Origin of the sequence: Streptomyces europaeiscabiei (assembly GCF_036346855.1) — a bacterium.
GTDB classification, from domain to species: Bacteria; Actinomycetota; Actinomycetes; order Streptomycetales; family Streptomycetaceae; genus Streptomyces; species Streptomyces europaeiscabiei.
The window spans coordinates 3,214,917-3,329,364 of sequence record NZ_CP107841.1; the positions used below are offsets into that span (position 1 = coordinate 3,214,917).

The window sequence follows — 114,448 nt, forward strand, 5'->3', positions numbered from 1 at the left end:
GGCACATGCTTGCCGAGGACGTTCGACACCAGCAGATGCGCCCGCTTGGGATTGCGCCGCAGCGCGAGCCCCAGCAGCCCGCCCAGCTCCTCGTCCCCGACCAGTTCGACCCCGAGCCGCTCGCCCACCCAGGCACCGGACCAGACCCCGCCGGACGGGTCGGACGTGCCGGTCGTGTCGTTCGCTGCGTTAATCATCGATTCCTTAGTCGGTACGACGTGGATGCGGACGTCTGCCACATCTGTCCTGAGCGGGAGGTTCAGTCGGGCAGACCCGCGGCCAGCAGGTCCACGAACCCGATGTCCTCGTTGGCGACCCCGAACACCTCGGCGCGCTGCAGAACCCTTTCCGCCCAGGCGCGGTGCGGCTTGACCTCGTTCATCTTGTTGCGGGAGGCGGAGCGCAGTACCCCACCCCCGTTGCGGTCGGGCCGCACGATGTCCTGGGCGTCGCTGAACTCCTCGTGGCTGACCACGGACAGCGCGTGCACCGGCAGGACGTGCGAGGGATGGATGCAGGTCTTGCCGAGCAGCCCGTTGGCCTGGTCGAGGGAGATCTCGCGCAGCAGACCGTCCAGCGCGTGCTCGATGAGCGACTCGCGCAGCTGTCCGGCCCGGTTCGCCAGGAAGGGGCTCGTGCGCAGCTGTGGCTTGAACATGCGCTCCTGGACCCGGAAGTACTCCCACACCGGCCCGGTCACGGTGAACCCGGTGCCGTCGGCGCGCCCCAGCACGTTCACCACGTCCGCGATCACGGAGGCGACGATCTGGACGTCGTACGCGGTCATGTCGGGCGGCCGGCGCAGGGCGTAGGAGGAGCAGAAGTCGGTGACGCCGAGGCGCAGCGCGAGGACCCGGTCACGGTACTTGTCGACGGTGTGGGCGATGCCCTGCAGCGCCTCTACGCGCGTTTCCCTGTACATCAGCTCGGGCGATTCGAGCACCGGCATCCCGAACAGCCGCCGCCCGCTCGTGGCCTCGGCGGCGGTGAGCGCCTCCAGGAACGCGACGCCCCGCTCCTCGGTGAACTTCGGGAACACGAATCCGGACAGCAGCCGTACGGCCGGGCCGAATCGGCTGACCAGGTCGGGTATCTGCTCGGGGAAGCGGACTCTGATGAACAGCAGTGGAAGCTCGGCGTCCGGCCGCCCGGCGAGATCGGCGAACTGCCGGACGAGGTTCTCCTCGGCGCCCACGACCTCCGAGTCGTCGATGGAGTCCTCCAGGCACAGCACCATGGAGACCACGCCACGCCCGGCCTGCTTGACGATGTCGTCGGCCAGCCGCTCCCGGGTCGCCGGGCTGTAGAGCGTGGCGCCCAGCGCGGCGGCGAGCACGCGGGCCGGCGAGTCGGCGTCGAAGACTCCCGGCTCCCGGTAGAAGAGACGCTGACGCTCCGCAGGGGCGACGTGCCCGAAATGACGCATGTGATTCCCCCGTGGTTGCTAGGCGGCCGGTCCCGATGGTGGCCGGTAATAGTACGTACAAATGTGTGACATCAGTTCCCACCGGGCGTGAAGTTCTGGTAACCCGGCCATGACGGGCGCTGGACTGTTTCACCGGCGGTTCCCCGCCCCCGCGTTGTCGTGATCAGGACCGAGAGGGCAGGATGACCGCATGACGCACGCGATGCTGAAGGGGTCGAACGTCCCGATCGAAGCCACGGCGGTCCGCGCCGTGCTGCGCTGGGCGCCCGGACAGGGTGTCCCGGTGGTCGACGCCTCGGCGCTGCTCCTCGGTCCTGACGGCCGCGTACGGTCCGACGAGGACTTCGTCTTCTACAACCAGCCGCGCCACCCCTCGGGCAAGGTGTGGCGGCTCGGCCAGAAGCGCGTGGCCGAAGGCCTCACCGACACGATCCAGACCGACCTGGCGGGTGTCGAGTCCGCTGTCAGCCAGATTCTCCTCGTGGCCTCCGCCGGGGACGTCTCCTTCGACAGCGTGCCGTCCCTGCGCATCCTGCTGTACGACGCCGCGGTCACCGACGCAGAGCCGCTGGCGTACTTCGACATCAAGCCCGAGACCGGCGAGGAGACCGCCCTCATCTGCGGTGAGCTGTACCGCCGCGGCGGCGGCTGGAAGTTCCGCGCCCTGGGTGAGGGCTACACCAACGGGCTGGAGGGCCTCGCCACGGACTTCGGCATCTCGGTCGACGAGTCCGCCGCCGACCAGACCGCCACGATCCAGACCCCGGCCCCGGAGATCTCGGCCCCGCTGCCCCCCGAGCAGCCCCCGACCGGCGTCCCGTCCCAGCCCTCGTACGGCTACCCGCCTGCGGCCCCCGCACAACAGCCCACCCAGTCGGCGTACGGCTACCCGCACCCCCAGCCGACCCCCGCCACCGCCAACGGCCCGGCGTACGGCTACCCCCAGCCCACAGCGGCGGCCCTGGACCCGAACTTCCGCCTACCGCCTCAGGGGCCGCAGTTCATCGGCCGCTGAGGACCTCGGCGCCGGGGCACCGGACGCTTCGAGGGGCGCGGGGAACTGCGCGACCAGCCCCCGAACCCGCCGAACCCGCCGAATCCGCGGACAAGAACGCGGCTAGGAACGCTCGGCCTTCGTCTTGTATCCCCGCCCCCACTGCAACCCCCACCCGTACAACCGGTCGAGCTCGGCCTGGAAGCCATAGACGAACTTCACCTCCCGGCGCACGGTGATCTCCCCCTTGACGTTCTCGATCATCACCACCGCACACGACCGAGCCTGCGGATGCCTCTCGTCCAGGCCTATCTCGATCCGCGGACCGTTGCTCGGATACAACGTCACGACCGCGTGCGTACGGTCGAACGCCGGCGTCTGGTCGTAGATGTAGACGAACACCAGCATCCGCTTGAAGGCGTCCCGGTGGTCCAGGTTGATGTACATCGTCTCGCCGGATCCCGACCCGAACCGGTCGTCCCCGCTGAGCCGCATGTACGGCGGATCGTTGATGTCCCCGAGGAAGCCGCCCAGCGGCTGAACGACCCCCTTCGTCCCGTCGGCCAGCTCATACAGACAGCCGAGGTCGAGGTCGACGTTCACCATGCTCTGGCTGTGCGCCTGCACCTCCTCCGGCCTGAGCGCCTTGAAGGGGTGCCGCAGCACGCTCTGCCGCTTCGGCCCGCCGATGTCGGACGTCCGCATCCGCCAGGACAGGTTGACGCGCAGATGGCCCGCCGCGGCGTTCTGCTTGGAGAGGGACACCTTCTGGTGCCGCTTGGTCAGCTCGATCGCGTTGGTCGCCGCGTTGCCCGCGTCGAACTCCGAGGCCCGCCCGCGCCAGAGGTTGTCCAGGAAACTCATGCCCGCCCCACAACTGCCGTCTCGTCGCGTCAACCACCAGCGGGGCGGCCGACGAGGACGAGTCCTCGTCGGCCGCCCCGCTCAGAGCGTTCCCTCACCCCGCGGGTGGTCACACCCCGGAGGAGACCTCCGCCTTGTCGGCGGCGTCAGCTTTTCCCTCTTCGGCCGCCAGCCCCTTGTTGCGGCGCACGGAGGACCAGAAGGACCAGGCGATCAGGATGACACCGACGGAACCGGTGATGAACTCGTTGATCTCGTACTGGATGGTGACGAGCAGGATGCCGGCGAGGGCACCGATCGCGTAGTGGGCGCCGTGCTCCAGGTAGACGTAGTCGTCGAGGGTGCCCTGGCGGACCAGGTACACGGTCAGCGACCGGACGTACATCGCGCCGACACCGAGGCCCAGCGCCATCAGGACGATGTCGTTGGTGATGGCGAAGGCGCCGATGACACCGTCGAAGGAGAAGGACGCGTCCAGGACCTCCAGGTAGAGGAACATGAAGAACGCGGCCTTGCCCGCGAGGGCGACGGCCGAGCGCGGCTTGCCGGTGCGCGCCGCCTCTTCCTCCTCCTCGTGCTCGCGCTCCTCGTCCTCCTCCAGCTTGTTCTCGAAGTAGCCGGAGAGACCACCGACGATGAGATAGGTGATCAGACCCGCGAGTCCGGAGATCAGGACCGTCTGCGCCTTGTCGGCATGGGTGCCGCCGTGCTGGTGGGCCTGGGTCGCGAAGGTCATCGAGGTGATCAGCAGGACGATCATCGCGATACAGGCCGACAGCATGTCGATCTTGCCGAGCTTGGACAGCGGACGCTCCAGCCAGCCCAGCCACTTGATGTCCCGGTCCTCGAAGATGAAGTCCAGGAAGATCATCAGCAGGAACATACCGCCGAAGGCCGCGATCGACGGGTGGGCGTCGGTCACGTACTGCTGGTACTGGTTCTTGTCGGTGAGCGCCAGGTCGACGGCCTCGATCGGGCCCAGTTTGGCGCTGATGGCGACGATGACGACGGGGAATACCAGCCGCATACCGAAAACGGCGATCAGGATGCCGATGGTGAGGAAGATTTTCTGCCAGAAGGCATTCATCTTCTTGACGATCCCGGCGTTGACCACCGCGTTGTCGAACGACAGCGAGATCTCCAGGACGCACAGGATCGCGACAAGCCCGAGCGCCGTCCATCCGTCGTAGAGAACAGCTGCTACCAAGCCGAGCGCGGTGACCGCGAACGACCAGCCGAAGGTTTTCAGAACCACTGGCTACCCAATCGTGTGTGTACGGCGTTCCCCCGCGCCGCGCGCGGCTTTACGAAACTTTGAACCCGAAGTGTAGTCGGGTACCCCTCACACCCCACACGGCCCCGGCTTTTGCGCATATAGCGCTACGAGACGTTCACACCGAAGTCGAGTGCGATGCCTCGAAGGCCGGACGCGTACCCCTGTCCCACCGCTCGGAACTTCCACTCGCCGCCGTAGCGGTAGACCTCGCCGAAGATCATCGCGGTCTCGGTGGAGGCGTCCTCGGAGAGGTCGTAACGGGCGAGTTCCTGGCCGTCCGCCTGGTTGACGACACGAATGAAGGCGTTGCTGACCTGGCCGAAGGCCTGGCCGCGGTTCTCTGCGTCATGGATGGAGACGGGAAAGACGATCTTGTCGACGCTGGCCGGCACCCGGGAGAGGTCGATGATCAGCGACTCGTCGTCGCCGTCGCCCTCACCGGTGAGGTTGTCGCCGGTGTGCTCGACCGAGCCGTCGGGACTCGTGAGGTTGTTGTAGAAGACGAACCACTCGTCCCCCAGCACCCGGCCGCCCTGACACAGCAGTGCGCTGGCGTCGAGGTCGAAAGGGGCTCCGGTGGTGGTCCGGACGTCCCAGCCGAGCCCGACCAACACTTGAGTGAGGTTCGGCGCGGCCTTGGAGAGGGAGACATTTCCTCCCTTGGCGAGTGTGACGCCCATGGTGCTGGTCCTCCCCGATTTTCGAGCTTCAGTTGCTCAACTGTTCAGTTGTCCCGTACGAGCGCGTCCGGCGCCGCGGTCGGTGACGACAGCGGCGCCGGACGTGACGAGTCGGTGGTGCAGGGGGGTATTCCCCCGTGACTCAGACGTTCACACCGAAGTCCTGGGCGATGCCGCGCAGACCCGAGGCGTAGCCCTGGCCGATGGCGCGGAACTTCCACTCGGCGCCGTGCCGGTACAGCTCGCCGAAGACCATGGCGGTCTCGGTGGAGGCGTCCTCGGAGAGGTCGTAGCGGGCGAGCTCCGCCCCGCCCGCCTGGTTCACCACGCGGATGAACGCGTTGCGGACCTGGCCGAAGGACTGCTGGCGGTTCTCGGCGTCGTAGATCGAGACCGGGAAGACGATCTTCTCGATCTCGGCCGGGACGCCCGCGAGGTTGACCTTGATCTGCTCGTCGTCGCCCTCGCCCTCACCGGTGAGGTTGTCGCCGGTGTGCTCGACCGAGCCGTCCGGGCTCTTCAGGTTGTTGAAGAAGATGAAGTTGGCGTCGCTGCTGACCTTGCCCGACGAGTCCAGCAACAGGGCGCTGGCGTCCAGGTCGAAGTCGGTGCCGGTCGTGGTGCGGATGTCCCACCCCAGACCCACGATGACCGCGGTCAGGCCCGGCGCCTCCTTGGTCAGCGATACGTTGCCGCCCTTGCTGAGGCTGACTCCCACGAAGTCCTCCGTTTGGTTTCAGGGGCGGGGAGCCCCGTCGTGCGTTGGTGTCGGATCAACGTGTCGATCCTAGTGACGGGTTCCCGTTCCCTGCAGGGCTTGGAACCCGGGAATCACAGGGTGTCCAGGGCGGCGAGGTACTCGTTCAGGTCGCGCGCGTCCGGCAGGGCGTTGACGACCGACCAGCGGACGACGCCCTCCTTGTCGACGATGAACGTGCCGCGCACCGCGCAGCCCTTGTCCGCGTCGAACACGCCGTACGCCCGGGAGACCTCGCCGTGCGGCCAGAAGTCCGACAGGAGCGGGTACTCCAGGTTCTCCTGCTCGGCGAAGACCCGCAGCGTGTGGATCGAGTCGTTCGACACGGCCAGCAGCTGCACGTCGTCGTGTCCGAATCTCGGCAGGTTGTCCCGCAGCTCGCACAGTTCCCCGGTGCAGACCCCGGTGAACGCGAACGGGTAGAAGAGCACCACCACGTTCTTCTCGCCCCGGAAGTCCGCGAGGCGCACGGTGGCGCCGTGGTTGTCCCTGAGCTCGAAGTCGGGAGCCTTGTCGCCGACCTGGATCGCCATGATGTTCCTGAGTCCCTTCATGGACCGTTCGGGTGGCCCAGCCTACGCAGGGGAAACGTCGCGCCCCTGGAGGGGTGGCCCCGAAGGGGCCCTCTCTCCAGGGGCGCGTGTCACGTCACTTCTTCGACTTCGCTGCCTTCGGCGTCACCAACCGGCTCCCACTCCAGTCCTTGCCGACGCTGACGCTCTTCGACGCGGACAGTCCCGCGGTCGTCGCGGCTTCGGAGATGTCGCTGGGCTCCACATAGCCGTCCCGCCCTGTCTTGGGCGTCAGCAGCAGGATCGAGCCACCCTCCTCGATGTACGTGGTGGCGTCCACCAGTACGTCGGTCAGGTCGCCGTCGTCGTCTCGGAACCACAGCACGACGGCATCGGCCACGTCGTCATAGTCCTCGTCGACGAGCTCACTGCCTACGACTTCTTCGATGGACTCGCGGAGCTCCTGGTCGACATCGTCGTCGTAGCCGATCTCCTGGACCACCTGCTCGGGCTGGAACCCCAGCCTTGCGGCAGGGTTCGTCCGCTCCTCCGCGTGGTCCGCGGTCGCGCTCACGGGTTGCCTCCTGATCATGTTCGGGTGGGGTCGCCCCCTGGGGAATCAGCCACGCGCGTGCGCGAAGCATTGGCCGTAGTCCACACGGGCGGGACCGATCGCGCAAGTACCCAGCCTTCCAGACCGCCGAAACGGTGACGATCCGGGCCGTGTCACCGCAACTCTCTGCGCGGATTCCCAGCCTCACGTGACACACGCCACACCGTTCTGCCCGTTTTGCGCATTCGGCAACCATCCGGGGGTACGAGCATCGAATACCTCTACTACCTTTGTCGAGCACGAAAGCGCCCTGGTTACCTCTCGGTAGAGATGACGTTTGCGTCCCCGAGGTACACGATGGGGGCGGTGCAGGCACCTAGTGAACGCCCATGAAGAACCCCTGAAGAGCGGCCCTCTGACAGCTAAGGAACAGCGTGGCTTCCGGATCCGATCGCAATCCGATCATCATTGGCGGCCTTCCGAGTCAGGTCCCTGACTTCGATCCCGAGGAGACCCAGGAGTGGCTCGACTCGCTCGACGCCGCCGTGGACGAGCGCGGCCGTGAGCGCGCGCGCTACCTGATGCTACGACTCATCGAGCGGGCCCGTGAGAAGCGCGTGGCCGTGCCCGAGATGCGCAGCACGGACTACGTCAACACCATCCCGACCAAGGCCGAGCCGTTCTTCCCGGGCAACGAGGAGATCGAGCGGAAGATCCTCAACGCGACCCGGTGGAACGCCGCCGTGATGGTGTCGCGCGCCCAGCGGCCCGGTATCGGCGTCGGTGGCCACATCGCGACCTTCGCCTCCTCCGCCTCCCTCTACGACGTGGGCTTCAACCACTTCTTCCGTGGCAAGGAGGAGGGTGACGGCGGCGACCAGATCTTCTTCCAGGGCCACGCCTCCCCCGGCATCTACGCCCGCGCGTACATGCTGGACCGGCTCGACGACCAGCAGCTGGACGCCTTCCGCCAGGAGAAGTCGAAGGCGCCGCACGGCCTGTCCAGCTACCCGCACCCGCGGCTGATGCCGGACTTCTGGGAGTTCCCGACCGTGTCCATGGGCCTCGGCCCGCTGGGCGCGATCTTCCAGGCGCGGATGAACCGGTACATGGAGGCACGCGGTATCGCCGACACCTCCAAGTCCCATGTCTGGGCGTTCCTCGGCGACGGCGAGATGGACGAGCCGGAGTCGCTCGGTCAGCTGTCGATCGCCGCGCGCGAGGGCCTGGACAACCTCACGTTCGTCGTCAACTGCAACCTCCAGCGCCTCGACGGGCCGGTGCGCGGCAACGGCAAGATCATCCAGGAGCTGGAGTCGCAGTTCCGCGGCGCCGGCTGGAACGTGATCAAGCTGGTCTGGGACCGCTCCTGGGACCCGCTGCTCGCACAGGACCGCGACGGTGTGCTGGTCAACCGGATGAACACCACTCCGGACGGCCAGTACCAGACGTACGCCACCGAGACCGGCGCATACATCCGCGACCACTTCTTCGGTGACGACCAGCGGCTGCGCGCGATGGTCCAGAACATGACCGACGACCAGATCCTGCACCTGGGCCGCGGCGGTCACGACCACCGGAAGATCTACGCGGCGTACAAGGCCGCCTACGAGCACAAGGGCCAGCCGACGGTCATCCTGGCGAAGACGGTCAAGGGCTGGACGCTGGGCCCGAACTTCGAGGGCCGCAACGCCACGCACCAGATGAAGAAGCTGACGGTCGCCGACCTCAAGGGCTTCCGCGACCGCCTCCACCTGCCCATCTCCGACAAGGAGCTGGAGTCCGGCGCACCGCCGTACTACCACCCGGGGCGGGACTCGGAGGAGATCCAGTACATGCACGACCGCCGCAAGGGCCTCGGCGGGTACGTCCCGACGCGGGTCGTGCGTGCGAAGCCTCTGCCCCTGCCCGAGGAAAAGACGTACGCGAGTGTGAAGAAGGGTTCCGGTCAGCAGTCCATCGCCACCACCATGGCGTTCGTACGACTGCTGAAGGACCTCATGCGGGACAAGGAGATCGGCAAGCGGTTCGTGCTGATCGCGCCCGACGAGTACCGCACCTTCGGTATGGACTCGTTCTTCCCGAGCGCGAAGATCTACAACCCGCTCGGCCAGCAGTACGAGGCGGTCGACCGCGATCTGCTGCTCGCCTACAAGGAGTCGCCGACGGGGCAGATGCTGCACGACGGCATCTCCGAGGCGGGCTGTACGGCTTCGCTGATCGCGGCCGGTTCGGCGTACGCCACGCACGGCGAGCCGCTCATCCCGGTCTACGTCTTCTACTCGATGTTCGGTTTCCAGCGCACCGGCGACCAGTTCTGGCAGATGGCCGACCAGCTGGCGCGCGGCTTCGTCCTGGGCGCGACCGCCGGCCGTACGACGCTGACCGGTGAGGGTCTGCAGCACGCGGACGGACACTCGCAGCTGCTCGCCTCGACGAACCCGGGCTGTGTCGCGTACGACCCGGCGTACGGGTACGAGATCGCGTACATCGTGCAGGACGGTCTGCGCCGGATGTACGGCGAGACCGCGGACGGCAAGCCGGGCGAGGACGTCTTCTACTACCTCACCGTCTACAACGAGCCGATCCAGCACCCGGCCGAGCCGGCCGACGTGGACGTGGAGGGCATCCTCAAGGGCATCCACCGCGTCAAGGCCGGCGGGTCGGGCTCGATCCCGGGGCAGATCATCGCCTCCGGTGTCGCGGTGCCGTGGGCGATCGAGGCGCAGCGGATCCTGGCCGCCGACTGGAACGTGAAGGCGGACGTCTGGTCGGCGACCTCCTGGAACGAGCTGCGCCGCGAGGCCGTCGAGGTGGAGCGGCACAACCTGCTGCACCCCGAGGAGGAGCAGCGCGTGCCGTACGTGACGAAGAAGCTGAGCGGCGCCGAGGGTCCGTTCGTGGCCGTCTCCGACTGGATGCGGTCGGTGCCGGACCAGATCTCGCGGTGGGTGCCCGGCACGTACCAGTCGCTGGGCGCGGACGGCTTCGGTTTCGCGGACACCCGGGGCGCGGCCCGGCGCTTCTTCCACATCGACGCGCAGTCGATCGTGGTCGCGGTGCTGACCGAGCTGGCGCGCGAGGGCAAGGTCGACCGTTCGGTGCTCAAGCAGGCCATCGACCGCTACCAGCTGCTCGACGTGGCGGCGGCCGACCCGGGCGCCGCGGGCGGCGACGCGTAGCCGCTGCGCCCGTCCGAGCCGTACAACACGGTCGGCGGTGTCAAGGGGTGGTGAACCGACGGGTTCACCACCCCTTCATGTTTTCTACGATGCGGCCATGAAGCAGCGAACCGCCTCGGCACAGATCCGTTGGGAACAGCACACACAGCGGCCACTGTTCGGCCTGGCCGTGGTGTTCGCCGTCGCGTACGCCGTGCCGATCGTCCGGCCGGACGTGAGCGACCGGGTGGAGTGGTGGTGCGACGCCGCCGAGTGGGGGGTGTGGGCCGCGTTCGCGCTCGACTACGTCGTCCGGCTGGCGCTCACCGAGCAGCGCCGGGAGTTCGTGCGGACCCGGTGGCTGGACCTGGCGGCCGTGCTGCTGCCGATGATCCAGCCGCTGCGACTGCTGCGGATCGTGGCGACGTTGCTGCTGGTGGGGCAGCGGGCGCGGATGGCCTCGCAGATACGGCTCACGACGTATGTCGGCGGGGCGGTCGTCGGGCTGTTGATGTTCGGGTCGCTGGCGGTGCTGTCCGTGGAGCGGGATGCCCCCGGCGGGAACATCGACACGCTGGACGACGCGGTGTGGTGGTCGTTCACGACGATGACGACGGTGGGGTACGGGGACCATGCGCCGACCACCGGGCTGGGGCGGGTGCTGGCGGTCGGGCTGATGCTCTCGGGGATCGCCCTGCTGGGTGTGGTGACCGCGAACATCGCGGCGTGGTTCATATCGCGGTTCGAGAAGGACGACGCGGAGGAGCGGCGTCAGACCGAGGCGATAGCGGAGCTGGCGGAGGAGGTCCGGCTGTTGCGGGCGGAGGTTTCGGCGCTGCGGGCCGCGCCGGGGGCGGCCCTGGAGAAGCAGCGCCGATGATTGTGGGTCCACCGGTGCGTTCGCGGATGCGGGTGCATCTGGTGCGTTCGCGGGTGCGGGTGCATCTGGTGCATTCGCAGGTGCGGGTGCATCTGCTGCATTCGCGGGTGCGGGTGCATCTGGTGCGTTCGCAGGTGCGGGTGCATCTGCTGCATTCGCGGGTGCGGGTGCATCTGGTGCGTTCGCGGGTGCGGGTGCATCTGGTGCGTTCGCGGGTGCGGGTGCGTCGTGGCTGGTCGCGCAGTTCCCCGCGCCCCTGAGAACCTGCACCACGGCCATCCGGAAAAGGGGCCCTCGGCTGCTGCCGAGAGTCCCTGCCCCTTTTCCCTCATTCCGACCGGGTCAGAAAAAGCCGGCGCCCGGCGTGGCCGTGCCCGCCAGCCAGATGATGGCCAGGACGGTGTCTATGGCGCCCAGAACGACCGCGATGATCGCGGGAACGGGGCGGGCACCGGACCAGGTGCGGTTCATGGCCAGCCAGCCGCAGATGATCGCCACGGGGCCGAGCACGATGCCCAGGACGAAGAATCCCGCGATCGCGCAGATGACTCCGATGATCCCGAGGGTCGCGCGATCCGGCCCGGTCCGTGACCCCGTCCGGCCACGTGATCGGGGGTGCCTGCGCGTACCCTGCCCAAAGCCCGCCATCGTCAACAACTCCCTGAACCTCGCGGTCAGTTCGTGTACAGAACGGCGAGTACCCGACCGGCGTGGTTGAAACCGGGGAGGGTCGGCGGAACCGTCTGCGCGCGCTGCCCCCCTCCGGCAGCGCGCCGCAGACCCCCGGGTCGCTCCGCCGGCAACGACCATGCCGTGCGGAGGACTTGACCCACTGTCACCTGCGGCGCGTACCGGGTGGAAGCGATCTTCGGCGTTGTCACCCTGATAGGCGAATCCGGGCGGAAACCCGCGCGCGAGGCAGCGGCGGAGCTGTCAGATGTGCGCCGCTCCGGCACCCGCCTCCGCGTTCTCGCCGCGCTTGGTCAGGAACGCCACGAGGACGGCGATCGCCGCCACACCGGCGGCGACGAGCGAAGCCAGGCTCATGCCGGACATGAACGTGTCGTGCGCGACCGTGGCGATCTTCGCGGCGATCTCCGGCGGGGTGCCCTCGGCAACCGGGGGGACACCGACCTGGACGGCCTCGGAGGCCTGGCCGAGCTGGGCCTCGGTGAGCGGCGGGAGCCCGGCGTCCGTCCAGTTGCCCGGCAGGTCCCCGTCGACCTTGGAGGCCATCACGGCACCCAGCACGGCCGTACCGAGGCTGCCGCCGATCTGCATCGCGGCCTGCTGGAGGCCGCCGGCGACACCGGACAGCTCCAGGGGCGCGTTGCCGACGATGACCTCGGTGGCGCCGACCATGACCGGGGCGAGGCCGAGGCCGAGGAGCGCGAACCAGAGGGACATCACGGCGCTGCCGGTGTCGGTCTCCAGCGTCGACATGCCGTACATGGCGATCGCGGTGAGAGCCATGCCGCCGGCCAGGGGGATGCGCGGTCCGGCCTTGGTGATGATCGCGCCCGCCAGCGGCGAGCCGACGATCATCATGCCGGTGAGCGGGAGAAGGTGCAGACCCGCGTCGATGGGGCTCATCCCGTGCACGTTCTGGAGATAGAAGGTCACGAAGAACAGGCCGCCCATGAAGGCGATGGCCATCAGGACCATCAGGACGACACCCGCGGACAGGGGGACGGAACGGAAGAGGCCCAGCGGGATCAGCGGCTCCTTGACCTTCGTCTCCCAGAAGGCGAAGAGACCGAAGCCGGCGACGGACGCGACGACGAACGTCCACGTCAGGCCGTCGCCCCAACCCCACGTGGGGGCCTTGATGAGCGCCCAGACCAGGCAGAACATGGCCCCGGACAGCAGGGCTATGCCCAGGACGTCGAAGGAGCGCGGGGCGTTCTCGGCGCGGTGGTCCAGCAGGATCCAGGCGCCCAGCGCCACGGCGAGGACGCCGACGGGGACGTTGATCCAGAACACCGACTGCCAGCTGACGTTCTCCACGAGGAAGCCGCCGAGGATCGGGCCGCCCGCGGTGGAGGCGCCGATGACCATGCCCCAGATACCGATCGCCATGTTCAGCTTCTCGGCGGGGAAGGTGGCACGGAGCAGGCCGAGCGCGGCCGGCATCAGCAGCGCGCCGAACAGGCCCTGGAAGACCCGGAAGACCACCACGAAGGCGACCGAGTCGGACAGGCCGATGGCTCCGGAGGCGGCGGCGAAGCCGACCACGCCGATGAGGAAGGTCTGGCGGTGGCCGAAGCGGTCGCCCAGCTTGCCCGCGGTGATGAGCGTGACCGCCAGCGCGAGGAAGTACGCGTTGGTGATCCACTGGACCTCGGCGAAACTCGCCTTCAGGTCGTCCGCGATGACCGGGTTGGCGATCGCCACGATGGTGCCGTCGAGGGCGACCATCATCACGCCGACGGCCACGGTGAGGAGGGTGAACCAGGGATGGCCGCGCAGGCCCCGGCCCTGGTTCGTCGTCGGGTCCGACGGGACGACTGGCGCCTTGTCCCCCGGTCCCGTCTTGTCGACAGTGGTCTGACTAGTCATACGCGCGAGACTAATGACAGCCACTGACAGTTGACAAACCAGTTCACAAGTCGGTAACTGTCACGTCACTCGCCGCAGGGGCGGGTGGAGACGAGGGTTCATGGAGACGGCTGCGACGACGGCTCAGGAGCGGCCGGGACTGCGCGAGCGGAAGAAGCAGCGCACGCACGACGCGCTGCTGCGTGCCGCCCTGGAGCTGTTCACGACCCAGGGGTACGAGGCGACGACGGTCGACGAGATCGCCGAGGCCGTCGACGTCTCGCAGCGCACCTTCTTCCGTTACTTCGCGGGCAAGGAGGAGGCCGCACTCGCGGTGGTGGGCCTCACCCAGGAGCACTTCCTGGCGGCCGTGCGCGCCCGGCCGGCGCACGAGGCGCCGCTGGAGGCGATGCGCAACGCCGTCCTGGAGGGCTGGGACGCCATCGGCGAGGCCGTCGACCAGGTCGTTCCCGTCGACCTCCATCTGCGTGCCTACGGCTTGATCGAGTCGACGCCCGCGTTGCTGGCCGCGCATCTGCGCCGCTCGGACGAGGTGGCGCGGGAGATCGAGCGGATCATCGCCGAGCGTGAGGGGCTCGACGTGGACACCGACCCCCGGCCGCGGGTGGCGGTGGCCCTCTTCGGCGGGGTGATGCGGGTGACCGAACGCATGTGGGCCCTGGGCGGCGACCTCAGCAAGGACGCGATGCGCGAGCTGACCGCCGCACATCTGGACGCCGTACGGCCGACGTTGGCCGAAAAGTGGCGCACTGACTGAAAAGCGTAGAGAAACGCATCATCGGGACCTTCTCGGCGCACCGCACGGAACGGACGTGATCGAAACGTGATCCCTCTCACTTGGTTAACGCGAGACCCTTCCGTTCTCTTAGTGTGTCCTTTCAGTGACTTCCTTCGACTCCTCCCCGCAACTGAACGTCTGGCGCGCACTGCTGGCGCTGGCCGTGGTTTTCGTGATGCTGGCGACCACCGGCTGGACCGCGATCCGCAGCCATCGCGAGGAGTCGCCGCTGCAGGCGTCGCTCTCCTCGTGGCAGCGCGGACACCTCGACGGCCGCGAACTGCCGGACGCCGAATCGTCCCCGCACCGCCTGGCCGCCTTCTTCGCCTCGCTCACCGCGTACCAGCGCACCAGGCTCGCCCACCGGTATCCGCTCGCCGTCGGCAACATGAACGGCGCCCCCGTCGAGCTGCGGTACCGGGCCAACCGCATCGCGCTGAAGCAGCAGAGCGGTCTTGAACGAGAACGCATGCACGACCAGCGGCTCTCCGAGACCGGCCGGTACGAGGCCGGCCGCCGGATGCACCGCCTCGACATGCTCGCCGTGAAGAAGCGGCACATCCTCGCCTTCAGCCCCGAAGGCAACGGCCGGGTCGCCGAGGTCTTCGGCAGCCTCGACAAGGCGGAGCGCGTCTCGGTCGTCGTCCCCGGCGTCGACACCAACGTCATCAACTTCCAGCGCACCAACCGCCGGTACTCCGCGCCCGTCGGCATGGCCGAAGCGCTCTACGAGGCCGAGCGTTCGGCGGGCCCCGGGACGCGTACGGCCGTGATCGCCTGGGCCGACTACACCGCGCCCACCGGCCTCGGCCTCGACTCGGCCACCGCGCTCCGCGCCGAACAGGGCTCGGTCCGGCTGAACGCGCTGGTGCGGAGCCTGCCCGGCGGTTCCACCGTCGCGCTGGTGTGCCACAGCTACGGCTCCGTGGTGTGCGGGGTCGCCGCACCCTCGCTGCCGTCGCGGGTCACCGACATCGCGGTCGCGGGCAGCCCCGGCATGCGTGCCGAGACGGTCGGTCATCTGCGTACCGCGGCCCGGGTGTGGGCCATGCGGGACGCCGACGACTGGATCCAGGACGTGCCGTACCTGGAGGTCGGCGGGCTCGGCCACGGCGCCGACCCGGTCTCCTCGGAGTTCGGGGCGCGCATCCTGTCGGCGGCCGACGCCCAAGGGCACAGCGGCTATTTCGAGCCGGGTACCGAAAGCCTGTACAACTTCGCCGAAATCGGCATCGGCGCCTATGAGTCGGTGCACTGTGCGCGGGAGGACGACGCGTGCCTGGCGGGTCTGTCCGACAGCACTGCGGCCTGACGCGCGTAGAGGAGGGTAAAAGTGCGGTTCGCCACGGTCGGGACTTCCCCGCGTCGCACGCATACGATGAGCCGCATGGGTGACGTACTGGCCGGATTTCATGCCGCCTGGGAGTTCGAGTCCGACTCCGTGCTCATCCGCTTCGAACGGGGGATTCGCACGCCGAAGCTCTTCCAGGCACTCGGTGAGCGACGCATCCCCCTGGAGGCGATCGCGGGGGTGACACTGACTCCCGGGAAGCGGGGCACCGTCGTACTGCGTGCCGTGCCGCGACCGGGCGCCGATCCGCTGATGGAGGCGGCGTCGGACCAGCTCAAGGAGGGCTCCGACCCCTACCGGCTGGTGCTGCCGGCCGAGCAGGAGACGCTCGCGGAGTACTACGCCGACGAGCTGCGGGCGCGGTTGACCGGGTCCGGGCCGGCCGATCGGTTTCTCGTGGCGGCGCCCGAGGTGCCGTTGCAGTTCAAGGCGTACGACGGGAAGGCCTCGTTCGACGGGCGGTCGGTGTCGTTCCGGTGGTTCTGGACGGGGGCGTCGTCGGCGAAGTGGAAGGCCGGGGACCAGAGTTTCCCGGTCGGTGCGCTCAGCGGGGTCGAGTGGCGGTCGCCGGAGCTCTTGGAGGGGTATCTGCGGTTGCTGCGACGCGATGCCTCCGGTGAGCAGCCGCCGCAGCCCGACCATGATCCCGCCGCCGTCGTGTTCGGGCTGGGGTACGGGCCGGTGCACGAGTCGTTGCCGTTCGCCGCGGCCGTGCTGGCGGCGGTGCGGTCGGCGGGGCCCGCGGGTGCGCCGGCCGATACCGGGCCCCGGCGGGATCCGGCCGACATCGCCGACCGGATCCGGCATCTTGGGGAGTTGCACGAGGCGGGGCTGGTGACGGATGAGGAGTTCAGTGTGAAGAAGGCGGAACTGTTGGCCGAGTTGTAGCCACTCGCCGTCCGGGGATCCGCGACGTTGCCGAGTGCGGGTGCGTCGTGGCTTGTCGCGCAGTTCCTCGCGCCCTCAAAAGCAAAAGCCCTCGCCGCCCCTGGCCGAACAGTTCGCGTCGCCCCGTCCGAACAGTTCGCCTCGCCCCGTCCGAAAGCTCTGGTCTACTCCCTGCCTGCCGACGTGAACCGCATGTCCGCGTAGCGGTCGCCCGCCACCTGGGTCGCTATCGGTTCCAGCAGGGTCATGTCGTCCTCGCCGAGGACGATCCGGGTGGCCGCCGTGTTCTCCTGCACCCTGCCGGGCTTGCGGGTGCCCGGGATGGGGACCACGGGCAGGCCGTGCATGGCGGCCTGTTGGTGGACCCAGGCCAGGGCGACCTGGCCGAGGGTGGCGTCGTGGCTCTCGGCGACCTTGCGGACGGGGTCGAGGAGAGTCGCGTTGGCGGTGGCGTTGTCGCCCGTGAAGCGGGGCTGTTGGCGGCGGAAGTCGTCGGCGGTGAGGTCCTCGGCCTTGGCGAAGGAGCCGGTGAGGAAGCCCCGACCGAGGGGGGAGTAGGCGACGAGGGTGATGCCGAGATCGCGGGCGGTGGGGACGACGTTCGCCTCGATGTCCCGGCTGAAGAGGGACCACTCGGACTGCAGGGCGGCGATGGGGTGCACGGCGTGGGCCGCGCGAAGTTCGGCGGCCGTGACCTCGCTGAGGCCCAGCTGCTTGGCCTTGCCCTCGCGGACCAGCTCGGCCATGACGCCGACGGTCTCCTCGATGGGGACGCTCACGTCACGGCGGTGCATGTAGTAGAGGTCGATCACGTCGACGTCGAGACGGCGCAGACTCCCCTCGACGGACTCGCGGATGTACGCCGCGTCGTTGCGGATGATCCGCTTGGTCGGGTCGTCGGGATCGATCGCCAGACCGAACTTGGTGGCGATGACGACGTCGTCGCGGTACGCCTTGAAGAAGGGGGAGAGGAACCTCTCGTTCTCCCCGGCGCCGTACGCGTGCGCCGTGTCGTAGAGCGTGACGCCCAGTTCCAGCGCGCGCTCCAGGGTGGCCCTGGACTCCGCCGCGTCCGAGGGGCCGTACGCGAAGCTCATGCCCATACAGCCGAGGCCCTGTACGCCGACCTCCGGCCCGTCGGTGCCAAGCCGTGCCTTCGCGATCCTGCCGTCCGTCATGAGGCCCTCTCCGACGCCAGGGCCTGCCCGGCGTCAGCATAGAAGTTGATCTTGCGGTCGAGCACGTTCAGGGTGCCCTGGAGCTCGGCGATCCGGGACAGGACGTCCTGCCTGGTCGCCTTGAGCAGTTCGAAGCGCTCGGAGTAGGTGTCGTCGCCCTCGCGCACCAGTTCCGCGTACCGGACCATGTCGGCGACCGGCATGCCGGTCAGCCGGAGCTTGCCGACCAGGTCGAGCCAGTCCAGGTCGCGGTTGCGGTAGCGGCGCTGGCCGGTGTGGGAACGGTCGATGTGCGGCATCAGTCCGATCCGCTCGTACCAGCGCAGCGTGTGCGCCGTCAGACCGGTGAGGTCGACGACCTCGCTGATCGTGTACCTGTCCTGCCCGTCCGGCCGGCGCGGCTTCGGCGGTGGACCGGCGCAACTGTCGGTACCGGCGGCACTCGTGGCACTCGTGGCACTCGCCGTACTCGTGGTCTCCATCACCGTCATGCCCCCCACGCTAAAACCTTGGAGTGCGCTCCAAGCAAGCGATTACGGTGAGAAAACACGAGGACGTGACGTGATCCCGCTGGTTAGCGTGCGGGCATGGGTCTTGTACGACGTGCCACGGCCGAGGACGCGGTGGAAGTGCTCCGGCTGCGCCAGGTGATGATCGACTCGATGTCGCCCCCGGGGTCGGGTGGTCCGACCGACTGGCACGCCGAGTCCCTGCCCACGCTGCGCCGCCGACTCGCCGGTTCCGACGGGGAGTTCGCGGCGTTCGTCGTCGACCGTCCGGAGCGGCCGGGCACGCTCGCCGCGCTGGTGGTGGGGACGATCGACTACCGGATCGGGAAGCCCGGCAACCCGCGCGGCGCGGTCGGGCACGTCTTCAGCGTGGCCACCGACCCGGACTGCCGGCGCCGGGGCTACGCCCGTGCCTGCATGGAAGCCCTTGTCGACTGGTTCCGCGAGGTCGGCGCCGGATACGTCCATCTGACCGCCTCCACCGACGCCGAGCCGCTGTACGAGTCGATGGGCTTCCGGCGCAGGCCCGACCCCTTGATGCAACTGGACCTCTGAGCCGCTTAGGCTCGTGAACATGTCTCTGCAGAGCTTCGCGTTGATCGAGAACTGGCCGGTTCCCACGGCCGCCGCGGCCGTCGTACGGGCGGACGGAACCGTCCTCGGGACCCACGGTCCGCTCGGGCACCGCTTCCCGCTGGCCTCGGTCACCAAGCCGCTCGCCGCGTACGCCGCGCTGGTCGCGTACGAGGAGGGGGCGATCGAGCTGGACGAGGCGGCGGGGCCGGCGGGGTCGACCGTGCGGCATCTGCTGGCGCACACCTCGGGGCTGGCCTTCGACGAGCACCGGGTGACGGCGGCGCCGGGGGTGCGGCGGCTGTACTCCAACGCCGGGTTCGAGGCGCTCGGGGACCATGTGGCCAAGGCGGCGGACATCCCGTTCGCGGAGTACGCGCGGCAGGCGGTGCTGGAACCGCTGGGGATGACGTCCACCTCCCTCGACGGTTCCCCCGCGAAGGACGGCGTCTCGACCGTCGACGACCTGGTGCGGTTCGCCGCCGAGGTGCAGGCGCCCCGGCTGCTGGACCCGCGGACGGTCGCGGAGGCGATGACCGTGCAGTACCCGGGCACGAAGGGCGTCCTGCCGGGCTACGGGCACCAGAACCCCAACGACTGGGGGCTCGGCTTCGAGATCCGGGACTCCAAGGCACCGCACTGGACGGGGACTTCGTCATCACCGGGGACGTTCGGGCACTTCGGGCAGTCGGGGACGTTCCTGTGGATCGACCCGGCGGCAGGGGTGGCGTGTGTCGCGCTGACGGACCGGGCGTTCGGGCCGTGGGCGGTCGAGGCATGGACGCCGTTCACGGACGCCGTGCTCGCAGAGTTGCGGGGCTGAGGTACTTCTGATCACCGGGCGGCCTCACCCTCCGCCCGGCGTCTTGGGCAGGCACTCGAACCACACCCTCTTGCCCCTCCTGCCGGGGTGCGGCTCCACCCCCCACCGGTCGGTGACCGCCTCGACGAGCAGCAGGCCACGCCCGCCTTCGGCGAGTGCGTCTGCGGTTGCCGGGACGGGCAGTCGCGAGCAACTGCCGACGGATGCCCGGTGGCGCGCAATCCGTCGACGCGGCCGACCGGGCTCACGGCGCTCGGGCTGCCCTGGCTGCTGGGCGGGTACGGGTACGGATACGCCGGGAAGATCGACCAGATCCTGCACGGCTGGATCGGCGACGTCCGGATCGCCGAACGGGCCCTGGCCCTGGCCGAGTTCATGGACGCGGGCTGAGCGCGCCCCGTCCGGTCGTCCGGCCGTCCGGTCGTCCGGCCGTCCGCCGCGAACCCCGATGGCGGTGTCAGAGGAGTTCACCGGAGCCTCGCCGCGGAGGGGCCGGCTGGTAACGCTTCGGCGTGACCAGACCGGTTTCGTAGGCGTGGACGACGGCTTGGGCACGGCTGGACAGGTCGAGCTTGGTCATCGTCCGGTTGATGTGGGTCTTCACGGTCGCCGTGCTGAGGACGAGCCGTTCGGCGATCTCGGTGTTGGACAGGCCGGTGCCCACCATGCGCAGAACCTCGAGCTCGCGAGGGGTGAGCGATCCCGTCCGAGGTGGGATTTCAGCCGTCGGCTCCGGGGAGAGCACGTAAGCCTCGATCAGGCGGCGGGTGACGCTGGGGGAGAAGAGCATGTCGCCGGACGCGACGGTCTCGATCGCCGCGAACAGCCGGTCGGGCGGGGTGCCCTTGAGGAGGAACCCGCAGGCACCGACCCGTAAAGCCTCGTAGACGTACCTGTCGAGGTCGAAGGTGGTCAGGACGATCACCCGGGGTGGCGGGTCGGCCGCCGCGCCAACGATCTGTCCGGTGGCGGTGATCCCGTCGCCGTGCGGCATACGGATGTCCATCAGGATCACGTCGGGCTTGCAGGCCGCCGCCAGGCGCACGGCTTCCTCACCGCCCGAGGCCTCACCCGCGACCAGGATGCCCGGTGCCCTGTCCAGCAGGGTGACCAGACCGGTGCGGAAGACGAGGTCGTCGTCGACGACGAGCACGGTGGGCATCCCCGCTGTCCTCCCTCTTCCGGTCGGCTAATCGGGCCGGCTCAGCCGGGAGTCCGTACTCCCCGCCGGGATGGGCAGGTTGAGTTCCACCTCGAACCCGCCCTGCGGCCGGGGACCGGTGGTGAGCACCCCGCCGAAGATCCTGGCCCGCTCCCGCATGCCGATCAAGCCGTAACCGGTCGATCCTGTGCTGTTGGCCGGAACTGGCTGCTGCCCGTTGTCACAGACCTGGATCAAGAGTGAGTCGCCGCCGTACCGCACCAGTACGGTGGCTCGGCAGGGGCGGGCATGCTTGGCCGCGTTGGTCAGCGCCTCCTGGACGATCCGGTAGGCGCTCTGCCCCATCCCGGTCGGCAGTCGCCGCGCGGCTCCTTCGATCCGCAGCCGGACCGGCATGTCGGCGGTGGTGATCCCCTGGACCAGTTCGCCGAGCCGGTCCAGGCCGGGCGCCGGCGTGTACGAGTCGTCGTCGGCGCCTTCCGGGCCGACCCTCAGGAGGTCCAGCATGCTCCGCATCTCCGCCAGCCCCTCCCGGCCGCTGGCCCCGATGGTCTCGAGCGCCTGGCGTGCCGTCAGCGGTTCCGTGCTGAACACATAGTTGGCCAGGTCGGCGTGCTGGGCGATCACCGCCATGTGGTGGGCGACCACATCGTGGAGTTCCCGGGCGATGCGCATCCGCTCCTCGGTGACCGCCTGGCGGGCCCGCTCCTCCTGCTCCCTGCGCAGTTGTTCGGTCACGGCGGCCAGCTGCCGGTTGCGCTCGGCCAGTCGGCGGGTGCCGTTGCCGACCAGCCAGACGACAACCGGAACCGCCAGGGCCTGTACGACGGGGAGCAGGATGCCGAGTTCCGGCACGGTCAGACCGCTGTAGAGGATGACGGCGGCGGTCAGCGCCGCGGCGGCCGCCGCCGTCCTCGGAGACCGGTGGGCGGCAACGCTGTACAGCGCGATCACGGGGGTCCAGAAGTTCAGCGACGGCTGATAGCCAGCCATCAGGTACGCGGCGAATGCCAGGCAGGAGACCACCAGCACCGGCACGGGGGCCCGTCGGCGCAGCGCGAGCGGAAGGTTGATCAGGACGCTCAGCGCGTACGCGAGAGCATCGAACCGTTCCCACCCCGCGGGGTGGTACTGCTCGCCGGCGATCAGTGAGGCAGCGGTCACACCCACGGCCAGCAGGGCATCGGCAATCCGCGGATCCATATCGCCGAGTCGGGCGACCGGCAATGCCCTCGTGCGCATCGGAACAGGCTACGGGCCCGGTGGGCACGCGGCCATCAACCCGGCGACGGACCTGCCTACCGCACAGGTTGACACCCGACGGACTTGGTACCGCGCAGGTTTACCCCGTTCCTCAACTCCCGGGCTGACGCCCCCGGAGCATGGATGCGGGACCGTACACGGGCTGCACGCCGCACCGTCATCGCGTGCACCAGTGATGGATACGACAAAGGAGATGCACGTGTTTCACGCACTGTCACAGCACCACCGGGTACGGGTACTCATCATGGCCGTGGCCACCCTCCTGATGGCGTTCGCCAGCACCGTGGCGATGTCACCGTCGGCCCATGCCGCCGCGCAGGCGGACAACTGTGCCTACCTCCTTCCTTCCACCAACGGTGGCGGAGCAGGCACCCTCAAGATAAGCACCAACCTCAAGAACTGGCCCCAGGCCAACTGCGACAACGTCGGCTACGTCAACTCCGGCAAGGTGTTCTACTACTGGTGCAAGGTCATCAACGTGCACGGCAACGAGTGGATGTACGGCCGCATCGCGGGGACCTCGACCGAAGGCTGGACATCGATGGCCAACCTTTCCACCTATGACTCGTCGGGCATCGCCTCGTGCTAGGGCCTGTGTGATGTCGTGATCAACCGGCTGCTCGCAAGAGATCTTCGAGCCAGATCGTCGAGGCACGGAGTTGGAGGCCGGCGAGGTGGCTCTCGGGCGTCATGTCGAAGCCTGTGGCGATGCCGCGCCAGTCCTTCAGCCGGTTGATCAGGCCCCGTCGCGCGACGGAAACCGGTCGACCGACCGGATGGCCGACCGGATGGCCGGCTTGTCTCCAGTCAACTTGACCCGGCCCTGAAGGACCGGGCTTGGAGGTAGTGCCCAGCTGGCTGCTGGGGTGGACTCCTCCGTCCAGACACCCCTATGGGGTGGCAGGGACGCGTGACTCACGCCCCGCATTCCACACGCTCTCGCCACGGGTGGCGATGTTGTGGGATGCGTTCCGGTCGGCGTGGGCAACGACCCCGCACCTCCGGCAGATGAAGAGCCCCTGGTCGACACGGTTTCGCTTGTCGACGTGGCCGCACTCGGCGCACGTCTGCGACGTGTACGCGGGATCGACGAAGACCAGGGGTACCCCGGCCCGCTTGGCCTTGTAGACGATGAAGTCTGCGAGCTGGGCGAAGGCCCAGGAGTGGAGTGCGACCCGTTGGGGCTTGCGGAGCCGTACCCGGTTGCGGATGCCCTTGAGTTCTTCGAGGGACAGGCCGCGTCCGGTGCGTTCAGCCTCGGTCACGATCGTCTTGGAGATGATGTGGTTCTGGTTGGCGGCGTGCCGCGCCTCTTTGCGGGCACGGGCCTTGAGCCGCCGCTTGGCGGACTTGGTGCGCTTCTTCTGGAGCTTGGCGCGCAGGGCAAGCTGTCGCTTGCGGTACCGGTTGAGTCCCCGCCCCGCGGCGAGGTAGCCGGTGGAGGCGGTGGCGATGTTCTCGATGCCGAGGTCCACGCCGATGAAGCCGTCCGGCTCGTAACTCTCGGCCTCGGGCACGTCACAGGTGGCGACGAGGTAGAACACGCCGTCGCGCTGGATCAGGTCGGATTCGCCCTGCCGGTGCGCCTGGAGCGTCTTGAGCGCGTCGGCGGAGCAGGCGAAGCGGATGTTCCTGGCTCGGCCGTCCACGGTCCAGACGGACACGGTCCGCTGGTCGTGCTGCCAGCTCAGACACCGGTCGTCATACGGCTGTGCGGCTTCGGGGCGAAAGGTGACCGGCTTGGACTCAGCCCTGCGGCGGCGCTTCGAGCCCTCCTTGCCGAGGTTCCCGGCACGGATGTTGGCCTTGAGCGTGGTGTACGAGTCGCGCACCTTCTTGATGACGTGTTGCGCGGCCTGCGCTCCCAGCCCACGGGTCTTGAGTTCGGCGTAGGTGTGCTTGCGCAGCTCGTACTCACGCGGCACACCGCGCTCGAACGCCACCTGTGACACCCAGTTCGCGGCATCGTTGACCGTGCGCAGGGTGCGCTCAAGCGCGGATGCCTGCACGGCGTCCGGCATGAGTTTGACCTGCGTCACGATCTTCACGAGAGTGATCGTAGCATTGATCTATGTCACCACGCTGGGAGCCAAACCCCGATATCCGCAGGGGCCGTAGCGTCGTCTGCACCCTGCATGCGCACTTGGTCTTCACCCCCAAGTACCGGCGCGGACCGTTCACCGACGAGATCCTTCGGCGCTGCGAAGAGGTCATGCGCGACGTGTGCACCGACTTCGGCGCGGAGCTGCGGGAGTTCAACGGCGAACGCGATCACGTCCACCTGCTCGTGCATTACCCGCCCAAGGTCGCCATCTCCCGGCTCGTCGGCTCCCTCAAGGGCGTCTCCGCCCGGCGCCTGCGGCAGGAGTTCCCCGGCCACATCCGCAAGTACCTGTGGGGTGAGCACTTCTGGTCGCCGTCCTACTTCGCCGCCTCATGCGGGGGCGCCCCGCTCGCCGTCATCAAGGAGTACATCGAGAACCAGAAACGTCCCGACTGAGGCCAACAGTGCAGACCCTGCACCCGTGCACGTCAGAGCAGTGTTAAGAAGCGTTTCCTCCCGGGCGTGAACGCCCGGGGTTCCGCGCTAGATCATGCTGAAGTCGATCTCCACGATGTCGCGGCCGTTGGTGGCGTACGCGAAGGACAGGCCCAGCTTGCGCGCGAACGGCGCGACGTCGTCGCCTCGTCCCTTCGGGAACTACGGGAACTACGGGAACTACGGGTTGAGCCCACCGAGAGCTGCGCTCACCCCCGCTCAGTCCCCCAACTCCCAGACCAGCACCTCGGCCGGGGCGGAGACGGCGACCAGTTCCAGCCCCTTCTCCCCCTCGGCCCGCACCGCGTCCCCGGGCCCCAGCTCGTGCGGCCCGAGCCGCACGGCACCCCGTACGACGTGCACGTACGCCCGCGCCGCGTCCGGCACCGCGGTCCGCTCCCCCGCCGTGCCCAGCCGCCGGACGTGCAGCACGGCACCCGCCTCGGGAACGGCGTACGGGGTGGAGTCGGCGATGCCGTGGACGACCTCGTACGCGGGGTCGCCGCCCGGGTCCAGCGGGGCCAGCCACATCTGCACGAAGGTGAGCGGCACGGAGCCGTCGTTGCGCTCGACATGCCGCACCCCGCCCGCCGAGCTGAGCCGCTGGACGTCACCGGGGCGGACGACCGTCTCGCGGCCGATGGTGTCGCGGTGGGTCAGTTCGCCCTCGACGACCCAGGTGACGATCTCGGTGTGGCTGTGCGGATGCTCGTCGAACCCGGCACCGGAAGCGAGCCGCTCCTCGTTGCAGGCGATCACCGCCCCGAACCGGAGATTGTCGGGGTCGTAGTGCGAGCCGAACGAGAAGGCGTGCAAGGAGACGATCCCGGACTCCGGATCACCACCGGGGTAGCGCGCACCGGCGCGCCGCAGCTCCATCACGCACCCACGGTATCCCCGGCCCGAGCGCTGGGCACCGGCCGGCACCGTCCAGCCCGTCCAGCCCGTCCAGCCCGTCCGGCGCTTCAGGGCGAGGCCGTCCGGGCCGAAAGCGGGGGCCCGGGGGCGGCAGCCCCTGCCGGAGACGCACCCCCGGGCAGACGAACGCACCCCCGGCCCACACACCCACGGCGCAAGCGAGCGCAGCGATAAGGCAGTCTTGTCCCGTGCCCGAACCCGAAACCAGCAGGCCCGCATCCGCACCGCCCGTCCACCCGCACATCGCGACACTGAAGCGGCTGGAGAAGTCGTCCGGGAGCCTCGCCGCGCAGGCCATCGCGCGGATGGACGAGACGCTGCCCTGGTACCGGGCGATGCCGCCCGAGAACCGGTCGTGGATCGGGCTGGTCGCCCAGGCCGGTATCGCCGCGTTCACGGAGTGGTTCCGGCATCCCGACGCCCCGCAGGCCATCTCGACGGATGTGTTCGGGACCGCGCCGCGTGAACTGACCCGGGCGATCACGCTCCGGCAGACCGTGGAGATGGTGCGCACGACCATCGAGGTCATGGAGTCCGCCATCGACGAGGTGGCCGCGCCCGGCGACGAGAGCGTGCTCCGCGAGGCCCTGCTCGTCTACGCGCGGGAGATCGCCTTCGCCACCGCGCAGGTGTACGCGCAGGCCGCCGAGGCACGCGGCGCCTGGGACGCCCGCCTGGAGTCCCTGGTCGTGAACGCGGTGCTCAGCGGTGAGGCCGACGAGGGGGCGGTGAGCAGGGCCGCCGCGCTCGGCTGGAACTCGCCCGACCATGTCTGTGTGGTCCTCGGCACCGCCCCGGACGGCGACAGCGAGCTGACCGTGGAGGCCATCCGGCGCGCGGCGCGGCACGCCAAGCTGCAGGTGCTCACCGGTGTGCTCGGCGACCGGCTGGTGGTGATCGCCGGCGGCGACAACGACCCGTTGCAGGTCGCGAAGTCGCTGATCGGGCCGTATGCGGCCGGTCCGGTGGTGGCCGGGCCGATCGTCCCCGACCTGCTGGCCGCGACCCGGTCGGCGCAGGCGGCTGCCGCGGGGCTCAAGGCCTGCACGGCGTGGCAGGACGCGCCCCGACCCGTTGTGGCGGACGATCTGCTTCCGGAGCGCGCGATCGCGGGCGACCCCAGTGCGCGCGAGCAACTGGTGGAGGAGATCTACAGACCGCTGGAGGAGGCCGGCTCCGCTCTCCTGGAGACGCTCAGCGTCTACCTCGAACAGGCCTCAAGTCTTGAGGGCGCGGCGCGGATGCTGTTCGTCCATCCCAACACCGTGCGCTACCGGCTCCGACGTGTGACTGACGTCACCGGCTGGTCGCCCTCCGATGTACGCTCGGCCTTCACCTTGCGGATCGCGCTGATCCTGGGGCGTCTGGTCGATGGGGATCCCCAGCTCTAGGGTTTTGTCGAAGGGCTACAAAACCCCTACGTGTTCTTCGTCCCTGTCCCCACGGGCGGCTGGAGCCGTCCTCAAGAGAGAGTGTGAGAGTGCTCGTACTCGTCGCTCCCGGCCAGGGCGCCCAGACGCCCGGCTTCCTGACTCCTTGGCTCGACCTCCCCGGTGCCGCCGACCGTCTCGGCGCGTGGTCGGACGCCATCGGACTGGACCTCGCCCACTACGGCACCGAGGCCGACGCCGACGCGATCCGCGACACCGCCGTGGCCCAGCCGCTGCTCGTGGCGGCCGGGCTGCTGTCCGCCGCCGCCCTGGGCGACGTAGTGCCCGGCGCGGTCGCCGGCCACAGCGTCGGCGAGATCACCGCCGCCGCGATCACCGGTGTCCTCGACGACACGGCCGCACTGACCCTCGTGCGCAAGCGGGGTCTGGCCATGGCCGAGGCCGCCGCGATCACCGCGACCGGCATGGCCGCGCTCCTCGGCGGCGACCCCGAGGTGACGATCCCGCACCTGGAGAAGCTGGGACTGACCCCGGCCAACGTGAACGGCGCGGGCCAGATCGTCGCCGCCGGCACCCTGGAGCAGCTGGCCGCCCTGGAGGCCGACATGCCCGAGGGCGTACGGCGCGTGGTCGCCCTCAAGGTCGCCGGCGCCTTCCACACGCACCACATGGCTCCCGCCGTGGACACCCTCGCCAAGGCCGCCGAGGAACTGTCGCCCGGGGACCCCACGGTCACCTATGTCTCGAACAAGGACGGGCAGGCCGTCGCCACCGGCGCCGAGGTGCTCTCCCGTCTCGTCGGTCAGGTCGCCAACCCGGTCCGCTGGGACCTGTGCATGGAGACCTTCAAGGAGCTGGGCGTGACCGCGCTCGTGGAGATGTGCCCCGGCGGCACGCTCACCGGTCTCGCCAAGCGTGCCCTGCCGGGCGTGGCCACGGTCGCGCTCAAGACACCCGACGACCTCGACGCCGCTCGCGCGCTCATCGCCGAGCACCAGAATTAGGAGCCCTGGAGCCATGTCGAAGATCAGGCCGAGCAAGGGCGCCCCGTACGCACGCATCCTCGGCGTGGGCGGTTACCGCCCGGTCCGGGTGGTGCCCAACGACGTGATCCTGGAGAAGATCGACTCGTCCGACGAGTGGATCCGTTCCCGCTCCGGCATCGAGACCCGGCACTGGGCGAACGACGAGGAGACCGTCGCCGCCATGTCCGTCGAGGCGTCCGGCAAGGCGATCGCCGACGCCGGGATCTCCGCCGAGCAGATCGGCGCGGTCGTCGTCTCGACCGTCTCGCACTTCAGCCAGACCCCGGCCGTCGCCACCGAGATCGCCGACAAGCTCGGTACGGCCAAGGCCGCCGCCTTCGACATCTCGGCCGGCTGCGCGGGCTTCGGCTACGGTCTGACGCTCGCCAAGGGCATGGTCGTCGAGGGCTCGGCGGAGTACGTCCTCGTCATCGGCGTCGAGCGGCTGTCCGACCTGACCGACCTGGAGGACCGGGCCACGGCCTTCCTCTTCGGTGACGGCGCCGGCGCGGTCGTCGTCGGCCCCTCCCAGGAGCCGCACATCGGCCCGACGGTGTGGGGCTCCGAGGGCGACAAGTCCGGCACGATCAAGCAGACGGTCCCGTGGGACGAGTACCGGATCGGTGACCTCGAAAAGCTCCCGCTCGACAGCGAGGGCAATGTCAAGTTCCCCGCGATCACGCAGGAGGGCCAGGCGGTCTTCCGCTGGGCCGTGTTCGAGATGGCGAAGGTCGCGCAGCAGGCGCTGGACGCGGCCGGGATCAGCTCGGACGACCTGGACGTCTTCATTCCCCACCAGGCCAACGAGCGGATCATCGACTCGATGGTGAAGACACTCAAGCTGCCGGAGCACGTCACGGTCGCGCGTGACGTGCGTACCACCGGCAACACCTCGGCAGCCTCGATCCCGCTCGCGATGGAGCGGCTCCTGGCGACCGGTGAGGCGAAGAGCGGCGACACCGCGCTCGTCATCGGCTTCGGGGCGGGTCTCGTGTACGCCGCGACGGTCGTTACCCTCCCCTAGGCACCCGCTGCCGGACCCTGTGGTCCGGCGCGGGACATGCACAACCTGCCGCTGACGCGGTGGGCCGCCCCACCCTCTGAAAACCTCTGAGAACTACGAAGGAGCGCCTCACATGGCCGCCACCCAGGAAGAGATCGTCGCCGGTCTCGCCGACATCGTGAACGAGATCGCCGGCATCCCGGTCGAGGACGTCCAGCTGGACAAGTCCTTCACCGACGACCTGGACGTCGACTCCCTGTCCATGGTCGAGGTCGTCGTCGCCGCCGAAGAGCGCTTCGACGTCAAGATCCCGGACGACGACGTCAAGAACCTCAAGACGGTCGGCGACGCGACCGACTACATCCTGAAGAACCAGGCCTGATCCGCGGATCGGGTTCGGACCGGTCCTGACCGGCCCGTTTGCCCCGCCACCCGGCGGTGGCGCCGCTGATCCTCGTAACCGTTGGAGAAAATTCCCGTGAGCTCGACCAATCGCACCGTGGTCGTCACCGGTATCGGCGCAACCACACCGCTGGGTGGCGACGCGACTTCCACCTGGGAGGGGCTGATCGCCGGCAAGTCCGGTGTCCGTCCCCTGGAGCAGGAGTGGGCCGCCGACCAGGCGGTCCGTATCGCCGCGCAGATCGCCGTGGAGCCGTCCGAGGTCATTCCCAGGCCGCAGGCCCGCCGTCTGGACCGCTCGGCGCAGTTCGCGCTGATCGCGGCCAAGGAGGCGTGGGCCGACGCCGGTTACACGGAGACCTCGGCCGACGAGGGCACCGTCGACGCGGACCGCGTCGGCGCGGTCATCGCCTCCGGTATCGGCGGTGTGACGACGCTGCTCGACCAGTACGACGTGTTGAAGGAGAAGGGCGTACGCCGCGTCTCCCCGCACACCGTGCCCATGCTGATGCCCAACGGCCCGTCCGCCAACGTCGGTCTGTACGTCGGCGCGCGTGCCGGTGTGCACACCCCGGTCTCCGCCTGCGCGTCGGGCGCCGAGGCCATCGGCTACGCCATCGAGATGATCCGCACCGGCCGCGCCGATGTCGTGATCGCCGGTGGCACCGAGGCCGCCATCCACCCGCTGCCGATCGCCGCGTTCGGCAACATGATGGCGATGTCCAAGAACAACGAGGACCCGCAGGGCGCCTCCCGTCCGTACGACACCGGCCGTGACGGCTTCGTCCTCGGCGAGGGTGCCGGTGTCGTCGTCCTGGAGTCGGCGGAGCACGCGGCGGCGCGGGGTGCCCGGGTCTACGCCGAGGCCGTGGGCCAGGGCATCTCCGCCGACGGCCACGACATCGTTCAGCCGGAGCCGGAGGGGCGGGGTATCGCCCAGGCCCTGAAGCACCTGCTGGAGAACACCGACCTGGACCCGGCGGAGATCGTGCACGTCAACGCGCACGGGACGTCGACGCCGGCCGGTGACATCGCCGAGCTGAAGGCGCTGCGGAAGGTGTTCGGTGACGACACCGACCACTTCGCGGTGTCCGCGACGAAGTCCATGACCGGGCATCTGCTCGGCGGTGCCGGTGGGGTGGAGACGGTGGCGACGGTGCTCGCGCTGTACCACCGGGTGGCTCCGCCGACGATCAATGTGAACGACCTCGACCCGGAGGCCGAGGCCAACGCGGACATCGTCCGCGGGGAGGCCCGCAAGCTGCCGGTCGAGGGGCGTATCGCTGCCCTCAACGACTCTTTCGGGTTCGGTGGGCACAACGTGGTGCTTGCGTTCAGGAGCGTCTGAGTTCTGCCCTGGCTGTACTGAACGGCGTGTGGCCCGGATCCCTCTTCAGGGGTTCGGGCCGCAGCTGTTTGTGCGTCGGGTGCGGGTGGGACGGGGCTGGTCGCGCAGTTTCCCGCGCCCCTTTCGGGGCGCTCCTCAGACCACCTGGTGCAGCCAGCGGACCGGGGCGCCCTCTCCCGCGTATCTGAACGGCTCCAACTCGTCGTCCCAGGGCTTGCCGAGGAGTTTGGCGATCTCGGCCTCCAGGTCGGTCTCGCCGCGCTGGGAGCGGGTCAGAGAGGCCCGCAGGCGGTCCTCGGGGATGAGGATGTCGCCGTGGATGCCGGTGACGGCGTGGAAGATGCCGAGCTCGGGGGTGCAGCTGTAGCGCTCGCCCTCGGCCGTGGCGCAGGGCTCGGCGGTGACCTCGAAGCGGAGGAGGTGCCAGCCGCGCAGTGCGGACGCGAGCTTGGAGGCGGTACCGACCTGGCCCTGCCAGGAGAACTCTGAGCGCCAGGTGCCCGGGGCGGCCGGCTGCCGGATCCAGTCGAGGTTCACGCGCGTCCCGAGAACACCGGCGACGGCCCACTCGACGTGCGGGCACAGCGCACGCGGCGCGGAGTGCACGTACAGGACTCCACGTGTCGTCACCGGGGCCTCCACAGAGCAGGACAGTTTGCGATTCGACGGATCGGCGGTGGCGGAGCGGCCACGTGGCGAGGCTACCGTGCGGCAGGGCAAGGAGTGTGACGTACCGTCGGAGCCAACGCCGGGAAGCAGCGGTGTTTCACCCGGCGGGACGCGTGCCGGACCCCCGGCCGGGGGTCCGGGGCCGTCCCCCGGGAAGACACAGCCACCCGAGGGGACGCCTGTGCGGTACGGAACAGTTGCACCTTGCGCCGCACCGTTCTCGCCACCGTTCCCACCGGCCTGCTGTGTCGGGAACTCTCGCGCGTTGTCATGGGTGGGAACTTGCACGTGCGGGACCGACGAGGGGACCAGGGGATGCGGAAGCGACGCCACCGTTCGAGGGCGGTGTTCGGCGCGGCCTTGGCGGCGGTCCTGCTGGCCGTGGCCGGCTGTGACGCCACCGGTGGTGACTCCCCCGGCCCCGAGGGAACGGGAGCGAGGGCCAAGCCCTCCCCGTCGCCCACCCCCACCCCCGCCTGGGACAGCACCCCCGAGTCGCTGGCCGCCGTCGGTGACTCCATCACCCGTGGCTTCGACGCGTGCCAGGTGCTCTCCGACTGCCCCGAGGTGTCCTGGGCGACCGGCAGCGACGCCTCGGTCGACAGTCTCGCCGTACGGCTGCTGGGCGCGGCCGGCGCGGCACAGCGGAGCTGGAACTACGCGGTGACCGGGGCCCGGATGGCTGACCTGCCGAGCCAGGTGGCGCGGGCGGTGCCCCGTAAGCCGGAGCTGGTCACGGTGATGATCGGCGCGAACGACGCGTGCCGGGCGACCGCCGCCGACATGACCCCGCTCGCCGACTTCCGCGCCGACTTCGAGGACGCGATGGCGACCCTGCGGGACAGCCTGCCCAAGACCCAGGTGTTCGTGGCGAGCGTGCCGGACCTGAAGCGGCTGTGGTCCCAGGGCCGTACGAACCCGGTCGGCAAGCAGGTCTGGAAGCTGGGCATCTGCCCGTCCATGCTGGCCGACCCCGACCTCCTCACCACGGCGGCCGGCCGGCGGCGCGACGCCGTCCAGGACCGGGTGGAGGCGTACAACGACGTCCTGCGCGAGGTGTGCGCCGAGGACCGCTACTGCCGGTACGACGGGGACGCCGTCTTCGACTACCGCTTCGGACAGACCCAGCTCAGCCAGTGGGACTGGTTCCATCCGAGCGTGGACGGGCAGGCCCGGCTGGCGGAGATCGCGTACCGGATCATCAGCAGGAAGGATGCGTGACCTGGGTTTCCGCCGTGGCCAAGGGTTGCGTTCATGAGTGAGCTCCTGACGCGCCCAACCGGCCGCAGTTTCCCAGTACGGAGCTGCGGCCGGGGGCCGTGTATCGGTCGGAGACCGTCTAGTGGGTTCGGGGCGCGTCAGTAGTCAGGTTCGTTCGTGGTCGGGCGCGTTCGTGGTCGGGCGCGTTCGTGGTCGGGCGCGTTCGTGGTCAGGCGCGTTCGTGGTCGGGCGCGTTCGTGGTCGGGCGCGGGGTGGGGGCTGGTCGCGCGGTTCCCCGAGCCCCTGGCGGAGTCGCGGCTACTCCTGGACCTCGATCGTTGCCGTCACGCGGCGATCGGCGATCGAGCGACCTGCCTCCACCTCGTACGAACCCCTCACACGGGTCCACGAGTCGGCCGCCTCGTCCCAGATTTCGAAGGCTCGGCGCGGAAGTCGGACGACCGCCTCCTTCGTCTCCCCCGGGGCCGCCTCCACCGTCGTGAAGCCCGCCAGCCAGCGGGTCGGGCGGTTCTCGTCCGGGGTCGTGGGGGCCAGGTAGAGCTGGATGGTCTCGCGGCCCTTCCTGGTGCCAGTGTTGCGGACCCGTACCGTCGCCGTCGTGCCCGTGACGTCGAGGGACTCGTACGTCCAGTCGGTGTAGCCGAGGCCGTGGCCGAACGGGTACGCGGGGGTCGCGGTCTGCCTGTCCCAGGCTCGGTAGCCGATGAAGACGTCCTCGTCGTAGGAGAGCTCGCCGGCGGTCGGGGCGACCTGGGTGACGGGCGCGTCCGGGAGGGAGCCCCAGGTGGTGGGGAGGCGGCCGCCGGGCTCGTGGGTGCCGGTGAGGACGTCGGCGAGAGCGGCGCCGCCCTCCTGGCCGGGGAACCAGGTGAGGAGCGCGGCGGCGACGTCGTCGCGCCACGGGAGTTCCACCGGGGAGCCGGAGTTGATGACCACGACGGTGTCGGGGTTGGCGGCGGCCACGGCGCGGACCAGGTCGTCCTGGCGGCCGGGGAGGCTCAGGTTCTTGCGGTCGAAGCCCTCGGACTCGACGCGGTCGGTGGTGGCCACCACCACGACGGCCGTGTCGGCGGCGCGGGCGGCCTCGACGGCCTCGGCGATCAGGTCGTCCGGGTCGCGCTGCGGCTCCTGGTGGCAGAGCGAGAAGGCGATGACCTTGAAGAGGGCATCGGCGGGGAGTGCCGTGACGTGGGTGAGGGAGATCTCGGTGGGCGTGCCTGCCGTCAGTTCGACCTGAGCCCGGGGGACGGGGGCGCCGAAGAACGTCACGAAGGGGTCGTCCGTGTCGGTGGTCTGGACGTCGTCGAACAGGGTCGTGCCGTCGACGGTGAGGGTGAAGGCGCCGAGGCCCTTGATGCCGAAGGTGTGCGTGCCGGTCTCGCGCGGGGTGAAGGTGCCGGTCAGCTCGACGGTGTGCAGGGCGTCGTGGGTGACACCGTCGGGAAGGTCCGAACCCATCCACTGGAGCTGGCCGTTGGGGGCGGAGCCGATGCCGAGGACCGTGCCGGTGGTGTCGCGGCAGACGGCTCGCAGGACGAAGCCCTTGTCGGCGACGGCGAGTTCCACGTTGGGGTCCGCGCCGACGGCGTACGTCAGCGTGCCTTCGGGGAGGGCGGTGGTGAGGCCGTCGAGGGGGGAGACGATGCGGGACGGGAAGACCGTGGCGGAGCCGCCGCCGAGGACGCGGGCGTCGCGGGCCGCGGCGCCGATGAGTGCGACCTTCGCGCCCGGCCTCAGGGGCAGGGCCGCCCGACCGTCCCGTACCTCGTTGCGGACCAGGACGAAGGCGCGGCGGGCGATCTCGCGGGCCAGGGCCTCGCCGTCGACCGGGGCGGGGAGTTCGGTGACCACCGGGTCGGCGCCCTCCAGGATGCCGACGCGGGCGGCCAGCCGCAGGACCCGGCGGACCGCCTCGTCGACCTCGGCCTCCGCGACCTCACCGGCACGGACGGCGGTCGCCAGGGGCTCGCCGTAGACCGTGGCCGGGCCGGGCATGGCGACGTCGAGGCCGCCGGTGAGGGCGCCGGCCGTGGAGCGGGCGGCCATCCAGTCGGAGACGTTGAAGCCGTCGAAGCCCCACTCGCCGCGCAGGACCTCGTTCACGAGGTAGCGGTGCTCGGTCATCGTGGTGCCGTTGACCGTGTTGTAGGCGGTCATGATGCCCCAGGGGTGGGCGTTCGCCACGATCGCCTCGAAGGGGGCCAGGTACAGCTCGCGCAGGGCGCGTTCACCGACCAGGTTGTTCACCGTGAAGCGGTCGGTCTCGGCGTCGTTGGCCACGAAGTGCTTGACCGTGGTGCCGACCCCGCCGGACTGCACGCCGGTCACATAGCCCGAACCGATCTCGCCCGTGAGGTACGGGTCCTCGCTGTACGCCTCGAAGTGGCGGCCGCCCAGCGGGGAGCGGTGCAGGTTGACCGTGGGGGCGAGGAGGACGTGGACGCCCTTGCGGCGGGCCTCCTGGGCCAGCAACACACCTGCCCGGCGGGCGAGTTCGGGGTCCCAGGTGGCGGCGAGGGCGGTCGGGGAGGGCAGCGCGACGGACGGGTCGTCCACGGTCCAGCGCACCCCTCGTACGCCGATGGGGCCGTCGGACATCACCAGGGAGTCCAGGCCGATCTCGGGGAGCGCGGGCAGGGTCCACATGTCCTGGCCGGAGAGGAGCCTCGCCTTGGCGTCGAGGTCCAGCTCGGCCAGGGCCTTCTCCACGGCCGCTTCGCGCGTCTCGTCGGCCGGGGTCGGGTGTGTACCCGGGGTTGCCGCCATCGCGGTGCCTCCTCGTCGAGTCCGATCTGTCTCCCCATCGTGCATCCATTACCTGTAGAGCGGTAGGTTTCGTTATCTTGGCGTTATATTTCTGCCCGTTCGGCGGGGTCCGATGACGTACGGTGACGGCATGAGCGGCACCAGCAGGACCAGGGGCGTCAGGGGTGAGGAACGGCGCGCGGAGATCGTGCTGGCCACCCTGGAGGTGATCGCCGAGCGCGGCTACCGGGGCGCGAGCATGGCCTCGATCGCCGAGCGCGTCGGGCTCACCCAGCAGGGACTGCTGCACTATTTCCCCACCAAGGACGCGCTGCTCGTCGCCGTCCTGGAGGAACGGGACCGATGGGACGCCGTGCCCGACAGCGCGCTGCGGCTCGACCTGCTCGGCTCCCTCGTCGAGTACAACGCCATGCGGCCCGGCATCGTCCAGACCTTCTCCGCGCTGCTCGGCGAGAGCGTCACCGAGGGGCATCCCGCGCGGGAGTTCTTCACGGAGCGGTACGGGCGGGTGCGAGGGGCCCTGGCGGAGGTGCTGCGCGCCGAGTACGGCGACCGGCTGCCGAGCGGGCTGACGCCGGAGCGGGCGGCGCCGCTGCTGGTGGCCGTGATGGACGGTCTGCAGTACCAGTGGCTGCTGGATCCGGGGGCCGTGGACATGCCGGGGGCGTTCCGGGACTTCCTGGCGTTGCTGGGCGAGGACGGCGAGGGGCGCGGGGCGGGGGGCGGTTGACGGGGCCCGGGGTGGGGCCTGGTTGACGGGGCCCGGTCGACGGGGCCCGGGGTAGGGCTCGATCGACGGGACCCGGGGTGGGGCCGAGCGGAGGTCGAGGGGCGATCGTCGGTGCCGACCGGGTGCCGTTGCGCCCACCCGCACCGCCGCCCCACCGGCACGACGCCCCGCAGCCAGGGCGAGGGAACGACGGCAACCGCCTCCACCACGGGGCGGCATGGCGCGCGCCCCTTCCGTCACGCAATACTGCCGCCGTCCGGAGCGACACCCCCACGGCACGACAGCTACGGAAGGACCCGAACTCCCTTGATATCCAAGACTCTTCCGACTTCTCCGACCTCCTCGACCTCCCCACACCCGGTCTCCCCGCGCGCTCGGCTCGGCAGGCACGGGATCCGTGGGGCGGCCGTCGGGCTGGCTGCCCTGCTGGCGGGGCTCTGCACCCCGGCCACGGCCACGGCCTCGCCCGCCTCCGTCGCCGCACCCACCGTCGAGGAACAGCGCCTCGACCGGGCCGTGCCTCAGGAGATCCTGCGGCGGTCCGGATTCGGCACCGTGGCACCGGAGTTCGGGCGGGCGCTGGACGGGGCACGGTCGTTCGCGCAGGCCGAGCGGATCGTCGTACGGCAGGGTGCGCGGTTGTGGACGCGGGCCGTGGACCGGGCGCAGGGGCGGGGGCCGGCGGGCGGTGATCTGAGCCGGGACGACGACCGGCCTTTGTACTGGGCGCGGTTGGGGATGACGCGCGAAGTGCGGGGATGGGAACCGGACTTCGAGCTGTCCGACCGTCAGAGAGCGCTGCTGCTGGGCAAGTTGGAGCGGGCGTCGCGCGGGCAGGACTCCCTTCGGTATCCGCGGGGCGGCAAGGGCGTGAAGCGGATTCTCGTCACCGGGTTCGATCCGTTCACGCTGGACCGGGACGTGCGGATCTCCAACCCGTCCGGGGCCACGGCCCTCGCCCTCGACGGAACGGTGATCCGGACCGCCGACGGGCCCGCACGCATCGAGACGGCCGTCTTCCCCGTCCGCTGGCAGGACTTCGCCGACGGCACGGTCGAGCGCACCCTCCGTCGGCAGTTGCCGCGCGTGGACCTCTTCGCGACCGTCAGCCAGGGCCGGGTGGGCCGTTTCGACGTCGAGCGGACCAACGGGGCCTGGCGGGGCGGCTTCGCCGACAACGACAACATCGGCCGCACCGGGACCGTCCCGGTGACCGACCCCGCCACCCAGCCCCAGTGGACGACCACGACGCTGCCGTACGCGGACATCGTCGCCGCGAACACCGGCCGCTTCCCGGTCTACGACAACACGAGCGTGACCGAGATCCCGGCGGGCGGCACGGCGGCGGTCGTACGGCCGGACGGACCGACCCCGGGATCGACCGCGCGGGCCGGAGGCGGCGGCGACTACCTCTCCAACGAGATCGCCTACCGGGCGACGCTCCTGCGCGACCGGCTGGGGTTGGGCGCCTCCCTGCCGGGCGGGCATGTGCACACGCCCGTCCTGCAGTTCGGCGCCGGCAACACGAACCCGGCGACCGGGACGGTGACCGATCCCGAGTTCGTACGGAACCGGCTGGACATCATCGCGCAGGTGCGGGCGATCGTGACCGTGGCGGTCAACGGCCCGACCGCGTGACGGATCGGGCCGCGGGCGGCATCCGTGTCGCCGCCGAGGACGCGAGAGCGGACGACCTGCGGGTAGCGCCACGCCCCTGAGGCAGGGGGACCGCCACCGCCACGCCCCTGAAGCAGGGGGGCCGCCCCGGACCGTTCCAGGCGTGCCGGTGCCCGGGGTTCACGCGCCGACCTCGGGCTTGCGGAACATCTGGTTCGGGTGGCCGAGGGGGGCCCGGTTCCGCTCGTCCTCGTCGGTCGTCTCCTCGCCGAGCAGGTCGCGGGCCATGAGGGTGGCGCCCGCGACCGCGCCCGGCATCAGGAAGACGGCGACGAACGGCACCAGGAAGGAGAGGGCCAGCGGGGTGCCGAAGCCCCAGATCAGCATCTTGCGGGAGCGCAGGAGGGCGAGGCGGTCGCGGAGTTCGACACGGCGGCGCTGGAGGGCGACGGCGGTCAGTTCCTCGGCGAGGAAGAAGCCGGTCACGAAGAAGCCGATCACGGGGACGACCGTCTGGCCGATGAACGGGACGAAGCCGAGGCCGAAGAGCAGTACGGCCCACAGGAGCGCCCGCACGACGATACGGAGGCTGTCCCGGCCCGAGAGCCACAACTCCTGCCACAGCGGCAGGCCGGACTCCGGTGCGGAGCCGTCCGGTGAGACGTCCCGGTCGACCTTCTCCGAGAGGTTCTCGTAGAAGGGCTGGCCGATGAGGAGGGTCACGGCGGTGAAGGTGATGACCGCCAGGGCCAGGGCGAGGGCGAACAGCACGACGGTGAGGAGGCCGCGGAAGAGGCCGAGCCAAGGGCTGGACCAGTCGTCCGCGAAGGGGGTGGCCCAGGTGACGAAGTCCGGGCCCCAGACGCCGAGTGCCACCAGGGCGCCGAGGTAGAGGACGAGTGTGATCAGGCCTGGGATCAGGCCGAAGCCGTACTGCTTCCCGTGCCGGGCCACCCAGCGTTGGCCCTGGACGAGGTACTGGAAACCCACCCCTAGATCGCGCATGGGGCGCACTTTACCGAGGGGGGATGAAGAGGGTCTTCGGTGGGAGCGTATGAGCGGTATGTGCGGATTGCGAGTTGCTGGTCGCGCGCACGCGGCGGGGCCGCACATCGATGCGGCCCCGCGCCCCCTTTGGTCCCGCGGCCCTCAGAGAGCGAAGGCTCCCTGCGGCTCGAAGGCCAGCTCCGCGAAGCGTTCGCCTATGAGGCGGTGGGTCTCGGCGTCCGGGTGCAGGTCGTCCGGGAGCGGGAGCCGGTCGGCCTCGGGCTCGCCGTAGAGGGCGAGGCCGTCGAGGTAGTGGAGGTTGGGGTCGTCGGGAGAGCGCCGGGCCACGATGGCCGCGAGTTCGTCGCGGATGACTCGGAGGGTCAGTTTTCCGGGGGTGGGGTCCTTCGGGTCGCCCATGGCCCGGAAGCGGAGGAGGCCCTCGTCGAGGCCGGTGAGGTCGGGGGCGCTGGGGCCGGGGGTGTCCTCGTGGATGGGGCAGAGGATCGGGGAGACCACGAGGAGGGGCGCGGTGGGATGGCCGTCCCGGATCGTGTCGAGGAAGCCGTGGACGGCGGAGGTGAAGGCGCGCAGCCGCATCACGTCGTGGTTCACGAGATTGATGCCGATCTTGACGCTGATCAGGTCCGCGGGGGTGTCCCGCATGGCGCGGGCGGTGAAGGGGTCGGCGAGGGCGCTGCCGCCGAGGCCCAGGTTGATGAGTTCGACGCCGGCGACGGAGGCCGCGTGGGCGGGCCAGATCCCGGTGGGGCCGACGGCGTCGGAGCCGTGGCTGATCGAGCTGCCGTGGTGCAGCCAGACCCTGCGGCCCGGAGCCGGGGCGGGCTCGACGGGGGCGTCGGTGCGCAGGGCGACGAGTTCGGTGGTCTCGTTGTGCGGGAGCCAGATCTCGATCGTCTTGAGGCCGGCGGGGAGGTCCGTGAAGGTCACGGTGCCGGGTGGGCCGGGTCGGTGCTCCGACGTTCCGGTGGTCATGTCGACGGTGACGGTGTTGCCGTCCGGCACGCTCGCGCGGGCGGTCAGGCGGCCGTCGACGAGCAGGTCGTACAGGCCGTCCGGGCGGGGCGGGGCGCCCACATAGGTCCGCTTGGTGCGCAGGGCGTCCAGTTCGACGGCGGTGGCCCGGGTGCGGAGGACCAGGCGTACGCCGGAGGGCTGGGACTCGACCATGGCCAGCTGGGGATCGGTGCACTGGGCGCGGGCCCGGGCCGGCAGCCGGTGCGGCAGCACACCGTGCTCGGTGCGCTCCAACTCCAGGGCGCCGCGCAGGAGGTCGGCGGTGATGGGGGTGGTGATCCAGTGGGGGGTCGTGGGGTCTGTGGGGTTCGTGGAGTCTGTGCGATTCGTGGGATCTGCGGAGTTCATGGGGTCTGAGGGGGTCGTGGGGTCTGAGGGGGTCGTGGGCATGGCTCAACCTGACGATCGGTGGGGTGGATTGTCCGGCGGTGAGTGGCGTGGCCGCCCGGTGGTCAACTGGGCGGCGGGGCCGGCCAGTTGCGCAGCAGGGCGTCGAGGGCGTCCAGGATGCGGTCCCAGCTCTCCTGCGCGTCTGGGGCGCTGTGGCTGAAGCCGCCGGCCGACTCCAGGCTGACGTAGCCGTGGAAGACGCTGCCAAGGAGCCGGACGGCGTGGGTCTGGTCCGGCTCGGTCAGGTCGTAGCCGCGCAGGATCGCCCTGGTCATCTGCGAGTGTCTGCCGCCCGCACTGGCCGCGGCCGTCCGGGGGTCCAGTCTCAGCTGGGCCGCCGCGTAGCGGCCGGGGTGTGCGCGGGCGTAGTCGCGGTACACGTTCCCCAGCGCCGCCAGAGCGTCCTTCCCGGCCCGTCCGGCGAGCGCGGCGGTGCCCCGGTCGGCCAGCTCTTCCAGTGCGAGCAGGGCGATCCGGGTCTTGAGGTCCTGGGAGTTCCGCACATGCGAGTACAGGCTCGCGACCTTGACGTCGAATCGCCGTGCCAGCTCGGAGACGGTGATCTCGTCGAAGCCGATCTCGTCGGCCAGCTCCGCGCCCGCCCGGGCGAGGCGTTCCGGGGTGAGTCCTGCGCGCGCCATGGCCGTCCTTTCACTCGACGAATCGATTATGCGATTGCCTAAAGGTTTTAGGCAAGAGGCATTAGCTCTTAGGCAACGCGGCCAGGCACCGGCGAAGCTCCTCCATCGGGTACGGGGTCTGCCTGCTCTCGTCCCCCAGGCGGCGGAAGAAGGTCGCCATCACCGTGGCGAGCGGGGCGTACCGGGTGATCGTCGCTGCGGCCGTGTCCGGGATACCGGTGGGGCGCTCGCCCTGGGCGTACACGCGCATCCGGGCCTCGCGCTCGTCCCGGTCGTAGTCGTACAGGTCCTTGAGCAGCCAGTTCACCAGATGGCTGAGGGCGTAGCAGCGGTCGTAGCCGCGGTGGCGGTCGAAGAAGGCGGTCTCCCGCGGGGCGAGGTCGAAGCGGGAGGACAGGGCGAGGCCGTAGTCCGTGAAGTAGAGGCGGTGGCCGTCGGTCAGGATGTTCTGGAAGTGGGCGTCGAAGTGGAGAAGGCCCCGGCCGTTCATGAACGAGATACCGGCTGCCAGTTCACGCTCCACCAGGGCGCAGGCCCGGTCGGCGGGCCCGGCGCCGGCGGTCGTCTGTTCGCCGAGCCACTCGTGGAGGTTCTGCGGGATGTACTCCAGGAACAGCGCGACGCTCGCGGAGGAGTCGCGGCGGCCCTCGATACGCCTGTGTATGCCGGGGCCGCCGCCCCAGTAGGTGACGGCCCGTTCGACGTCGGCCAGTTCCTCGGGGAGGGGCGTGGAGTCCGGCACCACCCGCCAGTGGTACATGAGCGGGAAGCCGTCGTACTCCCCCGCGAGCGCCCAGTTCGTCGTCATCGTGTGGACGGCGAGTTCCCGCCAGGCGCCGAAGCCGGGGCTGCCGACGGAGCCGATGCCGTACTGGCAGAAGGGTGGTAGCCCGAAGAGGTTCGCCGTGGAGTGGACGTTCTCCGGTCGCCGCTCAAGGTCGGTGAGGGGCACCCGCTTCACGAAGACCGGGGTTCCGTCGACGTCCAGCAGCGCCGACTTCCCGCCGATACCGGAGCCGAGCGGGGTGGCCGTGTCGAGGAGTCGGTGCAGGGAGTGGTCGCTGTGCAGGGCCAGGGCGGTGGAGGCCGCGCCGTGGGCGGTCAGGCGCGCTTCGCGTGACATGTCGGGAGGGTTCACTCCTGATGCGTAACACCCCGGCGGGTTCCGGCGCCGGACAAGGGTGATCGAGGGGGACGAAGTGGGCGCGGCGCAGGGGCGATTGGGGGGGGCGATCGAGGCGGTCGTGGTTCCTGCGCCCCCTTGTTGCCCGGGAGTCGAACAGGTAGACAACCTGTGGTCGACCACCCGCCGCAGACACCAGCGGTCAACACCAACAGTCATCACCTGCGGTCATCAAACGCGGTGAATTCGGGCGGCGCGGTGACCGGCGGCGCGCCGGACCACAGCTTCGTCTACGCGCCCGTATGGTTCACCGATCTCGGCGGCGGTGTCACCGTGGAGCAGTCGTACGGCACCGGGAACCCGCTGGTCTCCGGGCACTGGCGGCCGTTGGACGACGGCACCGGCGGCCCGGCAGCGGCGGCGGGCCGGGCGTCCGTGGTCAGTGGCCCGAACGCGGTCCTCTTCGGCACGGAACCTCTCTTCCTCGACCATCCGAAGGGGGAATTCCCGCAGGTCGTACGGGCGTTGCTGACGGTGTAGAAGCAGCTGAGGTCGAGAAACGGGAGCGTGCATGACCGAGGGGACCCGGACGGCCACCGTCCACGGCACGGTCGCCGACGGCTTCGAGGCGGTGCGCGAGGAGTTCGCCGTGTTCGTGGCCGGTGAACGGGGCGACTACGAGGGGCAGTTGACCGCGTATGTGCACGGGCGGCGGGTCGTCGACCTGTGGGCGGGGCCCGAGGAGGAGGCGGAGACGGAGACGGGCGCCGACACGCTGCACGGCGTGTTCTCCTCCACCAAGGGTGCCGCCCATCTCGTCGTCGCGCTCCTCGTCCAGGACGGCGTACTGGACCTGGACCGTGAAGTCGCCTACTACTGGCCGGAGTTCGCGGCTGAGGGCAAGGGCGCGCTGACGCTGCGGGAGCTGCTCGCGCACCGGGCGGGGCTCGTCGGCACCGACGCCGGGTTCACGCTGGAGGAGCTGGCGGACGACCGCGTCGTCGCCGAACGCCTCGCCGTCCAGCGCCCGTTCTGGCGTCCGGGCGCCGCCTTCGGCTATCACGCGCTCGTCATCGGGGCGCTCACCGGAGAGGTCGTACGGCGGGCGACGGGCCGCACGCTCCAGGAGGTGTACGAGGAGCGGGTCCGCGCCCCGTACGGGCTCGACTTCTTCCTGGGGCTGCCGGCCGAGCAGGAGCCCCGCTTCCGGACCGTCCTGCCGATGACGCCGACGCCCGCGCAGCAGGCCGAGCTGGACGCCGTGCCGCACGGCCCGCACACGCTGGCGTCGATCGCGTTCAACTCGCAGGTGCCGGACCCGGGAGAGCTGACGGACTTCCCCAACGCCCGTGTCGTGCGGGCGAAGGGGCAGTCGTCGGCGGGCGGTGTCGGCTCCGCGCGCGGGCTCGCCGGGATGTACGCGGCGGCCATCAGCACGGTGGACGGCCGGCCGCCGCTGCTGAAGCCCGACACCATCGGTGAGTTCGGCCAGATCCACTCCGCCGGTCACGACCTGGTGGCCCGCGCGTTCAGGGCGTACGGCCTCGGCTTCCAGGCGACCGCCGAGAACCTGTACCCCTTCCTCGGCGCCGGCACCTTCGGCCACAGCGGCGCCGGCGGCTCCCAGGCCTTCGCCGACCCCCGCAGCGGCCTCGCCTACGGCTACACCCGGCGGCGCATGGCCTTCCCGGGCGGGGCGGCACCGGAGAACACGGGGCTGGTGCGGGCGGTGCACACGGCGGCGCTGGCGCTCTGAGGGCCGCACGGCCACTCCCGTGCGCGTACTCCCGTGCACACGGTCCCGCACGGCTTGTCCCGAACGGCCGGCCCCGCACACACGAACGGAGTCCGCACCCCACGTCCAGGGATGCGGACTCCGCCATGTGCAACGAACGTGAGCGGGCGTTCGTCACGGGGGTGGGGTCAGAGCTTGACGATCATCTTGCCGGTGTTGTCGCCGCGCAGGACGCCGAGGAAGGCCTCCAGGTTGTTCTCGATGCCCTCGACGACGGTCTCGCGGTACTGGAGTTCGCCCGAGGCGACCCAGGGGCCGACCTCCTGGACGAACTGGGGCTGGAAGTCGTAGTGGTCGCCGACGAGGACGCCCTCGACGCGGAGCCGGTTCTGCAGGATCTTGACCATGTTGCGCGGGCCCGGGGTCGGCTCGGTCGAGTTGTACTGGGAGATCATGCCGCAGATCACGGCCCGGCCCCGCAGGTTGAGCGCGCCGATCGCGGCCTCCAGGTGCTCGCCGCCGACGTTGTCGAAGTAGACGTCGATGCCGTCGGGGGCGGCGGCCTTGAGCTGCTCCCGGACCGGGCCGTTCTTGTAGTTGAAGGCGGCGTCGAAGCCGTACTCCTCGACGAGGAGCTTGACCTTGTCGTCGGAGCCGGCGGAGCCGATGACGCGTGAGGCGCCCTTGAGCTTGGCGATCTGGCCGACCTGGCTGCCGACGGCACCGGCGGCGCCGGAGACGAACACGGCGTCGCCCTCCTTGAAGGCGCCGACCCGCAGCAGGCCCGCGTAGGCGGTGAGGCCGGTCATGCCGAGGACGCCGAGGTAGGTGGAGAGCGGCGCGGCGTCCGGGTCGACCTTCACGGCCTGCTTGGCGTCGAACGTGGCGTACTCGCGCCAGCCGCCGAAGTGCAGCACGTGGTCGCCGACGGCGATGCCGTCCGCCGCCGAGGCGACGACCTCGCCCACGGCACCGCCCTGCATGACCTTGCCCAGCTCGAACGGGGCGACGTACGACTTCGCGTCGCTCATGCGGCCACGCATGTACGGGTCCACGGAGAGGTACTTGTTCCGTACGAGGACCTCACCCGCGCCGGGCTGCCGGATCTCCGCCTCGACCAGGGCGAAGTCCTCGTCCTTGGGCCAGCCGACGGGGCGGCTCAGCAGGTGCCATTCACGGCTGGTGGCGGGGAGGGCGGGGGTCTCGGACATGGGGGTGGGCCTTCCTGCGGGTGCGTGGTGCATGCGGTGGTGCATACCGTGCGGTTACTTCACTACCTGAAACAACCATGCTCTTTGATATTTCATGTTGTCAAGTAAAGAGGTAGCCTCGAATCCATGCCCACGCAGAGGACGACCCCCCGCATCGACCCGCTGACCATGGAGGTCGTCGAACTCATCGGCACGGTGGTGGCCCGCTACCACGAGGAGTACGAGGACGCCGCCGCGGAACACGCGCTCACCGGCGCCCAGGCCCGCCTCCTCGGCCTCCTTTCCCTGGAACCACTCCCCATGCGCCGTCTCGCCCAGAAACTCCGCTGCGAACCGTCGAACGTGACGGGGATCGTGGACCGGCTGGAGGCTCGAGGGCTGGTCGAGCGGCGCCCCGACCCGAACGACCGCCGGGTGAAGCTGGCGGCCGCCACGGCGGAGGGACGGCGGGTGGCCGGCAGCCTCCGGAACTCCCTGGACTTCGCCCGGGAGCCGCTGGCGGGGCTGAGCACCGCCGAGCGGGAGGCGTTGCGGGATCTGTTGCGGCGGATGGTGGGGGCGTAGGGCCGCAAAGGCACGCCCAGGCCCGCCGAGGGCGAGCCCGGCCCGATATCGTGTAATACATGTCTACCCAGAATGACCCTTACGAGCTGAGTGCGGGTGTGCCCTCGGTCGAGGTCTTCCGTCGTCTGCGCACCGATGCCGGTCTGTCTGACAAGGCCCCCGAGGCGGCCGCGGTCGCCCTGCCCAACACATGGCACGGGGTGATACTCCGGCACGAGGGGCAGCCCATCGGCATGGGGCGGGTCATCGGTGACGGCGGTACGGCGTTCCAGATCGTCGACATCTGCGTCCACCCGGCTCACCAGGGCCGCGGCCTCGGCAAGCGCATCATGGCCGCGCTCACCGAGGAACTGGAGCGCAGGGCGCCCGCCACCGCGTACGTCTCGCTGATCGCGGACGGCCCCGCCCGCTTCCTCTACGAGAAGTTCGGCTTCGCCGACACCGCAACGCACGACTCGATCGGCATGTACCGGTTGATGGACGGGAGTTCCGGACGCAGTGGGGCACGGGCGGAGCCGTAGCGAGGGCGGGGCGGCGCAAGGCGAATCGCGGTTGCTCTGACGCTCGGGGGCTGTGAGGGTCTGCCCCATGCCCACCTTTCGCGCACCCGACGGCACCCTCCTCGCCCACCACACGTTCGGGGACGGTCCACCCCTGGTCTGTCTGCCCGGCGGGCCCATGCGGGCCTCCGCCTATCTCGGGGAACTCGGGGGGCTGTCCGCGCACCGGCGGCTGGTGATGCTGGATCTTCGGGGGACCGGGGAGTCGGCGGTGCCCGAGGACAGCGGCTCGTACCGCTGTGACCGGCTCGTCGGGGATGTGGAGGCGCTTCGGGAGGAGTTGGGGGTGGAGCGGGTCGATCTGCTCGCGCACTGCGCCGGGGCGAATGTCGCGGCGGCCTATGTGCGGGCGTATCCGGAGCGGGTCGGCAGGCTCGCGCTCGTCACGCCCAGTCCGATCGGCGTCGGGATCGAGGTCGGGATCGAGGACCGGCTCGCCGTCGCCAGGCTGCGTGAGGGCGAGCCATGGTTCGGGGAGGCCTTCGCGGCGTTGCAGGAGGTCGCGGCGGGGCGGGGCACGGAACGGCACTGGGCGGCCGTCGCCCCGTTCCTGCACGGGCGCCTGGACGAGGCCGCCCGGGCCCTCGACGCCGCCGACTCCGAGCAGCGCAATCCCGAGGCCACGGCCGTCTTCGGGAGTGAGGGGGCCTTCGACCCGGAGGGTACGCGCGCCGCGTTCCGGCGGTTCGTTGCGCCCGTGCTCGTGCTCGCCGGGGAGGTCGATCTCAACTCGCCGCCGAGCGCGATGGGCGAGTACGCCGCGCTGTTCCCGGGCGGTGCCGAGTTCGTCGTACAGCCGGGAGCCGGGCATCATCCGTGGCTGGACGACGGCGACCGGTTCGTGGAGACCGTCGCGAAGTTCCTGGACCGGGAGAACTGAGAGAGGGGACGCTCGCCCCGCAAGGGCGAGCGTCCCCTCCCACTCAGATCCCGCTCAGGTCTTCTTCCGTGCCGTCATCGCCCGCTGGATCAGGATGAACGCGCACAGCAGCACACCCGTGGCGATCTTCGTCCACCAGGAGCTGAGGGTGCCCTCGAACTGGATGATGCTCTTGATGAGGCCCAGGACGAGGACGCCGAACAGGGTGCCCAGGACGTAGCCGGAGCCGCCCGTCAGCAGCGTGCCGCCGATGACGACGGCGGCGATCGCGTCCAGTTCCATGCCGGTGGCGTGGAGCGGGTCGCCGGACTGGATGTAGAGGGTGAAGAGCAGGCCCGCCAGGGCCGAGCAGAAGCCGGACACCGTGTAGACGGCGATCTTGGTGCCGCCCTGCGGGAGACCCATCAGCATCGCCGACTGCTCGTTGCCGCCGATGGCGTACACACGGCGGCCGAAGCGGCTGTAGTGGAGGATGTAGAAGGCCGCGGCGAGGACCACGAGGGCGACTATCGCGCCGACGGACAGGAAGCCGATCCCCAACTGTGCCTGCGCCTGCGCCAGGCTGCTCACCGTCGAGTCGCCGATGGCGATCGACTCCTTGCTGATGACCAGGCACAGGCCCCGGAAGAGGAAGAGGCCGGCCAAGGTCACGATGAAGGGCTGGATCTCGAAGTTCTGGATCACATAGCCCATCAGGAAGCCGCCGAAGGCTCCCACGGCCAGGGCCATGGGGATGACCAGCAGGATCGGCAGGCCCTGGCGTTCCACCAGCCAGGCCGTGAACATCGTGGTGAAGCCGATGACCGAGCCGACGGAGAGGTCGATGCCGCCGGAGAGGATCACGAAGGTCGCGCCGACGGCGGCCACCAGCAGGTAGCCGTTGTCGATGAAGAGGTTGAGGAAGACCTGCGGTTCGCCGAACCCGTAGTTCTGGTAGCGGCTCAGGCCCGTGATGTACATCGCGAGGAAGAGCGCGGCGGTCACCAGGACGGGCAGGCGCCGGTCGGCGAGAAGCGCCGAGACCTTGGACGCGGACGTCGGTGCCGTACCGCTGTCCTGGGCCGGTGGGGTCTTGGTGGTCGCGGTCATCACGACACCTCCATCTTCGGGGCAGCCTCGGCGGGCGTCGTGGTGGTCTTCGCCGGGGCCGCGGGCGACGTGCCGCCGCCGGTCGCGCCGGGCTTGGAGCCGAACCGGGCGCCGAAGACCTTCGCGCGGAACTTCGGGGACTGGAGCAGGCAGACGACGATGACGACGGCGGCCTTGAAGACCAGGTTGGTCTGGGTGGGCACGCCGATCGTGTAGATCGTCGTCGTGAGGGTCTGGATGACCAGGGCGCCGACGACCGTGCCGCCGATGGAGAACCGGCCGCCCAGCAGCGAGGTGCCGCCGATCACCACGGCGAGGATCGCGTCCAGCTCGATCCACAGGCCGGCGTTGTTGCCGTCGGCGGCCGAGGTGTTGGAGCTGATCATCAGGCCCGCGATACCCGCGCACAGGGCGCAGAAGACGTACACCATGATCTTGATGCGGAGGGACCGGATGCCGACCAGGCGGCTGGCCTCCGCGTTGCCGCCGACCGACTCGACGAGGAGGCCGAGGGCGGTCTTGCGGGTCAGGGCGACGGTGACGGCGACGACGGCCGCGACGACGAAGATGGAGAAGGGCAGCGTCAGCCAGTAGCCGCCGCCGATCAGCTTGTACGGCTCGCTGTTGATGGTGATGATCTGGCCGTCGGTGATCAGCTGGGCCACACCTCGGCCGGCGACCATGATGATGAGGGTCGCGATGATGGGCTGGATGCCCATCCTGGCCACCAGGAAGCCGTTCCACAGGCCGCAGACCACCGCCGCCACCAGGCCGATGCCCATGGCCAGGAACACCCCGGCCAGCGCGTTCTGGTCGGCCTGGTCGCTGATGTACGAGCAGGTCAGGGCGCCGGTGATGGCGACGACCGCGCCGACGGAGAGGTCGATGCCGCCGGTGGCGATGACCAGGGTCATGCCGACCGCCACCAGGATCAGGGGCGAGCCGAACAGCACGATCGAGACGAGGCTGCCGTAGAGGTGGCCGTCCGTCATCCTGATCGAGAAGAAGTCGGGGGTGAAGGGGACGTTGACGAGCAGCAGGGCTACCAGGACCGCGACGGGCCAGAACAGGTGGTGGTGCGTCAGCGCTCGCCAGCGGGACGTCGTGGCTGTCGTGGCCGCGGGTGGGGTGCTCACTGGTGTTCTCCGCTCGCGATGGTCTCCAGGATCTTGCTGGTGGTGATCTCCGGCCCGTTGGTGAGCTTCGCGACCAGCTTGCGGTCGCGCAGCACGCCGATGGTGTGGCTGAGGCGGAGGACCTCCTCCAGCTCGGCCGCGATGTAGAGCACGGACATGCCGTCCTCGGAGAGGGACACCACGAGCTTCTGGATCTCGGCCTTGGCGCCGACGTCGATGCCCCGGGTGGGCTCGTCGAGGATCAGCAGCTTCGGCTGGGTGATCAGCCAGCGGGCGAGCAGCACCTTCTGCTGGTTGCCGCCGCTGAGCTGGCCGACACGGGCCTCGGGGTTGGCGGGCCGGATGTCGAGGGCCTTGATGTACTTGGCGACGAGTTCGTCGCGCTGGGCGGCCGGGATGGGCCGGGTCCAGCCGCGGGACGCCTGGAGGGCCAGGATGATGTTCTCCCGGACCGTCAGATCGGGGACCAGGCCCTCGGTCTTGCGGTTCTCCGAGCAGAACGCGACCCCGGCGCCGATGGCGTCGTTCGGGGCGTTCATCGGGATCTGCTTGCCGCCCACGGTGACCTTGCCGCTGTCGGGCTGGTCGGCGCCGAAGAGCAGCCGGGCGAGTTCGGTGCGACCCGAGCCGAGCAGACCGGCGAGGCCCACGACCTCGCCCTTCTTGATGTCCAGGTCGAAGGGGGCGATGCCGCCCGTGCGCCCGAGGCCGTCCGCGTGCAGCAGGGTCTCGCCGACGTCGGCGTGCAGCTGCTGCTCGTGGAGCTCCTCGAGCTGGTCCAGGTCCTTGCCGATCATCAGCTGGATCAGGCCGACCTGGTCGAGTTCGCTGACCATGTGCTCGCCGACGAGGGTGCCGTTGCGCAGGACGGTCATGCGGTCGCAGATCTCGTAGATCTGGTCGAGGAAGTGGGAGACGAAGAGGATCGCGACACCCTCGTCCTTCAACCGCCGCATCAGACGGAAGAGTTCGAGGACCTCGTCGCGGTCGAGGCTGGACGTCGGCTCGTCGAGGACGAGGACCTTGGTGCCCTTCCCCTCCTCACCGCCGGTGCCCACCGACCGTACGATCGCGACCAGTTGCTGCACGGCCAGCGGGTACGAGGACAGCGGTGCCGTCACGTCGATGTCGAGGCCGAGCCGGTCGACCAGCTCCGCGGCCTCCTTGCGCAGCTGCTTCCACTGGATGCGGCCGAAGCGGGTCGGTTCGCGGCCGATGAAGATGTTCTCCGCCACCGACAGGTTGGGGCAGAGGTTGACCTCCTGGTAGACCGTGTTGATCCCGGCCTGCTGCGCCTGCAGCGGGCTGGCGAACCGCACGGACTCGCCGTCGAGGGTGATCGTGCCGCCGTCCAGGGAGTAGACCCCGGTCAGCACCTTGATCAGGGTGGACTTGCCGGCGCCGTTCTCGCCCATCAGAGCGTGTATCTCGCCGGGGAAGAGCCGGAAGTCGACGCCCGACAGAGCCCTTACGCCCGGGAACTCTTTGACTATGCCCGTCATCTCCAGGACGGGCCGCGGCTCTGCCATAAGTCTCCTAGCGAGGACCACCGGCTTTGCCCGGTGGGGGAATTCACTTATCTGGGCTGTGTTACGTACATCCCGCCCCAAAAGGGGTCGGTTCGGGCTGGACCGCAACCTTCGGGTTGGAAGCCCGCACATGGGGCGGAGTCACGGCAGCGCCCTCGTGCAAGGGAATCGCCGCAGGCCCGCAGGGGCCCGGCCGACCGAGGTCTCGGCCGGCCGGAGGCTCCCTGACCGGTGGGCGTGGTGGGTCAGTACTTGCGGGTGGGGAGGGCGTCCTTGGCCTGGTCCTGCATGAAGTCGCTCTCCTTGGTCTTGATCCAGCGATCGACCGTCTCGCCGTCCTTGACCTTCTGCACGACCTCCATCAGCTGGGGGCCGAGCAGCGGGTTGCACTCGACGATGGCGTTGATCTTGCCCTCGGACATGGCGATGAAGCCGTCCTTCACGCCGTCGACCGTGACGATCAGGATGTCCTTGCCGGGCTTCTTGCCGGCCGCCTCGATGGCCTGGATGGCACCGATACCCATGTCGTCGTTGTGCGCGAACAGCACGTCGATGTCCGGGTTGGACTGCAGGAAGGCCGCCATGACCTGCTTGCCGCCGGCGCGGGTGAACTCACCGGTCTGGCTGACGACGATCTCCCAGTCGTCCTTGTGCTCCGCGTCCATGACCTCCTTGAAGCCCTTGGCGCGCTCGATCGCGGGGGCGGCACCGGTGGTGCCCTCCAGCTGTGCGATCTTCACCTTGCCCTTGTGGCCGGCCTTCTCCAGGACCTTCTCCAGGATCTTGGCGGCGCGGCGGCCCTCGTCCGTGAAGTCGGAGCCGACCAGGGTGACGAACAGGGACTCGTCGGAGGTCTCGACGGAGCGGTCGGTCAGGACGACCGGGATCTTCTTGGCCTTGGCCTCCTTCAGCACCGCGTCCCAGCCGGTGACGACCACCGGCGAGAAGGCGATGACGTCCACGCCCTGGGTGATGTAGCTGCGGATCGCGGAGATCTGGTTCTCCTGCTTCTGCTGCGCGTCGGAGAACTTGAGGTTGTAACCCGCCTCCTTGGCCGCCGACTTCACCGAGTCGGTGTTGGCGCTGCGCCAGCCGCTCTCGGAGCCGACCTGGGAGAAGCCGAGGGTGATCTTCTTGCTGCCGCCGTCGCCGCCGGAGCCGGAGGTACCGGTGGAGGTGTCCTCCTTGGCGCAGGCCGCCAGACCCGTCGCGGCCGCCACGCCGACTGCCGCGGTGAGGAAGTTACGTCTGTTGAGCATGTCTTCTCCTTTGAAGAGCCGGTCCGAGGGCGGACCGTTGTTACTCGTGGTGGACCGGCCGCACTGCGTCCAACCTGTCGATCATTGTTCGAAATGTCGGCCATACTGAGAGAGGAAAAGCGTTCGGTTATTCGAGGCCGCGTCAGCCCGGCGGGGCCCCCGGTGGGGGCAGATACGGGAAGGTGCTGGCGCGGACGACGAGTTGGGGCTCTATGGCGATCCGGGACGGCCCGGCAGGGGTCCGGCCCTCGATCAGGTCGAGCAGCAGGGCGATGCTCCGCTGGCCCACCGTGGCGAAGTCCTGCCGGACGGTGGTGAGCGGTGGGGCGAAGAACTCCGACTCCGGGATGTCGTCGAAGCCGGCCACCGCGACGTCCTGGGGCGTGCGTACGCCCGCCTCCCGCAGCGCGCGCAACACCCCCAGCGCCATCTGGTCGTTGGCGACGAACACGGCGGTCAGACCGCGGCCCACCCAGCCGGCCAGTTCCTGGCCCGCCCGGTAGCCCGACAGCGGGCTCCAGTCCCCGCGCAGCGGCTGCGGCGGCTCGATGCCGGCCTCTTCGAGGGTGGCCCGCCAGCCGACGGTCCGGTCCGCCGCCTCCTGCCAGTCCTCGGGACCGGCGAGGTGCCAGACCCTACGGTGCCCCGCGGCGAGCAGATGGCCGGTGGCCAGCCGCGCGCCCAGTTCCTGGTCCACGTTGACGCTGGGTATCTCCGAACCGGAGCCCGTGCCAACGGCCACCACCGGGAAGGGGTGGCGCAGTTCGGCGAGGGCCGCGACCGCCGACCGCTGTGGGGCGAGGGCGATCACCCCCTCCACACCGCCGTCGCTGAGGCGGTCGACCGCCTCGGAGAGCGTCTCCACGGTCAGTTCGCGCAGACTGACCGTCGAGACGAGGTACCCCTCGGCGCGGGCCGCCTCCTCCAGCGCGAACAGCGTGCTGGCCGGCCCGTAGAGCGTGGTGTTGGAGGCGACCACGCCCAGCGTCTGGGTGCGCCGGGTCACCAGGGCCCGTGCGGAGGAGTTGCGACGGTAGCCCATCTCCTCGATCGCGCGCTGCACCCTGGCCCGGGTCTCGTTCCTCACGTTGGGGTGGTCCCCCAGGACGCGGGAGACGGTCTGGTGGGAGACACCGGCCTGGCGGGCCACGTCGGCCATGGTGGGCGGCCGGAGCTGCGAGTGGGTCACGGCCGCACCTCCTCGGCGGTCGACGGTGGACAGGTTCGTGCTGCGGGTAAGTCCTGTGGTGGCGATGGATCCCTCGCCACGGACGGGCCTTGTGCGGCGGGCGGATGGTTCCGCGCCGTCGGCTTCACGCCGCGATTCCGGAAAGCCCCAGGTCAGCCACTGGTAAGGCGAGTTGGAGCGCTGTTGGCACGACGCTCGTACCTCCTCGGATGCCCTGGGGCGTCGACTGATGAATGCGGAGGTCATTGTGAGCGCTAACAATTCATGGCGGTCAAGAGGGATGCGTCAGGGAAGGCGTCACGGTTGAATAACGCGGCAGTCGGCGCGAGTGAGGAACGGCCGTCCGGGACACCACGAAGCCCCCGGGCGCGGACCCCGGCCCGGGGGCTTCGACCTGCGGTTATCGCTACGAGCACCACCACAGGAACTGCTTGCACGTCTCCGTCGGACTGGGCTCCGGAGTGGGGTCGTCCGCGGTCGGTTCGGTGGCCGGGGTGTCGGAGTCGCCGGGGTCGGAGGTCGGGTCCTGAGCCGAAGGGGCGGGGCTCGCCGTGGCGTCGGTGGCCGAGCGGTCCCTGGGCTTGTCCGCGTCCTCGGCGTCGTCCTCGCCCTCGGATTTCTCGGACTCCGAGGCCGACGGGGACGCCGACTTGTCCGGCTTCTTCCCGTTCTTGTCGACGTCGGCGGGGTCGTTGGAGCCGTCGCCGGCATCCTCGACATCGTCCGCCGCAGCCGTCGGGGAGGCGTCGGAGACGTCGTCCACGGAGACCGCGCGCGGCTCCGCCGGCGGTGCCTCCATGCCGAGTTCGGCGAGGCTCAGTCCGCCTGCGGCGAGCAGCAGGCCGGCCCCGATCATCAGCACCCGCCGCCGCCGGCGCCGGTGCGCGGCGGCCTTGCGGTCGCGGCGTCCGACCCGCGCACCGCGGCCACGACCCCGGGACCGGGCACGGCGCCCGCCGGCCGCCGGGGCGTCGCCGTCGGCCGCGTCCTCGAACGCGTCGTCGCGTTCACCCGCGGGCATGTCGTCCTGCCCGGCCCGCCCGCCGCGACCACGGCCCTGGGACCGCGCACGGTGTCCACCACTCGGGCGCTCGCGGGTGGCTTCCTCCCCGGACACGTCCTCGCGCTCGTCCACGGCCGTGTGGTCCCGGACGGACAGCGCGTCCGGATGGGACCGGCACTCTTCGGCCGACGCGCCGCACCCCGAGCAGGAGAGGGCGCCATTGAGGTGCCGTTGGCACGGGTGGCAGTAATCCATGACGCCGGAAGATTATGTTCCGCAGTGGTGACGTTCCCGGGTGGGCCCGTGAAAGTTGTGTAGGAACCTCGTGGACCGGGGCGTCGGGGCGGGGACGGTCCGGATCATTTGCCCGCCATCCCGGCCATCGACGACCATCGACCCGAAACCGTTGTGCGTTCGACCCATTGACACTCCGACCGGGTCGTCCTTACTGTCGCGACCAGCATTTCGAACGAGTGACGAAATTTCGAACAGACCACAAAGGACAGGGAGTACCGTGCGCATCACGGGAATCAGCACGCACGTGGTCGGGACGCCGTGGCGGAACCTGACCTACGTCCTGGTGCACACCGACGAGGGGCTCACCGGCGTCGGCGAGACCCGCATGCTCGGCCACACCGACGCACTGCTCGGCTATCTGCACGAGGCACAGGCCAACCACATTCTCGGCTCCGACCCGTTCGCTGTCGAGGATCTGGTCAAGCGGATGAAGTACGGCGACTACGGGCGGGCCGGCGAGATCGTGATGTCCGGCATCGCGGTCATCGAGATGGCCTGCTGGGACATCAAGGGCAAGGCCCTCGGCGTCCCCGTCTGGCAGCTGCTGGGCGGCAAGGTCACCGACAAGGTCAAGGCGTACGCCAACGGCTGGTACACCACCGAGCGCACGCCCGAGGCGTACCACAAGGCGGCGCAGGGGGTCATGGAGCGCGGTTACAAGGCGCTCAAGATCGACCCCTTCGGCACCGGCCACTTCGAGCTGGACCACGAGCAGAGCATGTACGCGGTCTCCCTGATCGAGGCCGTGCGCGACGCCATCGGGCCGGACTCCGAGCTGATGCTGGAGATGCACGGCCGGTTCTCGCCCTCCACCGCCGTCCGCCTCGCCAAGGACCTGGCGCCCTTCAAGCCCGCGTGGCTGGAGGAGCCGTGCCCGCCGGAGAACCTGAAGGCGCTGGAGAAGGTCGCCGCCAAGGTCGACATCCCGGTGGCCACGGGTGAGCGGATCCACGACCGGATCGAGTTCCGGGAGCTCTTCGAGAGCCAGGCCGTGGACATCATCCAGCCCGACGTCGGCCACATCGGCGGCATCTGGGAGACCCGCAAGCTGGCGGCGACCGCAGAGACCCACTACACGCTGGTCGCGCCGCACAACGTGGGCGGGCCGGTGCTGACCGCGGCCTCCCTCCAGGTCGGCTTCACCTCCCCGAACTTCAAGATCCTGGAGCACTTCAACGACTTCGCGGACGCGGAGATCAAGAAGGTCGTCTCGGGGGCCCCGGAGGTCGTGGACGGCTACTTCCACCTGTCCGACAAGCCCGGCCTCGGTGTCGAGCTGGACGTGGACGCGGCGGCGGAGTTCCCGCAGCAGCAGGCCCGGTTCGACCTGTGGGCCGAGGGCTGGGAGCAGCGCAAGCCCAAGGGCAGCCAGTGACCGCCACGCCCGACACGGCCACCGCCGTCGTCATCGAGGCGCCGGGCGAGCACCGGCTGGTGCCGCACGAGCCCCGGCAGCCGGAGGCCGGCGAGGCCCTGGTCCGGGTGCACGCCTCCGGGATCTGCGGCAGCGACCGCGAGGTCTTCCAGGGCAACAGGCCGGAGGGGTACGTCCGTTACCCCCTCACACCGGGCCACGAGTGGTCCGGAACGGTCACGGCCGTGGGTGACGGTGTCCCTTCAAGTCTTGTAGGCCGCAAGGTCGTGGGCGAGGGCTTCCGGAACTGCCAGGTGTGCGACCGCTGCCACGCGGGCGAGACCACACTGTGTTCGGCGGGGTACGAGGAGACCGGGTTCACCCAGCCCGGCGCGATGGCCACGACCCTCACCCTGCCCGCCCGTCTGCTGCACGTCCTCCCGGACGACGCGGATCTGACGGCGGCGGCGCTGCTGGAGCCGGCCGCGTGCATCGCGGCCGCCGCGCTCAAGGCGAACGCGGTCCCCGGCGAGCGGGTCGCCGTGGTGGGCACGGGAACGCTCGGCATGTTCGCCGTTCAGTTCCTGAAGGCGGGCTCACCGGCCGAGCTGCTCGTCGTGGGTACCCGTTCGGACCGGGCGGAGCTGTCGAAGCGGTTCGGTGCCACGGACTTCCGCACGAAGGACCAGGAGCTGCCGGGCGACTTCGACGTCGTCATCGAGACCGCCGGGTCCGCGGACGCGGCGCGCACGGCCGCCGCCCTGCTGCGGCGCGGCGGGCGGCTGGTCCTGACGGGCATCCCGGCACCGGGCGCGGACGGGCTCGACCCGACGGATCTCGTCGTGCGGCAGCTGGAGGTGCACACCGTGTTCGGCGCGGCGCCGGACGCCTGGGCGCACACCGTGCGGGTCTTCGGGGCCGGGCTGCTGGACCCGCTGCCGCTCGTCACGCACGAGCTGCCGCTGGAGGAGTTCTCGCAGGCCATCGAGCTGGTCGGGTCGGGCGACCCGACGGTCGGAAAGGTCCTGCTGCGGCCATGACACACCCCTGAGCCGTACGCCGGTACGGGGCTCCCTGACGACTTCGTACCGGCGTACACCCAAGAGCTCTGTGCACCAAGAGCCGCGAACCTTGTCCGAAATATCGAACCTGTGAAGGACAGCTTGTGACCGACACCACCGCTCCGGCGCCGCGCCGACCCGGCGAGCAGGCGCTTGCCGCGCTCGGCCTGGGCGCGCCCGCCCTCGACCCTTCCGACGCCTCCCCGCACTCCTTCCCAGGCGGCGGCAGCTGGCGCACCGAGGTCCCCTCCGTCGAGGGGCCCGAGGCGCTCGCCGTGGTCCTCAAGGAGGCCTCGCGGCTCGATGTGCCGATCCACCGGATCAGCCAGGGCAGCGGCGTGTGGATGCTCACCGACGCCGAGATCACCGAGATGGTGGAGGCGACGGCCGAGCGTGACATCGAGCTCTGCCTGTTCACCGGCCCGCGCGGCACCTGGGACATCGGCGCCTCCACCCGTACCGACTCCAAGGGCGCCGGCCTCAGGGCCCGCGGTCACGACGCGGTCGCCGGATGTGTCGAGGACGCCGTGCGCGCGACCGAGCTGGGTGTGAAGTGCCTGCTCGTCGCCGACGAGGGTGTGCTGTGGACGCTGCACCGGGCACGCGTCGCGGGCATCATCCCGGCCGACACGACCTTCAAGGTGTCGGCGCTGATCGGGCCGGTCAACCCGACCGCGTACGCCGTGTACGAGAACCTCGGCGGCGACTCGATCAACGTGCCGAGCGATCTGACGCTCGACCACCTCACGGAGATCCGGCGGGTGTCCGGCGCTCCCATGGACATGTACATCGAAGCCCCCGACGACCTCGGCGGCTATGTGCGGATGTACGAGGTCGCCGAACTGATCCGGCGCGGCGCACCGATCTATCTGAAGTTCGGCCTGTCGAAGTCCCCCGGGATCTACCCCTACGGGCACCACATGCGGGACCTCACCCTGTCCACGGCCAAGGAACGCGTACGGCGCGGCAGGCTGGCCCTGGACCTCCTCGCACGGCACGGGGCGGACGGCGACATGGCGCCGCTCGGCTCGCGGCTGCCGGGCGCGCTGAAGCGATTCGGAACTCCCGCATAACGTTCCGGAAACCTCCCTTCACAGAACCCGACGCGGTCGCACAGACTCCGACACAAATTCTTACCCAATCGGGTCCCGGCCTCACCACCATCAAGACCATCAAGGAAGATGATCATGCGTACTCGCCGAGCCGCTCTCGCCTCCATAGCCACCGCCGCCTCCCTGGCCCTGACCCTCTCGGCCTGCGGTCAGAGCTCCGAGGGCGGCAGCGAGGAGAAGTCCTCGGGTGACACCAAGGGCGCCACCATCGGCATCGCGATGCCGACCAAGTCCTCCGAGCGCTGGATCTCCGACGGCGACAACGTCGTCAAGGACCTGGAGGCCAAGGGCTACAAGACCCAGCTGGTCTACGGCGAGGACAAGCCCGAGCAGCAGGTCTCCCAGATCGAGAACCTGATCGCCCAGGGCGTCAAGGCGCTGATCGTCGCCGCGATCGACAACAAGTCGCTCGACAACGTGCTGCAGCAGGCCAAGGACGCGAACATCCCGGTCATCTCCTACGACCGCCTGATCCTCAACAGCCCGAACGTCGACTACTACGCCTCCTTCGACAACAGCAAGGTCGGCGAGCTCCAGGCCAACTACATCGTCGAGAAGCTCGGTCTGACGGCGGGCAAGAAGGGCCCCTTCAACATCGAGCTGTTCGCCGGCTCCAACGACGACAACAACACCAAGTACTTCTTCAACGGCGCGATGAGCGTGCTCCAGCCGTACATCGACAAGAAGCAGCTCGTCGTCCAGTCCGGCCAGACCAAGATCACGCAGGTCACCACCCTGCGCTGGGACGGCGCCACCGCCCAGCGCCGCATGGACGACATCCTCACCAAGTCGTACAAGAGCGAGAAGGTCGACGCGGTCCTCTCCCCGTACGACGGCATCTCCATCGGCATCCTGTCGGCGCTGAAGTCGGACAGCTACGGCTCCAAGAGCAAGCCGCTGCCTGTCCTCACCGGCCAGGACGCCGAGCTTGCCTCGGTGAAGTCGATCATCGCGGGCGAGCAGACGCAGACGGTCTACAAGGACCTGCGTGAGCTGGCCAAGGTCGCCTCGAACATGGTCGACGCGGTGCTGAACGACAAGAAGGTCGAGACGAACGACACGAAGACCTACGACAACGGGTCCAAGGTCGTCCCGGCGTACCTCCTGGAGCCGGTCAGCGTCGACAAGACCAACTACTCGGAGATCCTCGTCGACGGCGGTTACTACACGGCGGACCAGCTCAAGTAAGCGTCGGATCTCAAGGATTGGAAGGCAAGACCATGGCGGGACCCGTCCTGGAAATGCGCTCGATCGTCAAGACCTTTCCCGGTGTGAAAGCGCTGTCGGACGTCACTCTGACCGTCCGCCAGGGCGAGGTCCATGCCATCTGCGGTGAGAACGGCGCCGGCAAGTCCACCTTGATGAAGGTGCTCTCCGGCGTCCATCCGCACGGCACCTACGAGGGCGACATCCTCTTCGAGGGTGAGCTCTGCTCCTTCAAGGACATCCGGGCCAGCGAGCACCACGGCATCGTGATCATCCACCAGGAGCTGGCGCTGGTGCCGTACCTCTCCCTCGCGGAGAACATCTTCCTCGGCAACGAGCACGCCACGCGTGGGCTGATCAACTGGAACGAGACCCTGCGGCACGCCTCCGAGCTGCTGCGCCGGGTCGGTCTGAGCGATCACCCCGAGACCCGCGTCGCCGACATCGGCGTGGGCAAGCAGCAGCTCGTGGAGATCGCCAAGGCGCTGTCGAAGAAGGTGAAGCTGCTCATCCTGGATGAGCCGACCGCGGCCCTGAACGACGAGGACAGCGACAAACTCCTCGATCTCATCCTGGAGTTGAAGAAGCAGGGCATCACCTCGATCATCATCTCCCACAAGCTCAACGAGATCCGCAAGGTCGCGGACTCGGTGACGATCATTCGCGACGGGAAGTCCATCGAGACGCTCGACGTGAAGTCGGCGGAGACGACCGAGGACCGGATCATCTCCGGCATGGTCGGCCGCGACCTCGACCACCGATTCCCCGAGCGCACCCCGCACGAGGCGGAGGTGGGCGCGGATGCCGCTCTGGAGATCCGCAACTGGACCGTGCACCACCCGATCGACCAGCAGCGCAAGGTCGTCGACAACGTGTCGATCAACGTGCGGCGCGGGGAGATCGTCGGTATCGCGGGCCTGATGGGCGCCGGCCGCACCGAACTCGCCATGAGCGTCTTCGGGCGGACGTACGGCCGGTACGCGGAGGGCACGGTCCTCAAGGACGGCAAGGAGATCCGTACGAAGACCGTCCCGGAGGCGGTCAAGCACGGGATCGCGTACGTCACCGAGGACCGCAAGCACTACGGCCTCAACCTCATCGACACCATCAACCGGAACATCTCGCTGAGTGCCCTGCAGAAGGTCTCCAAGCGCGGTGTGGTCGACGAGCACGCGGAGCGCCAGGTCGCCGAGCGCTACCGCAAGTCCATGAACATCAAGGCGCCGACCGTCTTCGAGCCGGTGGGCAAGCTGTCCGGCGGCAACCAGCAGAAGGTCGTCCTCAGCAAGTGGATCTTCGCGGGTCCCGATGTGCTGATCCTGGACGAGCCGACCCGCGGGATCGACGTCGGCGCCAAATACGAGATCTACACGGTCATCGACAAGCTGGCCGCTGAGGGCAAGGCGGTCGTCTTCATCTCCTCCGAGCTGCCGGAACTGCTCGGGATGTGCGACCGCATCTACACGATGGCCGCAGGACGGCTGACCGGCGAGTTCCCGCGTGCCGAGGCCACGCAGGAATCGCTGATGCGTCAGATGACGAAGGACAAAGAGGTAACCCGATGAGCACGGATGTGACCGCCAAGAGCCCGGCCCCCGCGCCGCCCGGCAAGAGCGGGGGCGCGGTGGGCGGAGGTCTGCTCCAGCTGTTGCTGGACGGCATGCGCCGCAACATGCGGCAGTACGGCATGCTGATCGCCCTCGGCGTGATCGTGGCGCTGTTCGCGGTGTGGACCGACGGTGACCTGCTGCTGCCGCGCAACGTCTCCAACCTGGTGCTGCAGAACAGCTACATCCTGATCCTCGCGATCGGCATGATGCTGGTCATCATCGCCGGCCACATCGATCTCTCGGTCGGCTCACTGACCGCGTTCGTCGGTGCCTTCGCGGCCGTACTGACCGTGCAGCACGACATCTCCTGGCCCGTCGCCGTGGTCCTCTGCCTGATGGTGGGCGCCCTGGCCGGTGCGATCCAGGGCTACTTCATCGCGTATCTCGGGATACCGTCGTTCATCGTCACCCTCTCCGGCATGCTCACCTTCCGCGGTGTCACGGAGATCCTGCTGCAGGGCCAGACCCTCGGTCCCTTCCCCGAGGGCCTGCAGAAGATCGGCAACGGCTTCCTGCCGGCGACCGGCCCGCAGACCAACTACCACAACCTCACCCTGCTCCTCGGCCTCGTCCTGATCACCTTCGTGGTGCTCCAGGAGGTCCGGGACCGCAGGCGTCAGCGGGAGTTCTCGCTGGACGTGGCGCCGCTCAACATCTTCATGCTCAAGCTCGTCTCGATCGTCGCCGCGCTGCTCACCGTCACCCTGCTGCTCGCCAGCTACAAGGGTGCGCCGATCATCCTGATCATCCTCGGTCTGCTGGTGGTCGGTTACGGCTACGTCATGCGGAACACGGTCTTCGGCCGTCACATCTACGCGATCGGCGGCAACCTGCCGGCCGCGAAGCTGTCCGGCGTGAAGGACAAGAAGGTCACCTTCTACGTCTTCTTGAACATGGGCGCCCTGGCGGCCCTGGCAGGTCTGGCGATCGCCGCCCGCCTCAACGCGGCCGGCCCGAAGGCGGGTCTCAACTACGAACTGGAGGCCATCGCCTCGGCGTTCATCGGCGGCGCGTCCATGAGCGGCGGTGTCGGCACCGTCCTCGGCGCGATCATCGGCGGTGTCGTCCTCGGTGTCCTCAACAACGGCATGAACCTCCTCAACGTCGGCTCCGACTGGCAGCAGGTCATCAAGGGCCTGGCCCTGCTGGCGGCCGTCGGGTTCGACGTGTGGAACAAGCGCAAGTCCGGTTCGTAGCCAGGTTTTCGCAGTCACGTTTTCGCAGTCAGGTTTTCGAGCTGGTCGACGGGTCCCGCGTGCCACGAGCCCGCGGGACCCCTCGGCTTTTCCACGAGAGGCAGGAAGCCGGTGAAGGAGCTCTTCGGCAAGCTGGCCGACGGCACCGAGATCCACCGCTGGTCGCTGGAGAACGGCGGCACCCGTCTGAAGGTCCTGTCGTACGGCGGGATCGTGCAGTGCCTGGAGACCCCGGACCGGGACGGCCGGTACGCGAACGTCTCCCTGGGCTTCGACACCGTCGAGGACTACGTCGCCGGGTCGCCCTACTTCGGCGCGCTGATCGGCCGGTACGGCAACCGGATCGGCGCGGGCCGCTTCACGCTGGACGGCGAGACGTACGAACTCTCCGTCAACGACGGCACGAACAGCCTGCACGGCGGGGCGGACGGCTTCGACAGGGCCGTGTGGGACGTCGAGCCGTTCACGGACGGCTCGGACGTGGGTCTGCGGCTGTCGTACACCAGCGCCGACGGGGAGATGGGCTACCCCGGCGCGCTGGCCGTGGAGGTCACCTACACCCTCACCGAGCGGGGCGAGTGGCGCATCGACTACGGGGCGACAACCGACCGGACCACCGTCGTCAACCTCACCAACCACGTGTACTGGAACCTCGCGGGAGAAGGCAGCGGCTCGGTCCTGGACCACGAGCTGACGATCGCCGCCGCCCGCTACACCCCGGTCGGCTCCGGCCTGATCCCCACCGGCGAGCCGGCCGACGTCGCGGGCACACCCTTCGACTTCCGAACGGGCAAGGCGGTGGGCAAGGACGTCCGCGCGGCCGATCCGCAGCTGCTCCAGGCCAAGGGGTTCGACCACAACTGGGTTCTGGACAAGAGCGGTACGGCCGGACCGGAATGGGCCGCCACGCTCACCGACCCGGCGTCCGGCCGCACACTGAAGATCTCCACGACCGAGCCTGGACTGCAGTTCTATTCCGGGAACTTCCTGGACGGCACGCTCGTCGGACCGTCCGGGAAGACCTACCGGCAAGGGGACGCGCTGTGCCTGGAGACCCAGCACTTCCCGGACTCGCCGAACAAGCCGTCGTACCCGTCGACGGTGCTGCGACCTGGGGAGACGTACCGATCGACGACGGTCCACGCCTTCGGATGACAGCCACCCGGCAGTGATCCACGGCGACTCTTCACAGGTGATTCACAAGTTCCCACCGAATTCTCAGCGGTTGAACAGAGCCGCCTCAGCCTCCGTATGTATGAGCGGTCCGTGCTCCCCCGCACGGGCCGCCCTAGTCGTCGGGCCCGCTCGTCCCCAACGGGCCCGCCCCCTACGGAGGTTCCATGGCCGACAACGTCACCTCGTTGTTCCGCAGCACTGCGGCGCACAGCCCTTCGATGGCTGCGCTGACGCGTGAGGGCGGCGACGGGGTGGGTCCGGTGGACTTCTGTATCCCGTGCAACCCGTACTTCCCCACGCCCGCCATGTTCGACGACATGGCGAGCAGACTGCGCGACATCATCACGTACTACCCCAGCAGCGCCGACACCATCACGGCCGAGCTGTGCAACCTGCTCCAACTGCCCCCGCAGTGCGTGGCGATGGGCAACGGCTCGACCGAGCTCATCACCTGGATCGACCATCTGCTGGTCCGGGAGTCGCTCGCCGTCCCCGTCCCCACCTTCGGCCGCTGGACCGACCAGCCGATGGAGACCGGCAAGCGCGTCGACATGTTCCCGCTCCAGGAGTCCAGCGGCTTCGCCCTGGACCTCGCGCAGTACGCCGAGTTCATTCGCGCCCGCGGCACCCGGGTCGCCGTCATCTGCAACCCGAACAACCCCGACGGCGGCTTCCTGCACCGGCACGCGCTGGTGCAGTTCATGGACGCGATGGCCGACCTGGACCTGATCGTCATCGACGAGTCGTTCCTGGAGTTCGCCGACGCCGAGTCCGAGCCGAGCACGGTCCAGGACGCGGTCATGCGGCCCAACGTGGTCGTACTGCGCAGCCTCGGCAAGAACTTCGGCCTGCACGGCATCCGCTTCGGCTACATGGTCGCCAACCCCGCCCTCGCCGGCAAGATCCGCTCGATGCTGCCGAAGTGGAACCTCAACTCCTTTGCCGAGTACGTGGTGTTCATGCTCAAGAACCATGGCGCCGAGTACATGGAGAGCCTGCACCAGGTCCGCCGGGACCGCCTGGACATGGCCCGCCAGCTCTCCGCCCTCCCCGGGCTGACGGTCTACCCGTCGCAGGGGAACTTCCTCTTCGTGCGCCTGCCCGTGGGCGCCGAGGGCACCGTGGTCCGCGACCGGCTCCTCACCGAGCACCGGATCCTGGTCCGCGAGTGCGGCAACAAGGTCGGCTCGTCCAGTCGCTTCCTGCGACTCGTGGTCCGGCCCCAGGTGGACGTGCGTCGTCTGGTGTCCGGCCTGGAGTCGGTTCTCTACGGGTCCAGGAGGGGAGCCGCCGTACCGGAGCTGAGCACCGGGACCAGCTACAGCTCGGGTACGGCGGCCGTGGACCGGCTGATGGGCGAGACCAGCGGCACCGGGATGCACAACCTCGCCGCGCAGGCCATGAGCATGCCGGCCCCGGCTGCCGCGTCCTCCATGCAGTTCGCGTCCCCGGCGCAGGCGCCCGCAGCGTCCATGCAGTTCGCGTCCCCGGCACCCGCTCCCGCCGCGTCCATGCAGTTCGCGTCCCCGCCGCAGGCGCCCGCCGCCTCCATGCAGTTCGCGTCCCCCGCACCCGCTCCCGCCGCGTCCATGCAGTTCGCGTCCCCGGCACCCGCTCCCGCGCCGACCCCCATGCCGACCCCCATGCCGATGCCGATCCCCGCGCCGGCCCCGATGCCCGCCGCACCGGCCGCCTCCATGCCGGCGCCCGGCCTCCAGCCCGTCGCCCAGACCGGCATGCCCGGCCTCGCGAGCGCCGCCCAGGGCCGCCGCACCATGGGCGCCGCCCAGGGCCTCACCGCCGCCCAGGTGCGCGGCCGCACCCAGCCGGAGCCCCTGGAGGAGCCGCAGGGGTGGCCTGCGGCGGGGGCGGTGTACAACCAGGTGGGATGAGCCCGGACTCTGCCAGACGGACCCCATGAGGCGACGCCTCCGACAAGCCCCGCACGGGCCGCTGTCGGGGGCGTCGCCTTGTCGGCGGGGCGGCGTCCGTTGCAGGCACCTGCGCCGAAGTGAACGTCAGGCGCGCCCATTCCGTACTTCCTTTCATGGGTCGGGCATCTCGGCCACACCCGTCGTACCCGTCACGCCCGTCGTACCCGTCACGCCCGTCACGCCGTCGGAATCAAAACGCAACACCTGCGGCCCCGTACGCGCCGGTGCGCGCCATACGATCAAGCCCAATCTCTACTCCTGTACTTACGCATCTCAGGTTCGGCTGGAAGCTGGAAGTGGGTGGACCGTGCGCCACAACGCCCGGACGATCGTGGCGGCCGCGGCCGCGCTGGGACTCGCCGCCGGGCTGTCCGGCTGCGGCAGCGCGGACGCCGAGTCGGGAACGGTCTCCCTGACGGTCGTCGCGACCAACTACGGCGACAGCGTTCACAAGAACTCCGAGGGCTACTGGGACCGGGTCACCCTGGCGTTCGGCGCAGAGCACCCGGGCATCAACGTGGACGTGCAGGTCTACGACCCGGACGAGGTCGACGAGAAGGTCGCCGCCCTGGTCGAGCGGGGCGAGGCACCCGACATCGTGCAGACGGACAGCTACTCCGAGTACGCCGCACAGGACCTGCTCTACAGCGCGGACGAGGTGCTGTCGGTCCCGGTCCAGGCCTCGTTCGTCCAGAGTCTCGCCAATGCCGGGGAGATGGACCGGGCGCAGTACGGCCTGCCGTTCACCGCGAGCACCCGGCTGCTCTACTACAACAAGGACCTGTTCGAACGGGCGGGCCTGGAGCCGCCGAAGACCTGGGACGAACTCCTCGCTGCGGCACGGGCGTTGAAGGCGCAGGGGGTGGAGTACCCGATCGCCGTGCCGCTCGGCCCGGAGGAGGCGGAGGCCGAGACTCTGATGTGGCTGCTGGCCGGCGACGGCGGCTACACCGACTCCACGAACCGCTACGACATCGCCTCCTCCACCAACGTGGCGACACTGACCTGGCTGAAGAAGAACCTGGTCGGCGAGGGTCTCACCGGCCCCGTCGCACCCGGCGAGCTGGACCGGGGCGAGGCCGTCGACGCCTTCCTCACCGGTGACGCGGCCATGGTCAACGGCCCGCTGTCGCTGGTCCGTCAGATCGAGGACTCCTCCGACTCCGTGCCCTACGGCGCCGTGCCGCTGCCGAGCCGCGACGGCAAGCAGACGCCCACCATGGGCACCGCGGACTGGGTCATCGCCTTCAAGAACGACGACCGTCGCACCGCCATCGGGCAGTTCCTCGACTTCCTCTACACCGACAAGTACGTGACCGAGCAGGCCGCCCAGTACGAACTGCTCCCCGTCACCACCTCCGCCGCCGACGCGATGCGCGCCGACAAGGCCCACCGGTCGCTGTGGAGCGGCCTCGACACGCTCCAGAACCTTCGCCTCTACCCCGTCGCCGAGACCAACTGGTCCGAGGTCGCCGCGGCGATCCGCAAGCAGATCGGCAGGGCGGTGACTCCGGAGGGGAACCCGCGTGAGGTCCTGGAATCGATCGCCAGGGCGGCGAAGTAGTCCCCCACGATCGTGCGGAGCATCACCCCAACTCACCTGTCTCACAAGGACCTTGACGATTGTTCACTTTGCCGAACTGACAGCTGGTCGACAGACTCCGCTCCTAGGGTGCCGTGTCCATGACAGACACTTCAGTGCCCTCAGAGGCAGCAAAGGCGACACAGGCGGCCACGGCGGCGGACGCGCCGGGGGCGACGCCGATCGGGCGCCGCACCGTACTGATCGCCACCGGCGCCACGGCCGCCACCCTGGCCGTGGGCGCCGCCGCCACACCTGAAGCCCCCACAACCGGGACGGCCGACACGGGGGACACCGCTCCCGTGGCCGCCGCGGCCGTCTGCACCCTCACCAAGGAGATGACCGAAGGCCCCTACTACCTCGACGGACAGCTCGTCCGCGCCGACATCCGCGAGGACAAGACCGGCTTCCCGCTGGTGCTCACCCTCACCGTCGTGGACGACGACACCTGCGCGCCGCTCGCGGGCGCGCTGGTGGAGATCTGGCACTGCGACGCGCTCGGTGAGTACTCCGGGTTCGTCGGCAACAACGGCCACAACGAACCCGACAACGGCACGTTCCTGCGCGGCGCCGTGCTCTCGAACTCCAGCGGCGTCGCGAAGATCACGACCGTCTACCCCGGCTGGTACCGGGGCCGGTGCATCCACATCCACCTCAAGGTGCACACGAACGTCACGCTCACCTCCGACGGCTCGTTCACGGGCGGTCAGGAACTCCACACCGGCCAGCTCTTCTTCGACGAGACCGTCACCACGCGTGTCGGCGCGCTCTCCCCCTACTCGGCAAACACGGTCCCCCGCACCACGCTCGCCCAGGACTCCATCTACGACGAGGGAGGCGCCGCCTCCGGCCTCCTCACCCTGACGGCCCTGGGCAGCTCGCCGACGGCCGGGTACGCGGGGTCGCTGACGGTGGGGGTGGAATCCAGCTGAGGTAACCCGTCCGGTACTCCGCGTACGACGGCACCGGCTCCTCCCAGACCGTACGGGAGGGGCCGGTGCCGTTTCGCGGACCGGGGCAGCCGGGCCTGACTGATCGGTGAACGCAAACCGATCAGCCCGGGTCGAGCGAAATCGATCACGACTCGGTCGAATTCACACGGTTCCGACCAGGCGTGATGTCCTCTCGATCTCCTGGGTACTCATCCGGCGAGCGCGGCTAGCGTGGGCAAGGTGCGGCAGTTCACCTTTGACGCCCAGCACCTCGTGCTCGTACCCATCGACACCCATCGAGAGGAGGCGGCCGTGATGCCGGGCGGGGAGACGGACGGCGGAGCAGGAACGATCGGCGGCCCGGGCGGCGACGCCCCCGGCCTCACCGCCGAAACGCTCTTGCTGACACGCCACTTCACGGGCGAGAACCTCCCCCAGGTACGCGCCCAGGTGGAGGACACGGCCGCGGCGGCGGGGCTCGGTGGCGTCCGGCTCGGCGAGTTCACCCTCGCGGTCAGTGAGATCGCCGCCAACGCCGTGGAACACGCCGGCGGCCGAGGCCGCCTCGAACTCCGCCGCCTCCCCCACGAACTGGAGTGCCGCATCACCGACGACGGCCCCGGCTTCACCCCCGCCATCCCCGAACTCCTCCCCGGCCTCACCGACACCTGCCCCGGCCGCGGCCTCTGGCTCGCCCACCTGGTCACGGACCGCCTCACGGTCACGACGGACCTGACGGGGGCGGGGGCGGAGGTGACACTGGCTGTGCGGCTGGGGTGAGCGGCGGGAGGCGTCCGCGGACGAGTGGGGAGGTCTTCGCAGTCCCCCGGGTCACGCGTGCATCCGCGCCTCCTCGGTTCGGCCTGTTGACTGGCAAGCTCGCCCTACGGGGCGTCCACACGTCCGTGAAGGCCCTGGAGGACGACGTCACCGCGTGGATCAGTACGGTCCTTGTCGGCCGCTGAAGCAAGTGAACCGGCTCTGAACTGCGACGACTGATGGACTACATGTCCACGAAGGTCAGCCGGCGCTCTCCGGGGGATCACGAGCACCGGTGACGGCGGTAGCTGTCAGAGGTGTGCAGTACGGTCCTGGCATGGCGGCCAAATCGATCTGACCCTCGATTGCGCGAACGCACAGCTTCTGGCCGACTTCTGGAAGACGGCACTGGGCTATATCGACGAGCCTCCACCTGCCCCCTTCAAAACCCGCGAGGAGTGGCTCGCGCAGTTCGACCTGCCGGAGGACGACTCCGAGGACGACGGGGCATGGCTCTGCGATCCCGACGGCGATTTCGACGCAGCGGGTCGCCACGGAGCCGCAGAGAGCGGCGATCTGAACAAGGGCAAAACCGTGGGCCCCGGCCCGAGACCGCCCGGTCGTGGCGGCCTTCGCGACACGGAACAATCTGGTCACCGAATTCCAACTGGCCGGCCTGGCTGCGTGAGCGGTTCGTCGAGCCACCGAGCGACACAGCGGCCGACCGCCAAAGCCCGTTCGTGCGGCGCCACGAGGTGAGAGCGTCATCGACCCTATCCAACCCTGGCGGACAAGGGCGATCCGGGACGGCAGCGGCGACACCGGATCGAGAGCCCTTCCGCGTGACCAGTTCTCGATCAGCCCCTCGGTCGCATCGACGGCGCACGTGGGGACACAACCCGACCGATGGCTGTCGGCTTCGGCCGGTGACCGGCGAACAGAAGGGGTTGGGCCAATGTGTCCCAACTAGACCTAAAACCAAGCGGGTTGAGACTTACATTCCCAGCGTATTCACAGGCGCACATTAAGGATTCCTTCAGGTGCGCTTCTAGTTTCGTGGGCATGACGGAGAACACGAACCCGCAGCACGCACACCAGGACCCGACGCGGGACGCGGGAGCAAAACACCGGCGGGACAAGGGTGTTCGGCGGCGGCGGGTGCTCATCGGTGGAGCCTCGGTCGCGGCGGCGGGTGGCCTCGCGGCGGCCGGGCTCGCGGCCGCGAACACCACCACGGAAAGCACCAGCACGGAGGCCGGCACCGCCGAGAGCGGCACCACCGGCTCCGCCTCCACCAGCAGTGTCTGTGTGTTGAACGCCGAGGTCACCGAGGGTCCGTACTCCCTCGAAGGGGCCCTGGTCCGCGAGGACATCCGGGAGGAGACCGAGGGCTTCGAGGTCCGGTACACCTTCACCGTCGTCGATGTGGCGAACGACTGCGCGCCTCTCGCCGACGCCCTGCTCGAGATCTGGCACTGCGACCACCTCGGGGAGTACTCCGGGTTCGTCGGCGGGAACGGGCACGACTACGAGGACAACGGCACCTTCCTGCGCGGCGGCCAGATGACCGACGAGAACGGGCAGTGCAACATCACGTCCATCTGGCCCGGTCACTACATCTCCCGCGCGGTCCATGTGCATATGCGAGTGCATACGGACGTCACCCTCACCGACGACTCGTACACCGGCGGCGAGGTCATCCACACCGGTCAGCTCTTCTTCGACGAGGACATCAACGAGGAGGTCCAGGCGACCTCCCCGTACTCGGACAACACGACGCCGGAGACGACGCTGTCCGACGACAGCATCTATGACGACGGGGGTGCGTCGAGCGGGCTGCTGACGCTGACCGCGTTGGGCAGCGGTGTCTCCGACGGATACAAGGCGACGATCACCGTGGGTGTGGACAGCGTCTAGCCTTCCAGCACTTTCCCGGCCGATCAGATGACCAGTCCGTGTCCGGGCAGGTGCACGGGTAGGTGCTGTGGGCACAGGTCGAGGGGATGAGATCTCCTCTCAAGCCGGCCGTGTTCGTCCGCTGCTCCGTGTCGGGATGCCGCACACGGAGCAGCGGATCGGGAACCGGCAGCCTCTGCGTCTCCAGTTCAGCCAAGTTCGCCGCGATCGAGTGCGGCACGGACCTGGTTGAGTCCCTCCACTCTCCAGTGGCCCCGGTCGGGCATCTGGTCGTTCCGGCGCCAGCGCCAGGCCGAGAACATGGCCCAGTTCAGGGCGCGGCACCGGTGAATCAGGCCGTGGTCGGCCCCCGCGTAGTGCTTTCCCACTTCTTCGGGCGCGTGGGCGAGGTCGAACTCGATCGGGCCACGGCAGCACGTGGCGAGGTCCACGAAAAGCGGCCCTCTCCTCGTGTTCAGGAGGTTTCCCGGATGAGGCTCGCCGTGCAACAGCTGCTCGCCCGTTCTGTCGATGCTGATCGCGGCGCTCAGTCCACCGAGTGTGTCGCCGAGGAGTTCCCGGTCAGAAGCGGGCAGTTCGGGGGACTGCTCCCGGTCGTTCACCGCTCTCAGTGCCACGGCGACTCGATCGGTGAAATGCGGTGCGCCCAGATCGATCCGGCGCAGGGCGGCATGGTGCCGCAGGAACACGTCCGCGTAGTCGACCGGCGCGATCTCTGACCGCACAGGCTCGTAGTAGGTCCAGAGCGAGATGGCGAAGGCGTCACGCACGTGGACTCGGGGCTCGACCCGAGGGTCGAGCTCAGCCACCGGAGCGTCGACGTCGGCGAGACGGCGAGCGACCTCTACTTCGAACTCTGAATCAGCCAGATGCCCCGAAGGCGCGACCCGAGCCAGAACATCGCAGGGGACCAGGCGCAGCGCGAGGCGGTCCGAGTTGTGGAGGACGATCGCATCGTCGACCTGAAGGCGCAACTCCGCAGCGGTCGCCCGTCCTGCCTCAACTGCGCGGCGGAGTTCGGATGGCTCCATGCCGTTCTCCCTCATGGCTGAGTACACATACACGTCTGGGGACAACGGCGACGCCCCCGATGTCCTCGTGAACGTCAACATCTATTCGGCAGCCAGCCCCGGACCCGGCGACAAGCATCGCAAAGCGGGACCTGCGCAGGCCCCGGGATTTATCCGGCCGGTCATGTGACCAAGGGCAGTCCCGAAACTACTGGCGTGCGCGGCCTCAGGCAGCCCAGAACGGAGGCTCGGGCGCCAGGGCTTGCACGGTGGTCAGCCTCGCCCGAGCCGCTGTGCCGGCCCTGGACTCCAGAGCCATGTGCGTGTGCGGGTTCGGCCTGCAATGTCAGCGCTGTGCGCGGCTGCCATCACCGTCATTACCGGCCACGCCAACAGAGTCGTCCCAAGCTGCAGATAAGCCCCATCTGTGCCTATCGCGACAACCACGAACTCGGCCGGGAAGACCAGCACTCCCAGCAGTGCTCCCACGAGGGCAAGTTGCCATGCGCGGGTGAGGGCGCGAGACGCAAGAGCCAGTCCTCCACCGAGAATCAAGCCCATCAGCACACCAGCCAGCAAACTTCCTCCGAAGAGCAGCCCTCCATAGCGCACGTTACGAGCGGCAAGCTGCGTGTCCCCTCCCCTAAGAAACTCCACCGCGGCCACCCCCAGAGCGAGAGCAGCCCATGGGATGCCCGGAACGCAAGCCATCAGCAGGCCGACTCTCACGCCGCGCCCCAGCATGCCCTGCCTGTTCATACGCCCTCTCAGCCATCGCACGTGCTGTATGGAGGAGATCACGTGAGCGGCCCTGATTGCTATCCCTTGAAACGCGACGATCAGCGGGTGACTGGTGTGATCACGGCATCGGAGCGGTCTTGGACAGCCCCGTGCGCATCCGCCCGTGGACGGCCTGCCCGGCCCAAGCACCGAACCCTCCCGACCCGGCCCCGGACGACTTCCAGGCCGAAAGAACACCCGGCACGAGCGCGACCGCGACCGCGCGGCTCATCTCCAGTCCACTCATCAGGTTCCTCCGCCGCTACCACCCTGACGGGACGCGTGATCGCCCGAACGCGTCCTAGCCATTGTGGGTTGCCACCGGCTCGTCGTGGCTGGTCGCGCCGTTCCCCGCGCCTCTTCGGGACGCGGGGGTGGCGGCCTTCTCTTTCAGGTGTTCTCGGATCGAGTGCGTCAGGGCCGCCGCCCAGAGCGCGTACACGGCGACATACACCACGGTCCTCAGCGCGCCCGACGCCGCGATCCAGTCGCTGTTCAGAAGCGTGCGGACGTTCGTCGCGATGATGATCCCGCCCACCGCCGAGCCCAGCACCCTCGGCGGGACCAGGCGGACCAGCCACGCGGCGATGGGCGCGGCCACCATCCCGCCCAGCAGGAACGCGGCCACCCAGGCCCAGTCGAGGCCCTGGGAGCCGAGGGAGAAGAGGAAGCCCAGGCTCGCGGAGACCGCGACGAGGAACTCGCTCGTGTCGATCGAGCCGATGACCTTACGGGGCTCCATGCGGCCGCTCGCGAGCAGGGCGGGGGTGCCCACCGGGCCCCAGCCGCCTCCGCCGGTCGCGTCGAGGAAACCGGCGACCAGGCCGAGCGGGGACAGGAACCGCTTCCGCAACGGCCGGCCGAGGCGTTCCTCGGGCAGGCCGCGCAGGGTGAAGCGGGACAGGACATAAAGGCCGAGGCCGAGCAGGATCAGCGACATCACCGGACCGGCGACCTCGGTGGAGAGCGACGAGAGGACGGTCGCACCCAGGAATGCGCCCACCGCGCCCGGTACGCCGATCCTGGCGACGACCTTCCAGTCCACGTTCCCGAACCGCCAGTGCGAGGCGCCCGACATCAGGGTCGTACCGATCTCGGCGAGGTGCACCGTCGCCGAGGCGATGGCCGGGTTGGTGCCCATGGCGAGCAGCAGAGTCGTCGAGGTCACGCCGTAGGCCATGCCCAGGCTGCCGTCCACGAGCTGGGCGCCCAGGCCCGCCAGTGCGAGCAGTACCAGCGTCCGCATCTCTTCCTCGTCCCGTCTTCCGTCGCCGCTCTTTCCGGCCTTTCCGGTCTTTCCCACCGGTTGAGTAGGGATTGACCGCGCGGCAACGCTACGAGAGCAAGCTGAGGACAGGCTGAGCGCGAGGTAACGATCCCGTGCAGCCGCCCGCCGGACCTACCCCGCACCTACCCCGCACCTACGGGGTCACGGGTTCTCCCAGGCCGTCGGCTCCGCCGCCAGCCCCTTCACCGGCTCGGGCAGGGTGCCGGCCGCGAGGTCGGCCACCGTGACGCCCTCCAGGATGCGGCGGACATTGGCCCGCAGCGCGATCCACAGCGGCAGCAGCGGCTCGGCGGATCCGGTGTAGGTCAGCCCGGTCGGCCGCTCACCCCGTACCGACACGATGGGCCCGTCGACGGCTCGGATCACGTCGGCGACGGTGATGGCGGAGGGTTCACGGGCCAGTTGGTACCCGCCGCTGCCACCCCGCCTGCTGGTGACCAGGCCGCCGCGCCTGAGGTCCCCGAGGATGCCCTCGAGGAACTTGTGCGGGATCTCCTGCACGGTCGCGATGGCTTCGGCCTTCACCGGCCCGTTCTCCTGGCGTACGGCGACTTCCAGTACCGCGCGTACGGCGTAATCCGCCCGTGCCGAGATCCTCATGGCCAACATTGTCGACCACGCGGACGGGCGATCGCTCCACGTCGCAGGCGACCCGCGCCCCAAGGGGCGCGGGGAACCGCGCGAGCAACCACCGGCAACCCGCAGACGGCAGACGGCAGACGGCAGACGGCAGACGGCAGACGGCAGACGGCAGACGATCCCGGACTCTCAGCCGAGCCGGATCACATTCCACGACATCGGCTCCAGGACCGCGCTCAGCACGCCGTCCTGCAAGGAAGCCCCCTCACCCGCGTGCGGAGCGACCCGCTCGGGTTCCGCCAGTGTGTTCCGCGCGTCCGGGTCCGCGTCGGCCAGCACGCTGTGCTCGACGATCCGTGTCAACTCCAGGCCGTTCAGGGAGACTTCCAGCGGCAGCGCGTCCGTACGCCCCCGGTTGACCGCGAACACGGTCACCGACCCGTCCTCGGCCCGCACCGCCGTCGCGTGCAGCAGATCAGCCTCGCCGTACTTCCTGGTCTCGTACGTCGGCGAGTCCACCCGTACGTCGAGCACCTCGCCCCGCCCGTACTTCGCGGCCTGGGCGAACGGGAAGAACGTCGTCTGCCGCCAGGCCGGGCCGCCCGGCTCGGTCATGATCGGGGCGATGACGTTGACGAGCTGGGCGAGGCAGGCGACGGTGACGCGGTCGGCGTGACGGAGGAGCGCGATGAGGAGGGAGCCGAAGACGACGGCGTCCATGACGCTGTAGTTGTCCTCCAGGAGGCGCGGAGCCTCCGCCCAGTCCCGCGCGCCGGAGTTCTCGATCGCGTGCCACTCCGAGATGTACCAGACGTTCCACTCGTCGAAGGAGAGGTTGATCTTCTTCTTGGACTTGAGCTTCGCGCCCACATGGTCGGCGGTGGCGACCACGTTCTCGATGAAGGACTCCATGTCGACGGCGGAGGCGAGGAAGGAGTCGACGTCGCCGTCCTCGGGCTGGTAGTAGGCGTGCAGGGAGATGTAGTCGACGAGGTCGTACGTCTCCGCCAGGACCGTCGCCTCCCACTCGGCGAAGGTCGGCATGGACTGGCTGGAGGAGCCGCAGGCGACGAGTTCGACGTCCGGGTCGATCTGGCGCATCGCGCGGGCGGTCTCGGCGGCGACACGACCGTACTCCGTCGCCGTCTTGTGGCCGGTCTGCCAGGGGCCGTCCATCTCGTTGCCGAGACACCAGAGCTTGATGCCGAAGGGGTCCCTGTCGCCGTGGGTGGCGCGGAGGTCGGAGAGGGCGGTGCCGGCGGGGTGGTTGGCGTACTCCTGGAGTTCGAGGGCCTCGGCGACTCCGCGGGTGCCGAGGTTGAGGGCCATCATGGGCTCGGCCTGGGGGCCGACCTTCTTCAGGAAGGCGATGTACTCGGAGAGGCCGAAACGATTGGTCTCGGTGGAGCGCCAGGCGAGGTCGAGGCGGCGCGGGCGGTCCTCGGCGGGGCCGACGGAGTCCTCCCACTTGTAGCCGGAGACGAAGTTGCCGCCGGGGTAGCGGATCGTCGTGACGCCCAGCTCCCGGACCAGGTCCAGCACATCGGTCCGCAGGCCCGCCTCGTCGGCCGCGGGGTGGTCCGGCTCGTAGATGCCTGTGTAGACGCAGCGGCCGAGGTGTTCGACGAAGGAGCCGAAGAGTCGGGGGTTGACCTCGCCGACCTTGAATGCGGGGTCGAGGGTGAAGCGGGCGGTGCGGGTCATCGGGGGCTACCCCTTCGGTGTTCGCTGTTCGCTGTTCGCTGTTCGCTGTTCGCCGTTCGCCGTTCGGCGTTGGGCGTTCGGCGTTCGGTATTACGGATGGTGATCGTTGAGCCGAACGGGACGCTATGGTCGAAGTCGGGGCGAGTCAATGGGGTCGTGCGTCCAGGTGGCGTGCGCCTGTTCGTCCGCCAGGCGCACCGATCGGGCGGGGGTGGCCCCTCTGTGGCTTGTCGCGCGGTTCCCCGTACCCCTGAAGGGGCGCGTGCACCACTATCGTTCGTCAAAATTCAACGATCGTTGGATTCTCGTGGTGTCGGTGCCGGAGGGCACGTAGGGTCGGCGCGTGCCTGCACTCCCCGACGCCCTTGCCGAGACCTTGACGCGACTCGACGCCCGTATCACGGAGACCGGTGCCGACCGGGGTCTGCTTCTTGACGTACAGACGCTGGCGGAACGAACGGCCCTCGACGGGGACGCGGTGCGGGCCCTGCTCGACGGGGGCGCACCGGTGGCCGACCGGGTCGACGACCGGGTGCGTGGGCGGGTGCGGGCGCTGCACGAGGCGTATGTCGCGCGGAGCGGGAAGCGGGCCGGTGAGGTCTGCAAGGAGGTCGCGGAGCGGCTCTCGATCAGTCCCGAGTGGGCCCGGCAGTTGCTGCTCGGCAAGAAGATGCCGAACGTACCCGACCTGACCGAACTCGCGGGGTTCTTCGGCATCGAGGAGGGCGTCCGGTTCTTCACCGACCCGGCCGCGACCGTCCTGAACCGGGAACTCGGCCGCCTGCTGGCAGGACTTGAGGGTGAGACGGACGACGACGGGCCGCTGGTCGAGTACGGGCCGCTGGTCGAGTTCGCCACCCGGCACGGGGTCGTCACACTCGCGCTGCGCGGCCATCGGCTGACGCGCCGCAAGCAGGAGGCTCTCGCCGTCATGCTCGAAGGGCTGCTCGGCGTGGACGACGAGGAGACCCGGCGATGAGCCGCAGCGAGGGCACCGGGGGCGACCGCGCCGGGAGCGAGGGGCGCCCGTGGGCCGGGCGGGCCGCCCGGGGCATGGCGATCGCGGGGCTGCGCGGGGCCGTCGGCCGGGTCCGGGCCGCGCTGTTGCCCTCGCGGTCCGCCGCCGAGATGCGGAAACTGACCGCCGGGCTCAGCAGGGCGGTACGAGGGAGGCTCGACGCGCCCGTCGACGTACGGGAGTTGGGCGCGGCGTTGTGTGCGGAGATGAGTGCGCGGCGGGGCGGGCGGCCGGTGAAGCTGCGGTTCGAGCGGTTTCCGGACGGGATCGGGGTGACCGGACTGTGGATGGAGTTCCCCGACTTCGACCTGGTGATCGTCGAGGAGCGGGCGGAGACCGTGCAGCAACTGGTCATCCTGGGGCATGAGTTGTGGCACATGCATGCCGGGCACTGTCATCGCCATCTGCCGGGCCCGGACGCCGCCACGCTCGCGCGGTCCGATGAGGCGGGTGAGCCGGGTGAGCCGAATGGGTCGGGTGAGCCGGGTAGGTCGTACGAGTCGGGTGATCGGCGCGCGTCCGCGCCGTCGCCGCTCTCCCCCGAGCTGTCCGCCGCGCTCGGGCAGGGCGGCACGCCCATCGCGGCCCGCAACGGCTCGCACGAATCCGACGAGCAGGAGGCCGAGGACTTCGGCCACCGGCTCGCGACCGTCTTCCGTTCCTGGGTGGACACCGGGCAGGGCGGCTCGGCCGATCCGGCGGACCCGGCCGACCCCGTCGGGCAGGCCATCCAGGCGTCGCTGGGCTATCGCAGGCACCGGAGATGAGGGGGACGGCCGTGCCCGCGACGACGACCGGGGCCCTCAGCCCCGCCGACTTCTTCGGTGACCTGTACATCTCGTTCTGGATCCCCACGGCCGTACTGACCGCCGCCCTGGTGATCAAGCTTCCCAGCATCGTGAAGCTGTGGCGGGACTCGCTGCTGCGGGCGGTCGGCGGGCTGCTGCTGCTCGCCTGCTGCGTCTTCGTGTTCGCGGTGCCGTCGGTCATCGCCTGGACCAACCGGGTCACGGGCGTGCCGAACGTCGCCGCGCCCTGGGTGTACTCCCTCATCACCGCGTTCTGCGCGTCCTGTCTGCTGCTGATCGTCGCGTGGCGCTACGGCCCGGCGGACCGGTCACCGGCGACCCGCCGCCTCATGCGGTGGGTCGTCGGCGTGTACGCGGGGGTGATCGTCGCCCTGTGGGCGCTGTTCGCGCTGGCGGACGTCCCCCGCGAGCGGCTGCGCGATCTGGACACGTACTACGCCACCACGCCCTTCATGCGCGAGGAGATCCTGCTCTACCTCCTCGCGCACACGGCGGCCTGTCTGATCACCTACGGGCTGATCCGCAACTGGGTCCGCGCGGACGGCCTCGACCTGTGGCTGCGAGGCGGCCTGAAGGCGCTGGGCCTGGGTTGCGCGCTCAATCTGGTGTTCGACGCCTCGAAGCTCACGGCGGTGGTCGCCCGCTGGACGGGGCACGACCTCGACTGGCTGAGCACTCATGTGGCGCCGCCGGTCGTCGCCCTGGCGGCCATCTGTATCGCGGTGGGCTTCATCCTGCCGCACGGCGGCCAGTATCTGCAGGACCGCTGGCGGGTGCGGGCCGGCCACCGGCGGCTTCGGCCCCTGTACCTGCTGACCCGGACCGTCGACGACTCCCGCGTCCCCTTCGCACTGCGCGCCACGCCGGAGCTGCGCCTCACCCGCCGGGAGACGTTCATCCGCGACGCCCTGCTCCGGCTGACCCGCCACCTCGACCAGGACCTGCGGCGTCGCGCGTACGACGCCGCCCTGGACCTCGGCCACGAGCCCGGGCGCGCGAAGGCCCTCGCCGCCGCCGTGACCATCCAGGACGCGGTGGCCACCCGGAGGCGGTCGCCCGACAGCGGGACGACGGCCACGCTCACGGCGGGCCCGCTCGTCTTTCCGGGGCTCGCGGCGGGTTCGGGTGACCTGCCGGACGTGGAGGGCCTGGCGGGAGCAGGGGACCAGCCGGCCACAAGGGACTGGGCGGGCGCAGGAGACCAGCCGAGCGCAAGGAACCAGCCGAGCGCAGGAGACCAGCCAGGCGCAAGGAACCGGGCGGGCGCAGGAGACCAGCCAGGCGCAAGGAACCGGGCGGGCGCAGGAGACCAGCCAGGCGCAAGGAACCGGGCGGGCGCAGGAGACCCGGAGAGTGTGGAGGGGGACCTGGCGGGAGCGCCGGGCCGTTCGGCCGTCCCCGAGTTCGCGGTCTCCTCGGACTTCACCGATCTGCTCCAGGACATCGAGGCCGTGTCGCTGGCGCTTCGCGAGCCCGTCGAGATCGAGGCGGTGCGTGTGCTCGCCGCCGCCTCCCGCACAGAGAGCGGTGTGCCCATACATGAGTGAACGCCCCGCCGCCGTCCGGTCCGCCATCGTGCTCGGTGGTTCCCTCGCCGGCATGCTCGCGGCCCGTGCCCTGGCCGGGTTCGTGGACGAGGTCACGGTCGTCGAGCGGGACGCGCTGCCCGAGCGGCCCGGTCCACGCCGGGGTCTGCCGCAGGCCCGCCACGCCCACATGCTGTGGTCGGGCGGGGCCCAGGCCGTGGAGGAGCTGGTGCCCGGTACCACCGAGCGGCTGCTGGCGGCCGGGGCACACCGGCAGGCGGTCACCACGGACATGGTGATCCTGTCGCCGCAGGGCTGGTACCGGCGCTGGCCCGTGTCCCACCACAACCTCCTGGCCGGGCGGGACCTGCTGGACGCGACCGTCCGTACGGCGGTGCTGGCCGACGACCGTGTCGACCTGCTGGAGCGCACCGAGGTGCTCGGGCTCGTCGGCGGCGAGGCGGCCGTGACCGGGGTACGGGTGCGCCAGGACGACGGCACCGAGCGTGTCCTCGAAGCCGGGCTGGTCGTCGACGCCACCGGCCGTTCCTCCCGCGCACCTCACTGGCTCGCGGCGCTCGGCCTGCCCGAGCCGGAGAAGCGGGAGGTCGACTCCGGTCTCGCGTACGCCAGCCGGGTCTTCCGCGCGCCGGAGGGGGCCCGGCGTGGGTTCCCGGTGGTCGCCGTTCAGGCCGACGCGCGGCGGCCGGGGCCCGGCCGGTCCGCCTTCCTGGTGCCCATCGAGGACGGGCGGTGGATCGTCATGCTGTCCGGGACGCGAGGTGGCGAACCCTCCCCCGACAACGACGACTTCGTACGGTACGCCCGGGAGGAGCTGCGGCATCCGCTCATCGGCGAACTGATCGCCGGGGCCGAGCCGTTGGGCGATGTGGCGTTCACGCGGTCCACCGCCAACCGGCGTTGGTTCTACGAGCGGATGTCCCGCCGGCCGGAGAACTTCGCCGTCATCGGGGACGCGCTCGCCGTGTACAACCCGGTCTACGGGCACGGTATGGCGGTCGCCGCCCAAAGCGCGCTCGCGCTACGGGATGTGATCCGGCGTCAGGGCTGGGGCTCGCCCGGTCTGGCGCGGCGGATACAGAAGGCGGTGGCCCGTCCGGTGGGCGTGGCCTGGGACCTCGCCACGGGGCAGGACGTGTTCTACGAGGGGGCGACAAAGGCCGGGCCCACGCGGCGGGACCGGCTGGTCGCCGCGTACGTGAACCGGCTCCTGCTCACCGCCACCGGCAACGGCCGTATCGCGCGCCGTCTGACCGACGTGACCTCCCTGGAGCGCGGCCCGGAGGTCCTCCTCACACCGGGCGTCCTGCTGGCGGCAGCCGCGGGGCCCCTCAGACCGAGGCTGGAGGAGGCACCGCTGACGCCGGAGGAGCGCAAGGCCGCCGGCCTCTGACCGCGGGGCGGGCGGCGAACGGGGGATCAGCCGCGGACTCCGCCGCGAACCCGGCACCCGGCACCCGGCACCCGGCACGGCCGTGGTCGCCCACCGTTGCGGCGGACGACCACATGGGCGCCGTACTCCGGGATCAGCCCGCGAACGCCGGCTGGGCCAGGCCCTTCCCCGCGCCCGGTACCACCAGCAGTGAGCCCGACAGCGGGTGCGGGGTCTCTGTTCCCGTGCGGGCTGTCGTGATGTACAGGTCGGTGAGGTCGGGGCCGCCGAACGCGCAGGCGGTGGGGCGGGGGGTGGGGAGGGGGATGACGCGGTCCAGGGTGCCGGCCGGGGTGTAGCGGCGGACGGCGCCGCCCTCCCAGAGGGCGACCCAGACGCAGCCCTCGGCGTCGACGGTGAGGCCGTCGGGGAAACCGCCACCGTCCTCGATGGTCACGAAGGGGCGCCGGCCGACGGGCAGGCGGCCGTCCTCGGTGTCCGTGTAGTCGAAGACGTCGACGCGGCGGGTCGGCGAGTCGATGTAGTACATCAGCCGGCCGTCCGGGCTCCAGCCGGTGCCGTTGCTGACGGCGACGTCGTCGAGGACCGTCCGTGTGAGGCCGTCGGCGGTGAAGCGGGACAGGGTGCCGCCGCCCGGGGCCTCGTCGTAGCGCATGGTGCCGGCGTAGAGGGAGCCGTCGGGGGCGACGGCGGCGTCGTTGGCGCGGCGGCCGGGGACCGGCTCGTGGTGCAGCCACCGGAAGCCGCCGTCCGGGTCGGTCAGGCCCACGCCGTCCCGGAGGTTCAGGACGAGGCCGCCGCCGACGCGGGGCTTGGCCGCGCCGACGTGCTGCTCGGTGACGAGGACCGTGCGGCGGCCCGACGCCGGGTCATACGTGTAAACGCGCGACCCGAGGATGTCGATCCAGATCAGGCGTTGGGCGTCGGCGTCCCAGGTGGGGCCCTCGCCGAGGGCCGCGTACTCCCGTACCGCGATCTCGTAACCCGTGGGCGCGCTCATGCCACGATCCGGTGGCCGAGGCGCTCGGACAGCTCCGCGGCGCCCTTGGCGGCGAGCTGCTCCAGCTCGATCCGGCGCTCGTCGCTCCAGCGGATCATGGGGACGGAGATCGAGATCGCGGCGACGACCCGACCGGTGCGGTCGCGGACCGGCGCGGCGACGCAGGAGACGTCCGGGTTGGACTCGCGGTTCTCCACGGCGAGACCCCGCTCACGGATCCGGGCCAGGGTCTCGCGCAGGGCGGCCGGGTCGGTGATGCTGTTGGGGGTCATGGCGATCAGGTCGGCGTCGTCCGGGATCCGGGCGCTCAGCTCGACCTCGGGAAGGGAGGCGAGGAGCATCTTGCCGACGGAGGTGCAGTGCGCCGGGAGGCGGCGGCCCGCGGCGGAGACCATGCGCACGGCGTGCGTGGAGTCGACCTTGGCGATGTAGATGACGTCCGTGTACTCCAGGATCGCCACGTGCACCGTCTCGTCGCAGGTCTCGGCGACGGACCTGGCCACCTGCTGGCCCTCGGCGGCGAGGTCCAGCTGCTCGGCGTAGCGGCTGCCGAGCTGGTACGGGCGGACTCCGAGGCGGTAGCGTCCCGGCTGGCCCTGCACCTGGACGATGTATCCCCGGGCGGCGAGTGTGGTGACCAGCTCGTGCACGGTGGTGCGGGGCAGCTGGAGTCTGCGCACGATGTCGGGGGCGGACAGCGTGCCGTCCCCGTCCAGGAAGAGCTCCAATATGTCGAGCGCCCGGGTCACGGCAGGTACTAGGCGTCCCATGGTCGGCCCCCTCCCTCTGTCTGTCTGTCTCTGTCTGTCTACGGCGAGTGTTCGAAATTTCAACTGTCGATCGGCATAACGAACACAGGCTAGTCATAGTGCCCTTGACCGGGCAATGGTCGGGGGCACCCCGGGTTTCCTGCGAACGGTGGGCGGGCACCGGCTTCGCACGCGGCGGGGAGGCGGGGGCATTCAGTGACGGACGCCGACAGAATGGCAGAATTCGGGCCCGATGGTCTCGTCGGCCCGGCGCTCGGGGCGGGCCTGGTGGGCGGGGCGGGCCTGGTGGGCGGGGCGGGCCTGGTGGGCGGGGCGAGCCTGGTGGGCGGGGCGAGCCTGGTGGGCGGGGCGAGCCTGGTGGGCGGGGCGAGCCTGGTGGGCGGGGCGAGCCTGGTGGGCGGGGCCTGGCTGATCACGGGGGACGGCGACCGGTCGGCCTTCCCGGGGGCGGCGGGGGCGCGGGCCGCCCCGGGCGCGGACCCCTCGGCGACGGAGAGGCTCGGCAGGTTCCGCCACCGGGTGGGGGCGGGGGCCGGTGTCCCCGGGACACCGGCCCCCGCCCCTCACCGCCGGGGACGCGGGTCCCCCAGTTCGCCCCGCAGGCGTTGCGCCCTCAGGACGAGTTCCAGTTCGAAGCGGCGGTCGGGGTTGTCGATCTCATCGCCCCAGAGTTCGCGGATCTGGCGGAGACGGTAACGGACGGTTTGCGGGTGCACACCGAGGCGGGTGGCGATCTCGGGGGCGCCGCCGCGGGTCTCCAGCCAGGCGAGGAGGGTCTCGGCGAGGCGGCGGCCGTGGGTGGGGCCGCAGTGGGCCAGGGGGGCGAGGCAGCGCAGGGCGAGGTCGTCGATCAGCTCCTCGGGCTGGAGGAGGACCAGGGCCTCGGTGTGCTCGGTGCAGTGCAGGACCTCGCCGCCGGGCAGCAGCCGGCGTTCCATGAGCCGTACGGCGGCCTCCGCCCAGCGCAGCGACTTCGCCGCGTCGGCCAGCGGCACCGGCGGGCCGATCGCGCCGGACCAGCCGGTCAGGGCGCGGTGGAGGAGTTCGGGGCGGCCGGCCGCGTCCGGTTCGGGGACGACCATGCGGGGCTGCTCGTACTCCATGTCCAGCAGGACGCCCTGGCCGACCGCGGGGGCCATGGCCTCGCGGGCCGGGCGTAACAGGACCCCGACCGCGACCTTCTCCGGGAGGGTCCAGCCGATCCGGGCCGCGCGTTCCGTGAGCGCGTCCGCCGGGTCGCCCCTGTGGTGCTCGGCGAGGAGGAGTTCCATCAGCCGGCGTTGCAGTCGCAGCCGTTCGCCGGCCTGCCGAGCAGCCGCCTCCGCATAGCCGCGCACCGACTGGTCCACCAAGCCGTCCAGGTACTCGTATCCGGCGTCGACGAGTTCGTACATCGCGGGCGGCGGGATCTCCACGCGCTGGCCGATCTCCGCGAAACGGCGCCAGGCGAGGCGTACACCGAGGCGATAGATCGCCTGCAACGAATCCAGGCTGCGGCCGTTCAGGCCCTCGCCGCGGCCGAACTCCTGGAAGACGCCGGGAGGGACACGCGGGCGGCCCTCGGCGGTCTCCAGGTGCTGGACGAAGACCTCGATCGCGCGGCGGATGCCGATGAGGGCCATCGGCTCGCCGGAGTCGTCGAGGACGACGGGCAGCTGCGGGTACTCGCGGCGGATCTCACCCAGGATCTCCTCGGCGAGGGCGGGGGCCTCGGCCATGGCGATCGCGGCGAACTCGCGCACCTGCAGGCGCGGCACGTCGTGCCAGGCGGAGCGGACCGTGACGGTCACCGGCACTCCGGTCACCCCTCAGCGCTCCTGACCGGCGTTCTCGTACGTGATGAGCGGGGTGTTCGGCTGGTCCGGGGTCTCGTCGAGCAGCGCGACGACACCGAGTGCGGCCCCCACGGCGAGAGCCGCGGCGGCCAGCATGGTCAGTGCGGCGGCGAGCAGTCTGGACATCGCAGGGGCAGCCTCTCGGTCGACAGGTCGTCCCCACCCAGGGCACCCCGCATGCCCAGTGTCAGCAATGCATTGACACTGCGTCAAGACTCCGCCTACGGTTCCCGGCCCAAGGGGGTGCCGTCCGGGCCGGCGCGGCATCGCGGTGTCCGGCACGCGCGCTCGCCGCGTCACCGGAAGGCCCGAGTGGCCCCGCCACGAGGACCTTCCGGCACCTTGCGATCGCACGCACCGGACGCCGCTCCTTCTCCCACGCCGACCCGGACGGTACCCCCTGGTCACGCGCACATTCCCCCCAGTCGTCGCCCCTTCCGCACGCCTACCCGAGTCGCACCTCCCAACGCCCCCTGGAGTGCCCGGATGCGCCGTACAGCCTCACCGATCTCCCTGGTCCTGCTGGGCCTCGGCACCTTTCTGCTGGTCCTCGCGCCCCTGCTCGCGTGGTACGTGCAGCCACGGGCCGCCGTGAACCCGATCGACATCGACACGACCGCCGTCTACACCGGCACGGGCAGCGTCTTCGACGTGGGGCAGGTGAGGACCGTGCCGGACCAGGAGATCACCGTGACCCAGCGGGTGCGCGGCGATGTGGCCGAAAGTGAGCGCAGCGGGGCCGCGGTGTGGGACGTGATCACCTCGGTCGACACCGAGAAATCACTGCCGGCGGCCGACCCGCACGACGCGCTGGACTTCACCCCGCACCGCTGGGTGAGCGACCGGAGGACCAACCGGCCCGTGCACTGCTGCGACGAGAAGCCGTACATCGAGGGCGAGGCGTACCTGAAGTTCCCCTTCGACGTGCAGGAACGCTCCTACCGCTGGTGGGACAACACGCTCGGCGCGACGGTGACGCTCCACTACGAGGGCCGCAAGAAGATCCGGGGCTATGAGGGGCTGCGCTTCACGGCGAAGGTTCCGGCCACGAAGACCGGCACCCGGATGGTCCCCGGCGCCCTCGTCGACGAGCCGAGCAGGCCGCAGGTGCTCGCCGAGGAGTGGTACGCCAACCACGGTCTCGAACTGGTCGTCGACCAGAGCACGGGACGCGTGCTCTACGCGCAGACCGGGCCGCGCCGGACGCTGCGGGCGCCGGGCGGGGACGAGGACGCGGCGGTGCTGCTGGACAGCCGGAAGCTCTCGTTCACCTCGGCGACGCAGAAGTTCGCGGTCGACCAGGCGGAGAAGGACAGCGGACTGCTGCGACTGGTGGGGCGGACGGTGCCGATCGGTGCCGCTGTGGTCGGTTTCGTCCTCGCCGCGGCGGGTGCCGTTTTGGTCGTGCGCGGCAGGCGGCGCCCCGATACGCCCGAGTCGTCCCAGGAACCGATCACGATGTGACAGGGCGTCAGTTGAATAAACCCCGGAAATTATCACGTCGGTGAGTAGCAGCTTCGAACCGCTGGGCGAAAACTGTCCACCCCACCTGAGCACAGCCCACCCACACCTCGCCCACAAGCAACTCCCCCACATCTCCCAGCACCTTCCAGGAACGAGAGACCCGCAAGACCCACCCGGACCCCCCTCCCACCGGAACATCCCCCACGGCGAACGCCCTTCTCCCCGCTGAGTTCCGCACCCCGAGACGAGTTGGAGCACCCATGCCCCAGCACGTGCCGTTTTCGCTGGTCGAGGTGTTTCCGCGCCTGGACCGGCACCGATCGGCAGGCCCCCCACAGCCACGCCGGATCGTCTTTCTCGCCCGCCGTGACCTCGGTAATCCGGCGGCGGGGGGCTCCGAGCTCCTCGTCGACCGGCTCGCCGACGGCCTGACCCGGCTGGGCCACCAGGTCACCCTGCTGTGCGGGGGTCCGGCGGCCAACCGCGACTACCGGGTCGTGTCGGCCGGCGGCGACCTGAGCCACCATCTGCGCGCCAAGTCGGCCTTCGCCCGTCAGGTCGGCGACTGCGACCTCCTCGTCGAGGTGTGCAACGGCATGCCCTACCTCGCGCCGCTCTGGCACCACGGTCCGACGATGTGCCTGGTCAACCATGTGCACACGGATGTGTGGCAGCTGCGGTTCGGCGGCCCCCTGGCGCCGGCCGCGCGGCTCGGCCGAAGACTCGAACACTGGTCGCTGACAGCCGCGCAGCGCCAGAATCTGCTGGTCGCCGTGTCCCCGTCCACGGCCACCGCGCTCCGCTCGATCGGTGTGGAGCGGGAGCGGATACGGGTCGTGCACAACGGGGTCGAGGAGCCCGGGCCGCGTTCCGAGCGGTCGTCCGAGCCGCTGTTCGTGGCCGTGGGGCGGCTGGTCGAGTACAAGCGCATCGATCTGCTGCTGCGGCTGTGGGAACGGGTGCGGCCGGTGACGGGCGGGCGGCTCGTGATCGTCGGTGACGGGCCGGAGCGGTCACGGCTGGAAGCGATGGCCGGGGCGGGTGTCGAGTTCGCCGGGCACGTCTGCGAGGAGGAGAAGCACCGGCTGTTGTGCGCGGCCTGGTTACTGCTTCATCCGTCCGCCGTCGAGGGGTGGGGGCTGGTCGTCACGGAGGCCGCCGTGCGGGAGACGCCCTCGGTCGCCTTCGATGTGCCGGGGCTGCGGGATTCCGTCGTGGACGGGGAGACCGGGGTGCTGGCCCGGGGCGAGTCGTCGTTCGCCGCGGCCTGGTGCGCGTTGGCGCTGTCCACCGATCGGCGGGTGCTGATGGGGAAGGCCGCGCGGGAACGGGCCGCGCACTACCGGTGGGGTCACACGGTGCGGCAGTTTCGTGCGGTGGCCGCGGAGGCTGTGCGGGGCTGGACGCCATGAAGAAGGAACCGGGCGCCGCACGGGGTGTCTCGACGGATCGTTGGCGGCTGCGGGTCCGTCGTGGCTTGTCGCGCCCCGGGCGCGGAGCCGCCCATGTCACAGCCCCGCGCCCCTACGGTGACCCTTCCCTGAAACGCTCCGTGTCCCTCTTCCGGGCCTTCATGCGGGAGCAGGACGATCCCGAGTACTGCTATGCGCTGCTGGCCCGCGATGCCGTCGATCAGGTCGAGGCGTACGGCGGGGCGCCCGTCGACGGGCTGACCGTCGTCGATGTCGGGGGCGGGAGCGGGTACTTCACCGAGGAGTTCCGGCGGCGGGGTGCGCAGGCGTATCTCTTCGAGCCGGATCTGCGGGAGTTGGGGACGAAGCCGCCGGACGGGGCCGTCGTCGCCGACGGGTATCTGCTTCCCCTGGCCGACGGCGTCGCCGACGTCACCTTCACCTCCAACGTGTTGGAGCATGTCTCCGATCCGCCGACCTTCATCAGTGAGCTGGTGCGGGTGACGCGGCCCGGCGGGCTGATCTATGTGTCGTTCACGAACTGGCTGTCCCCGTGGGGCGGGCACGAGTGGGCGCCCTGGCACTACCTGGGAGCCGAACGGGCGCGGGCCCGCTATCGGCGCCGTACCGGGAAGGACGCCAAGCACACCCTCGGCGAGAACCTCTTCGCCGTGCACATCGGACGCACTTTGCGGCAGGTGCGCGGCCGGGACGACGTGACGGTCGTGTCGGCGCGCTCCCGCTACTGGCCGTTTCTCGCGGAGACCGTCGTGAAGGCGCCGGGACTGCGTGAGTTCGCCACCTGGAACCTCCTCCTCATCCTCCGGCGGTGTCCACCATGACGAGCACGGTCCAGGCTCCACCTCCCGCGCCGGTGCGGCCGGCGGGCACGACCGAGGGACCCCCCGAGGGCCCTCGGTCGCGGCGCTGGCTGCTGGGATTCTGGGCCGTGGTGTTCGTACTGCTGGTCGCCGCGCAACCGGGGCGGCAGACCTTCGACACCAAGCTCGGAGTCACCACCGACCCCTGGCAGTTCGTCTCCGACCTCGGTCAGCTGTGGCACGACCGGGGCGGGTTCGGCGGGATCCAGGACCAGTACGTCGGCTACCTGTGGCCGATGCTGCCGTACTACGGGCTGAGCGACCTGGTCGGGCTGCCGGTGTGGCTCGCCGAGCGGCTGTGGCTGTCGCTGATCGTGTCGGTGGCGTTCTGGGGCGCGCTGCGGCTGGCCGAGCGGCTGGGTGTCGGGAGTTCCGCATCACGGCTGTTGGCCGCCGGTGCCTACGCGTTGTGGCCCGTGTTCACCACCGTCGTCGGGTCGACCTCGGCCGCCGCGCTGCCGGGGGCGTTCCTGCCGTGGGTGCTGCTGCCGTTGACCAACGAGCGGTACAGCGCGCGGGTGGCCGCCCTGCGGTCGGCGCTCGTCATCCCGTTCATGGGCGGGGTCAACGCGACCGCGACCCTGGCCTCGCTGGTGCCCGTCGGGCTGTACCTGCTCACCCGGACGCCGGGGACGCGGCAGCGGAGGCTGATCGCCTGGTGGGTGCCGGGGGTGATCCTGGCGACCGCGTGGTGGGTGGTCCCGCTGCTGCTGCTCGGCTTCCACGGGGAGAACTTCCTTCCGTACGTGGAGAGTTCGCAGACCACGACGGCCACGATGTCCGCCACCGAGGCACTGCGGGGCGCCGGGAACTGGGTGGCGTATCTGAACTTCGGTGAGCCCTGGCTGCCGGCCGGCTGGTCCGTCGCCGCGTCCGTCGTCGTGATCCTGTCGTCGGCGCTGGCGGCGGGGCTGGGACTCGCCGGGCTCGCGCGGCGGGACATGCCCGAGCGGCGGTGGCTGGTGCTGACCGTGCTGGTGGTCGCGCTGATCACGCTCGCCGGGTACGGCGGTGTGTTCGGGGCGCCCTTCCACGGGGTGGTCCAGGACTGGCTGAACGGGGGCCTCGCGCCCTTCCGGAACATCTACAAGTTCCAGACCGGGCTGGCGCTCGCGCTCGTCCTCGGGCTCGCGCATGTGGTGGGGGTGGCCGCGCAGGCGCACGGGGCCCGCCGGGTGCGGGGGCGTCGGTTCGCCCCGCTGATCGCGGCCGTCCTCGTCGTCCCGGGGCTGCTGTGGCCGTACCTCAACGGGGCGGTGCTGCAGCCCGGTTCGTTCCAGGAGCTGCCCAAGTACTGGCAGTCGACGGCCGATTGGCTGAAGAAGTATTCGCCCGACTCGCGGGCGCTGGTCGTACCGGCCACCGCGCACGGCATCTACACCTGGGGCACCACCGTCGACCAGCCCCTCGACGTCCTCGCCGAGTCCCGCTGGGCACAGCGCGACTACGTCCCCTTCGGCACCCCCGGCAACCGGCGCGCGATGGACGCCGTCGAGCAGGCGCTGCTGACGGGCGGCGAAGTCCCGGGTCTGGGCGACTACTTGAGCCGGGCCGGCCTGTACTACGTCGTCGTACGCAATGACCTCGACCCCGACCAGATCGGCTCGGTGCCGACCACGACCGTGAAGCGGACCCTGGAGCAGTCCGGGTACGAGCGGGTGACGGGGCTCGGGCCGATGATGACCGGCGGGCGGATCGCCGAGGGCACCCCGCTCCAGATCGAGGGGCTGTACGCACGGCAGCGGGCCGTGGAGATCTATCGCCCCGCCCAGGACGTGCCGCGTCCCGGGCAGGCCGGGCTGAAGGCGATCGCGGACACCGCCGTCGTCTCCGGCGGCCCCGAATCACTGCTGCCGCTCGCCGCCGACCCCGAACTGCGCGACCGCGCCACCGTGCTGACCGGCGACAACCACCCCGGCCTCGGCACCCCGGCCGTACAGGTGGTCGGCGACGGACTGCGCCGCGCGGACACCCGCTTCGGCCTGGTCAACGCCAACACGTCGTACACGTACACGGCGAACGAGCGGAACCCGAGCGGAAGTGTGCAGGACCCCGGTGCGAAGCCCAAGCAGATCCTGCCGGTGTCGGGTCTCGGCCACCAGACGGTGGCCGAGCTGCGCGGCGCCGAGTCGGTGACCGCCTCGACCAGCGGAAACTGGTTGTTCCATCTGCCGCAGTACGACCCGGTGAACGCCTTCGACGGCGACCGGGGCACCGCCTGGGCGGAGGGCGCGGCCGGGTCGGCGAACGGTCAGTGGCTGCGGATCGACTTCGACGGCAGCCAGGACGTCCCGGAGACGTTCGAGGTCACACCGCTGCCGCAGGACGGGGTGCGGTCGGCGCCGACACGGATCAAGGTGGAGACCGAGCGGGGCTCCCGCTCCACGAACCTCCAGGCCGACGGCTCGACGCAGACGGTCAACGCCCGTCCCGGCGAGACGAGTTGGCTGAAGATCACGATCCTCGACTCGGCGGAGCGGCACACCGGGCTCGTCGGCGCGGGCTTCGCCGAGATCGACATCCCCGGCGTCGAGGTCACCCGGATGCTGCGGCTGCCGACCGATGCGAAGGAGTCCGACGCCTCCGCCGAGGTGATCGCGCTGCAGAGGGCCGCCGACCCGACCGGTCTCTCTCCCACGGGCACGGAACCGGGGCTGCACCGCGCCTTCGGCACCACCACGGCGGGGACGTACGAGGTGAGGGCGACGGCCGTCCCCGTGCCGGGCGACGAACTCGACAAGCTGCTCTACGAGGTCGCCCCCGACCAGCAGACCCGGATGACGGCGACCGCCGGATCCACGGCCTCCCTCGGGGCCGGGCTCTCGCCGCGCAACCTGACCGACGGCGACCTGACGACGGCGTGGATCGCGGGCGACGACCCGACCATCCATCTCGACTGGAAGGACAAGTGGCCGGTCGGCTCGCTCGTCCTGGCCCCGGCGGGCGGCCTGTCGGCCCGGCCGACGCAGGTCGAGATCAGCTCTCCCGACGGCGCCGCCATCGCCGGTGTCGACGAGAACGGCTGGGTCCGCTTCGACCCGATCAACACCGACCAGCTCGACATCACCATCACCGAGACCGCCCCGCTGACCGTCCACAACCCCGTCGCCGACGAGGACCTGCAACTCCCGGTCGGCCTCACGGAGGCGTACGTCCCGGCCCTCGACCAGTACCGCACTCCGCAGCCCGCCCCGACCCGGGACTTCGAGCTGCCGTGCGGCGAGGGCCCGGCGGTCGAGGTCGACGGGACGCTGTACGAGACGAGCGCCAAGGGCACGGTACGGGACCTGGTGGAGCGCCGGTCGATCGACCTGACGCTCTGCCAGAACGGCAAGGCAGAGGGCGGGTTGGAGCTCGGTGCGGCCGACCGGCACACCTTCGAGTCCGAGGACTCGGGCGCGCTGGCCGTCACCACCGTGACCCTCACCCGGGGCTCGATCGCCGAACCCGCCGCAGGCGGCCGCGACCTGGGCATACGGGACTGGCTCGGCGACCGCCGCGCGGTCACCGTCGGCGACGGGGCGGCCTCCTACCTGACGACGTACGAGAACTTCAACGACGGCTGGAAGGCCACGCTGGGCGGCCGCGAGCTGACCCCCGTGCGGCTCGACGGCTGGCAGCAGGGCTGGCGCGTCCCCGGCGGCGCGGGCGGCACGGTCAAGCTGTCGTACGAGCCGTCCGTGACGTACGAGGCCGGGCTGATCGGTGCCGGCGTGGGCCTCGCGGCCCTGATCGGGCTGGCCCTCTGGCGCCGCCGGGAGCCCAACCCCGACGAGCCGCAGCCCATCCCGCCGGGCCCCGGCCTCTGGCTCGGCACGGTCGCCCTCACCCTCGTCGGCATCGTCATCGCGGGCTTCTTCGCCCTCCTGGTCCCGTTGCTGGCCCTCCTCGCCCGGAGACGGCACACCCTGCTCGTACCGATCGCCTTCCTCGCCCTGGCCGGTGCCGGCCTCGCCGCCGCCCTCGGAGCGGGCGAGCCGGTCGCGGCGGACGAGGGCGCGTTCGGGCATGTGGCCCAACTCCTCGCGCTGATCGGGTTGTTCGCGGCGCTGGTGAGTGTGGGGGCGGACGTCGTGACCTCGCCGGAACGGCCGGGCCCCACACGGGAGTTCGAGGTCCCGCCGGGGGCGCCGCTGCCGCAGCGGAGGCGGGTGGACAAGACACTGAACGGCGGACCGGGCAGCTCCGGGGAAGGCGGCGGGTCCCTCGCGGGTCCGACGACCTCGGCACGCGGGCCGGGCTCCCCGCAAGGGGACCAGGACACACCGACCCGGCGGATTCCGTTCACCAAGCCGAAGTCCGGGGCGGCGCCGCCGGAGAACGACGGCCCCACGGGAGAAGGCGGTACGGGTAAGGGGGAACCGGCATGACGACGCTGGACCACCCCGCACGGGACGAAGCTGCCCACGGGCCTGCCCGCATCCCCTTCCCGGTGGTCGACGAGGTGTCCCGACACTGCCTCCAGGAGGAGGAACCCGAAACCGTCCACATCGAGGTCCACCTGCGCGGCCACCTCGACCCCGACCGCCTCCGCACCGCCTTCACCGCCGCCCTCCGCGCCCACCCCCGCATCCTCATGCGGGAGGCGCCGGGACGGTGGTACAGCCGCCGCTACGAGTGGGAGCTGACCGGGGAGCCGGAGGTCGAGGTGGTGGCCTTCCTGCCGGCGGGCCCGCACGCGCTGCGGGACGCGCGGACGAGGGCCCTGATGGAGGCCCCTCCCCTGACTCTGTCGCCGCCGATCCGCCTGGAGGTGGTGGAGGGAGCGGGGCCGGCGGTGGGCAGCGAGGCCGGCGACGACGTCGGGCACGCGGCCGGGCGCCCGGGGGCGAAGTCGGCCGGGGGGAGGTTCCGCACCCCGGCGGTACGAGGTGCCGCCGCACCCCTCCTCCCCCACTCCCGGCTCCGTTCGAGCGAGGGGACCCCCATCGCCCCGGCACCACCATCGGCCGTGAGCGGGCGGAACGAGGCGGAGGCGACCATGGCGCCCGCGGCGACGACGGCCGGCCCTCCCACCGGCACCGTCCTCTTCCTCACCATCAACCACACCGCACTCGACGGCCCCGCCTGCCTGCGCATCCTCGCCACCGCGGCACAGCTGTACGGCGGCAGGGACAACGCCCCCGCGGCCCCGCCCGTCCGCCCCACCTCCACCCCGGACGAACCGAGCCCACCCGAGACGGAGGCCCCTTCCAACTGGGCCCGCCCCGCCCGCGTCGCCCCCGGCACCCCGGAGCCGTCCCCCGGCAACGGCCTGCTCGTCACCGAACTCCCCGTCCCCCGGCGCCCGAAGTCCGCCCCCTACACCGTGAACGACCAGCTGATGGTCACCACGGCCCTGATGCTCGCCCACTGGAACCGGGAACACGGCGCCCGCCCCCGCCCCCTCCGCATCACCATGCCCGTGGACGACCGTCCGAGGGACACCGACATGGAGATAGGCAACGGCACCCGCCTGGTGGAAGTCGCCTTCTCCTCGGACGAGTTGAACCCCGCCCACATCCCCCTCCCCGTCCTCCTGCGCCGCACCGCGGAACGCACCCGTGCCCTGAAGTCCAGGCAACGCCCCCAACTGGGCCACGGTGCCTCCCTGTTGACCGCCCCGGTCGTCCCCGTCGCCTGGCGCGCGGCACTCACCCGGAGCCTGCGCAGAGCCGCGGCCCCCTGGACATCGACCACCCTGCTCAGCAACATCGGCCGCGTGCCGTACGCGCTGGACTTCGGTGAGGAGGCCGGCCGCGCCCACGCCGTGTGGTTCTCGGCCCCCGCCCGTATGCCGCGCGGCCTCACCGTCACGACCGCCTCCACGGCGGGCCGTCTGCACCTGGCCCTGCGTTGGTCCCGCGCCCTGCTCGGCCACGGCGACGGCGCCCACCTCCGCGACCTCTTCGAGCACTATCTCCACGCGACGGCAGAGGACACCGAGTGATGCCGCGAGCCACGCCGACCGCCTCGCCCACCACATCCCCGACACCCGCCCCGGTAAGAGGGCTTCGGGACTTCTACGAGGACCCGTCCGTCCCGGTCGCCTCCGGCACCCCCCGCAGCCTCGCCCAGGCCCGCATGCTGGCGGCCGCTCTCGGCCCGGCGGCCACCACGGGCCCCCGCACGATCCTCGACATCGGCTGCGGCGACGGCACGGCGGCGGCCACCGCCGCGCCCCTCCTCACCGGCCACCGCATCATCGGCGTCGACTGGTCCCAGGACGCCCTCCGCCGAGCCCGCACCCGCATCCCGTACGCGGTCCGGGGCGAACTGGCCGACGGAGGGCTGCCGTTGCGGTCGGAGTCCGCCGACGCCGTGCTGTTCAGCGAGGTCATCGAGCACCTGGTCGACCCCGACGCGGCCCTCGACGAGATCCGCCGCGTCCTGCGCCCCGGCGGTCATCTGATGCTGTCGACACCCAATCTCGCCGCCTGGTACAACCGCGCTCTGCTGCTCGCGGGCGTCCAGCCCGTGTTCTCGGAGGTCAGCCTGCGCGGCATCCACGGCCGCCCGGGGACGGAGGTCGTGGGCCATCTGCGGCTCTACACCGCCCGCGCGCTGAGGGAGTTCGTGGCCGCGTCCGGCTTCGAGGTCGTACGGCTGCGCGGGGCGCCCTTCCACGGCGTACCGCGCCCGCTGCGTCCGCTGGACCGCCTGGCCTGCGCGGCCCCGTCGGCCGCGTCGATCCTGCTGCTGCACGCACGGAGGATGTAGGCGATGTGGTGGGGAGTGGCCGCGGCCCTGTTGGCGAACGCGCTGTACAGCACCGGATTCGTCCTGGAGAAACGGGCACTCACCGCCATGCCGCAGGTGACGGTCCGGGAGCCGGTGAAGCTGCTGCGGCAGGTCGTCGGCAGCCCGCTGTGGATCGCGGGCTCGCTGTCGCTGGCCGCCGGGTTCGCCGCACAGCTGGCCGTGTACCGGACGCTGCCGATCGCCGCCGCCCAGGGCATCTTCGTGTCGGGTCTTGTCCTGCTGGTCCTGCTCTCGGCGCGGCTGCTCGGCGAGGAGACCACGGGCCGCGAGCGGTACGCCCTCGGCGCCATCCTCGCCGCGCTGCTGATGGTGGTGCTGTCGCTGGACGAGCACTCCGACACGGTCGGCGGCGGGGCGCCGTACGCGCTGGTCCTCACGGTCTGCCTGCCCGCGCTGGCAGCCGGGGTGGGGCTGTACCGGTCCGCCGAGCGGCGCGCCCGCCACCGGCACCGGCTGCCGACCACGGGCGTCGAGTACGGCGTGGCGGTGGGCCTGCTGTACGGCGTCAGCTCGCTCGCGATCAAGGGCGTGTCGAGCCATCTGACCACCGGCGGGCTCGGGGACGCGGTGGTCGGCCTGCTGCGCTCCCCGTACCCGTATCTCCTGCTCTTCACCGGCGCGTTCGGTCTGGTGATGTCGCAGGCGGCGCTGCAGCGCTGCCGGGCCTCGCTGATCGTGCCGGTGTGTACGACGGTGACCTGCCTGTTCACGGCGGTGCTCGGCACGCTGTCGTTCGGCGAGTCGCTGCCCGACGATCCACTGCGGCTGACGCTGCGCCTGTCGGGCACGGTGCTGGCGGTCGCCGTACTGCTGAGCATGCCCAAGCACGACAGTCCAGCGCCATCGGCGCCCCAGAACCCCGCACCGGCCAAGGAGTTGCCCCTCCATGAATCGCGACGACCCGTTGCTCCAGATCCTGGCGTGCCCGCTGGACAAGGGGCCCCTGCACCTGGTGGTCCACGAGGAGGAGACGCGACCTGACACCGCCGCCGCCCGGGCCTCGGAGTCGCTCTACAACCCCCGGCTGCACCGCCGTTACCCGATCGTCGACGGCATTCCGCAGCTGCTGCCGTCGTCGGGCGAGCAGGTGACGGAGGACGAGCACGAGAAGCTTTCCGCACTCCTCAAGGGGATGAGCTCATGACCACGCTCGCCGCCCGGCTCGCGCCGCTCCTCCCGGACCGGCTGGTCGCCTCGACCGCCCGGCTCGTCTACCCGCGCTTCGAACCGGAGCTGGCCCGGCTCGACGAGCTGTGCCCGCCGGGGTGCGGTACGGCGGTGGACGTCGGCGGCTGGTACGGCCCCTGGACGCGGCGGCTGGCACGACGGGCCGGGCACGTGGTGACCGTCGAGCCGGTGCCCCGGCTGGCCCGGCTGCTCAGCTCGACGGCCCCCTCCAACGTCCGTGTCGTCCAGGCCGCCGCCTCCGACCACCCTGGCACGGCCCGCCTCTGGCTGCCGCCCGGCGACGACGGCGGACGCGGGGTGTCGTCCCTGGTCCGCCGGGACATCCACGCCCGCGCGCTGGACGTCCACTGCGTCCCCCTCGACGGCCTGGGCCTGACGGACGTCGGGTTCGTCAAGATCGACGTCGACGGCAACGAGCTGGCCGTCCTGCGCGGCGCGTCCGGCCTCCTCGCCCGCGACCGCCCGGCCCTCTTCGTCGAACTGGAGGCCCGTATCCAGCCGATCACCCCGGTCGTCGACCTCCTCGCCGGCCTGGGCTACGCCGGCTGGGTCCTCCCCGCCGGGACCTGGCTCCCCCTCGTTCCGGCCGCCCTGGAGGCCCACCAGGAGCGCACGTCGCACAGGGCGTCCCAGGGGCTGCTCCGGCGTGTCCTGCCGTTCGCCGGCCGCTACGTCAACTCGGTGCTGTTCCTGCCGGACGGGCGCCGCCCGGGTGAGCATGCCGGTGACCGCCGGACCGCCTCGGGCGCCGTACGCCACGATGGACCCCATGTCCTCCGCGAAACGCCCCGGCCCCGATAGGCCCTCCGGTCCCTTCACCTCGCTGGACTTCCAGCTGGTGCTGCTGCGTCGTATGGCCGACCACAATCCGGGGCTCGTCGAGGACGCCCGCCGCGGTCTGGGCGTCTCCCTCGCGGACATGCGCGAGGCGAACCGGCGGTGGCAGGCGATGGTGCGGTCGCCCCGGGCGCGGGGGTCGGCGTCCCGGTACCGGTCGGTCCTGGGCGTGCCGGAATCGGCTACGGCGCTGAAGATCGGCGACCTGGACTGCGAGGCCTGGCTGTGGCCGGTCCCGTGCTGGCCCGACCTCCGCTTCGAGGTGCTGCTCGCGCCGAACGGGGCGGTGTGGAACGAGTGGCTCGTGCGGGCACCGGGGGTCGCGGGTCCTGAGCTGCGCGCTCTCGAAGACCTGACCCCGTGGTCCTGCACGGTGGACGAGGTGGCGCGGGCCTTCGCGCCGGCCCGGCCGCTGGAGGGGACCGCGCCCACGCGGTGGGGGCTGCGGTTCGTCGCACCCGACGGGCAGGGGGTACGGCGGGAGTGTGTCGCGGAGTTCACGTGGGGGCTGTTGCAGCGGATCGGCACAGCCCCGCGCCCCTGAAAGCAACCGGGTCGCACCTCTTCAGGTCACGCACTCTTTCGATCAGCTTCTTCCCCAACCGCTCGACTTGGCCTCCCAAGCAGACGATTGACGATCATCCGGCCGTGGGGAGCACCGCTGGGCCTACTGTCCGTGCAGAGTCCTGATCTCACGGAAAGGCAACCCCCATGACGACCCAGCACCGCGCGGAGCGAACCGTGCCCGTCGAGCGGCTGCGGCTGGGGGATCACGCCTGTATGGGTCCGGGGGACATCGAGGGAGCCGGGGAGTCGCCGTGGAAGGTGTTCACCGCCTACACCCGGACGAGTCTGGCGCGCGGGGAGAAGGTCCTGCTGGTCATGGACCCCGACGACCTGAGCGACGACGAGGTGGTCACCCTGCTGGACCGGGGCAGCGGGCAGGTCGTGGCGGCGCGGGCCGGCGGTCAGCTGTCGCTCAAACGCAACACGGAGGTCTACGCCCCCGACGGCCGCTTCCAGGAGCGGCGCACGATCGACACGTACGCCGCCGAGGTCGACCGCGCCTGCGACGAGGGCTGGGCGGGACTGCGGGTCGCCGCCGACATGAGCTGGGCACCCCGGATGAACCTCGGCCACGACCGGCTGCTCGACTACGAGGCGTCCGTGGCACCGCTGTTCGCGGACCCGCTGTTCACCGCGATCTGCTGGTACGACCGCCGGCACTTCGACGACGACCTCACAGCCCGCGTCGACAAGGTCCACCCGCTACGGGTCACGGAACGCCTCGACTCCCTGAAGGTCACCGAGACCCCCGACGGCGGACGGATCGCCGGCACCGCCGAGCCGAGCACGCGCACCGCGTTCGTCGAGATCCTGCGCGAGGCACTGGAACGCCGTGACGACACCGGTCCCAGCCACCTCGTCCTCGACCTCCGTGACCTGTGCTTCATGGAGGCCCACTGCGCCTGGCAGCTGATCAGCCTCGCCGCGTCGCTCCCGGCCGGCAGCGAGGTCACCGTGCGCTGCGGCGAGCTGCTGGGGCTGGTCCTGGCGCAGCTGGGCGCCGACGAGGTGCCCCAGTTACTGGTCAGCGTGGAGGGAGAAGGGAACGGGGGAGACGCCGGGTGAGCGAGGGCCTGGTGCTGCTGATGGAGTTCGACGGCGCCGAACTCCCCCTGGTGCGCTCACTGGTCGAGGAGGCGGCGCTGCGGGCCCGTCTCGCCACCGCCGTCACAGGCGCTTTCGTACAGGCCGTGTCGGAGATCGCGACGAACGCCGCGGTGCACGGGGGCGGGGCGAGTGCCGTCGAACTGCGAGTGGTGGCGGGCGAGTTGCGCTGCGAGGTGACGGACAGTGGGCGCAGCCCCGCGACGGCCCGAGGGGCACGGGCTGCGTCTCGCCGAGTCACTCATCGTCGGCGTCGGCACCACCGGCCGTATCGCCGTCCACAGCACCGCCCGGGGCACCACGGCCACCCTGTCCATGCCCCTGCCGGCCCCCGTCACAGCCCGGCCCGCGCGCTGAACCAGGCCGCCACCTGACTGCGGTTGTGGAAGCCCAGCTTCACGAGGATGCGCTCCACATGGCCCTCGGCGGTGCGGCGGGCGATGACCAGGTGATCGGCGATCTGCTTGTTGGTACGCCCCTGGGCGACGAGGGCCGCGACCTGGAGTTCACGGCGGGTGAGCGGGACCGGGTCGGGGACGGGATCGGCGCTCGGCGCCCGGGCCGATGCCGGTGCCGGTGCCGGTGCCGCACCGATGGGGCTCCCGGCCGGGGCGCCACCCTCCCGTGCGGTCGAGGCAGCCCGCGTGCGTACGGCCGGGGCGGACCCCTCCCGCGGCTCACCCAGCGCGTACGCCACCGCCTGCTCCGCCGTCAGACGGCCGCCTCGGCGGAGGGACAGGGCATAGGCGTGGTCACCGAGGGTGCTCCGGGCGTGGTGTTCGGCGGCGCGGGGGCGGCCGGGCCGGAGGGCGTCCATGGGCTTGCCGCCGATGTCGTGCCAGATGCGGTCGGCGGCGCCGCGCAGGACGCCGGCCCGCTCGGCGCCGCCCGCCAGGGCCTCGGCGGCGGCGAGCAGGTCGAGGGTACGGGCGAGGCTCTGGTGCTGGCGCACGGTGTACGGCAGCCGCAGACAGTCGCGGGCATGCTCGGCGGCACGGTCGTACTGCCCGGCCGACCAGTGCGCGAGGGCGAGGGTGCGCAGCGCCCAGGAGCGGGCCCACTGTTCGCCGTGCGCCTCGCAGAGGGCGACGGCCTCGGCGCACAGCGGGATCGCCTCCGCCGCGCGGCCCCGGCTGACGAGGGTGCAGGCCAGTTCGACGCGGGTGAGGACGACGAAGGCGGTGGAGGCGCGGGCCCGGACCGGGGCGAGCGCGCCGGCCGGTACGGGCGAGGGCGTGGGCACCGGAAGTTCCTCGTCGGCGTCGTACGCGGTCCGCACCGGGTCGAGGCCGGCCAGGACGGCGGCGGAGCGGCTGTGCACCAGCGAGGTCAGGGCGCCCGCCCACATGGCGCGGGTCAGGGTCACGTCCGGCCGGGCCCCGGCCCGCAGGGCGCCGTCCATCCAGTGCCGGCCCTCGCCCCAGATGCCGCCCGCGACCCAGTGGAACCACAGGCCGGCGGCGAGCCGCAGCCCGTGCTGGGCCTCGCCGGGGGTGGTGAGGCAGAAGTCGAGGGCGGCCCGGAAGTTGTCCTGGTCGATCCGCAGCCGTTCGGTGATCTCCGCCTGGTCGGGGCCGAACCAGGCCTGCTCGTACTCGGCGCCGAGCCGCGCGAAGTGGTCGCGGTGGCGCCGCCTGGTGTCGGTCGCCTCACCCAGGTCGTTAAGCTTCTCCAGTCCGTAGTCGCGCAGGGAGACCAGCAGGCGGTAGCGCACCTGCCCGGCATGCTCCTCCCGGACGAGCACCGATTTGTCGACGAGCCCGGCGACGGCGTCCAGGACGGCGCACGGGGCGATCTCCTCCCGGGAACCGGCGTCCGCCCCGGCGCAGACCGCCTCAGCGGCGGCCAGGTCGAAGCCGCCGACGAACACCGACAACCACGCCCACACCAGCTGCTCCTGCGGGGTGCACAGTTCATGGCTCCAGTCGACGGCGGAGCGCAGGGTGCGGTGGCGGGGCTCGGAGGTCGGGCTGCCGCAGGTGAGGAGCTGGTAGCGGTCGTCGAGGCGTTCGACGAGCTGCTCCACGCCGAGGGCGCGCACCCGGACCGCCGCCAGCTCGATGGCCAGCGGCAGTCCGTCGAGGCGCCGGCAGAGGCGGGCCACGGCCTGCTGGTTCGCCTCGCCGACGGTGAAGCCGGGGACCACGGCCGCCGCCCGGTCGGCGAACAGCCGCAGCGCGGGGAAGGACTCGACCGCCGACGGGGTCAGTTCCTCCGGCGCGGGCGCGGGCAACGGCGGCACCTCGAAGAGCTGTTCCCCGGCCAGCCCGAGCCGGTGCCTGCTGGTGGCGAGGATCCGTACGCCCTCGGTGGCCGCCAGCACGGTCCCCGCGAGGACCGCGCAACTGCGCAGCAGATGCTCGCAGTTGTCGAGCACGATGAGTAAGCGCCGCCCGCGCAGGTGGTCGACGAGGATCTCCAGCGGGGGCCGTACGGTCTCGTTGCGGACACCGAGCACGTCGTTCACGGCGTGCGGGACGAACGCCTCGTCGCTCAGCGCGGCCAGCGGTACGAGCCACACGCCGTCCGGGAAGGCCCGTGCGACCTGGCCCGCCACATGCCCGGCGAGGCGGGTCTTGCCCACCCCGCCGGGTCCCGTCAGCGTCAGCAGTCTGCCCGCCGACAACAACCGTCTGACATCGGCCGCCTCGTCCCGTCGCCCCACGAAGCTCGTCAGCTCCGCCGGGAAACCGGAAGGGCGCCGCGACTCCGATCCGCCCACGATCCTGGTCACCGGGTTCCTCCAAGGGTGCCCCGGCCTTCAGGCCGGGGAGGAATCGGACTCCTGCGGAGCAGGGCAGGGAAAGCCGAATCACAGTCAGGGCGATTCGGCATCCGCCTCGACAGTGTCGCGTCCGGCCTCCAGCCGATAGACGATCTCGGAGTTGAGGGACCTGCGGGCCGATCTGGCTTGAGCGGCCAGCCACGCGTGCAGGTCGGCGGGCAGGCGGAGCGTGATGCGCTTCTCTTCATCCATGACTCCAGAGTAGTGACATCCGGACGGCTTACGAGTGGTAAAGTGACACCATTAAGACACCACGGAAGGCATCGAGGGATGCCGGGCACGCCCGGTACACCTACCGGCTGCGCCCGTCGTCGACCGCCCACACCGCCTTGCTCGCCGAGTGGGACCGGTGCCGGTGGATCTGGAACGAGTGCGTGGTCAAGTCCCGCCAGGTGCACGCCCACAACAGGACCACCCCGGACGACAGGCTGACGTGCGGCCCGGCACAGCTCGACAAGATGTTGACCGAGGCTCGCGCACGCATGCCGTGGCTCCACGACGGCGCGAGCGTCCCGCAGCAGCAGATCATCCGGGACTTCACCAAGTCCCGCTCCAGGGCGCTCAAGGACATCGACAAGCGGCTGCCCACGCGGCAGCGTGCCGGAATGCCGCGCCACAAGAAGAAGCGTGAGGCCCTGCCCACGCTGAACTACACCACCCGGGGCTTCCGACTGAAGGGCGGTCGCCTGCACCTCGCTGGCGGCATCGACCTGACCGTGGTGTGGTCCCGCGAGCTGCCAGCCGCACCGTCGAGCGTGCGCGTGTAGCGGGACAGCCTCGGCCACTGGTACGCCTCGTTCGTCGTCGCGACCGATGTGCAGGCGCTCCCCGCGACCGGAGCCGTCCTCGGGGTCGACTGGGGCGTCAGGGAAACCGCCACCACGACCAGCGACGCCCACGACCTCCCACATGCCCAGCACGGGAAGAGTGCAGCGCAGCGTCTCGCGCACTACCAGCGGATGACGGCCCGCCGTCGCCCCGCCAAGGGGCAGGCCGCATCCAAGGGCTACCGCGAAGCCCAGCGGCAGACCGCGAAGCTCCACAAGAAGGTTGCCCGGCAGCGGCAGGACACCGCCCGCAAGTGGGCCAAGTCCGCTGTGCGGGACCACGACGCGATCGCTGTCGAGGACTTCCGCCCGAAGTTCCTCGCCAAGACCACCATGGCCCGCAAGGCCGCGGATGCCGCGATCGGCGCGACCAAGTCGGCTCTGATCGAGATGGGCCGCAAGCACGGGCGGGACATCCGCCTCGTCCACCCCGCGCACACCACCATGGACTGCGCGTCCTGCGGAGCGACAACCAAGCACGCACTTCCTCTTTCGGAACGTACCTACACCTGCACCGCGTGCGGAGCCGTCTCCCCCAGGGACAAGAACTCCGCCCGCGTGATGCTCGTCCGGGCTGGTCTCAACCCGGCTGGTGCCGAGGGCGTTAGACCTCCCGGGCCGCCGGCCCGGGAGGCGGCCTGAGCCAGGAATCCCCTCCAGTTCAAGGGAGGGGAGGATGTCAAGCCCTCAGTTGTGGTTCCCGTACGCGCTGTTGTAACCCCGAAGGGTAGGCAGCGGGCACGGGCAGGACGCGCGCTTCGCGGATTTCCCGCCTCTTCGGGTGAGGGGGCTCGTGGGGCCGGGGCGGGTGCCCGGGAGTCAGGCGGTGATAGCGGCCGCCAGGATCGCTTCGACCACGTGGGGCAGCGAGTCCGGGTGCAGCCACAGGAAGAGGTTGGGCTCGACGAGCTCCAGTTCCATCACGCACGGTCGCCCGTCCTCCCCGGTGACGAGGTCGACGCGCGCGTACAGCAGCTCGGGATTCCCCGGTACGGCGGCCAACGCCCGCTCGGCGACGACGAGTTCGGCCTCGGTCGGGGTCCAGGGCTCCAGGTCCGGGTGGGCGATCTTGTCGGCGTCGTACGCGATGCCGGGCGCGAGCACCGCCCCCTTGCGGCTGGCGTGCAGCAGACGGCCTCCGAAGAACTGCAGGGCCCGCTCCCCGTCGGTGTCGATGCTCGTCACGAAGGGCTGCACCATGGCGGTGAGCCCCTCGGCGTGCATCCGCTCTACGTGCCGTACGGCGGTCTCCCGCTGATCGGGGGTGTACCGCGCGGCGAACCGGGCGCCCGCGCCGGAGGTGGGCTTCACGACGTACTCGTGCGCCACCGGGAGCTCCACGGTCTCGCCCGGCGCGAGATAGGCCGTCGGCACGACGGGCACCCCGGCGCCGGCGAGGTCACCGAGGTACCGCTTGTCGGTGTTCCAGCGCACGACGCCAGCCGGGTTGGCGAGCCGGGTGACCTCGCCGACCTTCTCCGCCCAGGCCACGAACTCGGCCGCGCGCCAGCTGTAGTCCCAGGTCGAGCGGATGACGACGAGGTCGTAACCCGCCCAGTCGGCCGCCGGGTCGTCCCAGTGCACGGCCGTCGCGTCGGCCCCGGCATCCCCCAGCGCCCGCACGAGCACCGGCAGATCCCGGTCGCGGCTCGTCTCCGGCCCGGGGTCGTAGGTGGCGACGGCTATGCGTGGGGCGGCGGTGCGGGCCACGGGGGCTCCATTCTCGTACGTCTGCGGCGGCTGTCCGGGGAGGTTCCCGGACGACCGGTCTCGGCGCAGGCTAACAATCCCGGAAGCCCTGGAGAGAGGGGGTTTCCGCGGGGCCGCTCCCGCTCACGGCACGGAAGGCCCCGTGACGAGGCGGCCCTCGCTGTCGTACGGCCAGACGTTGGGGACGCAGCCCTTCATACCCTTGATCTGCTGCATCATCGCCGGGGCGGGCTTGCCCTCGCCGGGGCAGGTGACGTGGCCGTGGCCGAGGAAGTGACCGACCTCGTGGTTGATGATCAGGGCGCGGTAGGCCTTGACATCCTTGGCGTAGACGGGGGTCGCCCGTTCCCAGCGTTCGAGGTTGACCATGACGTCGTCGCCGACGTTGCAGTTGAACTCGCCGCGGGTGTTCAGCCCGAACCTGCCGCAGACGTCGTCGACGGTGCCGGGGGTCGCGACCTTGACGACGAAGTCGGTGCGGCCGCCGGAGACCCGCTGGAAGGCCGAGTCGCCGTCCGCGGTCCAGCCGCGCGGGTCGGCGAGGATGTCCTCCACCTCCTCGGCGACGTCGGCGGTGGACAGTGACAGGCCCTTCTCCACGTCGACCCGGTAGCGCAGGGGGGTCCCCTTCCCCACCTTGCCGCTGCCGCCGGAGGCCGTGATGAAGGTGCCCGGCCCGGTCCTGGGGATGGTGACCGGCGAACCGCTGGGGGACGACGACCCCGACTTCCCCGGTGCCGAAGCGGACGAGGAGGGCGAGGAGGGCGAGGAGGAAGGGCTGTCGGGGGCGCCGGTGCCGGCACCGGCGGTGGAACCGCCGCTCGGGCCGGGGGAACGCCGCGACCGCTCGGGAGAGGGCTCGGCGGACGCGGTGGCCGCCGCCTCGCCGGCTAACTCCTCGGTGCCGCCGGTCGTCCAGCCCACCGCCGCGAATCCGGCGACACCGAGGGCCGCGACGGCCCCGAGCCCGCCCCACAGGGGCCCCTTCCCCCATCGTGCGGGGCCCTTCCTCCGCCGCCCTGAGCCCTTGGCCGACCCCTGCGCCGCGGCGCGCGCCGAGCCGCTGCGACGGCGGCGGGCGGGGCTACGTGAAGGTGTTGCGTTATGCGCGCTCATGTTCCTTCAGAGTGTGATCGGTATGTGATCGGATGTGGTCGAGTCGATCACGAAACGATAACGCGTGATCGGTATGGCTCCACACCAGCGCTTGACCTGCACCTTCGGTGAAGCCCCAGCATCGAATCCGCAACGAGGAACGGCCAGGCACGGCCAGGACCGACGGGGATTCAGGAAGAGCCATGGAGATGCTGACGATCGGGGCCTTCGCCAAGGCGTGCCGGCCGTCACCGAAGGCACTTCGGCTCTACGACGAGCTGGAGCTGCTCCGGCCCGCCCGGGTCGACCCGGACACCGGCTACCGCTACTACGCCACCGGGCAGCTGGAACAGCCGCGGCTGGTGGCCCGGCTGCGCCGGCTCGGCATGCCGCTGGCCCGTATCCGTACGGTGTGCGCGCCGGCGCCGGGCCCGGCGCCGGGCCCGGCGGCCCGGGAGATACGGGCGTACTGGGCCGGGGTCGAGGCCGAGACGGCGACCCGACGGGACCTGGCGGCCTTCCTCGTGGACCACCTCACCCACCCGTCCGAGGAGGACATCACGATGCTGGAACTCCGTTACGCCGCCGTCTCCGACACCGGCCTGGTCCGCGCCACCAACCAGGACACCGCCTACGCCGACACCCGTGTTCTCGCCGTCGCCGACGGTTTCGGCCCGGCCGGGGCTCCGCGGCACGTCCTCGTTCCACGGTGCCGCCTCGATCTTCACCCGGGCGACCCCGAACCCCGCGGCGCCCAGTCGCCCGGTCCACACCGACGCGGCCACGCGCTGCGCCGACAACCCACCCACGCCGCGCACGGTCAGCATCGGCTGGTCGGGCGTCGCGCCCCGGTCGAGCGCGATCCGCGTGTACTTCACCCGATGGTGCTCCGCCCACCGACGTATCCGGCCCTCGTCTCCGGCCACGGGCCCGGAACCGGCCCCGGAACCGGACACCACCGTCAGATGGATCTCGAACTCCCCGGCGAACTCCCGCACCGCAGCCCCGCATTCCCCCGTGTCCACCTGCCTGCTCCTCGATGGCCGACTGTACTGACCACCACTGACAGGCAAGAGGAGCATCAGCGGCTGCGGGGCCGCGCTCAGGAGGCCGAGTCCCCCGGATCCCAGTCCAGCAGGCGGACCTTCGCGACCGTGCGTACGTGGCGGCACATCGCGGTGGCCGCCTGTTTGGGCTGCTCGGCTGCGATGGCGTCGAGGATCGCCCGGTGCTGGGCCAGGGAACGGCCGGGGCGGCCCGGCTGGCGCAGCGACTCGGTGCGGCTCTCGGCGATCTGGTCGGCGATGGAGCGCATGAACTCGGCGAGCAGACTGCTGTGCGCGGCCGCCGTGACCGCCGCGTGGAAGAGCCGGTCGCCCTCAATACCGTGGCCGTCCCGCTCGATCTCCCCGGCCATGTGCGCGAGCGCGTCCCGCATCGCGGCCAGGTCGTCCTCCGTACGGCGCTCGGCGGCCAGTTCGGCGAGCTTCGTCTCCAACGCCTCGCGGGCCTCCAGCACATCGGGCAGCCGCCGACGCCGTTCGACCATCTCGTCGACGGGCTCGACGTCGAGGCTGTCCCGGACGAGATACGTGCCCCCGCCGTGCCGCGCCTCCACCAGGCCCTGGACCTCCAGCACCACGATGGCCTGCTTGACCGAGGCCCGGCTCACCCCCAGCCGCTGGGCCAGGTCCCGCTCGGGCGGCAGCCGGTCCCCCGCCTTCAGACCGCCCTCGACGACGTACTGACGCAGCCGGTCGAGTACCTGTTCGTAGAGTCGCTGCTTGGCCATGGGGCGCAGGGCGTCGCTCACGGTTCCCCCTCTCGTCCGGGCGTCGCTCGTCGGGAGCGTAACACCGGCGGGCATCAGTGGCCCGGTGGCCAAGTGGCTGAACCAATTTTCGCGCACCCCCTTGACGCCACCGTCGTACGCCCCCACCCTGACCAACCGTAAGTGGCTCAGCCACTCGGCCACTCACCCCGAGTTCTCAGCTCTCCCCCTCAGCCCCTCCCCCAGCCGTTCCGGGACCCACCGACGGGAGCCGGTATGTCACCCGAACTCATCTCGATCCTCGTCCTCGCCGTGGTGTTCGTCATCGCCACGACCCGCTCCGTGAACATGGGCGCGCTCGCCTTCGCCGCCGCCTTCGGCGTGGGCGAACTCGTGGCCGACCTCGACGCGGACGGCATCTTCGCCGGCTTCCCCGGCGACCTGTTCGTCGTCCTCGTCGGCGTCACCTATCTCTTCGCGATCGCCCGCTCGAACGGCACCACCGACTGGCTCGTGCACGCCTCGATCCGGCTCGTACGGGGCCGGGTGGCGCTGATCCCCTGGGTGATGTTCTTCATCACCGGCGCGCTCACGGCGATCGGCGCGGTCAGCCCGGCCGCCGTCGCGATCGTCGCCCCCATCGCCCTCAGCTTCGCCTCGCGCTACGGCATCAGCCCCCTCCTGATGGGCGCGATGGTCGTCCACGGCGCCCAGGGCGGCGGCTTCTCCCCGATCAGCATCTACGGCACGATCGTCAACGGCATCGTCGAACGCGAGAACCTCCCGGGCAACGAGATCGCCCTCTTCCTGACGTCCCTGATCGCCAACCTCGTGATCGCAGGCGTGGTGTTCGTCCTGTTCGGGGGACTGAAGCTGTGGAAGCAACCCGCTCACACAACCGCGGGCAACGACTCCCACCCCGCTGACACAGCTGCGGGCAATCGTGCCGCTGGGGCGATGGGGGTCCCCCCGGTCGAGCGAAGTCGAGAGTGGGGGAGGGTGGGCGCAGCGGCACCTCGAACCGCCGAGCAGCGGACCCCATCCCCGGCCGCCCCCACCCCCGGTACCGCGTCCACCCTCAGCACGGAAACCGCCCCCAGCACGGAGACCACCCTCACCCCCGCCCGCATCGCCACCCTCACCTCCCTCGCCGCCCTGGTCGTCGCAGTCCTCGCCCTCGACCTGGACGCGGGCCTCACCGCGGTGACACTCGCCGCCATCCTCAGCGCCGTCTGGCCGGACGACAGCCGCAAGGCGGTGAGCCAGATCGCCTGGTCCACGGTCCTCCTCATCTGCGGCGTCCTCACCTACGTGGGCGTACTCGACGAGATGGGCACCATCACCTGGGCCGGCGAGGGCGTCAGCGACATCGGCATCCCCCTCCTCGCCGCCGTACTGCTCTGCTACATCGGCGCGATCGTGTCGGCCTTCGCCTCGTCGGTGGGCATCATGGGCGCCCTGATCCCCCTGGCCGTACCGTTCCTGGCACAGGGCGAGATCGGCGCGGTCGGCATGATCGCGGCGCTCGCCGTGTCCGCGACGGTCGTGGACGTGAGCCCCTTCTCCACGAACGGCGCACTGGTCCTGGCCGCCGCACCGGACGTCGACCGCGAGCGTTTCTTCCGCCAGCTGATGATCTACGGAGGGATCGTGGTGGCAGTGGTACCCGCGGTGGTGTGGCTGGTGCTGGTGGTCCCGGGGTTCGGATAGCCACATGTGCGGTAGCGGTACCTCGGACGGCGACAACCAAGGAGTACGAGACGTGTCCCCACTCTTCCCGGCCCTCACCGGCGAAGCCATGACCCCCGAACGCCCCGCCCTGCGCTTCGGCGAACGGTCCCTGACGTACGCGGAACTCGCCGCCGTCACCGACGCCCTGGCGGACCGCGTCAAGGGCGGCGGCCGGGTCGCCGTCTGGGCGACCCCCACGCTGGAGACCGCCGTGGCCGTGGTGGCGGCACTGCGGGCCGGTGTACCCGCCGTACCCCTGAACCCGAAGTCCGGGGAGAAGGAACTCGGGCACATCCTCTCCGACAGCGCACCGTCACTGGTGCTCGCGGCCCCGGGCGACGAACTGCCCGCTCCCGTCCGGGATCTGAAGCGCATCGATGTCGATGTGCGTGATGCGCGCGGTGTGCGCGAGGCCGTCACCACAAGCGGAGGACCGGCCCCCGACGGACGGATCCCAGCCGGCGAACGGGCGGCAGCCGACACCGACGCGGCCCTGATCGTCTACACCTCCGGCACCACCGGCCCGCCCAAGGGCGCCGTCATCCCGCGCCGGGCCATCGCGACCACCCTGGACGCGCTGGCCGACGCCTGGCAGTGGACCGCCGACGACGTACTGGTCCACGCCCTCCCTCTCTTCCACGTGCACGGCCTGATCCTGGGCATCCTGGGCCCGCTGCGACGCGGCGGCTCGGTCCGCCACCTCGGCAGGTTCGACACGACCGCGGTGGCACAGGAGCTGTCGGCCGGCGCGACGATGCTGTTCGGCGTCCCGACGATGTACCACCGCATCGCGGAGACCCTGCCCACCGACCCGGAACTGGCGAAGGCACTCGGCCGTGCCCGCCTCCTCGTCTCCGGCTCGGCCGCGCTGCCGGTGCACGACCACGAACGGATCGCGGCGGCCACCGGACGCCGGGTGATCGAGCGGTACGGCATGACGGAGACCCTCATGAACACCAGCGTCCGCGCCGACGGCGAACCCCGCGCCGGCGCGGTCGGACTCCCGCTGCCGGGCGTGGAGTTGAGACTGGTCGAGGACGACGGCACCCCCCTCACCGCGTACGACGGCGAGTCGGTCGGCGAGATCCAGGTACGCGGCCCGAACCTCTTCACCGAGTACCTCAACCGCCCCGACGCGACCGCCGCCGCGTTCACCCCCGACGGCTGGTTCCGCACCGGCGACATGGCCGTCCGCGACCCCGACGGCTACGTACGCATCGTCGGCCGCAAGGCCACCGACCTCATCAAGAGCGGCGGCTACAAGATCGGCGCGGGCGAGATCGAGAACGCGCTCCTGGAACACCCCGGGGTACGGGAAGCCGCCGTCACGGGCGAACCGGACCCCGACCTCGGCGAACGCGTGGTCGCCTGGATCGTCCCGACGGACCCGCAGTCCCCGCCCCCGGCACCCGAGTTGGCGACCCACGTCGCCACCCACCTCTCCCCCCACAAGCGCCCCCGAACCGTCCACTACCTCTCCGCCCTCCCCCGCAACGACATGGGCAAGATCATGAAGCGAGCGCTGAAGGCGGATGAGGACGGATGAGTGACCGACGCCGCTCGGCCCGCGAGGCCATCGCCCTCCTGACCGACGACTTCACGGAACTCCCCACGCCCCCACGGGACTACGCCCCCGACGGCCCCCTCACCTGGCACGGCTACGACACCTCCCGTGCCCGCGCCGCGGAGCGCACCGGGGAGGAGGAGTCGGTGGTGTGGGGACGCGCGGTGATCGGCGCCAGGACGGCGAGGACGGTGAGGACGGCGAGCTCGACGGAGACCGAGGTGATCGGCACCGGCACGGCAGTCGGGGTGGCGCCACCGGGGACGTCCGCCGAGCCTCGGCAGCGCGGCGAGGCAGAGGCGCCGTCGAGGCTCCCCACCTCCACGGCGGCCGTACTGATCTCCTTCGAGTTCGGCTTCCTCGGCGGCTCGCTCGGCGAACGCACCGGCGACCGCCTGGAGGCGGCGTACACCTACGCCCGTGAGCACCGCCTGCCGGTCGTCGCCCTGGTCGCGACCGGCGGCAGCCGCATGCAGGAAGGTATGCGCGCCCTCACCCAACTCCAGCGCGTGGCACGCGAGTCGGCGCTGACGAGGGAGGCCGGACTGCCCCAGATCGCGGTTCTCCGCGACCCCACGACGGGCGGCGGCTGGGCCACCCTCGGCGCCGGCGCCGACATCGTCCTCGCCCTTCCCGACGCCCAGGTCGGCTTCGCCGGCTCCCGAGTCCGCCCACCCGACGCGGACCCGACGGCGTACACGGCCGAGTCCCAGGTGGCGGCGGGCTCGGTCGACGCGGTGGTCCACCCGGACGACCTGCGCGACACGCTGGCCCTCTGGCTGACCCTCCTGACCGCCCCCTCCACGACCCCGGCACCTCCACCCCACGCCCTCCCACCGCACGGCGCCCCCGACGAGGGTCGCGGGCCCTCAAGGGGTGCGGGACCGTACCCATCTGCGACTCCGCCGCAGGGCGCGACCAGCCACAACGCACCCTCGGCCGCCGACGGACCGCTCCCCCCGCCCCCCACGGCGCCCCTCCTCCCCACCACCGGCTGGGAAGCCGTACAACGCGCCCGCTCCCCCCGACGTCCCCGCGCCGAGGCCTACTTGGACGCCTACTTCACCCACCGCACGGCCATCAGCGGGGACCGCGCCGGCGGCACCGATCCCGGCATGCTGTGCGGCTTCGGCGAACACGAGGGCCGGACCGTCGCCTACGCCGCCCAGTGCGGCACCCCGACCCGCCCGGCGGGCTACCGCACCGCCGCCCGCCTGATCCGCCTCGCCGACCGCCTGGGCATCCCCGTCCTGACCCTCGTCGACACCCCCGGCGCCGCGAACGACGCCGAGGCCGAACGGCAGGGCGCGGGCCCCGCCATCGCCGACCTCTTCACCACCGTCACCACCGCCCGCACCCCCCTCACCACCCTCCTCATCGGCGAGGGCGGCTCGGGCGGCGCCCTCGCCCTCGCCGCCCCCGACAACACCTGGGCCACCCCGGACAGCTACTTCTCGGTGATCGCCCCGGAACTGGCGGCGGCGATCCTCAAACGGCCCGAGAGGCTGACGCGGGCAACGGCGGACGAGCTCCGCGTACGACCACAGGATCTGGTGGAGCTGGGGGTCGTACGGGAGGTCGTACGGGAGATACCACGGCGGGCCGCCGAACCCGGGGCGACGCGCTCACGCGACTGACGGCCGCCCTCGGCCCACCCCGCCCGATCCCGCCCGGCCCGGCCGTTCCCGCCTGACCTCCCGTCACAGGACCACCCGTCCAGCCGCACCCCCACCCGGCCCACCCCAACAGGCACCACGCCGCCACCCCCCGCACGATGCAGAGGGAACCAGGGAACCGCCGACCGGCGGCGGTCCGCACGGTCCGTGCCTTCGGGAGGATCCGCAATGACCGCGATGACCGCCAGTCTGGAGCAGCTGCGCCGCTGCCACTTCGGCGTCGACCTCGGAGCCGCCCGGACCCGGGTGTATGTGAAGGGCGCCGGCCTGGTCGTGGACCAGCCGAGCGTGGCCGCCGTGAACACCCGGACGGGCGCGCTGATCGCGGTCGGGGAGTTCGCGGAGAGGATGATGGGCCGAACGCCCGACTACATCCGGGTCGTACGGCCCGTCTCCGGCGGCACGGTGGTCGACATCGAGATGGCCCAGCGCATGCTCCGCCAGCTCCTGGGTGACAGGGTCCGCCGCAACCTGCGCCGCAAACCCGTCCTGCGCGCCGCCGCGTGCACCCCGCACGGCGCGGACCCGCTCGCCCAGCGCGCCACGATCGAGACCCTCGTGGGCCTCGGCGCCCGCCGTGTGGAACTGGTCGACACGCTCATCGCGGCGGCCGTCGGCTGCGGACTGCCGGTCGAGCAGCCCGAGGCCACGATGATCATGGTCTGCGGGGCGGGGGCGACCGAGCTCGCCGTCCTCTCCCTCGGCTCGGTGGTCAGCGCCGTACGCATCCCCGTCGGCGGCGAGGCCATCGACCACGCGATCGTGCAGCACCTGCGCCTGAGGCACGAGCTGACACTGCCCAGCCAGTCCGTACGACCGCTCCAGCTCGCTCTCTCCGGCAACGGCCTCACCCCGCACGGCCCCGCCTCCACCGAGATCCACGGCCTCGACGTGGCGACCGGGCTCGCCCGCTCCGTCCAGGTGGACACCGCGGCCGTACGCGACGCCATCCAGACCCCGCTGACCGCCGTGGTCGACGGCATCGGCAAGGTGCTGCGGGACTGCCCGCCCGACCTGGTGGCCGACCTCGCCGACCGCGGCATCATGATGGTCGGCGGCAGCGCCCTCCTCCCCGGCTTCGACCAGATGCTCCGCCACGCCACCGGCATGCCGGTGGGCATCGCCGAACGCCCCGACGTCTGCGCCGCCCTCGGCATCGGCGCCATGCTGGAGGGCCGCATCGCACCCATCAGCCTGGACCCGGTGAGCGACTGACCGACAACCCCGCACAGCCGCCCCCGGGCAACCCCCTGCGAACACTTCTCCGAACAGCTCTCCGAACAGCCTTCTGAACAACTCTCCGGGCATTCCCCGCGCGCATTCCTCCGAGCATTCCCACACGAGTGGCAGCACCCGGAGCACGCAGGGGCGGCCGGCACCACGGCGGTCACCCGGCGGTCGCCCCCGTGAGCCCGCGACGCCCCACCGAACGCCCGTACGCATCGTTCTCGCCGAAGTCCCCCGACGCTAGGGTTACTTGGAGGAACGCGGCCACGGAGGTGAGCACACGGATGCCAGGGCCCGTGACCCGCATCGGTATCACCGGACATCGGGAGATCCCGGAAGCCGTGCTCTCCGCCGTCCGCTCGGGCATCCGGGCGGAGTTACGAGGCCGCCCCGCCACCACCCGGGCCCTCAGCAGCCTCGCCGCCGGCGCCGACCAGCTCTTCGCGGAGATCGCCCTCGAAAGCGGCATGCGGCTGGCCGCCGTGATCCCCGGCATGGACTACGAGGCCCACCTCGGCGACGACGAGGTCCGGGCCACCTACCGCCGGCTCCTCAAGTGCTCCGGCGAACGCGTCGAACTGCCGCGCGAACGCACCCACGAGGAGGCGTACTACGCGGCCGGCCGCTACATCGTCGACCACGCGGACCGCATGATCGCCATCTGGGACGGCGCCCCGTCCCGCGGCCTCGGCGGTACGGCGGACATCGTCGGCTACGCCCACCTCACAGGCGTCCCGGTGACGGTGCTGTGGAGTCCGGGCGTACGCCGCGCCTGACCTGAGCGCCCCACTCCTCCGCCGTCCCGTCAGGACCCGAACCGCGCCAGCCAGTCCGTGTGCTGCGGCGAGACCAGCCGCTCCGCCTCCGCGACCGCGTCGGCCCAGCCGTCCTCCCGGACGGTGGTGCTCATGGCGACGCGCAGGGTCTCCAGGTCCTGTTCGACGAGCTTGTGCGCGTATGTCAACGGCCGGTGCCGCCGGACCTCCTGCCAGGCCACGCCCGCCGCGGCCGCGGCGCTCAGGACTCCGGTCGGATCCCAGCGGCCCTCGATCAGCCCGCCGGCCCTGAGCACGGCGGCGAGCAGCGCCAACAGCGTCAGAAAGGTCGTCGTGCCCGACCAGCGCACGGACGCGCGGTGCCCCTGCCCGGACTTGCTGCCGTACCACGCGAGTTGCTCCATGACCCGGTCGCGGAGATAGATGTCGCGCCGCGACGCGAGCGGCTTGGCACGCACCGCACGCATCATCGGCGTGATCTGCCCGAGCCCCCGTTCGGCCGCATCCTCGCGCGGATCGTCCCAGCCCACCTTGCGCAGTTCGCTGAGCCGCTCCTCCAGCCGTTCGGCGAACAGCGCCTCGGGGTTGACGAGCCGTGACGGGAACGGCCCGCCATGAACCATGAACTGCCAGGACAGCGACTTGACCACCTCGGCAGCGGCCCGATGAGCCTGCCACTGCGCCCGAGCACGGCGCCGGGAGGCGTAGACGCCGATCCCTACCGTCAGGGCGTAGAGCACCGCCGCGACGGCGGACGGCACCCGGCTCCCCATCCGTTCCGCCAGTGAAGCGGTCGCGGTCGCGAGGAGCAGGACGACCAGTTGTTTACGGACCACCTTGAAGGATTCGCCCTGATGGGTCACCGCCTTCTCATCGCACACACGGAACAACGGGGGCAGATCTCGATCACTCACCGTAGTGCTGGGGCCGGGCGTCGCAGCCATGCACACCTCGTACGGATACCGGAAAGCCGACGGGACGGTCATGCTCTCGTCAATCTTGAATATGCGCCAGGCCGCCTGTGGGGGAACAGGCACCCTTTACCCTCGGAGGCGTGCGTGGTATAGGGCGTG

At 70.5% G+C, this 114,448-nt stretch carries 99 protein-coding genes and 6 pseudogenes (1 of these 105 running past the window's edge); 61 read left to right on the top strand and 44 right to left on the bottom strand.

Annotation, left to right across the window (positions count from 1 at the left end; translation table 11 throughout):
- Both OG858_RS13910 and OG858_RS13915 read right to left on the bottom strand, forming a co-directional pair.
- Positions 1–197: the beginning of a phosphoribosyltransferase gene (locus OG858_RS13910; RefSeq protein WP_319259287.1), read on the bottom strand. It extends 2,593 nt beyond the left edge of the window; 197 of the gene's 2,790 nt are visible here — the first part of the coding sequence; it begins with the start codon at positions 195–197; its stop codon lies beyond the left edge, outside the window.
- Positions 198–259: 62 nt separating this feature from the next.
- A complete protein-coding gene (locus OG858_RS13915) occupies positions 260–1,426 on the bottom strand; it encodes an HpcH/HpaI aldolase/citrate lyase family protein (RefSeq protein WP_086752971.1) in 1,167 nt (388 codons plus the stop codon).
- Between the two features lie 190 nt (positions 1,427–1,616).
- Here OG858_RS13915 and OG858_RS13920 point away from each other — a divergent pair, with 190 nt between their 5' ends.
- Positions 1,617–2,441, top strand: a complete 825-nt coding sequence (locus tag OG858_RS13920) for a TerD family protein (protein ID WP_319064690.1) — start codon at positions 1,617–1,619, stop codon at positions 2,439–2,441.
- A gap of 102 nt (positions 2,442–2,543) precedes the next feature.
- On the opposite strand, the gene OG858_RS13925 is transcribed toward OG858_RS13920, so the two are convergent.
- The 6 genes from OG858_RS13925 to OG858_RS13950 form a co-directional block, all read right to left on the bottom strand.
- Positions 2,544–3,284 carry a TerD family protein gene (locus tag OG858_RS13925; protein WP_319064691.1) on the bottom strand — a complete coding sequence of 247 codons (741 nt, stop codon included), beginning with the start codon at positions 3,282–3,284 and terminating at the stop codon, positions 2,544–2,546.
- Between the two features lie 109 nt (positions 3,285–3,393).
- On the bottom strand, positions 3,394–4,539 hold the full coding sequence (locus tag OG858_RS13930; RefSeq protein WP_327748953.1) for a DUF475 domain-containing protein: 1,146 nt from the start codon (positions 4,537–4,539) through the stop codon (positions 3,394–3,396).
- A gap of 125 nt (positions 4,540–4,664) precedes the next feature.
- A complete protein-coding gene (locus OG858_RS13935; protein ID WP_086751488.1) occupies positions 4,665–5,240 on the bottom strand; it encodes a TerD family protein in 576 nt (191 codons plus the stop codon).
- A 142-nt stretch (positions 5,241–5,382) separates the two neighbouring features.
- On the bottom strand, positions 5,383–5,958 hold the full coding sequence (locus tag OG858_RS13940; protein WP_086751486.1) for a calcium homeostasis/redox stress adaptation protein: 576 nt from the start codon (positions 5,956–5,958) through the stop codon (positions 5,383–5,385).
- A gap of 113 nt (positions 5,959–6,071) precedes the next feature.
- Entirely contained in the window at positions 6,072–6,530 is a 459-nt protein-coding gene (locus tag OG858_RS13945) for a peroxiredoxin (protein WP_086751494.1), read from the bottom strand.
- Positions 6,531–6,645: 115 nt separating this feature from the next.
- The gene (locus tag OG858_RS13950; protein ID WP_020115348.1) at positions 6,646–7,083 is read right to left on the bottom strand and encodes a DUF3052 domain-containing protein; all 438 of its coding nucleotides are present in this window, start codon (positions 7,081–7,083) and stop codon (positions 6,646–6,648) included.
- Between the two features lie 413 nt (positions 7,084–7,496).
- Between OG858_RS13950 and aceE the strand changes: the two genes are divergently transcribed.
- The 3 genes from aceE (at position 7,497) to OG858_RS13965 (ending at position 11,363) form a co-directional block, all read left to right on the top strand.
- A complete protein-coding gene (aceE, locus tag OG858_RS13955; RefSeq protein WP_086751484.1) occupies positions 7,497–10,244 on the top strand; it encodes a pyruvate dehydrogenase (acetyl-transferring), homodimeric type in 2,748 nt (915 codons plus the stop codon).
- 97 nt (positions 10,245–10,341) lie between these two features.
- Positions 10,342–11,103, top strand: a complete 762-nt coding sequence (locus OG858_RS13960; protein ID WP_086751482.1) for a potassium channel family protein — start codon at positions 10,342–10,344, stop codon at positions 11,101–11,103.
- A 26-nt stretch (positions 11,104–11,129) separates the two neighbouring features.
- Complete coding sequence (locus OG858_RS13965; RefSeq protein ID WP_328544839.1) at positions 11,130–11,363, top strand: hypothetical protein; 234 nt, start codon at positions 11,130–11,132, stop codon at positions 11,361–11,363.
- Between the two features lie 82 nt (positions 11,364–11,445).
- Here OG858_RS13965 and OG858_RS13970 read toward each other — a convergent pair whose 3' ends face one another.
- Together OG858_RS13970 and OG858_RS13975 are read right to left on the bottom strand one after the other, a co-directional pair.
- Positions 11,446–11,751 carry a small hydrophobic protein gene (locus tag OG858_RS13970; RefSeq protein ID WP_319318765.1) on the bottom strand — a complete coding sequence of 102 codons (306 nt, stop codon included), beginning with the start codon at positions 11,749–11,751 and terminating at the stop codon, positions 11,446–11,448.
- Positions 11,752–12,036: 285 nt separating this feature from the next.
- Entirely contained in the window at positions 12,037–13,662 is a 1,626-nt protein-coding gene (locus OG858_RS13975) for an MFS transporter (protein WP_086746113.1), read from the bottom strand.
- A 100-nt stretch (positions 13,663–13,762) separates the two neighbouring features.
- On the opposite strand from OG858_RS13975, the gene OG858_RS13980 reads away from it, so the two are divergent.
- The 3 genes from OG858_RS13980 to OG858_RS13990 all read left to right on the top strand — a co-directional run bounded on the left by OG858_RS13980 (position 13,763) and on the right by OG858_RS13990 (position 16,679).
- A complete protein-coding gene (locus OG858_RS13980; RefSeq protein ID WP_086746112.1) occupies positions 13,763–14,419 on the top strand; it encodes a TetR family transcriptional regulator in 657 nt (218 codons plus the stop codon).
- Positions 14,420–14,543: 124 nt separating this feature from the next.
- Complete coding sequence (locus tag OG858_RS13985) at positions 14,544–15,752, top strand: alpha/beta hydrolase (protein ID WP_328544838.1); 1,209 nt, start codon at positions 14,544–14,546, stop codon at positions 15,750–15,752.
- A 75-nt stretch (positions 15,753–15,827) separates the two neighbouring features.
- Positions 15,828–16,679, top strand: a complete 852-nt coding sequence (locus OG858_RS13990; RefSeq protein ID WP_328544837.1) for a DUF4429 domain-containing protein — start codon at positions 15,828–15,830, stop codon at positions 16,677–16,679.
- A 164-nt stretch (positions 16,680–16,843) separates the two neighbouring features.
- On the opposite strand, the gene OG858_RS13995 is transcribed toward OG858_RS13990, so the two are convergent.
- Together OG858_RS13995 and OG858_RS14000 are read right to left on the bottom strand one after the other, a co-directional pair.
- Positions 16,844–17,857: an aldo/keto reductase gene (locus OG858_RS13995; RefSeq protein WP_328544836.1), complete on the bottom strand. Its 1,014-nt coding sequence runs from the start codon at positions 17,855–17,857 to the stop codon at positions 16,844–16,846.
- Positions 17,854–18,348, bottom strand: a complete 495-nt coding sequence (locus tag OG858_RS14000) for a MerR family transcriptional regulator (protein WP_328544835.1) — start codon at positions 18,346–18,348, stop codon at positions 17,854–17,856. Before OG858_RS14000 ends, OG858_RS13995 begins: the two co-directional genes overlap by 4 nt.
- Before the next feature lie 96 nt (positions 18,349–18,444).
- Here OG858_RS14000 and OG858_RS14005 point away from each other — a divergent pair, with 96 nt between their 5' ends.
- The 3 genes and pseudogenes from OG858_RS14005 to OG858_RS14020 form a co-directional block, all read left to right on the top strand.
- A complete protein-coding gene (locus tag OG858_RS14005) occupies positions 18,445–18,921 on the top strand; it encodes a GNAT family N-acetyltransferase (protein WP_319064697.1) in 477 nt (158 codons plus the stop codon).
- A 19-nt stretch (positions 18,922–18,940) separates the two neighbouring features.
- A complete protein-coding gene (locus OG858_RS14010; protein ID WP_319318762.1) occupies positions 18,941–19,762 on the top strand; it encodes a serine hydrolase domain-containing protein in 822 nt (273 codons plus the stop codon).
- A 198-nt stretch (positions 19,763–19,960) separates the two neighbouring features.
- Positions 19,961–20,152 (top strand): annotated as a pseudogene (locus OG858_RS14020) (LamG-like jellyroll fold domain-containing protein); the annotation flags it as partial.
- 67 nt (positions 20,153–20,219) lie between these two features.
- On the opposite strand, the gene OG858_RS14025 reads toward OG858_RS14020, so the two are convergent.
- Both OG858_RS14025 and OG858_RS14030 read right to left on the bottom strand, forming a co-directional pair.
- Complete coding sequence (locus OG858_RS14025; RefSeq protein ID WP_086746106.1) at positions 20,220–20,924, bottom strand: response regulator; 705 nt, start codon at positions 20,922–20,924, stop codon at positions 20,220–20,222.
- Positions 20,925–20,951: 27 nt separating this feature from the next.
- Positions 20,952–22,127, bottom strand: a complete 1,176-nt coding sequence (locus OG858_RS14030) for a sensor histidine kinase (protein ID WP_256960120.1) — start codon at positions 22,125–22,127, stop codon at positions 20,952–20,954.
- A 259-nt stretch (positions 22,128–22,386) separates the two neighbouring features.
- Between OG858_RS14030 and OG858_RS14035 the strand changes: the two genes are divergently transcribed.
- Positions 22,387–22,776 (top strand): hypothetical protein, encoded by a 390-nt coding sequence (locus OG858_RS14035; protein ID WP_256960119.1) that lies wholly within the window; start codon positions 22,387–22,389, stop codon positions 22,774–22,776.
- 301 nt (positions 22,777–23,077) lie between these two features.
- Here the strand turns inward: OG858_RS14035 and OG858_RS14040 are convergent, their stop codons facing one another.
- Positions 23,078–24,208 carry an RNA-guided endonuclease InsQ/TnpB family protein gene (locus OG858_RS14040; RefSeq protein ID WP_328545335.1) on the bottom strand — a complete coding sequence of 377 codons (1,131 nt, stop codon included), beginning with the start codon at positions 24,206–24,208 and terminating at the stop codon, positions 23,078–23,080.
- 50 nt (positions 24,209–24,258) lie between these two features.
- Between OG858_RS14040 and tnpA the strand changes: the two genes are divergently transcribed.
- Complete coding sequence (tnpA, locus tag OG858_RS14045) at positions 24,259–24,687, top strand: IS200/IS605 family transposase (protein WP_086747703.1); 429 nt, start codon at positions 24,259–24,261, stop codon at positions 24,685–24,687.
- Positions 24,688–24,945: 258 nt separating this feature from the next.
- On the opposite strand, the gene OG858_RS14050 is transcribed toward tnpA, so the two are convergent.
- Positions 24,946–25,608 carry a pirin family protein gene (locus OG858_RS14050; RefSeq protein WP_408059398.1) on the bottom strand — a complete coding sequence of 221 codons (663 nt, stop codon included), beginning with the start codon at positions 25,606–25,608 and terminating at the stop codon, positions 24,946–24,948.
- A gap of 224 nt (positions 25,609–25,832) precedes the next feature.
- On the opposite strand from OG858_RS14050, the gene fasR reads away from it, so the two are divergent.
- The 5 genes from fasR (at position 25,833) to fabF (ending at position 30,813) form a co-directional block, all read left to right on the top strand.
- Positions 25,833–27,035: a fatty acid biosynthesis transcriptional regulator FasR gene (gene fasR, locus OG858_RS14055; protein ID WP_086753141.1), complete on the top strand. Its 1,203-nt coding sequence runs from the start codon at positions 25,833–25,835 to the stop codon at positions 27,033–27,035.
- A gap of 89 nt (positions 27,036–27,124) precedes the next feature.
- Positions 27,125–28,039 carry an ACP S-malonyltransferase gene (locus OG858_RS14060; protein ID WP_086753139.1) on the top strand — a complete coding sequence of 305 codons (915 nt, stop codon included), beginning with the start codon at positions 27,125–27,127 and terminating at the stop codon, positions 28,037–28,039.
- Positions 28,040–28,052: 13 nt separating this feature from the next.
- Positions 28,053–29,084 carry a ketoacyl-ACP synthase III gene (locus OG858_RS14065; RefSeq protein WP_086753137.1) on the top strand — a complete coding sequence of 344 codons (1,032 nt, stop codon included), beginning with the start codon at positions 28,053–28,055 and terminating at the stop codon, positions 29,082–29,084.
- A gap of 112 nt (positions 29,085–29,196) precedes the next feature.
- A complete protein-coding gene (locus tag OG858_RS14070; RefSeq protein ID WP_037704453.1) occupies positions 29,197–29,445 on the top strand; it encodes an acyl carrier protein in 249 nt (82 codons plus the stop codon).
- A 96-nt stretch (positions 29,446–29,541) separates the two neighbouring features.
- On the top strand, positions 29,542–30,813 hold the full coding sequence (fabF, locus tag OG858_RS14075) for a beta-ketoacyl-ACP synthase II (RefSeq protein ID WP_037704452.1): 1,272 nt from the start codon (positions 29,542–29,544) through the stop codon (positions 30,811–30,813).
- 135 nt (positions 30,814–30,948) lie between these two features.
- Here the strand turns inward: fabF and OG858_RS14080 are convergent, their stop codons facing one another.
- Positions 30,949–31,443 carry a DUF3145 domain-containing protein gene (locus OG858_RS14080; protein ID WP_086753135.1) on the bottom strand — a complete coding sequence of 165 codons (495 nt, stop codon included), beginning with the start codon at positions 31,441–31,443 and terminating at the stop codon, positions 30,949–30,951.
- A gap of 354 nt (positions 31,444–31,797) precedes the next feature.
- Here OG858_RS14080 and OG858_RS14085 point away from each other — a divergent pair, with 354 nt between their 5' ends.
- Positions 31,798–32,703, top strand: a complete 906-nt coding sequence (locus OG858_RS14085; protein WP_319064699.1) for an SGNH/GDSL hydrolase family protein — start codon at positions 31,798–31,800, stop codon at positions 32,701–32,703.
- 297 nt (positions 32,704–33,000) lie between these two features.
- Here the strand turns inward: OG858_RS14085 and OG858_RS14090 are convergent, their stop codons facing one another.
- The gene (locus OG858_RS14090; protein ID WP_319259329.1) at positions 33,001–35,469 is read right to left on the bottom strand and encodes a glycoside hydrolase family 3 protein; all 2,469 of its coding nucleotides are present in this window, start codon (positions 35,467–35,469) and stop codon (positions 33,001–33,003) included.
- Between the two features lie 112 nt (positions 35,470–35,581).
- Here OG858_RS14090 and OG858_RS14095 point away from each other — a divergent pair, with 112 nt between their 5' ends.
- Positions 35,582–36,199 (top strand): TetR/AcrR family transcriptional regulator, encoded by a 618-nt coding sequence (locus tag OG858_RS14095; protein WP_319064701.1) that lies wholly within the window; start codon positions 35,582–35,584, stop codon positions 36,197–36,199.
- Positions 36,200–36,592: 393 nt separating this feature from the next.
- A complete protein-coding gene (locus tag OG858_RS14100; RefSeq protein WP_319064804.1) occupies positions 36,593–37,837 on the top strand; it encodes a pyroglutamyl peptidase in 1,245 nt (414 codons plus the stop codon).
- Positions 37,838–37,996: 159 nt separating this feature from the next.
- Here OG858_RS14100 and OG858_RS14105 read toward each other — a convergent pair whose 3' ends face one another.
- The 4 genes from OG858_RS14105 to OG858_RS14120 form a co-directional block, all read right to left on the bottom strand.
- Positions 37,997–38,821 carry an EI24 domain-containing protein gene (locus OG858_RS14105; RefSeq protein ID WP_086752678.1) on the bottom strand — a complete coding sequence of 275 codons (825 nt, stop codon included), beginning with the start codon at positions 38,819–38,821 and terminating at the stop codon, positions 37,997–37,999.
- Between the two features lie 144 nt (positions 38,822–38,965).
- Positions 38,966–40,189, bottom strand: coding sequence for a GDSL-type esterase/lipase family protein (locus OG858_RS14110; RefSeq protein WP_319259333.1), 1,224 nt, complete (start codon positions 40,187–40,189; stop codon positions 38,966–38,968).
- A 104-nt stretch (positions 40,190–40,293) separates the two neighbouring features.
- Positions 40,294–40,872: a TetR/AcrR family transcriptional regulator gene (locus OG858_RS14115; RefSeq protein WP_319321650.1), complete on the bottom strand. Its 579-nt coding sequence runs from the start codon at positions 40,870–40,872 to the stop codon at positions 40,294–40,296.
- Between the two features lie 61 nt (positions 40,873–40,933).
- Positions 40,934–41,995: a hypothetical protein gene (locus OG858_RS14120; RefSeq protein ID WP_086747154.1), complete on the bottom strand. Its 1,062-nt coding sequence runs from the start codon at positions 41,993–41,995 to the stop codon at positions 40,934–40,936.
- 243 nt (positions 41,996–42,238) lie between these two features.
- Here OG858_RS14120 and OG858_RS14125 point away from each other — a divergent pair.
- Positions 42,239–42,535, top strand: a pseudogene (locus OG858_RS14125) (M14 family zinc carboxypeptidase); the annotation flags it as partial.
- 31 nt (positions 42,536–42,566) lie between these two features.
- Positions 42,567–43,751: a serine hydrolase domain-containing protein gene (locus OG858_RS14130; protein ID WP_328544834.1), complete on the top strand. Its 1,185-nt coding sequence runs from the start codon at positions 42,567–42,569 to the stop codon at positions 43,749–43,751.
- A gap of 167 nt (positions 43,752–43,918) precedes the next feature.
- Here OG858_RS14130 and OG858_RS14135 read toward each other — a convergent pair whose 3' ends face one another.
- The gene (locus tag OG858_RS14135) at positions 43,919–44,941 is read right to left on the bottom strand and encodes an NADP-dependent oxidoreductase (RefSeq protein ID WP_319064709.1); all 1,023 of its coding nucleotides are present in this window, start codon (positions 44,939–44,941) and stop codon (positions 43,919–43,921) included.
- 126 nt (positions 44,942–45,067) lie between these two features.
- On the opposite strand from OG858_RS14135, the gene OG858_RS14140 reads away from it, so the two are divergent.
- The 3 genes from OG858_RS14140 to OG858_RS14150 all read left to right on the top strand — a co-directional run bounded on the left by OG858_RS14140 (position 45,068) and on the right by OG858_RS14150 (position 46,945).
- On the top strand, positions 45,068–45,505 hold the full coding sequence (locus OG858_RS14140) for a MarR family winged helix-turn-helix transcriptional regulator (RefSeq protein WP_319064710.1): 438 nt from the start codon (positions 45,068–45,070) through the stop codon (positions 45,503–45,505).
- Positions 45,506–45,564: 59 nt separating this feature from the next.
- On the top strand, positions 45,565–46,026 hold the full coding sequence (locus OG858_RS14145; protein WP_327723963.1) for a GNAT family N-acetyltransferase: 462 nt from the start codon (positions 45,565–45,567) through the stop codon (positions 46,024–46,026).
- Positions 46,027–46,093: 67 nt separating this feature from the next.
- Positions 46,094–46,945, top strand: a complete 852-nt coding sequence (locus OG858_RS14150; protein ID WP_327723964.1) for an alpha/beta fold hydrolase — start codon at positions 46,094–46,096, stop codon at positions 46,943–46,945.
- 54 nt (positions 46,946–46,999) lie between these two features.
- On the opposite strand, the gene yjfF is transcribed toward OG858_RS14150, so the two are convergent.
- From yjfF to OG858_RS14180, 6 genes are all read right to left on the bottom strand, one after another.
- Complete coding sequence (yjfF, locus tag OG858_RS14155; RefSeq protein ID WP_086747458.1) at positions 47,000–48,034, bottom strand: galactofuranose ABC transporter, permease protein YjfF; 1,035 nt, start codon at positions 48,032–48,034, stop codon at positions 47,000–47,002.
- On the bottom strand, positions 48,034–49,170 hold the full coding sequence (locus tag OG858_RS14160; protein ID WP_086747459.1) for an ABC transporter permease: 1,137 nt from the start codon (positions 49,168–49,170) through the stop codon (positions 48,034–48,036). The genes yjfF and OG858_RS14160 overlap by 1 nt, the downstream gene beginning before the upstream one ends.
- Positions 49,167–50,699, bottom strand: a complete 1,533-nt coding sequence (locus OG858_RS14165; protein WP_086747460.1) for a sugar ABC transporter ATP-binding protein — start codon at positions 50,697–50,699, stop codon at positions 49,167–49,169. The genes OG858_RS14160 and OG858_RS14165 overlap by 4 nt, the downstream gene beginning before the upstream one ends.
- Before the next feature lie 245 nt (positions 50,700–50,944).
- Positions 50,945–51,958, bottom strand: coding sequence for an ABC transporter substrate-binding protein (locus OG858_RS14170; RefSeq protein WP_086747461.1), 1,014 nt, complete (start codon positions 51,956–51,958; stop codon positions 50,945–50,947).
- A 142-nt stretch (positions 51,959–52,100) separates the two neighbouring features.
- Positions 52,101–53,147 (bottom strand): LacI family DNA-binding transcriptional regulator, encoded by a 1,047-nt coding sequence (locus tag OG858_RS14175; RefSeq protein WP_046706582.1) that lies wholly within the window; start codon positions 53,145–53,147, stop codon positions 52,101–52,103.
- A gap of 406 nt (positions 53,148–53,553) precedes the next feature.
- The gene (locus OG858_RS14180) at positions 53,554–54,405 is read right to left on the bottom strand and encodes an SCO2400 family protein (RefSeq protein WP_408059399.1); all 852 of its coding nucleotides are present in this window, start codon (positions 54,403–54,405) and stop codon (positions 53,554–53,556) included.
- 259 nt (positions 54,406–54,664) lie between these two features.
- Here OG858_RS14180 and OG858_RS14185 point away from each other — a divergent pair, with 259 nt between their 5' ends.
- The 13 genes and pseudogenes from OG858_RS14185 to OG858_RS14245 all read left to right on the top strand — a co-directional run bounded on the left by OG858_RS14185 (position 54,665) and on the right by OG858_RS14245 (position 70,286).
- Positions 54,665–55,822 carry a mandelate racemase/muconate lactonizing enzyme family protein gene (locus OG858_RS14185; RefSeq protein WP_086747463.1) on the top strand — a complete coding sequence of 386 codons (1,158 nt, stop codon included), beginning with the start codon at positions 54,665–54,667 and terminating at the stop codon, positions 55,820–55,822.
- A complete protein-coding gene (locus tag OG858_RS14190; RefSeq protein WP_319259352.1) occupies positions 55,819–56,841 on the top strand; it encodes a zinc-dependent alcohol dehydrogenase in 1,023 nt (340 codons plus the stop codon). Before OG858_RS14185 ends, OG858_RS14190 begins: the two co-directional genes overlap by 4 nt.
- Positions 56,842–56,966: 125 nt before the next feature.
- Positions 56,967–57,935, top strand: coding sequence for a hypothetical protein (locus OG858_RS14195; protein ID WP_086747465.1), 969 nt, complete (start codon positions 56,967–56,969; stop codon positions 57,933–57,935).
- Positions 57,936–58,049: 114 nt separating this feature from the next.
- The gene (gene chvE, locus OG858_RS14200; protein ID WP_086747470.1) at positions 58,050–59,162 is read left to right on the top strand and encodes a multiple monosaccharide ABC transporter substrate-binding protein; all 1,113 of its coding nucleotides are present in this window, start codon (positions 58,050–58,052) and stop codon (positions 59,160–59,162) included.
- Between the two features lie 32 nt (positions 59,163–59,194).
- Positions 59,195–60,745 (top strand): multiple monosaccharide ABC transporter ATP-binding protein, encoded by a 1,551-nt coding sequence (gene mmsA, locus OG858_RS14205; RefSeq protein WP_086747466.1) that lies wholly within the window; start codon positions 59,195–59,197, stop codon positions 60,743–60,745.
- Positions 60,742–61,986, top strand: coding sequence for a multiple monosaccharide ABC transporter permease (gene mmsB, locus OG858_RS14210; RefSeq protein WP_086747467.1), 1,245 nt, complete (start codon positions 60,742–60,744; stop codon positions 61,984–61,986). The genes mmsA and mmsB overlap by 4 nt, the downstream gene beginning before the upstream one ends.
- A gap of 93 nt (positions 61,987–62,079) precedes the next feature.
- Positions 62,080–63,141 (top strand): annotated as a pseudogene (locus OG858_RS14215) (aldose epimerase family protein); the annotation flags it as partial.
- Between the two features lie 185 nt (positions 63,142–63,326).
- Positions 63,327–65,054 carry a pyridoxal phosphate-dependent aminotransferase gene (locus tag OG858_RS14220; RefSeq protein WP_319064714.1) on the top strand — a complete coding sequence of 576 codons (1,728 nt, stop codon included), beginning with the start codon at positions 63,327–63,329 and terminating at the stop codon, positions 65,052–65,054.
- Positions 65,055–65,403: 349 nt separating this feature from the next.
- Entirely contained in the window at positions 65,404–66,660 is a 1,257-nt protein-coding gene (locus OG858_RS14225; protein ID WP_319064715.1) for an ABC transporter substrate-binding protein, read from the top strand.
- Positions 66,661–66,779: 119 nt separating this feature from the next.
- A complete protein-coding gene (locus tag OG858_RS14230) occupies positions 66,780–67,610 on the top strand; it encodes an intradiol ring-cleavage dioxygenase (RefSeq protein WP_408059400.1) in 831 nt (276 codons plus the stop codon).
- A gap of 315 nt (positions 67,611–67,925) precedes the next feature.
- Entirely contained in the window at positions 67,926–68,390 is a 465-nt protein-coding gene (locus OG858_RS14235) for an ATP-binding protein (protein WP_319064805.1), read from the top strand.
- A 327-nt stretch (positions 68,391–68,717) separates the two neighbouring features.
- Positions 68,718–68,900: pseudogene (locus tag OG858_RS14240) on the top strand (VOC family protein); the annotation flags it as partial.
- Positions 68,901–69,431: 531 nt separating this feature from the next.
- Entirely contained in the window at positions 69,432–70,286 is an 855-nt protein-coding gene (locus OG858_RS14245; RefSeq protein WP_328544830.1) for an intradiol ring-cleavage dioxygenase, read from the top strand.
- Positions 70,287–70,474: 188 nt separating this feature from the next.
- Here OG858_RS14245 and OG858_RS14250 read toward each other — a convergent pair whose 3' ends face one another.
- The 5 genes from OG858_RS14250 to arfA all read right to left on the bottom strand — a co-directional run bounded on the left by OG858_RS14250 (position 70,475) and on the right by arfA (position 75,647).
- Positions 70,475–71,317 (bottom strand): phosphotransferase, encoded by an 843-nt coding sequence (locus OG858_RS14250; RefSeq protein WP_319316832.1) that lies wholly within the window; start codon positions 71,315–71,317, stop codon positions 70,475–70,477.
- Between the two features lie 838 nt (positions 71,318–72,155).
- The gene (locus OG858_RS14255) at positions 72,156–72,323 is read right to left on the bottom strand and encodes a hypothetical protein (RefSeq protein WP_179200796.1); all 168 of its coding nucleotides are present in this window, start codon (positions 72,321–72,323) and stop codon (positions 72,156–72,158) included.
- 54 nt (positions 72,324–72,377) lie between these two features.
- Positions 72,378–73,379: a sulfite exporter TauE/SafE family protein gene (locus OG858_RS14260; RefSeq protein WP_328544829.1), complete on the bottom strand. Its 1,002-nt coding sequence runs from the start codon at positions 73,377–73,379 to the stop codon at positions 72,378–72,380.
- A gap of 126 nt (positions 73,380–73,505) precedes the next feature.
- A complete protein-coding gene (locus tag OG858_RS14265) occupies positions 73,506–73,964 on the bottom strand; it encodes an RrF2 family transcriptional regulator (protein WP_037704419.1) in 459 nt (152 codons plus the stop codon).
- 168 nt (positions 73,965–74,132) lie between these two features.
- Positions 74,133–75,647 carry an arabinosylfuranosidase ArfA gene (gene arfA, locus OG858_RS14270; protein ID WP_328544828.1) on the bottom strand — a complete coding sequence of 505 codons (1,515 nt, stop codon included), beginning with the start codon at positions 75,645–75,647 and terminating at the stop codon, positions 74,133–74,135.
- 343 nt (positions 75,648–75,990) lie between these two features.
- On the opposite strand from arfA, the gene OG858_RS14275 reads away from it, so the two are divergent.
- The 4 genes from OG858_RS14275 to OG858_RS14290 all read left to right on the top strand — a co-directional run bounded on the left by OG858_RS14275 (position 75,991) and on the right by OG858_RS14290 (position 80,414).
- Positions 75,991–76,626 carry a transcriptional regulator gene (locus tag OG858_RS14275; RefSeq protein ID WP_328544827.1) on the top strand — a complete coding sequence of 212 codons (636 nt, stop codon included), beginning with the start codon at positions 75,991–75,993 and terminating at the stop codon, positions 76,624–76,626.
- Between the two features lie 74 nt (positions 76,627–76,700).
- Positions 76,701–77,432, top strand: a complete 732-nt coding sequence (locus OG858_RS14280; RefSeq protein WP_319259687.1) for a toxin-antitoxin system, toxin component — start codon at positions 76,701–76,703, stop codon at positions 77,430–77,432.
- Positions 77,429–79,021, top strand: coding sequence for an MAB_1171c family putative transporter (locus OG858_RS14285; RefSeq protein WP_327748939.1), 1,593 nt, complete (start codon positions 77,429–77,431; stop codon positions 79,019–79,021). Before OG858_RS14280 ends, OG858_RS14285 begins: the two co-directional genes overlap by 4 nt.
- The gene (locus OG858_RS14290) at positions 79,014–80,414 is read left to right on the top strand and encodes an NAD(P)/FAD-dependent oxidoreductase (protein WP_319064718.1); all 1,401 of its coding nucleotides are present in this window, start codon (positions 79,014–79,016) and stop codon (positions 80,412–80,414) included. The genes OG858_RS14285 and OG858_RS14290 overlap by 8 nt, the downstream gene beginning before the upstream one ends.
- Before the next feature lie 133 nt (positions 80,415–80,547).
- Here OG858_RS14290 and OG858_RS14295 read toward each other — a convergent pair whose 3' ends face one another.
- The 4 genes from OG858_RS14295 to OG858_RS14310 form a co-directional block, all read right to left on the bottom strand.
- Positions 80,548–81,414, bottom strand: a complete 867-nt coding sequence (locus tag OG858_RS14295) for an SMP-30/gluconolactonase/LRE family protein (protein ID WP_319064719.1) — start codon at positions 81,412–81,414, stop codon at positions 80,548–80,550.
- Positions 81,411–82,184, bottom strand: a complete 774-nt coding sequence (locus OG858_RS14300; protein WP_086754373.1) for an IclR family transcriptional regulator — start codon at positions 82,182–82,184, stop codon at positions 81,411–81,413. Before OG858_RS14300 ends, OG858_RS14295 begins: the two co-directional genes overlap by 4 nt.
- Before the next feature lie 563 nt (positions 82,185–82,747).
- The gene (locus OG858_RS14305; RefSeq protein ID WP_319064720.1) at positions 82,748–83,989 is read right to left on the bottom strand and encodes a helix-turn-helix domain-containing protein; all 1,242 of its coding nucleotides are present in this window, start codon (positions 83,987–83,989) and stop codon (positions 82,748–82,750) included.
- Between the two features lie 3 nt (positions 83,990–83,992).
- A complete protein-coding gene (locus OG858_RS14310) occupies positions 83,993–84,145 on the bottom strand; it encodes a hypothetical protein (protein WP_179201465.1) in 153 nt (50 codons plus the stop codon).
- A gap of 360 nt (positions 84,146–84,505) precedes the next feature.
- Between OG858_RS14310 and OG858_RS14315 the strand changes: the two genes are divergently transcribed.
- The 12 genes from OG858_RS14315 to OG858_RS14370 all read left to right on the top strand — a co-directional run bounded on the left by OG858_RS14315 (position 84,506) and on the right by OG858_RS14370 (position 98,587).
- Positions 84,506–85,483 carry a DUF3068 domain-containing protein gene (locus OG858_RS14315; protein ID WP_086753875.1) on the top strand — a complete coding sequence of 326 codons (978 nt, stop codon included), beginning with the start codon at positions 84,506–84,508 and terminating at the stop codon, positions 85,481–85,483.
- Positions 85,484–85,743: 260 nt separating this feature from the next.
- A complete protein-coding gene (locus tag OG858_RS14320) occupies positions 85,744–86,895 on the top strand; it encodes a glycosyltransferase family 4 protein (RefSeq protein WP_319064721.1) in 1,152 nt (383 codons plus the stop codon).
- Between the two features lie 140 nt (positions 86,896–87,035).
- Positions 87,036–87,737 carry a class I SAM-dependent methyltransferase gene (locus tag OG858_RS14325; protein WP_086752303.1) on the top strand — a complete coding sequence of 234 codons (702 nt, stop codon included), beginning with the start codon at positions 87,036–87,038 and terminating at the stop codon, positions 87,735–87,737.
- Positions 87,734–92,146: an alpha-(1->3)-arabinofuranosyltransferase gene (locus OG858_RS14330; protein ID WP_319259690.1), complete on the top strand. Its 4,413-nt coding sequence runs from the start codon at positions 87,734–87,736 to the stop codon at positions 92,144–92,146. The genes OG858_RS14325 and OG858_RS14330 overlap by 4 nt, the downstream gene beginning before the upstream one ends.
- Complete coding sequence (locus OG858_RS14335; protein WP_319064722.1) at positions 92,143–93,705, top strand: condensation protein; 1,563 nt, start codon at positions 92,143–92,145, stop codon at positions 93,703–93,705. Before OG858_RS14330 ends, OG858_RS14335 begins: the two co-directional genes overlap by 4 nt.
- A complete protein-coding gene (locus OG858_RS14340; protein ID WP_086749925.1) occupies positions 93,705–94,475 on the top strand; it encodes a class I SAM-dependent methyltransferase in 771 nt (256 codons plus the stop codon). The genes OG858_RS14335 and OG858_RS14340 overlap by 1 nt, the downstream gene beginning before the upstream one ends.
- A 3-nt stretch (positions 94,476–94,478) precedes the next feature.
- Positions 94,479–95,498, top strand: a complete 1,020-nt coding sequence (locus tag OG858_RS14345) for a hypothetical protein (protein ID WP_179201169.1) — start codon at positions 94,479–94,481, stop codon at positions 95,496–95,498.
- Positions 95,404–95,661, top strand: coding sequence for a Trm112 family protein (locus OG858_RS14350; protein WP_086749924.1), 258 nt, complete (start codon positions 95,404–95,406; stop codon positions 95,659–95,661). Before OG858_RS14345 ends, OG858_RS14350 begins: the two co-directional genes overlap by 95 nt.
- Positions 95,658–96,506 carry an FkbM family methyltransferase gene (locus tag OG858_RS14355; protein WP_328544826.1) on the top strand — a complete coding sequence of 283 codons (849 nt, stop codon included), beginning with the start codon at positions 95,658–95,660 and terminating at the stop codon, positions 96,504–96,506. Before OG858_RS14350 ends, OG858_RS14355 begins: the two co-directional genes overlap by 4 nt.
- Entirely contained in the window at positions 96,466–97,086 is a 621-nt protein-coding gene (locus OG858_RS14360; RefSeq protein ID WP_373420843.1) for a hypothetical protein, read from the top strand. The genes OG858_RS14355 and OG858_RS14360 overlap by 41 nt, the downstream gene beginning before the upstream one ends.
- Before the next feature lie 167 nt (positions 97,087–97,253).
- On the top strand, positions 97,254–98,174 hold the full coding sequence (locus tag OG858_RS14365) for an MEDS domain-containing protein (protein ID WP_086749921.1): 921 nt from the start codon (positions 97,254–97,256) through the stop codon (positions 98,172–98,174).
- Positions 98,171–98,587, top strand: a complete 417-nt coding sequence (locus OG858_RS14370) for an ATP-binding protein (protein ID WP_256960628.1) — start codon at positions 98,171–98,173, stop codon at positions 98,585–98,587. Before OG858_RS14365 ends, OG858_RS14370 begins: the two co-directional genes overlap by 4 nt.
- Here the strand turns inward: OG858_RS14370 and OG858_RS14375 are convergent.
- A complete protein-coding gene (locus tag OG858_RS14375; protein ID WP_328544825.1) occupies positions 98,548–100,947 on the bottom strand; it encodes a LuxR C-terminal-related transcriptional regulator in 2,400 nt (799 codons plus the stop codon). The two genes, OG858_RS14370 and OG858_RS14375, sit on opposite strands and share 40 nt — an antisense overlap.
- 84 nt (positions 100,948–101,031) lie before the next feature.
- A complete protein-coding gene (locus tag OG858_RS14380) occupies positions 101,032–101,190 on the bottom strand; it encodes an Arc family DNA-binding protein (RefSeq protein ID WP_086749919.1) in 159 nt (52 codons plus the stop codon).
- A 50-nt stretch (positions 101,191–101,240) separates the two neighbouring features.
- Here OG858_RS14380 and OG858_RS14385 point away from each other — a divergent pair.
- Positions 101,241–102,467 (top strand): annotated as a pseudogene (locus OG858_RS14385) (RNA-guided endonuclease InsQ/TnpB family protein).
- 177 nt (positions 102,468–102,644) lie between these two features.
- On the opposite strand, the gene OG858_RS14390 reads toward OG858_RS14385, so the two are convergent.
- Complete coding sequence (locus OG858_RS14390) at positions 102,645–103,535, bottom strand: ATP-grasp domain-containing protein (protein ID WP_327723974.1); 891 nt, start codon at positions 103,533–103,535, stop codon at positions 102,645–102,647.
- Between the two features lie 123 nt (positions 103,536–103,658).
- Entirely contained in the window at positions 103,659–104,651 is a 993-nt protein-coding gene (locus OG858_RS14395; RefSeq protein ID WP_328544824.1) for a DUF3152 domain-containing protein, read from the bottom strand.
- Positions 104,652–104,833: 182 nt separating this feature from the next.
- Here OG858_RS14395 and OG858_RS14400 point away from each other — a divergent pair.
- Positions 104,834–105,319: pseudogene (locus OG858_RS14400) on the top strand (MerR family transcriptional regulator); the annotation flags it as partial.
- Between the two features lie 413 nt (positions 105,320–105,732).
- Here OG858_RS14400 and OG858_RS14405 read toward each other — a convergent pair.
- Positions 105,733–106,443 (bottom strand): FadR/GntR family transcriptional regulator, encoded by a 711-nt coding sequence (locus OG858_RS14405; protein ID WP_319259407.1) that lies wholly within the window; start codon positions 106,441–106,443, stop codon positions 105,733–105,735.
- Between the two features lie 234 nt (positions 106,444–106,677).
- On the opposite strand from OG858_RS14405, the gene OG858_RS14410 reads away from it, so the two are divergent.
- The 5 genes from OG858_RS14410 (at position 106,678) to OG858_RS14430 (ending at position 113,375) form a co-directional block, all read left to right on the top strand.
- Positions 106,678–108,111 (top strand): SLC13 family permease, encoded by a 1,434-nt coding sequence (locus tag OG858_RS14410; protein ID WP_319064728.1) that lies wholly within the window; start codon positions 106,678–106,680, stop codon positions 108,109–108,111.
- 52 nt (positions 108,112–108,163) lie between these two features.
- The gene (locus OG858_RS14415; RefSeq protein ID WP_327748933.1) at positions 108,164–109,678 is read left to right on the top strand and encodes an acyl-CoA synthetase; all 1,515 of its coding nucleotides are present in this window, start codon (positions 108,164–108,166) and stop codon (positions 109,676–109,678) included.
- Positions 109,675–111,333, top strand: coding sequence for a carboxyl transferase domain-containing protein (locus OG858_RS14420; protein ID WP_328544823.1), 1,659 nt, complete (start codon positions 109,675–109,677; stop codon positions 111,331–111,333). The genes OG858_RS14415 and OG858_RS14420 overlap by 4 nt, the downstream gene beginning before the upstream one ends.
- A 216-nt stretch (positions 111,334–111,549) precedes the next feature.
- Positions 111,550–112,587, top strand: coding sequence for a rod shape-determining protein (locus OG858_RS14425; RefSeq protein WP_086750370.1), 1,038 nt, complete (start codon positions 111,550–111,552; stop codon positions 112,585–112,587).
- A 308-nt stretch (positions 112,588–112,895) separates the two neighbouring features.
- On the top strand, positions 112,896–113,375 hold the full coding sequence (locus OG858_RS14430) for a hypothetical protein (protein ID WP_086750366.1): 480 nt from the start codon (positions 112,896–112,898) through the stop codon (positions 113,373–113,375).
- 29 nt (positions 113,376–113,404) lie between these two features.
- Here the strand turns inward: OG858_RS14430 and OG858_RS14435 are convergent, their stop codons facing one another.
- On the bottom strand, positions 113,405–114,319 hold the full coding sequence (locus OG858_RS14435) for a DUF4231 domain-containing protein (RefSeq protein WP_086750371.1): 915 nt from the start codon (positions 114,317–114,319) through the stop codon (positions 113,405–113,407).
- Between the last annotated feature and the right edge of the window lie 129 nt (positions 114,320–114,448).

Coding starts and splice junctions, on each gene's coding strand:
- OG858_RS14265 (WP_037704419.1), bottom strand. CDS start 73,964: ATGAGGATCTCGGCACGGGCGGATTACGCCGTACGCGCGGTACTGGAA.
- OG858_RS14115 (WP_319321650.1), bottom strand. CDS start 40,872: ATGGCGCGCGCAGGACTCACCCCGGAACGCCTCGCCCGGGCGGGCGCG.
- arfA (WP_328544828.1), bottom strand. CDS start 75,647: ATGACCCGCACCGCCCGCTTCACCCTCGACCCCGCATTCAAGGTCGGC.
- OG858_RS14320 (WP_319064721.1), top strand. CDS start 85,744: ATGCCCCAGCACGTGCCGTTTTCGCTGGTCGAGGTGTTTCCGCGCCTG.
- OG858_RS14110 (WP_319259333.1), bottom strand. CDS start 40,189: ATGAACTCCGCAGATCCCACGAATCGCACAGACTCCACGAACCCCACA.
- OG858_RS13960 (WP_086751482.1), top strand. CDS start 10,342: ATGAAGCAGCGAACCGCCTCGGCACAGATCCGTTGGGAACAGCACACA.
- OG858_RS14365 (WP_086749921.1), top strand. CDS start 97,254: ATGACGACCCAGCACCGCGCGGAGCGAACCGTGCCCGTCGAGCGGCTG.
- OG858_RS14330 (WP_319259690.1), top strand. CDS start 87,734: ATGACGAGCACGGTCCAGGCTCCACCTCCCGCGCCGGTGCGGCCGGCG.
- OG858_RS14180 (WP_408059399.1), bottom strand. CDS start 54,405: ATGGATTACTGCCACCCGTGCCAACGGCACCTCAATGGCGCCCTCTCC.
- OG858_RS14395 (WP_328544824.1), bottom strand. CDS start 104,651: ATGAGCGCGCATAACGCAACACCTTCACGTAGCCCCGCCCGCCGCCGT.
- yjfF (WP_086747458.1), bottom strand. CDS start 48,034: ATGACCGCGACCACCAAGACCCCACCGGCCCAGGACAGCGGTACGGCA.
- OG858_RS14335 (WP_319064722.1), top strand. CDS start 92,143: ATGACGACGCTGGACCACCCCGCACGGGACGAAGCTGCCCACGGGCCT.
- OG858_RS14135 (WP_319064709.1), bottom strand. CDS start 44,941: ATGTCCGAGACCCCCGCCCTCCCCGCCACCAGCCGTGAATGGCACCTG.
- OG858_RS14380 (WP_086749919.1), bottom strand. CDS start 101,190: ATGGATGAAGAGAAGCGCATCACGCTCCGCCTGCCCGCCGACCTGCAC.
- OG858_RS14435 (WP_086750371.1), bottom strand. CDS start 114,319: ATGGCTGCGACGCCCGGCCCCAGCACTACGGTGAGTGATCGAGATCTG.
- OG858_RS14350 (WP_086749924.1), top strand. CDS start 95,404: ATGAATCGCGACGACCCGTTGCTCCAGATCCTGGCGTGCCCGCTGGAC.
- OG858_RS14140 (WP_319064710.1), top strand. CDS start 45,068: ATGCCCACGCAGAGGACGACCCCCCGCATCGACCCGCTGACCATGGAG.
- OG858_RS14095 (WP_319064701.1), top strand. CDS start 35,582: ATGACGTACGGTGACGGCATGAGCGGCACCAGCAGGACCAGGGGCGTC.
- OG858_RS14005 (WP_319064697.1), top strand. CDS start 18,445: ATGGGTCTTGTACGACGTGCCACGGCCGAGGACGCGGTGGAAGTGCTC.
- OG858_RS14285 (WP_327748939.1), top strand. CDS start 77,429: ATGAGGGGGACGGCCGTGCCCGCGACGACGACCGGGGCCCTCAGCCCC.
- OG858_RS14000 (WP_328544835.1), bottom strand. CDS start 18,348: ATGACGGTGATGGAGACCACGAGTACGGCGAGTGCCACGAGTGCCACG.
- OG858_RS14420 (WP_328544823.1), top strand. CDS start 109,675: ATGAGTGACCGACGCCGCTCGGCCCGCGAGGCCATCGCCCTCCTGACC.
- OG858_RS14230 (WP_408059400.1), top strand. CDS start 66,780: ATGACAGACACTTCAGTGCCCTCAGAGGCAGCAAAGGCGACACAGGCG.
- OG858_RS14295 (WP_319064719.1), bottom strand. CDS start 81,414: ATGAGCGCGCCCACGGGTTACGAGATCGCGGTACGGGAGTACGCGGCC.
- OG858_RS14120 (WP_086747154.1), bottom strand. CDS start 41,995: ATGTCACGCGAAGCGCGCCTGACCGCCCACGGCGCGGCCTCCACCGCC.
- OG858_RS13990 (WP_328544837.1), top strand. CDS start 15,828: ATGGGTGACGTACTGGCCGGATTTCATGCCGCCTGGGAGTTCGAGTCC.
- OG858_RS14340 (WP_086749925.1), top strand. CDS start 93,705: ATGCCGCGAGCCACGCCGACCGCCTCGCCCACCACATCCCCGACACCC.
- OG858_RS14245 (WP_328544830.1), top strand. CDS start 69,432: ATGACGGAGAACACGAACCCGCAGCACGCACACCAGGACCCGACGCGG.
- mmsA (WP_086747466.1), top strand. CDS start 59,195: ATGGCGGGACCCGTCCTGGAAATGCGCTCGATCGTCAAGACCTTTCCC.
- OG858_RS14090 (WP_319259329.1), bottom strand. CDS start 35,469: ATGGCGGCAACCCCGGGTACACACCCGACCCCGGCCGACGAGACGCGC.
- OG858_RS14170 (WP_086747461.1), bottom strand. CDS start 51,958: ATGCTCAACAGACGTAACTTCCTCACCGCGGCAGTCGGCGTGGCGGCC.
- OG858_RS13945 (WP_086751494.1), bottom strand. CDS start 6,530: ATGGCGATCCAGGTCGGCGACAAGGCTCCCGACTTCGAGCTCAGGGAC.
- OG858_RS14130 (WP_328544834.1), top strand. CDS start 42,567: ATGACCGAGGGGACCCGGACGGCCACCGTCCACGGCACGGTCGCCGAC.
- OG858_RS14300 (WP_086754373.1), bottom strand. CDS start 82,184: ATGGGACGCCTAGTACCTGCCGTGACCCGGGCGCTCGACATATTGGAG.
- OG858_RS14030 (WP_256960120.1), bottom strand. CDS start 22,127: ATGGATCCGCGGATTGCCGATGCCCTGCTGGCCGTGGGTGTGACCGCT.
- OG858_RS14145 (WP_327723963.1), top strand. CDS start 45,565: ATGTCTACCCAGAATGACCCTTACGAGCTGAGTGCGGGTGTGCCCTCG.
- OG858_RS14040 (WP_328545335.1), bottom strand. CDS start 24,208: ATGCCGGACGCCGTGCAGGCATCCGCGCTTGAGCGCACCCTGCGCACG.
- OG858_RS14250 (WP_319316832.1), bottom strand. CDS start 71,317: ATGGAGCCATCCGAACTCCGCCGCGCAGTTGAGGCAGGACGGGCGACC.
- OG858_RS14065 (WP_086753137.1), top strand. CDS start 28,053: ATGTCGAAGATCAGGCCGAGCAAGGGCGCCCCGTACGCACGCATCCTC.
- OG858_RS14315 (WP_086753875.1), top strand. CDS start 84,506: ATGCGCCGTACAGCCTCACCGATCTCCCTGGTCCTGCTGGGCCTCGGC.
- OG858_RS14010 (WP_319318762.1), top strand. CDS start 18,941: ATGTCTCTGCAGAGCTTCGCGTTGATCGAGAACTGGCCGGTTCCCACG.
- chvE (WP_086747470.1), top strand. CDS start 58,050: ATGCGTACTCGCCGAGCCGCTCTCGCCTCCATAGCCACCGCCGCCTCC.
- OG858_RS14360 (WP_373420843.1), top strand. CDS start 96,466: ATGGACCCCATGTCCTCCGCGAAACGCCCCGGCCCCGATAGGCCCTCC.
- OG858_RS13980 (WP_086746112.1), top strand. CDS start 13,763: ATGGAGACGGCTGCGACGACGGCTCAGGAGCGGCCGGGACTGCGCGAG.
- OG858_RS14105 (WP_086752678.1), bottom strand. CDS start 38,821: ATGCGCGATCTAGGGGTGGGTTTCCAGTACCTCGTCCAGGGCCAACGC.
- OG858_RS14255 (WP_179200796.1), bottom strand. CDS start 72,323: ATGAGTGGACTGGAGATGAGCCGCGCGGTCGCGGTCGCGCTCGTGCCG.
- OG858_RS14235 (WP_319064805.1), top strand. CDS start 67,926: ATGCCGGGCGGGGAGACGGACGGCGGAGCAGGAACGATCGGCGGCCCG.
- OG858_RS13995 (WP_328544836.1), bottom strand. CDS start 17,857: ATGACGGACGGCAGGATCGCGAAGGCACGGCTTGGCACCGACGGGCCG.
- OG858_RS13915 (WP_086752971.1), bottom strand. CDS start 1,426: ATGCGTCATTTCGGGCACGTCGCCCCTGCGGAGCGTCAGCGTCTCTTC.
- OG858_RS14310 (WP_179201465.1), bottom strand. CDS start 84,145: ATGTCCAGACTGCTCGCCGCCGCACTGACCATGCTGGCCGCCGCGGCT.
- OG858_RS14220 (WP_319064714.1), top strand. CDS start 63,327: ATGGCCGACAACGTCACCTCGTTGTTCCGCAGCACTGCGGCGCACAGC.
- tnpA (WP_086747703.1), top strand. CDS start 24,259: ATGTCACCACGCTGGGAGCCAAACCCCGATATCCGCAGGGGCCGTAGC.
- OG858_RS13975 (WP_086746113.1), bottom strand. CDS start 13,662: ATGACTAGTCAGACCACTGTCGACAAGACGGGACCGGGGGACAAGGCG.
- OG858_RS13970 (WP_319318765.1), bottom strand. CDS start 11,751: ATGGCGGGCTTTGGGCAGGGTACGCGCAGGCACCCCCGATCACGTGGC.
- OG858_RS13920 (WP_319064690.1), top strand. CDS start 1,617: ATGACGCACGCGATGCTGAAGGGGTCGAACGTCCCGATCGAAGCCACG.
- OG858_RS14025 (WP_086746106.1), bottom strand. CDS start 20,924: ATGCCCACCGTGCTCGTCGTCGACGACGACCTCGTCTTCCGCACCGGT.
- OG858_RS14165 (WP_086747460.1), bottom strand. CDS start 50,699: ATGGCAGAGCCGCGGCCCGTCCTGGAGATGACGGGCATAGTCAAAGAG.
- OG858_RS14410 (WP_319064728.1), top strand. CDS start 106,678: ATGTCACCCGAACTCATCTCGATCCTCGTCCTCGCCGTGGTGTTCGTC.
- OG858_RS13965 (WP_328544839.1), top strand. CDS start 11,130: ATGCGGGTGCATCTGGTGCGTTCGCGGGTGCGGGTGCATCTGGTGCAT.
- mmsB (WP_086747467.1), top strand. CDS start 60,742: ATGAGCACGGATGTGACCGCCAAGAGCCCGGCCCCCGCGCCGCCCGGC.
- OG858_RS13925 (WP_319064691.1), bottom strand. CDS start 3,284: ATGAGTTTCCTGGACAACCTCTGGCGCGGGCGGGCCTCGGAGTTCGAC.
- OG858_RS14425 (WP_086750370.1), top strand. CDS start 111,550: ATGACCGCCAGTCTGGAGCAGCTGCGCCGCTGCCACTTCGGCGTCGAC.
- OG858_RS14290 (WP_319064718.1), top strand. CDS start 79,014: ATGAGTGAACGCCCCGCCGCCGTCCGGTCCGCCATCGTGCTCGGTGGT.
- OG858_RS14070 (WP_037704453.1), top strand. CDS start 29,197: ATGGCCGCCACCCAGGAAGAGATCGTCGCCGGTCTCGCCGACATCGTG.
- OG858_RS13935 (WP_086751488.1), bottom strand. CDS start 5,240: ATGGGCGTCACACTCGCCAAGGGAGGAAATGTCTCCCTCTCCAAGGCC.
- OG858_RS14345 (WP_179201169.1), top strand. CDS start 94,479: ATGTGGTGGGGAGTGGCCGCGGCCCTGTTGGCGAACGCGCTGTACAGC.
- OG858_RS14355 (WP_328544826.1), top strand. CDS start 95,658: ATGACCACGCTCGCCGCCCGGCTCGCGCCGCTCCTCCCGGACCGGCTG.
- OG858_RS14150 (WP_327723964.1), top strand. CDS start 46,094: ATGCCCACCTTTCGCGCACCCGACGGCACCCTCCTCGCCCACCACACG.
- OG858_RS14280 (WP_319259687.1), top strand. CDS start 76,701: ATGGCGATCGCGGGGCTGCGCGGGGCCGTCGGCCGGGTCCGGGCCGCG.
- OG858_RS14085 (WP_319064699.1), top strand. CDS start 31,798: ATGCGGAAGCGACGCCACCGTTCGAGGGCGGTGTTCGGCGCGGCCTTG.